The organism is Pseudalkalibacillus salsuginis (genome assembly GCF_021646685.1).
Classification (GTDB): Bacteria; Bacillota; Bacilli; order Bacillales; family Fictibacillaceae; genus Pseudalkalibacillus; species Pseudalkalibacillus salsuginis.
The window spans coordinates 1-84727 of sequence record NZ_JAKJHW010000011.1; the positions used below are offsets into that span (position 1 = coordinate 1).

85 protein-coding genes, 12 tRNA genes, 1 rRNA gene, 3 pseudogenes and 1 other annotated feature are annotated in these 84727 nt (G+C 41.2%); of the genes and pseudogenes, 77 read left to right on the forward strand and 24 right to left on the reverse strand.

Annotated elements, in window-relative coordinates; all coding sequences use genetic code 11:
* Positions 1-48 precede the first annotated feature (48 nt).
* From L1611_RS18615 to L1611_RS20740, 3 genes are all read left to right on the forward strand, one after another.
* The gene (locus L1611_RS18615; protein ID WP_236315218.1) at positions 49-534 is read left to right on the forward strand and encodes an ABC transporter ATP-binding protein; all 486 of its coding nucleotides are present in this window, start codon (positions 49-51) and stop codon (positions 532-534) included.
* 22 nt (positions 535-556) lie between these two features.
* Complete coding sequence (locus L1611_RS18620) at positions 557-1156, forward strand: TetR/AcrR family transcriptional regulator (protein ID WP_236315219.1); 600 nt, start codon at positions 557-559, stop codon at positions 1154-1156.
* 384 nt (positions 1157-1540) lie between these two features.
* Positions 1541-1831: a transposase gene (locus L1611_RS20740; RefSeq protein ID WP_407681749.1), complete on the forward strand. Its 291-nt coding sequence runs from the start codon at positions 1541-1543 to the stop codon at positions 1829-1831.
* Here the strand turns inward: L1611_RS20740 and L1611_RS18630 are convergent.
* From L1611_RS18630 to L1611_RS20990, 3 genes are all read right to left on the reverse strand, one after another.
* Positions 1821-2399 carry a dihydrofolate reductase family protein gene (locus tag L1611_RS18630; RefSeq protein ID WP_236315220.1) on the reverse strand — a complete coding sequence of 193 codons (579 nt, stop codon included), beginning with the start codon at positions 2397-2399 and terminating at the stop codon, positions 1821-1823. The genes L1611_RS20740 and L1611_RS18630 overlap by 11 nt on opposite strands.
* Before the next feature lie 155 nt (positions 2400-2554).
* Entirely contained in the window at positions 2555-3058 is a 504-nt protein-coding gene (locus L1611_RS18635) for an SRPBCC family protein (protein WP_236315221.1), read from the reverse strand.
* Positions 3048-3449 (reverse strand): ArsR/SmtB family transcription factor, encoded by a 402-nt coding sequence (locus L1611_RS20990; protein WP_407681750.1) that lies wholly within the window; start codon positions 3447-3449, stop codon positions 3048-3050. The genes L1611_RS18635 and L1611_RS20990 overlap by 11 nt, the downstream gene beginning before the upstream one ends.
* 596 nt (positions 3450-4045) lie before the next feature.
* On the opposite strand from L1611_RS20990, the gene L1611_RS18640 reads away from it, so the two are divergent.
* From L1611_RS18640 to L1611_RS20995, 4 genes and pseudogenes are all read left to right on the forward strand, one after another.
* The gene (locus L1611_RS18640; RefSeq protein ID WP_236315222.1) at positions 4046-4714 is read left to right on the forward strand and encodes an MBL fold metallo-hydrolase; all 669 of its coding nucleotides are present in this window, start codon (positions 4046-4048) and stop codon (positions 4712-4714) included.
* A 400-nt stretch (positions 4715-5114) separates the two neighbouring features.
* A pseudogene (locus L1611_RS20745) lies at positions 5115-5234 on the forward strand (sigma factor-like helix-turn-helix DNA-binding protein); the annotation flags it as partial.
* Positions 5235-5243: 9 nt separating this feature from the next.
* Positions 5244-5636 carry a sigma-70 family RNA polymerase sigma factor family protein gene (locus L1611_RS18650; RefSeq protein ID WP_236315223.1) on the forward strand — a complete coding sequence of 131 codons (393 nt, stop codon included), beginning with the start codon at positions 5244-5246 and terminating at the stop codon, positions 5634-5636.
* A gap of 201 nt (positions 5637-5837) precedes the next feature.
* On the forward strand, positions 5838-6008 hold the full coding sequence (locus tag L1611_RS20995) for a class I SAM-dependent methyltransferase (protein ID WP_407681752.1): 171 nt from the start codon (positions 5838-5840) through the stop codon (positions 6006-6008).
* A 116-nt stretch (positions 6009-6124) separates the two neighbouring features.
* Here L1611_RS20995 and L1611_RS18655 read toward each other — a convergent pair whose 3' ends face one another.
* Positions 6125-6676, reverse strand: a complete 552-nt coding sequence (locus L1611_RS18655; RefSeq protein ID WP_236315224.1) for a DJ-1/PfpI family protein — start codon at positions 6674-6676, stop codon at positions 6125-6127.
* A 510-nt stretch (positions 6677-7186) separates the two neighbouring features.
* Here L1611_RS18655 and L1611_RS18660 point away from each other — a divergent pair.
* The 14 genes from L1611_RS18660 to L1611_RS18720 all read left to right on the forward strand — a co-directional run bounded on the left by L1611_RS18660 (position 7187) and on the right by L1611_RS18720 (position 19487).
* Positions 7187-7612 carry a DMT family transporter gene (locus L1611_RS18660; protein ID WP_236315225.1) on the forward strand — a complete coding sequence of 142 codons (426 nt, stop codon included), beginning with the start codon at positions 7187-7189 and terminating at the stop codon, positions 7610-7612.
* 29 nt (positions 7613-7641) lie between these two features.
* Positions 7642-8340 carry a Crp/Fnr family transcriptional regulator gene (locus tag L1611_RS18665; protein WP_236315226.1) on the forward strand — a complete coding sequence of 233 codons (699 nt, stop codon included), beginning with the start codon at positions 7642-7644 and terminating at the stop codon, positions 8338-8340.
* 31 nt (positions 8341-8371) lie between these two features.
* Positions 8372-8836 (forward strand): DMT family transporter, encoded by a 465-nt coding sequence (locus tag L1611_RS18670; RefSeq protein ID WP_236315227.1) that lies wholly within the window; start codon positions 8372-8374, stop codon positions 8834-8836.
* A gap of 688 nt (positions 8837-9524) precedes the next feature.
* Positions 9525-10916 carry a glycosyltransferase family 2 protein gene (locus L1611_RS18675; protein WP_236315228.1) on the forward strand — a complete coding sequence of 464 codons (1392 nt, stop codon included), beginning with the start codon at positions 9525-9527 and terminating at the stop codon, positions 10914-10916.
* A 25-nt stretch (positions 10917-10941) separates the two neighbouring features.
* Positions 10942-11871, forward strand: a complete 930-nt coding sequence (locus L1611_RS18680; protein WP_236315229.1) for an LCP family glycopolymer transferase — start codon at positions 10942-10944, stop codon at positions 11869-11871.
* 169 nt (positions 11872-12040) lie between these two features.
* Positions 12041-12949, forward strand: a complete 909-nt coding sequence (locus L1611_RS18685) for an NERD domain-containing protein (protein WP_236315230.1) — start codon at positions 12041-12043, stop codon at positions 12947-12949.
* A 118-nt stretch (positions 12950-13067) separates the two neighbouring features.
* Complete coding sequence (locus L1611_RS18690) at positions 13068-13355, forward strand: hypothetical protein (protein WP_236315231.1); 288 nt, start codon at positions 13068-13070, stop codon at positions 13353-13355.
* Between the two features lie 403 nt (positions 13356-13758).
* A complete protein-coding gene (locus L1611_RS18695; protein WP_236315232.1) occupies positions 13759-14661 on the forward strand; it encodes a nuclease-related domain-containing protein in 903 nt (300 codons plus the stop codon).
* 510 nt (positions 14662-15171) lie between these two features.
* On the forward strand, positions 15172-15396 hold the full coding sequence (locus L1611_RS18700) for a hypothetical protein (protein WP_236315233.1): 225 nt from the start codon (positions 15172-15174) through the stop codon (positions 15394-15396).
* An 83-nt stretch (positions 15397-15479) separates the two neighbouring features.
* The gene (locus tag L1611_RS18705; RefSeq protein ID WP_236315234.1) at positions 15480-16268 is read left to right on the forward strand and encodes a VOC family protein; all 789 of its coding nucleotides are present in this window, start codon (positions 15480-15482) and stop codon (positions 16266-16268) included.
* 94 nt (positions 16269-16362) lie between these two features.
* Positions 16363-17127, forward strand: coding sequence for an ornithine cyclodeaminase family protein (locus tag L1611_RS18710; protein ID WP_236315235.1), 765 nt, complete (start codon positions 16363-16365; stop codon positions 17125-17127).
* Positions 17128-17162: 35 nt separating this feature from the next.
* Positions 17163-17297: a hypothetical protein gene (locus tag L1611_RS20750; protein WP_265738517.1), complete on the forward strand. Its 135-nt coding sequence runs from the start codon at positions 17163-17165 to the stop codon at positions 17295-17297.
* On the forward strand, positions 17294-18808 hold the full coding sequence (locus L1611_RS18715) for a sodium/proline symporter (protein WP_236315236.1): 1515 nt from the start codon (positions 17294-17296) through the stop codon (positions 18806-18808). Before L1611_RS20750 ends, L1611_RS18715 begins: the two co-directional genes overlap by 4 nt.
* 190 nt (positions 18809-18998) lie before the next feature.
* Positions 18999-19487 (forward strand): GyrI-like domain-containing protein, encoded by a 489-nt coding sequence (locus L1611_RS18720; RefSeq protein ID WP_236315237.1) that lies wholly within the window; start codon positions 18999-19001, stop codon positions 19485-19487.
* A gap of 126 nt (positions 19488-19613) precedes the next feature.
* Here L1611_RS18720 and L1611_RS18725 read toward each other — a convergent pair whose 3' ends face one another.
* The 3 genes from L1611_RS18725 to L1611_RS18735 form a co-directional block, all read right to left on the reverse strand.
* Positions 19614-20801, reverse strand: a complete 1188-nt coding sequence (locus L1611_RS18725; RefSeq protein WP_407681753.1) for a cell wall-binding repeat-containing protein — start codon at positions 20799-20801, stop codon at positions 19614-19616.
* A 137-nt stretch (positions 20802-20938) separates the two neighbouring features.
* Entirely contained in the window at positions 20939-22039 is a 1101-nt protein-coding gene (locus L1611_RS18730; protein WP_236315239.1) for a sensor histidine kinase, read from the reverse strand.
* Complete coding sequence (locus tag L1611_RS18735) at positions 22036-22722, reverse strand: response regulator transcription factor (protein ID WP_265738518.1); 687 nt, start codon at positions 22720-22722, stop codon at positions 22036-22038. Before L1611_RS18735 ends, L1611_RS18730 begins: the two co-directional genes overlap by 4 nt.
* Positions 22723-22865: 143 nt before the next feature.
* Here L1611_RS18735 and L1611_RS18740 point away from each other — a divergent pair, with 143 nt between their 5' ends.
* Genes L1611_RS18740 through L1611_RS18750 form a run of 3 tightly spaced genes read left to right on the forward strand, consistent with a single transcriptional unit; the run spans position 22866 to position 24175 of the window.
* Complete coding sequence (locus L1611_RS18740; protein ID WP_236315240.1) at positions 22866-23273, forward strand: SRPBCC family protein; 408 nt, start codon at positions 22866-22868, stop codon at positions 23271-23273.
* Between the two features lie 5 nt (positions 23274-23278).
* The gene (locus L1611_RS18745; protein ID WP_236315241.1) at positions 23279-23608 is read left to right on the forward strand and encodes an ArsR/SmtB family transcription factor; all 330 of its coding nucleotides are present in this window, start codon (positions 23279-23281) and stop codon (positions 23606-23608) included.
* A 24-nt stretch (positions 23609-23632) separates the two neighbouring features.
* Positions 23633-24175 carry a GNAT family N-acetyltransferase gene (locus tag L1611_RS18750; RefSeq protein ID WP_236315242.1) on the forward strand — a complete coding sequence of 181 codons (543 nt, stop codon included), beginning with the start codon at positions 23633-23635 and terminating at the stop codon, positions 24173-24175.
* Between the two features lie 389 nt (positions 24176-24564).
* Here L1611_RS18750 and L1611_RS18755 read toward each other — a convergent pair whose 3' ends face one another.
* Positions 24565-25542, reverse strand: coding sequence for an ABC transporter substrate-binding protein (locus L1611_RS18755; protein WP_236315243.1), 978 nt, complete (start codon positions 25540-25542; stop codon positions 24565-24567).
* Between the two features lie 168 nt (positions 25543-25710).
* On the opposite strand from L1611_RS18755, the gene L1611_RS18760 reads away from it, so the two are divergent.
* Positions 25711-26721 carry a FecCD family ABC transporter permease gene (locus L1611_RS18760; protein ID WP_236315244.1) on the forward strand — a complete coding sequence of 337 codons (1011 nt, stop codon included), beginning with the start codon at positions 25711-25713 and terminating at the stop codon, positions 26719-26721.
* A complete protein-coding gene (locus L1611_RS18765; protein WP_236315245.1) occupies positions 26718-27767 on the forward strand; it encodes a FecCD family ABC transporter permease in 1050 nt (349 codons plus the stop codon). Before L1611_RS18760 ends, L1611_RS18765 begins: the two co-directional genes overlap by 4 nt.
* Positions 27768-27983: 216 nt before the next feature.
* On the opposite strand, the gene L1611_RS18770 is transcribed toward L1611_RS18765, so the two are convergent.
* On the reverse strand, positions 27984-28739 hold the full coding sequence (locus L1611_RS18770) for a SurA N-terminal domain-containing protein (protein WP_236315246.1): 756 nt from the start codon (positions 28737-28739) through the stop codon (positions 27984-27986).
* A 476-nt stretch (positions 28740-29215) separates the two neighbouring features.
* Here L1611_RS18770 and L1611_RS18775 point away from each other — a divergent pair, with 476 nt between their 5' ends.
* Positions 29216-30451 carry an argininosuccinate synthase gene (locus L1611_RS18775; RefSeq protein ID WP_236315247.1) on the forward strand — a complete coding sequence of 412 codons (1236 nt, stop codon included), beginning with the start codon at positions 29216-29218 and terminating at the stop codon, positions 30449-30451.
* Positions 30444-31832, forward strand: coding sequence for an argininosuccinate lyase (argH, locus tag L1611_RS18780; protein WP_236315248.1), 1389 nt, complete (start codon positions 30444-30446; stop codon positions 31830-31832). Before L1611_RS18775 ends, argH begins: the two co-directional genes overlap by 8 nt.
* An 89-nt stretch (positions 31833-31921) precedes the next feature.
* Here the strand turns inward: argH and L1611_RS18785 are convergent, their stop codons facing one another.
* Positions 31922-33472, reverse strand: coding sequence for a hypothetical protein (locus L1611_RS18785; RefSeq protein ID WP_236315249.1), 1551 nt, complete (start codon positions 33470-33472; stop codon positions 31922-31924).
* A gap of 209 nt (positions 33473-33681) precedes the next feature.
* Here L1611_RS18785 and L1611_RS18790 point away from each other — a divergent pair, with 209 nt between their 5' ends.
* The gene (locus L1611_RS18790; protein ID WP_236315250.1) at positions 33682-34278 is read left to right on the forward strand and encodes a Type 1 glutamine amidotransferase-like domain-containing protein; all 597 of its coding nucleotides are present in this window, start codon (positions 33682-33684) and stop codon (positions 34276-34278) included.
* Between the two features lie 514 nt (positions 34279-34792).
* Here the strand turns inward: L1611_RS18790 and L1611_RS18795 are convergent.
* The gene (locus L1611_RS18795; protein WP_236315251.1) at positions 34793-35431 is read right to left on the reverse strand and encodes a TetR/AcrR family transcriptional regulator; all 639 of its coding nucleotides are present in this window, start codon (positions 35429-35431) and stop codon (positions 34793-34795) included.
* A 165-nt stretch (positions 35432-35596) separates the two neighbouring features.
* Here L1611_RS18795 and L1611_RS18800 point away from each other — a divergent pair, with 165 nt between their 5' ends.
* From L1611_RS18800 to L1611_RS18815, 4 genes and pseudogenes are all read left to right on the forward strand, one after another.
* The gene (locus L1611_RS18800; protein WP_236315252.1) at positions 35597-36409 is read left to right on the forward strand and encodes an SDR family oxidoreductase; all 813 of its coding nucleotides are present in this window, start codon (positions 35597-35599) and stop codon (positions 36407-36409) included.
* 247 nt (positions 36410-36656) lie between these two features.
* Positions 36657-37230, forward strand: a pseudogene (locus tag L1611_RS18805) (histidine phosphatase family protein).
* 287 nt (positions 37231-37517) lie between these two features.
* Positions 37518-37892: an ArsR/SmtB family transcription factor gene (locus tag L1611_RS18810; protein ID WP_236315253.1), complete on the forward strand. Its 375-nt coding sequence runs from the start codon at positions 37518-37520 to the stop codon at positions 37890-37892.
* The gene (locus tag L1611_RS18815) at positions 37879-40005 is read left to right on the forward strand and encodes a heavy metal translocating P-type ATPase (protein ID WP_407681751.1); all 2127 of its coding nucleotides are present in this window, start codon (positions 37879-37881) and stop codon (positions 40003-40005) included. The genes L1611_RS18810 and L1611_RS18815 overlap by 14 nt, the downstream gene beginning before the upstream one ends.
* 406 nt (positions 40006-40411) lie before the next feature.
* Here L1611_RS18815 and L1611_RS21000 read toward each other — a convergent pair whose 3' ends face one another.
* Positions 40412-40495, reverse strand: a complete 84-nt coding sequence (locus L1611_RS21000; RefSeq protein ID WP_225066452.1) for a putative holin-like toxin — start codon at positions 40493-40495, stop codon at positions 40412-40414.
* Positions 40496-40756: 261 nt separating this feature from the next.
* On the opposite strand from L1611_RS21000, the gene nadE reads away from it, so the two are divergent.
* Positions 40757-41590 carry an ammonia-dependent NAD(+) synthetase gene (nadE, locus tag L1611_RS18820; protein ID WP_225066408.1) on the forward strand — a complete coding sequence of 278 codons (834 nt, stop codon included), beginning with the start codon at positions 40757-40759 and terminating at the stop codon, positions 41588-41590.
* A 425-nt stretch (positions 41591-42015) separates the two neighbouring features.
* Here nadE and L1611_RS18825 read toward each other — a convergent pair whose 3' ends face one another.
* Entirely contained in the window at positions 42016-42519 is a 504-nt protein-coding gene (locus tag L1611_RS18825; protein WP_236315254.1) for a hypothetical protein, read from the reverse strand.
* Positions 42520-42618: 99 nt separating this feature from the next.
* On the opposite strand from L1611_RS18825, the gene L1611_RS18830 reads away from it, so the two are divergent.
* The 3 genes from L1611_RS18830 to cphA all read left to right on the forward strand — a co-directional run bounded on the left by L1611_RS18830 (position 42619) and on the right by cphA (position 47628).
* The gene (locus L1611_RS18830; RefSeq protein ID WP_236315255.1) at positions 42619-44016 is read left to right on the forward strand and encodes a hypothetical protein; all 1398 of its coding nucleotides are present in this window, start codon (positions 42619-42621) and stop codon (positions 44014-44016) included.
* A 154-nt stretch (positions 44017-44170) separates the two neighbouring features.
* Positions 44171-44995, forward strand: a complete 825-nt coding sequence (locus L1611_RS18835; RefSeq protein ID WP_236315256.1) for a cyanophycinase — start codon at positions 44171-44173, stop codon at positions 44993-44995.
* A complete protein-coding gene (cphA, locus tag L1611_RS18840) occupies positions 44992-47628 on the forward strand; it encodes a cyanophycin synthetase (RefSeq protein ID WP_236315257.1) in 2637 nt (878 codons plus the stop codon). The genes L1611_RS18835 and cphA overlap by 4 nt, the downstream gene beginning before the upstream one ends.
* 562 nt (positions 47629-48190) lie before the next feature.
* Here the strand turns inward: cphA and L1611_RS18845 are convergent.
* Together L1611_RS18845 and L1611_RS18850 are read right to left on the reverse strand one after the other, a co-directional pair.
* Positions 48191-48529, reverse strand: a complete 339-nt coding sequence (locus tag L1611_RS18845; RefSeq protein WP_236315258.1) for a DUF3905 domain-containing protein — start codon at positions 48527-48529, stop codon at positions 48191-48193.
* Between the two features lie 650 nt (positions 48530-49179).
* Positions 49180-50508: a methyl-accepting chemotaxis protein gene (locus L1611_RS18850; protein ID WP_236315259.1), complete on the reverse strand. Its 1329-nt coding sequence runs from the start codon at positions 50506-50508 to the stop codon at positions 49180-49182.
* A gap of 161 nt (positions 50509-50669) precedes the next feature.
* Between L1611_RS18850 and L1611_RS18855 the strand changes: the two are divergent.
* From L1611_RS18855 to L1611_RS18865, 3 genes and pseudogenes are all read left to right on the forward strand, one after another.
* Positions 50670-51221, forward strand: a pseudogene (locus L1611_RS18855) (RNA polymerase sigma factor SigX); the annotation flags it as partial.
* Complete coding sequence (locus L1611_RS18860; protein ID WP_236315261.1) at positions 51208-52446, forward strand: hypothetical protein; 1239 nt, start codon at positions 51208-51210, stop codon at positions 52444-52446. The pseudogene L1611_RS18855 and the gene L1611_RS18860, both read left to right, overlap by 14 nt.
* Before the next feature lie 55 nt (positions 52447-52501).
* On the forward strand, positions 52502-52783 hold the full coding sequence (locus tag L1611_RS18865) for a hypothetical protein (protein WP_236315262.1): 282 nt from the start codon (positions 52502-52504) through the stop codon (positions 52781-52783).
* Positions 52784-52805: 22 nt separating this feature from the next.
* Here L1611_RS18865 and motB read toward each other — a convergent pair whose 3' ends face one another.
* A complete protein-coding gene (gene motB / locus L1611_RS18870; protein ID WP_236315263.1) occupies positions 52806-53561 on the reverse strand; it encodes a flagellar motor protein MotB in 756 nt (251 codons plus the stop codon).
* Entirely contained in the window at positions 53554-54354 is an 801-nt protein-coding gene (gene motA, locus L1611_RS18875; protein ID WP_236315264.1) for a flagellar motor stator protein MotA, read from the reverse strand. The genes motB and motA overlap by 8 nt, the downstream gene beginning before the upstream one ends.
* A gap of 309 nt (positions 54355-54663) precedes the next feature.
* Between motA and L1611_RS18880 the strand changes: the two genes are divergently transcribed.
* Complete coding sequence (locus tag L1611_RS18880) at positions 54664-55962, forward strand: Glu/Leu/Phe/Val family dehydrogenase (RefSeq protein ID WP_407681754.1); 1299 nt, start codon at positions 54664-54666, stop codon at positions 55960-55962.
* A gap of 254 nt (positions 55963-56216) precedes the next feature.
* Here the strand turns inward: L1611_RS18880 and L1611_RS18885 are convergent, their stop codons facing one another.
* Positions 56217-58073, reverse strand: coding sequence for an LTA synthase family protein (locus L1611_RS18885; protein WP_236315266.1), 1857 nt, complete (start codon positions 58071-58073; stop codon positions 56217-56219).
* A gap of 227 nt (positions 58074-58300) precedes the next feature.
* Positions 58301-58511, forward strand: a binding site (T-box leader).
* Positions 58512-58684: 173 nt separating this feature from the next.
* Here L1611_RS18885 and argS point away from each other — a divergent pair.
* Both argS and L1611_RS18895 read left to right on the forward strand, forming a co-directional pair.
* Positions 58685-60373: an arginine--tRNA ligase gene (gene argS / locus L1611_RS18890; RefSeq protein WP_236315267.1), complete on the forward strand. Its 1689-nt coding sequence runs from the start codon at positions 58685-58687 to the stop codon at positions 60371-60373.
* A gap of 18 nt (positions 60374-60391) precedes the next feature.
* Positions 60392-60796, forward strand: coding sequence for a VOC family protein (locus L1611_RS18895; protein ID WP_236315268.1), 405 nt, complete (start codon positions 60392-60394; stop codon positions 60794-60796).
* 71 nt (positions 60797-60867) lie between these two features.
* On the opposite strand, the gene L1611_RS18900 is transcribed toward L1611_RS18895, so the two are convergent.
* On the reverse strand, positions 60868-61728 hold the full coding sequence (locus L1611_RS18900) for a hypothetical protein (protein ID WP_236315269.1): 861 nt from the start codon (positions 61726-61728) through the stop codon (positions 60868-60870).
* Positions 61712-62302, reverse strand: coding sequence for a sigma-70 family RNA polymerase sigma factor (locus L1611_RS18905; protein ID WP_236315270.1), 591 nt, complete (start codon positions 62300-62302; stop codon positions 61712-61714). The genes L1611_RS18900 and L1611_RS18905 overlap by 17 nt, the downstream gene beginning before the upstream one ends.
* Before the next feature lie 174 nt (positions 62303-62476).
* Between L1611_RS18905 and L1611_RS18910 the strand changes: the two genes are divergently transcribed.
* A complete protein-coding gene (locus L1611_RS18910) occupies positions 62477-62989 on the forward strand; it encodes a DNA-3-methyladenine glycosylase I (RefSeq protein ID WP_236315271.1) in 513 nt (170 codons plus the stop codon).
* A 23-nt stretch (positions 62990-63012) separates the two neighbouring features.
* Here L1611_RS18910 and L1611_RS18915 read toward each other — a convergent pair whose 3' ends face one another.
* On the reverse strand, positions 63013-63267 hold the full coding sequence (locus tag L1611_RS18915; RefSeq protein ID WP_236315272.1) for a hypothetical protein: 255 nt from the start codon (positions 63265-63267) through the stop codon (positions 63013-63015).
* 22 nt (positions 63268-63289) lie between these two features.
* Positions 63290-64546: a transcriptional regulator gene (locus L1611_RS18920; protein WP_236315273.1), complete on the reverse strand. Its 1257-nt coding sequence runs from the start codon at positions 64544-64546 to the stop codon at positions 63290-63292.
* A gap of 240 nt (positions 64547-64786) precedes the next feature.
* Here L1611_RS18920 and L1611_RS18925 point away from each other — a divergent pair, with 240 nt between their 5' ends.
* The 5 genes from L1611_RS18925 (at position 64787) to L1611_RS18945 (ending at position 69524) form a co-directional block, all read left to right on the forward strand.
* Positions 64787-65590: a hypothetical protein gene (locus tag L1611_RS18925; protein WP_236315274.1), complete on the forward strand. Its 804-nt coding sequence runs from the start codon at positions 64787-64789 to the stop codon at positions 65588-65590.
* Positions 65591-65710: 120 nt separating this feature from the next.
* Positions 65711-66115, forward strand: a complete 405-nt coding sequence (locus L1611_RS18930) for an NUDIX hydrolase (RefSeq protein ID WP_236315275.1) — start codon at positions 65711-65713, stop codon at positions 66113-66115.
* A 152-nt stretch (positions 66116-66267) separates the two neighbouring features.
* Positions 66268-67494: a D-alanyl-D-alanine carboxypeptidase family protein gene (locus L1611_RS18935; RefSeq protein WP_236315276.1), complete on the forward strand. Its 1227-nt coding sequence runs from the start codon at positions 66268-66270 to the stop codon at positions 67492-67494.
* 127 nt (positions 67495-67621) lie between these two features.
* Positions 67622-68101: a PH domain-containing protein gene (locus tag L1611_RS18940; RefSeq protein WP_236315277.1), complete on the forward strand. Its 480-nt coding sequence runs from the start codon at positions 67622-67624 to the stop codon at positions 68099-68101.
* Positions 68094-69524, forward strand: a complete 1431-nt coding sequence (locus L1611_RS18945; protein ID WP_236315278.1) for a PH domain-containing protein — start codon at positions 68094-68096, stop codon at positions 69522-69524. The genes L1611_RS18940 and L1611_RS18945 overlap by 8 nt, the downstream gene beginning before the upstream one ends.
* A gap of 344 nt (positions 69525-69868) precedes the next feature.
* Here L1611_RS18945 and L1611_RS18950 read toward each other — a convergent pair whose 3' ends face one another.
* Positions 69869-70459 (reverse strand): rhomboid family intramembrane serine protease, encoded by a 591-nt coding sequence (locus L1611_RS18950; RefSeq protein ID WP_236315279.1) that lies wholly within the window; start codon positions 70457-70459, stop codon positions 69869-69871.
* A 157-nt stretch (positions 70460-70616) separates the two neighbouring features.
* On the opposite strand from L1611_RS18950, the gene acpS reads away from it, so the two are divergent.
* From acpS to L1611_RS19020, 14 genes are all read left to right on the forward strand, one after another.
* Positions 70617-70979, forward strand: a complete 363-nt coding sequence (acpS, locus tag L1611_RS18955) for a holo-ACP synthase (RefSeq protein WP_236315280.1) — start codon at positions 70617-70619, stop codon at positions 70977-70979.
* A gap of 283 nt (positions 70980-71262) precedes the next feature.
* Entirely contained in the window at positions 71263-72276 is a 1014-nt protein-coding gene (locus L1611_RS18960; RefSeq protein WP_236315281.1) for a LolA family protein, read from the forward strand.
* A 294-nt stretch (positions 72277-72570) separates the two neighbouring features.
* Positions 72571-73728, forward strand: coding sequence for an alanine racemase (gene alr / locus L1611_RS18965; protein WP_236315282.1), 1158 nt, complete (start codon positions 72571-72573; stop codon positions 73726-73728).
* A 131-nt stretch (positions 73729-73859) separates the two neighbouring features.
* Complete coding sequence (locus L1611_RS18970) at positions 73860-74138, forward strand: CopG family ribbon-helix-helix protein (protein WP_225066439.1); 279 nt, start codon at positions 73860-73862, stop codon at positions 74136-74138.
* A 4-nt stretch (positions 74139-74142) separates the two neighbouring features.
* Complete coding sequence (locus tag L1611_RS18975; protein ID WP_221569017.1) at positions 74143-74493, forward strand: type II toxin-antitoxin system PemK/MazF family toxin; 351 nt, start codon at positions 74143-74145, stop codon at positions 74491-74493.
* 591 nt (positions 74494-75084) lie between these two features.
* A complete protein-coding gene (locus L1611_RS18980; protein WP_236315283.1) occupies positions 75085-75909 on the forward strand; it encodes an STAS domain-containing protein in 825 nt (274 codons plus the stop codon).
* Positions 75910-75921: 12 nt separating this feature from the next.
* Complete coding sequence (locus L1611_RS18985; protein WP_236315284.1) at positions 75922-76278, forward strand: STAS domain-containing protein; 357 nt, start codon at positions 75922-75924, stop codon at positions 76276-76278.
* A gap of 2 nt (positions 76279-76280) precedes the next feature.
* Positions 76281-76682 carry an anti-sigma regulatory factor gene (locus tag L1611_RS18990; RefSeq protein ID WP_236315285.1) on the forward strand — a complete coding sequence of 134 codons (402 nt, stop codon included), beginning with the start codon at positions 76281-76283 and terminating at the stop codon, positions 76680-76682.
* Positions 76683-76693: 11 nt separating this feature from the next.
* On the forward strand, positions 76694-77707 hold the full coding sequence (locus L1611_RS18995; RefSeq protein ID WP_322972583.1) for a PP2C family protein-serine/threonine phosphatase: 1014 nt from the start codon (positions 76694-76696) through the stop codon (positions 77705-77707).
* Positions 77708-77770: 63 nt separating this feature from the next.
* On the forward strand, positions 77771-78106 hold the full coding sequence (locus L1611_RS19000) for an STAS domain-containing protein (RefSeq protein WP_236315286.1): 336 nt from the start codon (positions 77771-77773) through the stop codon (positions 78104-78106).
* The gene (gene rsbW, locus L1611_RS19005; RefSeq protein WP_236315287.1) at positions 78103-78576 is read left to right on the forward strand and encodes an anti-sigma B factor RsbW; all 474 of its coding nucleotides are present in this window, start codon (positions 78103-78105) and stop codon (positions 78574-78576) included. Before L1611_RS19000 ends, rsbW begins: the two co-directional genes overlap by 4 nt.
* A complete protein-coding gene (sigB, locus tag L1611_RS19010) occupies positions 78542-79339 on the forward strand; it encodes an RNA polymerase sigma factor SigB (RefSeq protein ID WP_236315288.1) in 798 nt (265 codons plus the stop codon). The genes rsbW and sigB overlap by 35 nt, the downstream gene beginning before the upstream one ends.
* The gene (locus L1611_RS19015; RefSeq protein ID WP_236315289.1) at positions 79332-79934 is read left to right on the forward strand and encodes a SpoIIE family protein phosphatase; all 603 of its coding nucleotides are present in this window, start codon (positions 79332-79334) and stop codon (positions 79932-79934) included. The genes sigB and L1611_RS19015 overlap by 8 nt, the downstream gene beginning before the upstream one ends.
* Positions 79935-80102: 168 nt before the next feature.
* Positions 80103-82253 (forward strand): Tex family protein, encoded by a 2151-nt coding sequence (locus L1611_RS19020; RefSeq protein WP_322972584.1) that lies wholly within the window; start codon positions 80103-80105, stop codon positions 82251-82253.
* Positions 82254-82277: 24 nt separating this feature from the next.
* On the opposite strand, the gene cmpA is transcribed toward L1611_RS19020, so the two are convergent.
* Positions 82278-82391, reverse strand: a complete 114-nt coding sequence (gene cmpA / locus L1611_RS19025) for a cortex morphogenetic protein CmpA (protein WP_221569009.1) — start codon at positions 82389-82391, stop codon at positions 82278-82280.
* 140 nt (positions 82392-82531) lie between these two features.
* Here cmpA and L1611_RS19030 point away from each other — a divergent pair, with 140 nt between their 5' ends.
* From L1611_RS19030 to L1611_RS19095, 14 genes are all read left to right on the forward strand, one after another.
* Complete coding sequence (locus L1611_RS19030; protein ID WP_236315291.1) at positions 82532-82990, forward strand: SprT family protein; 459 nt, start codon at positions 82532-82534, stop codon at positions 82988-82990.
* Between the two features lie 232 nt (positions 82991-83222).
* Positions 83223-83297 (forward strand) — tRNA-Asn (locus L1611_RS19035).
* A gap of 3 nt (positions 83298-83300) precedes the next feature.
* Positions 83301-83391 (forward strand) — tRNA-Ser (locus tag L1611_RS19040).
* Positions 83392-83418: 27 nt separating this feature from the next.
* Positions 83419-83493: transfer RNA gene (locus L1611_RS19045), tRNA-Glu, on the forward strand.
* Positions 83494-83555: 62 nt separating this feature from the next.
* A tRNA-Asp gene (locus L1611_RS19050) sits at positions 83556-83631 on the forward strand.
* 31 nt (positions 83632-83662) lie between these two features.
* Positions 83663-83737: transfer RNA gene (locus tag L1611_RS19055), tRNA-Gln, on the forward strand.
* Positions 83738-83741: 4 nt separating this feature from the next.
* Positions 83742-83817: transfer RNA gene (locus tag L1611_RS19060), tRNA-Lys, on the forward strand.
* A 7-nt stretch (positions 83818-83824) separates the two neighbouring features.
* Positions 83825-83910 (forward strand) — tRNA-Leu (locus tag L1611_RS19065).
* 65 nt (positions 83911-83975) lie between these two features.
* Positions 83976-84061, forward strand: a tRNA-Leu gene (locus tag L1611_RS19070).
* A gap of 28 nt (positions 84062-84089) precedes the next feature.
* A tRNA-Arg gene (locus L1611_RS19075) sits at positions 84090-84166 on the forward strand.
* A 5-nt stretch (positions 84167-84171) separates the two neighbouring features.
* Positions 84172-84248 (forward strand) — tRNA-Pro (locus L1611_RS19080).
* An 8-nt stretch (positions 84249-84256) separates the two neighbouring features.
* Positions 84257-84330: transfer RNA gene (locus L1611_RS19085), tRNA-Gly, on the forward strand.
* Between the two features lie 9 nt (positions 84331-84339).
* Positions 84340-84416, forward strand: a tRNA-Ile gene (locus tag L1611_RS19090).
* Positions 84417-84625: 209 nt separating this feature from the next.
* A 16S ribosomal RNA gene (locus tag L1611_RS19095) occupies positions 84626-84727 on the forward strand; the annotation flags it as partial.

Here is an 84727-nt window from a genome sequence, read left to right on the forward strand (position 1 = left end):
TACGACCGTTTATTAAATTAAACTGCCACAGTCCCGTTGAATTCAGGGTTGCGGCAGCATAGGTGTTTTTTTCGTGTTCCATTCTACTGGGTCAGTTCATTAAGACGTATAGGCTTCATTTTTCAAACGTTTAATCTGATCTCTTCCTTATCTGCAATAGAAAATGTGGCACTACCGATGAAGCTTGCAGGAATCAGTCGAAAAGAAGCGAATGAGAAAGCAAAGCAACTTCTGGGAAAAGTCAATTTATTGGACCGATTGGAACACATGCCTTCTAAGCTATCGGGCGGACAACGGCAAAGAGTTTCCATTGCAAGAGCATTAGCTAATTATCCGGATCTCATTTTGGCAGATGAGCCGACTGGAAATCTTGACAGTGAAAACGGTAAACTCATTTTAGATCTGCTTGAAAAACTACATGCTGACGGACACACAATTTTAATGGTCACTCATGATCCCGAACTTTCCGAAAGGGCAAGTCGTGTTGTCTTTATCCGTGATGGTCAACTAAATGATTACCAACCAATAGAATAATAATAGTTGAAAGGGTTTTATTATGTCTCCAAGAAACGAAGAACAAAATAAACAATTAAGAGATGAACGTAGAGAACAGATTTTGCAGTCTGCTCTTAAGGTTTTTGCCAAACGTGGGTTCGCTGCTACTAAAATAAGTGATATTAAATCAGCAGCTGGTTTAAGCCATGGTTTGGTTTATCATTATTTTAGTTCGAAAGATGAAATCTTTTCGACGCTCGTTGAAAGGGCATTAGAAGGATCAAAAATGGTTGTAGATTATGCCTCACAACAAAAATTATCACCGTTAGGAAAAATAAAATGGATGACCGAAAAGATTTTAAAGGAAATGTCAGAAGACGGTGCTTACTACAACCTTATAACTATCCAAGCTTTTACTTCTGATGCAGTACCTGAACAAATTAAATCAATAATTAATGACAAATCACCCAATGCATTAGAAGGAATTTTACCGATTATTAAAGCTGGTCAAAAATCAGCAGAAATTGTACATAAAGATCCAGTTAAATTAGCTGCTTTATACTTTGCGGTAATTCAAGGGATTGCGATGCAACAGCTTCAAGGTAATAAAATAATTCCAACACCTGATGTGGAACTTATTTTGAGAATCTTTAAAACATAATAAATCGATTGATAATGATGTTGGGTGGATAAAGATGAGAGAGGTTTGTCGCCATAATCAACATTGATCTACAACCACTTTACAGTTTTGCCGCCATCAAAGGTATTGGGAAGCGATATTGAGTGCAATCTGGAATACAATACCAGGAAGGCCATTCGGACATACCTTAACATCCACTGCTTTACTACCCGTATGCGAGGCAATTCGAAGCTGCTGCACTACGCTGCTGCTAAATAGGTCACGGTATGCTGGTAGAACCTTGCTGTGGTAGCCAAGTTTTAGGCAACAAATAATAACTTTGTTCCGTCTCTCTATAAATATTTTAATACTTTCGAAAAAGAGAAGACAAGCAAGCGGAATAAGGAAATCGGCCGTGTTGAGAACATGGAATATGATGAGGAACTCGATGAATTCATCTGTGCAAACCATAAAAGGTTGGCCTTTCAAGCTGAACGTAAGCGAACCTCAGAAAATGGATATGTTTCAGTCCAACGAACATATCGTTGTGTAGAATGTATCGGCTGCCCTTTCCAAGAAAAGTGTGCAAAGAGACGGGTTACGTCTCTTATACACCAAAATCCACTGAAAACCCTTCAAAATAAAAGAAGGCTGACCCTAACATCAATTTTCATCGATGTTTTGGGTCAGCCCCGTACTTTAGTTTTTATTTTATAATCTCGTAATCCAGCCTCATTGCACCACTATTTTCATAAAGTTGAGTATTTAAGAGTTTTAAATCGGTCCTGGCTGTAATGTTATCAAGGTATCGCTCGCCGCTGCCAAGGATAACAGGATGGATAACTATGCTTATCTCATCCGCCAACCCCGCATTGATCAGACTCTGCACAAGGCGGGCACTCGACGTAACCAAGATGTCGCCTTGGATTAGATTTTTGAGCTTAGCAACATTCTGACTCAAGTCACCGGCAAGCAGGGAGATGGTGCTGCTATAATTCCCCCAGTGCACTTCCTGAATATTTATATTGCGAGTAGCTACATATTTGGGAGTATTGTTCATGGCATCAGCAAAATCTCCCTCCTGAAACGGCCAAACTTGTGATAAGCCTTCATAGGTGACCCGGCCTATCAAGATGGCTTCGGCCTGCTGGACCATAGTCAGGATGTCCTTCATTGAATCCGTAACGCCAGGCATAGCCCAGCTTGTCATATTGTTCTCGTCTCCACGCGGTCCTGTGAAAACACCATCCAATGTACTGTGTACCGATACAATAATTTTTCCCATCTATCTATCCTCTTTTCATATTGAAATTTTAGATTTCATGTGATAAGGTTTCTTCAGTAATAGAGCTCTTGGATTTTAAGTCGCGCTACATTCCCCAATGACGTTGCGACATGTCTTCCGAGAGTTCTTTTTGTCGATATTAAGACTCTTTTGAACTAATACATCGGCTCAATTGCTTCAGTAAGCTTGTCGAGCGATTGGTTCATCCCTATGATGGCATACTTCAGCATCTCACTATGCTGCATCCAGCCATACTCCGTGATTCTCAGCTCCGTTTGCGTGCCTCTTTCAAAAAATTCAATAACAAATTCGATATTCACCGGAAAATCCGAGGGTAAACCCGCTTGTTCCGGGTCGAGGTAGTTACCGTCTTGATCGGACATGTACTGGTTAAATTCAATTCTTTCCATCGGTTTAATCTTTTTATAAATACCAGCAGTATACGATTCTTGGCCGCCGTGACTGTCCGGTGCACGCATGCAAAACAGGAACTTCCCGCCTTCGCGAAAATCGATTTCGCAGAGCGGTGAAGTGTAGTGAGTGGGTCCCCACCATTTCATTACAAGTGATGGATTCGTCCACGCCTTCCATACCAATTCAACAGGGAAATCGAAAATACGGGTAATAACAACCTCTTGCATGTTAGGATTAGGGACCATCATTAGTCTCCTTTCGCTCTTGATTTTGATTTTTTTCCATGTTTTCCATCTCAGTCCTCAAGACCGTATCCAAGGCATCTAGGCGTCTGCTCCACCTTTGCCTTACTTGTTTGGCCCATTCCTCAAACTGTACCATTATATCGGTGTTCAGCCGATAGATACGCTTCTGTCCTTGTTTCTCCACACTGATTAAATTGGCCTCTAGAAGTATTTTCAAATGTTGAGAGATTGCTTGAGGACTAACGGAAAATTGCTTGTGAATCTCGGATGCGGTGCATTTGTCATGATCGGCAAGTATTTCCAATATTTTGCGACGTGTAGGATCAGCTAGCGCTGAAAATATATCAAATATGTTCTCCTCCCTTCTATCTATTTTTGATGATTGTCTCATGTTGTTGTATTAATCTATAGATAACACTAAACCAATTACTTTATAAAGTCAATCCTTAAATAAATATTGTTCGAAACATGGTAGGAGATGCGTAATATTACGTGTGCAACAGATATTGCGGAATCAAAAAGAACCACTAATAAAGACACCGGTAACTAATCCCAGGTGTCTTTTGTGGTATAAAACACTTCATACCTATTCTAGAGTGACCCAATAAAATGAGACAGGAAAAAACACCACACGTCATTGGGGAATGTAGCGCGACTTAAAACTCACTATCATCCTCTGGTCCTTTCCCGTAAGTGTATTGCTTTCCTACTGGTTGAGATAAACGATGATGTTCGCCGTTTCGATACCACCTCATCCATGTCTTAATTTTGGCCGCCGTGACTGTCCGGTGCACGCATGAGATCTGTAAAAGTCTTTCTTATCGAGTTGGACACCGCATCGTAAAGGGCCCGAAATATATAATGACAGTCAGTTTTGTTAAAGAAGGTATTAATAGAAAATTGAGCGAATTTATACATAAAAATTGTAAATTATCGGGGGGGGATATAAAAAAATGAAAACATATTTGGAAGAAGGTAGCGAAAGATGTGTATGCTTTTTTAGTGTGGGATGAATCTTGGAACTCATTTAATAACTGCTATTTGTTGCTCGATAACAACAATATTAATCTTATTGATTCAGGGAAGGAAGAACATTCTCACTTCCTGTTTTCCGCATTAAAGAAGAAAGGGATTTCCAATAGTGATATAACTCATTTTATAGCCACACACGGTCATAAAGACCATATTGGAGGAATTCAATTTTCAGGAGAAATAGAAGGCTATATACATAATCAAGATTTAGAATTAATTCCAGAAAATCTTAGAAACAAATTAAAGATGAGTCTTCCAGATAAAAGTTCAACTGTAAGTAATTTAGAATGCGTTCTCCTTGGACACCATACTAAAGGTTCTGTTTTACTATATCAACGTGGGAGCAAAGTGTTATTTTGCGGAGACCATATCTGTTTTTTCGGAGAACAATTGAGCGGTAATGTTGTAGATATAGGTGGATTGGAGAGGGAAAAATATAAGCAGTTTGTTTCTGATTGGTCTCAAAACGAGGAAATGAGAAAACAACACAATTTTAGTTTATTTATCGAAGGGTTAAAAAAAATTAACCAATACGATGTTGAATATTTATGTACGGGGCACGGCGTAGTTTTAAAAGGTAAAATAAATGAATTTATTTCTGATTTGCTTGAATTTGAACAGTAAAACAATAAGCCTTCTTCAATTAACGTGTGCTTTAGTTAAAAGGAATAATCAAACTTTATTATAAAAAATTGATATTTAATCAAAAAAACAGTAATTTTGAACAAACTTTTTTCAAAATTACTGTTTTTTATTTGCTGTTGTTTTAAGGGTTAAAGGAAGATCCTAATCAATCTTTATTTTAAATCTACAGGATTTGTTCACTTGCATTAATGTTGGTAACCGGAAAATGAGATAAATCCCCAAAAACGTGCTCTGGAGTCATAAATGACATCCAGGCACGTTTATTATTTTGTTGATCATAATAAACCTATATACAATACGTCTAGGTTAGGCGGGGATTTAAAGGTGTATATTGAATTCGAATCTTATTCCAGAAAGGGCCAGATTGTAGAGGATTAAACTGACGCCGACAGAGCGGGCGGTTTTCGTCCTCCGTAAGGCGCTGGGCTTCGATTATCCCGAAATAGCTGAACTGCTCGGCAAGCGAGAGGCGAATTGCCGCAAGCTGATGAGCAGGGCAAGAAGCAAGATGGGAATATCAGAAGAGGAGAAAGTCGCGGCTGAAGAGGTCGAACAGGAATGGGTTAGCCGGTTCCTCACATCCCTCAAGCAAGGTAACGTCGATCATCTGCAGTCTCTGCTGACCGAAGACGTCATGATCGTCTCCGACGGAGGTGGAAAAGTAAATGCGATCAAACGTCCGGTACAAATGCGCGATAACGTGGCCCGATTGCTGCTAAAGGGCATAGAGCACTATTATCAGGGAAGTTTTCACTTGGAGGTTGCCCCTCTGAACGGTGAGACCGGTATAGCACTCCGTACGGGGGACGAAACCGTGGCCGCTATATTTATACAACTCCGACGTGGAAAGTTTGCCAGAATATACATCGTAAGTAACCCGGATAAGCTTACCTGGGTTTAGGTTGTCGACTGCAGATTTTCCCTAATGAAAAGGAACCCGTAAACTAAGATAAAAGCTTTTCAAGTCTCCTTTTAAGGTTAGAATGACGAAAAATGAGATCATCGTCAGTGATCCCAGCTATCCGATTGAATGTACAATGGATTATGACCCCTGCAAAAAGTGGAGAATGGAAAGCTACAATAACTTAGTAGTTGGAACATAATACTCACTGATTATTCGGAGGGTATGGTTGAGACAGTTCAAAAGAATTTAGAGGGGATACCTAACATCCAATACAGTCAATTCAACATTGAGGATATTCCTTATGAAGATAATAGTTTTGATATTATTATAGCTAATGTTGTTATCACGTTTAAAGGCCTCAATTGTTGAGTAAATAAACCCAATTTCTCATGGGAAACACTGAGAGATTGGGTTTTTAAATACTTTAATATCCATAGGGTCTGAAACCCTAATTTTGTCTTCAAGATATCTTTGGGGAACTTATTTTATTTTAGTAAATTAATAAATTCACGCATGAACCCAGGTAGATCTGGCCACGCATGTCCAGAAACAAGGTTTTGATGTGTGTGTAATGTTTCATTAATATATGTAGCACCACATGCAGTCACATCAGGCTTACAAGCAATATATGCTGTATACTCCCGGCCTTTCATCAAATCCGGTACAATAGTAAGTACTTGTGCAGCATGACAGATAGCACCTACTGGCTTATTTTCCTCAAAGAAGTGGCGGACAATTTTCGGTAATGATTCCTCCAAGCGAATATATTCCGGTGCTCTTCCTCCAGGAATAATCAACCCGTCATATTGCGAGGGATTAACATTATCAAAAGCTACTTGAGAATCAATGCCATATGCAGGTTTTTCTACATATGTTTCCATTCCTTCTATAAAGTCGTGACTAACTGTTTGTAGTTTTTTTACAGAAGGTGAAGCAATCGTTACGTCAAACCCTTCTTCAAGACACCGATAATATGGATAAAAAATTTCAAGCGCCTCTACAGCATCCCCAGTAACAATCAGTACTTTTTTACTCATGAACATAACCTCCATATAAAATAATTTTAGTAGATAAAAAGTGTTTTTCTTTCCATATTGTTTTTTCATCTACTCAATTCAACATTTCTATACGATTTCCTTTAAAGGAACGCACCCATATGTTTGGAATTAAATAGTAAAAACATCGTTTATTCCTCATTAGGATAGGAAACCATTTATTTACAAAGTAACAACTGTCTTACATTTATCTAAAAGGTACACAATGGTTGAATTAATGAGAACATTGTTTTAAGGTAACGGTTTTTATTAAAATTTTATTTACATTGATATCAACAAACGGCAGCTTCGTTAACCAGGGTGCTTGCGGTTTCTTTACACTTAAAGAAAGTATAAAATACTTTCTTCAGTATAAGTGCAACTATGACTCAGCCTACGCCTAAGGCTTGGCTTTGCCAAGTTTTCTTTATAATTTAGGACATATGTCCTTCCCAGGTGAATTGGATATGTCTTTTAATAAGAGAGAAGTCTAAATCATTGGAGATAGTAGGCATGAAAGGAAGTTTATTTGCATTTCTAGGTGGAGCTTTTATTACATTACAGGGTGTGGCAAATTCACGGATTAGTCAAGATATAGGCACTTGGAAGACTGCAACGATTACCCAGTTGATCGGATTTTTGGCGGCTTTTCTCATCCTTTTGTTGATCAGGAACGGAAATTGGCGACAATTTAAGCAAGTGAAACCTTTATATTTAACGGGAGGGACCTTTGGATCTATTGTTGTTTTTACTAATATTGTGGCCATTCAACATATCGGAGTCACCTTGACCATTGCAGCGTTATTGATTGCCCAACTTAGTCTAACTTTTATAATTGATAGTAAGGGCTGGTTTGGAGGAGGGGAACAGAAGATGGAGCTGCCCCAGTTCATCGGTATAGGTATGATGGTAGTAGGTGTTTTAATAATGAAATTCTAATTTGCGAAACCACGGAATGGGGTTAGAAAATGAAAGAGATCCGGGATCCAGATCAGTTCGTTCAATATATTCAGAAGCATCAATTAGAATCGATCTTTAATGACAAATTGATATCGTATATGACATTATATCGTTTTGATCAGGGAGAACTAATTTGTTCTCAAGGCGATTCATCAGAGTATTTGTATATTCTTGTAAAAGGAAAAGTGAAAATATATACAACAACAGCAGAAGGTAGAGCGCTTATTCTTTCATTTAAACCACCATTGGAATTGATCGGTGATGTTGAATATGTTCAAGGGATTGACATTATTAATACAGTTGAAGCCGTATCGCCTGTCCATATGATCCTCATTCATTATCAATGGATAAAAAAGTTCGGGCATAATGACCCTGTATTTCTAAATTTTTTACTGGAAATCATCACACGAAAGTTTTGTGTGAAATCCAATTCTCTAAGCTTTAATCTTCTATATCCGGTGGAGGTGCGATTGGCAAGTTACTTACTATCTGTCTCTTTTGATGAATCAGACAATCAGTTCAAAGGTCAATTAAGTACCCTTAGTTTGAAAGATACAGCGAACTTAATCGGTACTAGCTATAGACACTTGAATCGAGTCATTCAAAAGTTCAGTAAAGAAGGACTGGTTGAAAGGAAAAAAGGATTCCTCCATGTGAAGAATAGGGAAGGGCTGAAGGAGATAGCAGATCATAATATATATGAATGAACGGAAATAAACAAGGAAAGGGAAATCTGGAATGGTTTTAGGACTATTAATGGCAATTACAGCGGGGTCGTTAGTCAGTTTGCAAAATATTTTCAATAGTAAAGTTAATGTTTACGTTGGTTCATGGACTACGACAACTCTTGTTCTAGGTTTAGGAGCCTTAGCATCATTTATGATCGGTTTTATTTTTGAAGGCAAAAGTATGTTCAATTTGAGTAATATGGAGATATGGTACTGGTTCAGTGGGTTGATCGGTATCGGCGTGGTCACATGTCTGGTACAGGGCATCAAACGGCTTGGATCGACTTATGCGATTTCGATTGCAATGACCTCACAGCTTGGATTTGCTCTATTATTGGATTCGTTCGGTTGGTTAGGCTTGGAAAAGGTACCTTTCACTCCAAAACAATTGATCGGTGTTCTGGTTATTGTTGGCGGTATTATCGTCTTTAAATTCGATAAGCGTGAAGAACATCATTCGTCTAAGGCGAGTTAATTGGAAAAGGAAGAGAACCTTGCCGATCGAGATATAGTAAAGTCGCACCTTGATTCATCCCCTAAAAGCTGTATTTCTTTTCCTTCTTCAAATGTCCCTCGTTTTTATCCTTTCATAATTCAATGTCAGGTCGTATATGGTATCATAAAAATGATTCTAGCAGCATTTTCTTGAGTAATGATCAAGTTTAAACAATAAATAGGACGTATTTCGAAGGCAGTCATGATGGGGGAGTGGAATGGATTTAACCTTAGTTTTGTCATTCTTATTGCGGTTAAAATTATATCATAAAAGGCTCACTTCTAGGCATTATTGGTTTGCACATTGCGTTTAGCGAAAAATAAGACAACCTTTTGATAGAAAAGACTTTCCATGTACTAAATTAGCGTACTCCTATGACATTGGGTACGCCATTTGTTTTTATATTTCAATAGCTACGATCTATCCTTCAGAAAATGCTTTTCGATATATGAGGAGGAATTCGTTTTATGTAAATTCCTTTCCTGATTTTCCTTTATTATCTTAATATTGATTACCTATTTCCCATGGATAAAAACTTGTAAGAAAAAAGGTCACATACTTTTGTAGGTTTTTCGACAATTACCCACCAAAACTGACATCCTTAATGGAATAATTATTGAACAGAATAATTTTGAGTTGTGTTTTGTTCCTTAAGGAGTGTCTATCTTTGGAAATACTAATTGCCGTTTTTTTCTTATTGAGTGTTACTTTTCCGATTTTGCATTTATATCATTGTCTACCCTGGTTCCGTGAATCTAATGAAAGGATCAGACGTGATCCTAAGCTGAAAAAATGGATGATCGATCATGGTTATGAAGAGGAAAAAGGAATAAGCATATTAATTCCCTGTTACAATGAAACAGGTATTTTAGAAACGTCTCTCGAGAGTATGAAAGAATTATCTTATTCTCATTTCGAAGTCATCTATATAAATGATGGTTCAACGGACGATACGATGAAATCTATGAAAGAATTACTCCAGTTGAAAACAAGCTCAAAGTCCCCATGCGGTAAACTGTCCCACGAGAAAGTAAAAGGGGTCTATCAATCTGGCCTTTACCCGAACATCTATGTCATTGATAAGATGAATGGTGGGAAAGCAGACGCACTAAATGCAGGAATCGAATATGCGAGTAATGATGTTGTCATCACATTAGATGCAGATACTATTTTGGCGGATAATGCATTATCTGCAGTGAACGATGTTTTGAAAGATGAGGATGTTGTCGCGGCAGGTGGGATGGTACATGTTTTGCAAACAAAAACCAATCAACCTTTGAATCGCTTGTCTTTACATTACGCAAATATGTTACTACGCGTCCAGGTGTTGGATTTCTTAAAAGCCTTTTATATTTCAAAGTTGTCTCTTGTTCGTTTTAATGCCTTAGCAGTCATATCAGGAGCCTTTGGGATATTCCGAAAACAGGTTTTATTGGATGTAGGAGGCTATCGAAAAACAATAGGAGAAGACATCGACATCACTCTCCGGATCCATAAATATATGGCTAAGCATAAGAATTTGAGAATCAGTTTCATAGCAGACGCTGTCGGTTACACAGAATTACCAGAGACTTGGAAAGATCTAATCAAGCAACGTTTACGTTGGCAAAAGGCTTATATCGATTGTGTCATTCATTTCCGTACTTTCTTTGGAAAAACGTTATTTACTAAAGCAGTGTCCTTTTTTTATATTTTCGAAACGTTCCTGGTTGGCACCCTGGCGTCCTTTGTAATGACAGGGATTGTAATTATGAATATGTTGGATGCCCCTCAAAACTCTTACTTGAACTACGTGTTCTTTTATTTGTTTTGGCTTTTTTTCTTCGGTTTAATATACGATCTGGTAGCCGTCGGAATAGGAAAGCATTACGGCTTTTCGTTTGAATGGAAAGATATTTTCCGTTTAATATCCGCACTCTTCTTTGACATTTTTGTTTATCGTTTTGTAACGATGTATTTTGTGATGTATGGAAGCATTTCTTATTTCTTTAATAGGAAATGGAACAAGGTTAAGCGGACCGGGCGGGATTATCACGCCGATTCAAAGCATGCAGCATAGGTATTTATAGTGGGTGGTAGGATTGTTGTTTAAGAAATTTGTACTTTTTATTGCTACGTTTATTACGGTATTGATTTTGGGGGCAGGTAGTTTCACATGGCAATTTGTAACCTCTACCTCATCTAGTATACATGAAGAGATCGATATCGAAAGGAAACCGGAATTTGAAGAACACCATGATCAGATCAACCTTAAGAAAAGTGATCCGATTTCCATCCTGTTAATGGGGATTGATAAAAGCGCTGGTGAAGAACGTGGCCGATCAGATACGTTGATTCTAATGACCATCAATCCTCATACCAAATCAACGCATATGGTAAGTATTCCCCGAGATACTTACACCAGGATAAAAGGTGCTGAAGATAAGATCAACTCTGCTTATCATGTCGGGGGGACAGCGATGACCATTTCTTCTGTTGAGAATCTCTTAGATGTCCCGGTTGATTATTATGTAAAAGTCAACATGAAGAGTTTTGTACAAATCGTCGATGCAGTTGGTGGCATCGAAGTGAACAATGATTTAGATTTTAATACGTATAAAGCCACTTTCACTGATAAAAAGATGCGATTTCCAAAAGGTCGACTTAATTTAAAAGGTGAAGAAGCATTGATATTTGCACGGATGAGGAAGCAAGATCCAAGAGGGGACTTTGGCCGACAAATCCGCCAACGCCAAGTGATTGAAGCAGTCATCGAAAAAGGGGCGAATATTTCTTCTGTAACGAAATTCGGCGAAATCGTCAAGGTTGTCGAACATAATGTCAAAACAAACTTGACTTTCAATGATATGTGGAAGGTCCAATCAAATTATAAGGCTGCTCGTGAAAACATACAGCAGCATAAAATTGAAGGATCGGATAAAAAAATAAAAGGGACTTATTATTATGTGCCTGATAAGAAAAAGCTCCATACGATTTCTAATGAACTGAAAAAACATTTGGGACTGGATAGATAACCTTAAGAGGGGTGGTAAGGAGGGATATTTTTTCCCTCTTTTCTTCATTTAAGTAGGGCCCAAAATTTGTTTCCATGTAAAAACAAACCAATTTTCATTGTACGAACCTATCAATAAAGTGGACCTCGAAAAACGTATAAAAAGAAAATAAATAAGGAAAGGGTTTTTTATGGATACACTTATATTTCTTGGAATCATTTTAGTATTAATGTGTATTATCTTTGGTCTATTGGTATTTATCAAGAAAAAACATGTAGAGTATGATGAACTGATTGATTCGTTTCAAACAGAAGCGGTAGCAAGTCTTTCTAAGGTTGAAAATGATCTTCTGCAAGAGAAAGAAAAAGTGGCAGATAAGATCAGGAAAAGTTATGAAAAGAAAATGAATCAATATAAAAGATATATCCAAACGGTAGAAAAATTTTCTAGAACGACAAGTGAAGTCAGTACTCATAAAATGTTGACCGAGATCAAGGAAGAGCTGGTTTCGGATTATGCGATCAAACCTTCCCAAATGAAAATCTTGTCTAATGTATTCATTTCGAACAAGACAACTAACGGAGAAATAATACCTATAAAAATCGATCACATCGTATTGATGAGGACTGGCATTTACATCATTGATACCAATGAGTGTGACGGGGATGTGTTATATGGGATTACAAAAGGAAAAGCAAAAGAATTATCACTTATTCTCGATCATCTTTTCCCAATTGAAGAAAAGGACACTGAAAAAACAGTCGTAATGAAGAATGAAAAAGACAATTTAAATGGATTGAATATCATCCCTGTTGATGATCCGACGACACAAGTCATGACGGGAGTTTCTGTAATTAAACAATTGCTTGAAGATCATCTTGGGCATTTTTCTGTAACCCCTATCCTTTATTTTGATCATCATGAAAATAATGTAATTAATTATTCGCAATCCAAAACCCCTTATGTGATTGATGATCAAGAAACCCTCTATACGTTCTTTTTGAGGCAATTGGAAGATGGTAGTACCAATCATTCTGAGTTTGAATTAGAAAAGCTAAAAAACCTAATAGAAAGTGTACTAATCGAATTGGAACAGTAAAACACATGAAGCAAGCACACTCAACCAATAAGGAATATTTCTGACAGCACACATACATTTCATTAATTTGTATACCCTATAAAAACGAATCCAGGAACTTAAAGGACATGGTGATGGTATGTTCTTACTTTTGGTTATTTATTATTGGTTGATGGGTATTCTACTTGTTGCAGCTCCTTATTATCTACCGGGCTTGCTGCACAGGTGGAAAGGGAAATTCCAGCTTCGAGCACGAACTTTAGATGAAGATTGTAATATCGAAAGCATAAAAAAGAAAATCGTGGCGAATTCGGTATTTTCAGTCCCCGATTACTGCATTAAAATTTACTTTCCGATCTACGGTGCATTGAAAATCGTGTTAGGATTTGTCATTTTGTCTGTCCTCATCCATTTTGGAAAAGTATGAAGTCTCGACCTTTTTCTGTTGAGGCTTTTTTATATGAAGATATAACATTCTGGTGCGGCACTATCCCACCTACTTGGATCACTTCAGTCCTTATGTGGCGGTCGACACATTGATTTAGATCGAAGGGTTTATCCACGCAGAACCGAACTTTGTTTGGTTTTGAGCCTCCTCGTCGGACTTCCAGTGACCCTCGTGGCTGACCAGGGCGTTTACGCTTTTCTAAGATAATTAAAATAATACGAACTTATTTACATAGGTTTTTTCGAAGTTTATACATAAGACGTTTTTGGGTAGATATTAGATTTTTATAAATTGCTATAAGTAAATTCGCGTCACTCCTGCGGGAAAAGCGAACTAGGATAACAGACCCATAAGTAAATGGAACGATGGGAGTGTTTTTTTTATGGAAATGATTTTCTTTATTGCTGTCAATCTCGTATTGCTTTGTGTGGTAATCGGGTTATTATTTTTTATAAAGAAAAAACATAAAGATTATGATCGAATGATTGAACAGTATCAGATGAAGGCAACAGCCAGTATTTCTGAAGTGAAAAACAATCTGCAGCAACAGAAAGAAGAAGAGGTTGAAAAGGTCAAGGATGTTTATGAGACGAAAATCGATGAATTTAAGGACTATATCCATTGCATTGAAAAGCTTTCTAGAAATGAGAGTGAAATCAATACACATAACCTATTGACTGAAATAAAGGAAAAATTAGTGTCACAAGGAATGCTCAACCCTTTGCAAATGTTGATCATACCTAATGTTTTTGTACCTTTCAAAACAGAGGAAGGGCAAATCCGATCTGCAAAAATCGACCATTTGGTTGTCATGAGTACAGGAATCTATATCATCGGCACAAAAGACTGGCATGGGAATGTCCTGTTTGGGCTATCAAAAGAGAAAGCCAACGAATTTCCATTCATCCATGATAATTTTTATGCTCCTTATGAACAAGAGACTGAAAAAACGATCGTCTATATGCATGTTGACGGAAATCCAAATGAATTGAAGGTCAGGGCGATTGCTGATCCCTCAAGAAGGGTCTTGACTGGTTCCAGGTCAATGGAGGAATTACTTGAAGTCCATGTCGGTGAAGCACACATAACACCGATTCTGTATGTCAACCATGGCAATAGCAAGCTGATCAATTATTCCCAAAAGGAGATCCCACCTGTCTTTGACAAACTGGATACCCTCTACGATTTCTTTGTAAAAGAATTAGAGAATAAGTATGATCTTTATTCTATAGCTGAAATAGAGGACATCAAGAATTTCATCGAAAACACCCATATCATTAATTGAATCAATTATTTTTATCATAAAACCCTGTTAAATTGTGACTGTTTCTTTAAGCGAAACTCACAATACTGTCCACAGGGATAACCAAGGCAAAACCCTGCAGCAGGAACGAGCGAGCCGATTTGCGATTCACCCGCGGAAAGCAAATGATTTCGCAAATTTCAACGATCAGGAATAGCAAATCCTTATGAAAAGTTCGAAAGGATGTTTGAAAAATATTGAAAAAGGGTATAGGACAATTACCATAATAGTTAAGGAGGGGTAATATGCAAGTTTTAAAACCGTTGGACAAAAAAACCAACAAAACTACTTATCCATCCCATCCAAAAAATCCTAGCAAAATACTTAGGAAACCAAATCACGCGCGAAAAAAGCCTGAGTATAAGCAAACCTTTTTGAATCCACGATAAGAAGCAACGTCTAAATGCCCAACTCTATTTTCAGGACTATCGTCTGGACCAAGACAAACCTGCATCGCATAAAATGAAGCAACAGGTGACAGGGGGGCGATATATGGGCGGGCATTATCGACAAATGCTGGTTCAACAGCCAAAATCAGTCCAAGAGGCCCAGCAAAACTTTTTTCAGCATGCAGCTTTAGCTGAACATTATGAACGCCAAAGGATGGCTTATGCGAGTAATCCAGCCTTGTACTACAAATACGCCGAGTTACAATATTTTCATAAATCAAGAGTCCTGTATTTTAAAAGCTTCTTTTCAGCTACCTCCCTGATGTAATTTAAAAATTAAGGGAGGTTTTTTTAGATTGAAATCGAACAAAGTCATATATTCGAAAATTGTGTCTAAAGGCGGTGACCTATTTGATATTGGGATTTGACCATCTTATCCATTTTGCTTATCGGCCTGATCAGGCAATGGACAAGTTCAGGACACTAGGGTTCAATGCCTATACAGGAGGAAGACATCCGAATTGGGGGACGCATAATTGTCTGAGTTTTTTTCCGGGATTACGGTATATCGAATGGATCGGTATTGAAGATGATCAAGCGGCAAAGGGATCGGACAATGTTTTGATCCAACAAATCGTAAAGGACTCCACTTACAGAGAGGGCTTTTCCAATATCGCACTCCGAACAAATGATAATTTTTCATTAGCCGTGTGGTTGGAGGAACGAGGATATGAAATCATCGGGCCGGTTGATGGCCAGCGGAGAAAAGAAGATGGCTCCCTTTTACAATGGTCGATGCTTTTTATTAAGGAAAATGAGAACATGCCATTGCGTTATCCATTTTTCATACAATGGGGCGAAACCGATGAACAACGTGAAAGGGAAATGGCTGGTATGATGGAACATTCTGTCGGAACACCATCAATATCGTTTATCGGTTTTAATGTTGAAGATGAAAAAGAAGCCTTTCATCAATATGCATCTTTATTCTCTACATACCCGGACGCAGTACATCGGAGAGATGCATCGGGATCTTTCATCGAACTTTCTATTTTTGGAGATTTCACCATTCGATTTTATAAAAAAAGAGAATCCAGTTATGGCGATGCATCCGAAAGGCCGGTTGTATGCGGGATAAAAGGCTGTAAGAATGCCAGGATAGAGAAAGTTAATGGAGGGACATATTTTTTGATGGAATAGGGCGAATGGTTTAAAGGATATGAAAAGAAGGCTTACATGAAGTACTTTGATGAAAAAGAGATTCACAAACTCGTGTCAATGGAATCCTTGATCCATGAGCTGGACCGGTACTTTCAAGGAAAACCTGAAGTTATGTTACGGGATAAACAAAGATACGATCCACGGTACGATGATCCTCCATGACCGCGAGACTCTTGAACTGTTAGCGTTTATGGATGGAAAAGCTGTTACAGCTCTTCGAACTGGTGCGGTAGGCGGGCTAAGCATGAAATATTTAGCAAAGGAATCCGCAGATCGGGTCGGAATAGTCGGAACAGGAGTACAGGGCTGGAGCCACTTGGAAGCATCCATTGCTGTCCGGGATATCAAAAAGGTATTTTTACATAATCGAAGTCTTGAAAAATTGCAGACTTTTAAAGAAAGGATCCATGATGAATACCCTGGTATCTCCGTAGAGGGTGTAGATGTTGATACTTTAGTAGAGTCTTCGGACATCATTGTGACGACGACAACTTCGACAAGCCCGGTACTCCCTGATTTGGAGACTGAAGCATGGGAGGGGAAGCATATTGTAGCGGTAGGCTCTTATAAACCAGCCATGCTAGAGCTTCCTGAAAAGCTTTTACAATCCACCAAACCAATTTTTGTCGATACAACGACTGCCTTGACGGAATCTGGAGACATGATTAAGGCAAAGGAACTGCAAGGGGATGAAGCTCGTTTTTACACTCTTGAAGATATGATCCAGGGAAAGCAGGGACAAGTACCTTATACATTATTCAAATCAGTAGGCATGGCATTATTCGATTTGGTTACGGCAAAGTTCATTTATGAGAAAAGTGTCTGCAATCAACAATAAATGACATATTAAGTCTAGGATATGGGGTGACAAAAATGAATTTTGAAATCTTCATGGGTTTGATTGGTGTGCCTGGAGGAATTATTCTCATAGCTGTTGTTTGTTATGTGGTCTTAGGGAAGAGAGATCGGGAAGTTGAAGTTGAACGTAAGGAGGGGATTTCAAAATGAATGCCCATCCAATGACTGTATCAATAATCATTATTTATCTCTTATTATTATTAGCCATCGGGGTCATGAGTTCAAAAAAAAGCTCCGGCGGGTTGACTGATTTCTTCTTGGCAGGGCGTGGTTTAGGGAAGTGGACGGTAGCCTTGAGTGCTGTCAGCTCAGGACGGAGCGGCTGGCTGGTCTTAGGTGTGACAGGCACAGCCTATGCTAGTGGGTTGTTAGCCGTTTGGGCGTTAGCCGGGTTCATTACCGTAGAGGTTTTCATGTTCTTTTTCGTTGCCCGCCGATTTCGAAAATATAGTGAAAGTACAGATAGCATTACGATCCCGGATATCCTTGAAAAACGTTATCAGGATAGAACAAACCTTCTTCGGATTACAAGTGCACTGATCATTACATTCTTCATGATTGCTTATGTAGGGAGTCAGGTGGTTGCTGGCGGAACGGCATTTTCTTCAAGCCTCGGCCTATCCACAACTGGCGGGATGTGGTTTACAGCTGCTATTTTATTAGCTTACACAGTACTTGGAGGGTTCCATGCAGTAAGTAAGACAGACGTCCTGCAAGCAGGTTTCATGTTTTTATCCCTTGTCGTCTTGCCTATTATCGCGATTATCGGGTTGGGTGGTTTTGGGCCTATATTGGATGTGTTACATACCCAAGGCCCAGCTTATTACGGTATATTCGGTTTTGGATTTGGTGTGGCGATGAATGTGATCGGAATAGGATTTGGGAGTCCTGGAAACCCACATATCCTGGTCCGTTACATGTCTTTGAGGAACATCAAGGAAATGAGGCAAGCTGCCCTTATCGGGTCGGTCTGGAATGTCATCATGGGTTGGGGGGCGATTATGGTCGGACTTGCAGGGCGTGCTTACTTCCCAGACATTTCATCTCTGCCTGGAGAAAATCAAGAAGCGATTTTTACTACGTTAGGAAATGAATTGCTCAATCCTTTCTTTATGGGTATTCTGCTCGTCGCGATCTTAGCAGCGATCATGTCCAGTGCAGATAGCCAGCTTTTAGTCGGGTCCAGCTCACTAGTCCGTGACATATACGACCGGTTGATTGGAAAGGGCAAAGGACTGGATGGCAAAAAACTCGTGTTATATAGCCGGATAGCAATCGGCGTCCTCATGCTCTTATCGGTTTGGCTTGCTTTTTCCGCACAGGAATTCGTCTTCTGGATGGTCTTGTTTGCCTGGGGTGGATTAGGAGCCTGTTTCGGTCCAGCGCTTCTTCTATCATTTTATTGGAAAGGGACGTCAAAGCAAGGCGTGTTCTGGGGAATGCTCGTCGGTTTGGTGACGGTGATCCTCGTCAAAAATCAGCCGGCATGGACATTAAACTATCTGCCCGATATCAAAGCCTTGTTTTCCAAGATTCTTTTCGGCATCACCTATGAAGCGGTACCAGGCTTCCTCATGGCACTGGTGGTCACCGTCGTTGTAAGCTTGTTCACGAAAAAACCTTCAAATGCCAAAGAAACCATTGAAGATCTCGCCTCCTGATGACGTGCCAGGCACCTTTTATGATCCCTTGCTGCTCAAGGACTTCAAAATGGTGCCTGGCACCGATACAAGGGAGTGATGTTCACGAGAATCAAATAGTTATGTATAGGTACGTCCAATTAGAAGGAAATGGAAAGGGCCGAATCGAAATAGTAAATGAAAGAATCTATTCCTTACAGGAGTTGATAATATGCGTGGACGTACGGAAACAAGGGGTATTGCCCCGGATATTGTGAAAAAGTCCGGATTTAAATTGGTGGGTATGTCTTGCTCCACGACAATGGCTGATCGGCATGAGAAAATCCCCGAGTTGGTTGAGGAATTCTATCAGCATCATATCCATCGAATTAAAAATCGGATCAATGAACCTGTATCCTACGGTATGTTTGTCGATCCCCCTAATTGGGACCCTGACACGGAGGAATTCACATGGATAGCGGGAGTAGAGGTGAGTGACTTCGACAACATTCCCGAGGAAATGATTTCGAAAGCCATCCCTGCAAGAAAATATGCTGTACTTCGATATGATCCAGCAACCGATGCTTTTGATCCGTACCAGTATCTACACGAATGGATGAAGAATGAAGGCTATGAACAAACCGATGATTTTGGATTTGAGCTTTTCCTGCCTTATAAAGGGTTAGATTCTGAATTTGTCCTTCATTTGCCTGTAAGATGAAGGGGCTGTCCCATTAGTGTCTGACTCTCACTGTTCCTAGCAACATTTTGAGAAAAAAGTGTGTTTTTGAAACAACATGTTGTGTGGTGGTGTCTGACACTATTGTTTTGGGCCAGCCCCCCGGTTCTAGTGGCCTTCGTGTCCTTCGCCGCCAGCTTGGACAATTTCCAGCTTCTCATCTATGATTCCTTGAATCCTATAAGAAACAGCATCTTGACTACCTAACAAAAAAGCATGGTTATATGGCCCGTTTGTAGGATCATCTTCGAAAGTTGGTTTGATATCCGTGAAGAAATCATAATGTACCTGATTCAATTCGCCTTCGTCCAACCATACCATTGGCGCGTGTTTTCCTAAATGGGCGAAAGGAGCCCCCGCTATAGCTAAATCAGGACTGGATGTTGAAGCGAAGGAAACGCCATGGCCAGGATCTGTCAAACCCCACCCGAATTTTGTAGCTTTATCTTTGAACTGAGCAAAAGCGATTGAATTTTCTACCGGGTTTTCCCCGCTGATTCTTGTCACCTTTCCATACTCGGACAAAACCTTTTCGGTGTCTTTGGAAATGATCGATTCAGGGCCTAACAAGTAGATGTTCGCTTTGCCGTTTCTTTCTTCTAAGGCTTGTTTTGTTGCTTCTGGAACCCCCTTATCGGATACATAAAGCAGGGGTTCAGGCATGTGCGAAATCCAATTGACTGCAGGAGTCGTATACAGTCGTCCTTTTTCTTCATGAGAGCCGATAATGACACTATCTGGGTATTCTCCATTCATTTTGGCATAGGCTTGGTCGATTTCTTTTGCAAAGCCTGCAGGATCATTTTCTTGGAACCGTTTCACCTCATATCCATCAAGTGAGTCTATGACAGCATCTTCTACATCCCCCATAACCATGATTTCTACTCCATCCATATTTCCTTTTGGGTTTAAACGTTCGATCTCATTCTTTGTTATTGCTGGTATTTGGTTGTTATCGATGAAAAGGACGGGCCCATTATTTGGATGATGGATAAGATTGGCGCTCGCCAAGGAAATGGCCCAGTCCTTAATCGGAGCTAAGATGACTGTGCCTGGTTGATTATCTTTATGGGTCGATGGCCATACGGTCTGAGAGGTCATGACTGCCATTTCATATGGATCGGTTGTATTCAGTCTTGTAACATTTTTTGTATTCTCCACCAACAGATTATCTTCAGCTTGATCATTGAATGCTGAAGGTGCTGTAACCTTTTTCCCTGAATCATCTTCTTCGCTTTTATCAGAGTCATGATTATCGTGTTGGCCGCTATGTTGATTGTTTTCTTTATCATCCATTCCCTCGTGATTGTCCGGAGCATTGCTGCAGGCTGCTATTACGAGAATGATGATGCCAATCAACAGTGGTTTCAAATAAGATGCTTTCATTTCAGACCTCCTAATCAATTACGTTTGAAAATAATTTTACTAAATGATTATGAAGAACTTGTGAAGGAATCTTGATCTGAAATGGGCAGTTGTACATATACAGTCGTACCATCCTTTAATTTACTATCGATTCCAACTTGACCGCCATGAGCCTCAACTAAGCGTTTCACAATTGCCAACCCGATCCCGCTGCCGCCAGATTGACGATTTCTTGAGGGGTCCTCCCGATAAAACCGTTCAAAAGCTCTCTCGATCGATTCGTCGTTCATGCCAGAGCCGTTATCCCTAACAGCGATAAGTATGGATCGGCCTTTTTCTTCGGTTGTGACAGTGACCTTGCCGCCAGGTGGTGTGTATTTTAAACCATTCATCAATAAATTGATAAGGACTTGTATCATTCTCTGCTGGTCCATATACACACATACATCCTTGATCCTTTCCTTAGACAAAGTGATGTCTTTCCGGATAAAAGCACTATACACTGCATCCATGCTTTGATTGATGACATTTTCGATGGGTACACGCTCTAAATGCAATTCAAATTCAGGGGCTTCCATGCTGTTCAACTGCTCTAAATCACTGACAAGATGTATCAGCCTATTTATTTCTTCCGTACATGAACCTAAACGTTCTCTCGTAGGATCCCATATCCCATCCTCAAATGCCTCCATATGGCTTTTTAAAGTGGCTAACGGTGTGCGGAGTTCGTGGGCGATATCAGCCGTCATATTCTTACGCAACCTATCTTGTTTTTCAAGTTGTTGAGCAAGATGATTGAATGAATCGGCAAGCTCGCTTATTTCATCTTTGTTTTTCATATGAATACGGGTTTCCCAATGGCCATTTGCCATCCGTTCTGCAGCATGCCTCATTTGTACCAATGGGTTAGATAGCTTTTTCGCCACAAAATAGCTTACGATGAAAACCAGGAAGAGCGAACCAATGAAAGTCCAAACGATGGAAGAGAGCATAGCTTTCTCCAAATGAAAATTGATCGTATGCAAGTGATGAGAGCCTGAAGTCTCTTTTTGAGCCATTTCAAAATGGTAATGAATTTCGAACATAATAATTAAACTGGCAATCACGAGTATGGAAGAGGTGGCGATAAAAAAACTGATCGCCAACCTGCGTTGCAATCCTTTAATCACTGGTTTCCTCCTGTGAATTTATACCCGACTCCGTAAACGGTAGTAATATAAGTTGGTTTTTTTGGGTTCTCTTCGATTTTGTAACGTAAGTTTTTGATATGCTGATCGATGGTTCTCGTATCCCCTTCGAAATCAAATCCCAAAACCTTTTCTATCAGGTCATCCCGTGTGAAAGTCCGTCCAGGGTGTTTGGCGAGGACGACGAGCAGCTTGAATTCATTCGGTGTCAATGAGAGGGCTTCACCTTTGACCCTTACAGTCTGTTTTGTCTGATCAATAGTTAGATCACCGTAGGAAATCTGATCTGCCAGAAGGTGATCATGATAGGTACGCCTGAGGATGGTTTTAACACGCATAACCAACTCTCTTGGACTGAAAGGTTTGATCATGTAATCATCGGCACCCAGTGAGAGGCCGTGGATCATGTCGTCCTCTTTTACTTTCGCTGTCAACATCAGAATCGGTATGGATTGTTCCCGTCGAATCATCTGGCAGACTTCTTCACCAGAGCGATCAGGTAACATTAAATCGAGTACGAGGAAGTCTACAGAGGTGCGTTGGATGGTCTCCAAAGCCTCATTACCAGATTGGGCTTCTATAGTCTCGTATCCTTCTTTTTGGAAATAAGAAGCGATGACGTCTCTTATTTTCTTTTCATCATCTACGATCAGGATTCGTTTCATAATGACTCTCCTTGAGTTGGTTCTTTTTCTTTAACTCTATTTTAAAGTTCGCAGACAAGCAATTTACCAGCTTGACATGTAACCAAAAGGTTTCGTATAATTAAACGTGACACCAAAAGGTTTCGTATTTAGGAGGTTATAATATGGCAGTAGAGTCGATTAAACATTCATCTTTATTCAATGCACCGATTCAAAAGGTATGGAAAGCAGTGGCATCTTCAGAGGGGATTTCTGCATGGTTTATGCCGAATGATTTCGAACCTGAAATGGGGCATGAATTTTCGTTACATACCCCTTATGGCATTTCACCATGTAGGGTAACGGAATTGGAACCGCCTAACCGACTTAGTTTTACATGGGGCGAGGATTGGCATGTTACATTTGAGCTGAAGGAGCTTGAAGGAAAAACAGAGTTCACTTTGATCCACGCCGGCTGGGATGAAAAGAAGGTTACGGAAACGGGCGAATCGTATGCTGTTATACGTGAACGGATGGATCACGGTTGGAGAGAGGCTGTCCTCCCAAGACTCAAGGAATATGTTGAGGTGTAAGGAAGATGTCGACTGCTCCAAATCATGATGTTTTCCAGGCAGTAGCGGACCCGACAAGAAGGAGATTACTGAAGCTTCTTGCGCAAAATGATCGAGCTCTACATGAATTGACCGATCATTTTGATATGAGTCGTACAGCGATCTCAAAGCATTTACAAATTCTTTCAGAAGCTAACCTTGTCAGCGGAAGGAAGTCTGGAAGGAACAAAATCTATCATTTGCATCCGGAACCATTGAAAGAAGTCAAAGATTGGCTCGCTTACTATGAAAAGTTCTGGGAAAACAAAATCAATATGCTTAAGCATTATGTGGAGAAAGACGATTCAGATCATTGAACGAATGAATAGGGGGATAAAGCCATGTTAATTAAAGGGGAGAGGATCCATCTTAGACCAATACACATAGAAGAAGTCGATGCACTTCTTGATTTGAACGTCAGGAATAAGGATTTTTTCAAGCGCTATTCTATGATACGAGAAGAGAAATATTATACGGTGGAAGGGCAGATTGAGAGACTCCGACAGTTTGAAGATAACAGGAAAAAGGATCTTGGATACCATTTCGGAATCTACCTTAATCAGGCTGAAACGTTAATCGGAACCATTGATCTGTTCCAAGTATTGCGCAGCTCTCTTCAGAGTGCCTTTATCGGCTATTTCCTCGATCAGCAGCATAATGGGAAAGGGTATATGACAGAAGCCGCAAAATTAGTGGTCAAATATGCATTCGGGGATTTGCATTTGCATCGGATTGAGGCAGGAGTCATGCCTCACAACATTGGTTCGATACGTGTTTTGGAAAAAGCAGGATTCCATAAAGAGGGCATCGCGAAGAAAAATGTAAAAATTAACGGGAAGTGGGAGGATCACCAAGTACTTGCCATCATCAACCCAAATGATTAAGGAACAAGTGCAACCCATGAAGGGCTGCACTTGTTTATCTGCTCATTTGGAGGACTGTTATTGGAAGTGGTGCAAATATGCTGCTTTTGATGAAAACATTTTTGAGAGTCGTGCAATTAATTTTAATTCTGGTGCAATCTTTTCTGAAAACCGCGCAATTAATCAAGTGGCTATACTTTGCAGGTTGTTATGCCACATTGATACGCCATTCAAATCGAAAAATGCTTCAACACGCTCCAAAATGACAGTCAAGCTCTAAGGTTTAAACTTTATTGGACTTTAGATGATTCAACTCCTACATTAGTGCTATTTGTATATGTGTGAAAATCGATAAGCAGGGGGATTAGCATAAAAAAACGTGCAACCGCTGATGGGCTGCACGTTCGTTTTTATTCTTCAATTTCAAAGTATTTTTCAATGTCATCCAATGTTAGGTTGGCAGCTTTTACTCCGCCTGCAGTATTCCAGATTGCGTCGCTTACACGGTGTGCATTTCCTTCTTTTACAACGTCAAGGTTCTTCCAAAGTGGATCGCTTGTCCATTCTTCTTCTGTTTTTGTTGCTTCATCATCACCAGTTTCATAGGTGAAATAGAAGAGGATGTCACCTTCCATATCAGGAATACGTTCCTTCGTCACTTCATCAGCGAAGTCTGGCTTATCTTGAGATTCAGGACGCTTAAAGCCGATTTGTTCTAAAATGACCCCAGAGAAGGAATCTTTATAGTAGATCCGTGAGTTGCCAGCTAAGAAACGGACCACGGATACTTCCATGTTCACCTTGTCTCCCAGTTTTTCCCTAATATCCTCAATACGCTGGTCGAATTCAGCTAATACCTTCTTACCTTCTTCTTCTTTATTCAATGCCTTAGCATATAATTCGAAGTTGATTTTCCAATCTCCGCGTAACTCACCAGAGAACACAGTTGGAGCAATATCACTTAATTGATCATAGAACTTTTCTTGACGCATCTTGTTCCCGATAATCAGATCAGGTTTCAATGCTGCGATTGCTTCAAGGTTGATATCACTTTCTGTTCCGACGACTTCAACGCCTTCCATATCATCAGCAATATGGTCATACCAAGGGTCACCTAACCATGATTGAACGGCTCCGACTGGTTTTACTCCCATTGAAAGAAGTGCTTCGGTTCCTTCATTCGTAAGGATGACAACTCTTTCAGGTTTTTCAGGGACTTCTGTTTCTCCCATTGCATGTTTAACCTTAAAAGTAGATTCGGATTTTTCCCCGTTATCTCCCTCTTTCTTATCCTCAGACCCTTCCTCGGATCCACCACTGCATGCTGCCAATGCAACAACGAATGCTAACATGATTGCAAATAAGCTAAAGCCTTTCCATTTTTGCATATGTATATCCTCCTAAACAGTTTATTGATAATGAATCTCATTCACAACTAGTAGTTTATAACTGTTCAAACCGGTTGTCAACAGGAAAATGATAATGATTATCATTGACAGTTGATAAATACAAGAATAGACTTAAATAGGAATGTTTATTAGGAAAGGTTTATACATATGAGGGAACTTTTGCGTACTAATTTGAAAAAGTGGATCGGATTTATTACGGGTATACTCCTCGTAGTCTTTTTCATCGGGTGCAGTATAGTATACGGTTATACGAGTGTGAATTGGGGGATGGTTGTCGCTTCCTTCACACAATTCGATGGGTCAAACGCACATATTATCATACAGGAGAGCCGCGTGCCGCGGGCACTCATCGGTGCTGCAGTAGGTGCCAGCCTTGCGATCGCAGGGGCTTTGATGCAAGGAATCACAAGGAATCCGTTAGCATCCCCGAGCATATTTGGTATCAATGCAGGGGCTGGGTTTTTCATTGTCCTTGCAGTGACGCTCTTCTCTATTTCTTCCATTCATCAATTTGCCTGGATTGCCTTCTTTGGCGCTATGGTTACTTCATTGATCGTCTATTTTCTTGGTTCTTTAGGAAGGGACGGCCTTACACCGGTCAAGTTGACGCTAGCGGGAGCTGCAATGGCAGCGATGTTCGCTTCATTGACCCAGGGTATGCTGGCACTTGATGAAAAAGCGTTAGAAGAGGTCCTATTTTGGCTGACAGGGTCCATTGAAGGACGGAAGCTTGGCATACTTACTGCAATGCTGCCGTACCTCATCGCCGGATGGCTAGGATCTTTGATGATTACTGGCCAGATGAACACCCTTTCCATGGGGGACGATGTCGCAGCAGGGCTAGGACAAAATACAGCCCTTGTTAAAATCAGTGCAGCAGTCGTAATCGTCTTACTTGCTGGTTCTGCAGTTGCGATTGCAGGACCGATCGGTTTCATCGGGATTGTCATTCCACATATCGCCAGGGGGCTTGTCGGCATCGATTACAGATGGATCATCCCGTACAGCGGGTTGTTAGGGGCGATCTTATTGTTACTTGCTGATATCGGTGCAAGATACATCATCATGCCGAAGGAAGTGCCTGTCGGTGTGATGACAGCACTTATCGGGACGCCATTCTTCATCTATATAGCTAGAAGGGGGTTGAATAAGCTATGAATAAATACCAACCCTTACGATTGAAATGGTTCTCCTATTTAGTAGATAAAAAGGCTGTCCTTTGCATCATGCTGTTAGCTATTCTTACTTTAGCCCTATTAATTTTCAGTGTCAGCATGGGTCAAATGAAAATCCATCCCGTTGACGTAGTAAGGACCCTACTCGGGATGGGTGAGTCGATGAATGAACTTGTCATCAAATCCTTTCGACTGCCGCGTATCCTCTTAGCCCTGGTTGCTGGGATGGCTTTAGCTGTCTCTGGTGCCATCCTGCAGGGGATCATCCGCAATCCACTGGCTTCGCCGGATATCATCGGAATCACCGGCGGCGCATCATTGGCAGCAGTCACATTTCTGACAATCTTCAGCGGCCGCGGGACTGAGGTGACTGTAAGTATCCAATGGATGCCATTTGCTGCGTTCATCGGTGCTTCAGTACTTGGTTTGTTAGTATACATTTTATCGTGGAAAAATGGTGTGAATCCGGTAAGGCTCGTTTTGATTGGGATCGGCCTTGCAGCAGCTATGCAGGCACTTACGAATATGATGATCTTATTCGGTCCACTGTACCTGGCGACACAAGCCCAAATCTGGATAACAGGCAGTGTCAATGGTGCGAACTGGAATCAGGTCAAGACGCTTACACCATGGGTGCTCCTCTTCCTGTTATTCGTCTGGATGTATGCGCGCAGGCTGAATATACAGGAGCTTGGGGAAGATCTTGCGCGAGGCTTCGGAAGTGTCGTTCAAAAGGATCGACTTGTCCTCTTACTCTTCAGTACAGCACTTGCTGGAGGAGCCGTAGCATTTGTAGGGGGTGTCGGGTTCGTAGGTTTGATGGCACCGCACATTGCTCGTAAGCTTGTAGGATCTTCTTTCGGTGCGTTGATTCCAGCTTCAGCATTAGTTGGCGCGTTACTTGTAATGGGGGCGGATCTCATCGCCAGAACAGCATTTGCACCATTAGAAGTGCCAGCCGGAGTTTTCACGGCTGCATTAGGGGCTCCATACTTCATTTATTTACTCTACCGTTCGAGAAACCTATGATATGATTCTGCAGATTCAAAATGATCCCCAGCTTGCTCCCGAGGCATGCGGGGATATGTTATGTATAAAAAATCTAAAGCTGCTATTTGTAAAAAATAAAACCTATCATGGATTTTAAGCCAATAAGGTCTCTGGTACCCGTTAATGGTTTCGAAACAAAAAAAGCTGTCCCTGACATGTATATGACATGGGGACAGCTCTTCTTTTTCGCTGTTATCAGATTTTTACGCTGATTTCAGCGTCTTTCTTCAATTCCTTCACTTTTTGAGCTACTTTTTCTTGCTGCTGTTGTTGCTGAACCTGTTGCTTAAGCTGATCTTTCACCTCTTCATACTTCGGAGCTTGATCACCTTGAGCCTGTTTCATCTGATCATAATACTTCTTCATCTCTTCCTCTGATACTTCATCTGTTGGTATTTCTTTTTCGACATAAGTCTCATACTGGATTTGATCCGCGATCTGTTCTTTCAATTGGTCTTCAGTCAGCTTGTTCGTCTTCAATGCTTCTTCAAACTTCTTTTCATCATCGAATTGACCCTTGATTTCATCGATCTGCTTGTTCACATCTTCTTCGGAAGCTTTATAGCCTTTGGATTCGGCCTCTTGAATGATTACTTCAAAGTCTACAAGGCCGGTGACAACTTGTTTTTTCAGTTGTTCTGCAACTTCTTTTGAAGTAGGGTCTTGCCCCATTTGCTGATACTGCATTTGCATCTGACCTAATGCCCGGTTGTAGTCGATTCCCTTGATTTCTTTATCATTGACTTGTGCAACGACCTTATCTTCATCAACCTGCTGTTTTTCCATCTTTTTCTGCATTTCTTCCATTTGTTCAGTTTTTTCTTTATCTTTGTTATTTTGTTGTTGTTTATCCTTATTTTTTTCGTCACCTTTACTCTCTTCATTGCCACCACATGCTGCCAGGGCCAGGACAAACACGGCAACTAAAGCTGTGTACATGATTTTTCGCAAGGAAATTTCCCCTTTCAGGCTAATTGATATTCCTCATTTTGAAAGCTGAGGTAACTTTTACACCCCTCATTTTACAATCTTCGAACAAGGGGGAGCTTTTTGGTCCCATATGGTAGATTTTACAAAAAGAAAAATCTTATACCAAATGAAAGTACATTTGGTCACCTATGTTAGTACAAGTTCCGTAAAAAGTAAAACCATATGAGGTTGTTTTTCATTAAAGGATGCCGGGAATGCCCGCCATTTACATGATGGATTGATTCTCGACATTTCTTTGAATAAGGGATACGGAGGGAGTAAATCTAGACGATATTGTAGTATTCGATTATGTTTCTAGATCGTCTTCAAAATTTCTTCAAAATTTCTTTCTGAATATGTGTTGACATTCCTATCGAAATAAAGTAATTTAGTATCAATTGATCGTGAATAAACATACATTAAAATAAATAAAAATACACAACAGGGAGTGGAACGCAATGAGCAAAGGGAAAGTAGTATTAGCGTATTCAGGTGGGTTGGATACATCTGTATCAATCAAATGGATTCAAGAAAAATACGGTTATGACGTAATTGCACTCGGATTGGATGTAGGGGAAGGGAAAGACTTAGAAACAATCAAGAACAAAGCACTGAGCGTTGGTGCAATCAAATCGATCGTAGTTGATGCGAAGGAGTTGCTTGCAAAGGAATATCTGTTGCCGGCATTGAAATCTAACTGCCTGTATGAAGGGAAGTATCCATTATCTTCGGCTTTATCCCGTCCTCTTATTTCGAAATTATTGGTGGAAGTTGCTGAACAGGAAGGTGCGATAGCAGTTGCCCACGGTTGTACAGGGAAAGGAAATGATCAGGTTCGATTTGAAGTTTCCATTCAAGCTTTGAACCCAGATTTACAGGTCATTGCGCCTGTACGAGAATGGGGAATGACAAGGGACGAAGAAATTCAATATGCAGCAGAGAAAGGGATCCCGATTCCGGTCAACCTCGACAATCCTTTTTCAATTGATGCAAATATCTGGGGACGTGCTTGTGAAGCTGGAGTATTGGAAGATCCATGGGCAGAAGCACCAGAGAATGCGTTTGATTGGACCAATCCGATCGAAATGACCCCAGATGAACCGGAATACCTTGAAATCGATTTTGAAGAGGGTGTACCAGTTGCTCTGAATGGCCAAAAAACACCTATTGTCGAGTTGATTGAAACATTGAACGAAATAGGTGGAAAACATGGATATGGAAGAATCGATCATATTGAAAATCGTCTTGTCGGAATCAAATCGCGTGAAGTATACGAAAATCCCGCAGCGTTATTATTGATCCAGGCGCATAAAGAGTTGGAATTCTTGACACTCCCTCGTGAGGTCACCCAATTCAAGCCACAGATTGAACAACAGATGGCGAAGCTTGTGTATGAGGGATTATGGTATTCACCTTTACGTTCCGCATTGGATGCCTTCATCAATGAAACGCAAAAATTTGTGAGTGGAAAAATTAAAATCAAGCTTCATAAAGGAAACGCGACAGTTGTGGGACGCAAGTCAGACCACAGTTTATATAATGAACAGCTTGCGACTTACTCTAAAGGCGATCTCTTTGATCATAATGCAGCTGTCGGCTTCATCAAATTATGGGGGCTGTCAACAAAAGTGCATGCAGAAGTGAATACCAAACCGAACCTTAAGGTGTACAGCAAGGAGAAATCCTATGTCTAAGCTTTGGGGGGGACGCTTTACGAAAGATACGAATGAGCTTGTTGAAGAATTCACAGCCTCCATTGAATTCGACCAACTGCTTGCATTAGAAGATATCCAGGGCAGTCTCGCCCATGTCCAGATGCTTTCTGAGTGCGACATCATTACACAGGAGGAAGCAGATAAGATCAAGGGCGGACTCCAAACCCTGAAGAAGAAAATCGAGAATGATGAGCTTGAATATGCAGTGGAACATGAGGATATCCATATGAATATCGAAAAGCACTTGATTGATGAGATCGGCAGCGTCGGTGGAAAGCTGCATACTGGACGAAGCCGGAATGATCAGGTTGCTACCGATATGCATTTATACTTGAAGAAGAAGACGACAGAACTGATCCAATCAGTCGAGCTGGTCCAACAATCGATATTGGAACAATCCAAAGCTAATGTGGATACGATTTTACCGGGGTATACGCATTTACAGCGTGCCCAGCCGATTTCCTTTGCTCATCATCTGATGGCTTATTTCTGGATGTTTGAAAGAGATAAGGAACGACTGATCGACAGCTTGAAAAGGGTGAACGTCCTTCCACTTGGAGCGGGAGCTTTGGCTGGTACGACATTCTCCATCAATCGGGAAAGGGTCGCTGAAATTTTAGAGTTCGATGCCATTTATCCAAACAGTATGGATGCGGTAAGCGATCGTGACTTCATATTAGAGTTCCTATCGATCGCATCAATCCTCATGACACATATTTCCCGTTTATCTGAAGAAATGGTGATCTGGTCCAGCCAGGAATTCAGGTTCATTGAATTGGATGATTCGTTCTGTACCGGTTCAAGCATCATGCCGCAAAAGAAAAATCCAGACGTTCCTGAGCTCCTGCGGGCAAAAACAGGCCGGACCTATGGAAATCTCATGGGATTGTTGACCGTCCTGAAAGGCTTACCATTAGCGTATAACAAAGATATGCAGGAAGATAAGGAAGGGATGTTCGATACAGTCAAGACATTGGACGGTTCCTTGAAACTGTTAGCACCGATGATCGAAACGATGACGGTGAACAAAGGAGCTATGCAAAAAGCTGTGAAGGAAGACTATTCCAATGCAACTGATCTGGCAGACTACCTTGTTACAAAAGGGTTGCCATTCCGAGAAGCGCACGCCATCATCGGGCAGATCGTCCTCCATGCAATCCAAGAGCAAAAATATCTCTTAGATCTCAAGCTGGACGTTTATAATCAATTCAGTCCTTTATTCGAGGAAGATATTTATGATGTTCTTGCACCAGAAAATGTTGTGGCAGCCAGAAGCAGTACTGGTGGAACGGCTCAAGCCGAAGTCCGGAAACAGATTGAGCTTGCTGAATCAAAGCTTAAAAGCGTTGAAAAGGTATAAATGGAGGGTTGGTCCATATGTGTAGGCCAACCCTTTTCCTATTCCTTCTAGAATCAAAAGAATCACAACAAAAGCACTTAAATCCCCTATTAAATCGTGTAAGGTGAAATCAAAAAGATGATCATCAACGTGTGAAACAAAGCAAAACAGCCAAATTCTTGATAGAAGTTCCAATTCGTTTTCCTTACCAGATGCGTAAAGAACCAGCTTATTAGGACAAGGACGATCGGAACGATGATTGAGTACATTTGGAACGATAGGTAAATCGGTGAGTAAGCTTCAAACACCGGGGTGAAGAATCGTTGCAGCAAGAAATATTGGAATAGGGTGAATAGACCGATTGCACCGTACCGGACCCAGCTCCGGCTATGTTCAATCGCATCTTCATTCCAGAAGGATACAAAGAATATGAAAATGGTAGCCGGTACAAGCCAAATGATGGCAACTAACAAAAGAATCAATCCGTAAGGCACTTTCGCCATGCCCGTGTAAAACCCATTAATCCAATCTGAAGCTTGGAGAGTTTCGGCTTTTTCGACTAAGGATGGATTATCGGAAACAGCCATGATTTTAGAATCCTTTCCTCTAGTATCCAGCCAGAATAGTTCACCCTCATCTACATAGACATGGTTTTTTGATACAGAGGTTGAAGTACTGATGTGGCTTGCGATCCATTTACCATCCTTAGGAATAGCTTTATAAACGTTCCAGCTTTCATTCTTCGGTTTGATCATGCCTCTTATGGATAAAAATAATTCCGGCCCTCTTTCCGTCATGATCAGGTCCAAATTTCCGATTACTCTTTGTCTACTCTTCGTAAACGTATCATAGATTTTGATCTCTTCAAATGCTGGTTGTTCATGTGGAGTGGTGAACAGGTAATAATGCCCTCTGACAATGATCGTTCCTCCGTGGGATTGGGCGGTTTGATAGATGAGATGAAGCCCATCCTCGTTTTCTGCGATATCAATGTTTTTAACATTTTCCCCACTAATGGAATCAATGTTGAATGCCTGTATTTTTTTAGCCTTACCTTTATCCGTTTTATAAACAGAAACTTCGGTTGTATACTGTTCCTTTTTACTTATGACAGCAAAAAGCCCTTTTTGTTCACTAGTAGACAGTTTAGTGATAGGATCGCTTGTTTGTAAGAGCTGACGCGAAGAGTTAGTGGCTGGGTCAATTGTGTAAACTCTGTCCTCTTTCCAATAGTAGAGATTTTCAGTCGATGCTTCAAACCCGTCTATATCTGTATCAACTGTCTGCTCTTTTTTTCCATCAAAATAGACCAGCTCTTTATCTTCAAGGTAGTAGGCTTCGTCATGATTTGCCCAGATGGAAGCATTTAAATTAAGCTGGACCGGAAGTGATTGTTTATTTGTCACTTCAAGGTTTTCATTGACTTTAAGATTTGTCAGCTTGCCATTTTCATTGAAGTGGATATCATACCCATTCCCAACTTTTTTTGCAGTCAACACTTTTCCTATAGCTCCATCCGTAACTTCAGTATTACGGCTTAAGCCATCAGGTGCCAGATCCCTTACCTTTATCGCGTGGTGAAACGTCAGCAGCCCGATCAAAACTATGAGAAGAAAGACCGGTAAATAAATGGCACGTTTTCTTTTTATATGCTGAAACACCACAATCCCCCCTTTAGATGTTCCAAAATATGTATAAGCTTGTTCATCGTATCATACGGGTTATAAGAGTAATAGTTTCATTTTTACCGAAATTTCACCTGAACTGAAGGGGATCCGATGATGGAGGAAGAAAGTTAGAGAATGGAAGGAAGAGGGGGAGATTAGTTGTATGGGCAGTCTAGTCATGTTAAGCAATATTGATAAGCACCTTGAGTCGAGAATTAGAGAATAGGATCCGTCATCTTGTTTTAGAAAAGGGGCCCGTGCTTGGGTATATCCCATCCCAATACGATCCAACGAAATTTTACTTTCATCGAGCGAAACAGCATCTGGATCGGTTCGGTTTTCAAGAGTACCGCTACTTTGACATTGATGGGGATTACAAACCTGGACAATTAGAAACATTGTCGCAGTGTGATGCGATCTATTTATCTGGTGGAAATACATATTATTTTTTGAAGAATCTCCGAAAGAGGGAACTGCTTTCCTTCTTGAAGGACTTTGTGGAGAAAGGCGGTTTGCTGATCGGTGTAAGTGCTGGCGCAATGGTGATGTCTCCGACCATTGCCGTTGCCCGATTTTTAGATGCAAACGAGGTGGGGTTATCCGACTTAAACGCATTGGAACTTGCGCCGTTACATTTTCTGCCGCATTTTAGCGAAAGGGTCTCTGATGTAATAGCTGTAAAGAGCTTCGCAGACCAATCCTTCATTCCCCTTTATGTATGTGATGATCAGGCGGGGATCATCATCGAAAACGATAAAATGAGTTGTTATGGAAATGTTAAAAGGGCTGGCCAAATCTGAGGCAAGTCTTTTCTTTGTTTCGATTAAAGTGTCTAGCTCCAACCCCCACCCACTTGGATCACTTCAGACCTCCTGTAACGTTCGACACATTGATTTAGGTCGAAGCTTTTACCCACGCAGAACCGAACTTTGTTTGGTTCGAGCCTCCTCGTCGGACTTCCAGTGACCTTCGTGGCTGATCAGGGCGTTTGCGCTTTTCTTGATACTCGAGATTATCTGTTTAATATGTTGATTTAAAATAAATTCTGATAATTTATAATAAAGTTTATTAAAATTTTTTTGTTCCGCAAACGGGCCATATTCTGGAATAACGTAACTGTAAGATACCTGTAATTCTACATTAGACATTAGCGGAGAAAAAATCCTTTTTCGTAAACCCTTAGAGGCCATTAACACCTTTAATTCCTGGTGTTAATGGCCTCTAATCTTTATTATCGGAGATTAAAAATTCATTGGTCTCACAAATTTTTACTTAGTTACATAAAAGGGTTTTCATCCTTCAACAGATGCTTGTTTATGTGATTGTAGACAGGGTTTGAACAATTTCTTTTTCAATAACAGAATCATCAACTGTATCGAGATATTCCGATTTAAACAGCTGATACTTTTTCAATTGGTAAAAGTCCATAAGTGCTTGTTTTAATGTAAGATCATACTTTATGGAAAATGAAGGTACCATAATACGACGAAGGACAGCATCATCCTGAACCATAAACAACACAGCATTTATCTGGTTAAATATCTCCTGATCCATACCGGCCTTAAAGAAAGCTTCTAGGTTTTTGTTACGATTTTGTTGGGCCAGTTCAAGGTTCTCAAACAAATACGGATAGGATTCTTTGAGATCGTTTAAAAATAAATCAGATACATAGATGACACATTTCAACGATTGTTCAAACGTTTTCTGGAAACGTTCGATAAATGAGATATTTTCATCTTGAACAATAGTATCGGCTTCAGAAAGGTAGTCAATATAATGCGCTACCACTACCTGTATAATCTCGTCTTTCGTAGAAAAATTCTTATAAAGTGTTGCCTTACTAATATCCATATACCTTGCAATATCATCTATTTTTAGTTGACTAAACTTGGTTTTTCTTATAATCGGTTTTATCTTTTCGATGTATTTTTCAATACTTGCTGCCTTTTTCACAAAAAGGACCCTCCTTTCTCTACATACACCATTATACCGAATTAGAATACAAAATAAACAATATCGACAAATTAAACACACTATACAAAAAAGGTCAATTTGGTTTACTTTGTTTATATTGTATTATATACTTCTTGTAATGAATCAAAAAGGGAGGCAATAAAGATGAAGACGATTTTAATTACAGGAGCTTCTTCGGGTATCGGAAGAGCAACAGCCAACTATTTTTCAGAGCGAGGATGGAATGTGGTGGCCACCATGCGGTCTCCAGAGAAGGAAACGGAATTGAATCGATTGGATCGTGTTTTGGTGACAAAGCTAGATGTCGAGCAAAAAGTAACGATTCAAGATGCCATTACAAAAGGAATTGAACATTTCGGTAAAATTGATGTCCTGCTAAATAATGCGGGTTATGCTGCATTTGGCGTTTTTGAAGCTGCTACAGATGTCCAGGTGAAAAAGCAATTTGACGTGAATGTGTTTGGTGTCATGAATACAATTAAAGCCATTCTGCCCCATTTCAGAACGAACAAGGCAGGAATGATTATTAATATATCGTCTATTGGTGGACGTGTTGCCTTTCCGCTTATATCCCTTTACCATGCGAGCAAGTGGGCAATTGAAGGATTTTCGGAATCACTTTACTACGAACTAGCACCTCAAAATATTAAGGTAAAAGTGTTAGAGCCTGGAAACGTTGCCACGGACTTTACAGGTCGATCCTTGGAATTGATAATGGATGAATCCTTGGAAGTGTATAGAACCTATCATGAAAAGGTACTTCAAAAGCAAATGGAAAGTTTTCAGACCAACGTCTCTACACCGGAACTCGTGGCTAAGGCGATTTATGAGGCTGCTATAGATCAAACAGAGCGTTTTCGATATCTTGTCGGAGAAGATGCAAAGTTTCTAGAGAACATGAGAAAGGAATCATCGGATGAGGAGTTTATGACGTTTATTACAAGTAACTTTCGATGAGACGTGGATGGGAACGGAGGCTCCTTTACCCCTATAATACGAACCAGCAAATGCAAGTTGTGGAGTTATTCAAGAATAGGGCGCGATTGCTGCATAGGTGATCGCTTTTTTCTTGCTTTAAATTAACGAACTTTAATAAGGAAGGAAAATTATTGGCTTTACCAGTATTCTTACAGTAAATGATTTTAAGGTAGGGGGATGTCTAGTGGTAAGACACGGAGAAACAGTGTGGAACACAGAAAAAAGAATGCAAGGATGGTTAGATTCTCAACTTACTGAAAATGGAGAAAAAAATGCCGTATCTTTAGGAAACAGACTTAAAGAAATAGAATTAACTGCGATATATTCAAGTCCCAGTGATAGAACTAAAAGAACCACTCAGTTGATACGGGGAGTTAGAGATATACCTGTATATTACGATGAAAACCTTAAGGAGATTAATATGGGGGACTGGGAAGGTAAAACACTCTCATTAATTAAAGAAATGTATCCATTAGAGTTTGAATCTTTCTGGAATACACCACACCTTTATACTCCTCTTGGAGGGGAAACTTTTGAAGAAACACGAGAGAGCAGTTAAGTTTCTAAATTTTATTAAAAATCAGTATAAATCAGGTAATGTTTTAGTCGTTACGCACTCTGTAGTAATCAAATGTTTATTTTCCATTTTTAAAAACACAACAATTGAAAACCTGTGGGATCCCCCTTATATACACGATACAAGTTTAACTAGTGTAGAACTTAATGAAAATGAATATAAAATCTTATTAGAAGGGGATTTATCTTATAGGGAAACCAATAAAGTTAATGTACAGAATTAATGACTATTCTTATTAAAGAAAAGGGCGCGATTGTTGAACAACACAGACAGAAAATGATCAAACTTTTTTATAAAAGCTAAATAGTCAATATCAAAAGCGGAATCCATTTTGATCAATCTTTTTTCAAAATGGATTCTTTTTGTTTGCAGTAGAATTTCGGGTTACATGGGATTTTTGATCAAACTTTATTTCACACCTACATAATATTCCGTCATTGACCTATATAAGACGGAACGATATACTAATATTCAAAAGAACGTTTGAATGAAAAACTGAGAGGTGAAAAAATGACGAAGGTCGATGTTTGTAAAGTAACCTGTGTCCATGAAGGAAAAGTGGAACGGATAAAGGCTGACATAGAAGGAAAAGATACAATGTCAGCGGCGAAGATATTCAAAGCATTAGCGGATGATACGAGAATCAAAATCGCCTATGCCTTATCGATTGAAGATGAACTATGTGTATGTGATGTATCAAATATTGTGGATTGTACAGTTGCAACCGCTTCTCATCACCTGCGATTGCTTCGGAATATGGGGCTTGCGAAATACCGGAAAGTTGGAAAGCTCGTTTATTACTCTCTGGATGATGACCATGTTAGAGAGATCATCCAGACAGCATTCTCCCACTTGGAGGAGGGTAAACATCTTGGAACAAGCTAGAGTGGTTGAACCAGAACAACATGTTTACAGGATTTCTGGTTTCACCTGAGTAAGCTGTGCGAATAAGTTCGAAACGAACGTAAAACGCCTGGATGGTGTTTTGGATGCAAAAGTGAATTTTACAGCCTCGAAACTTACAGTTATAGGAACAGCAGAAATCCATCAAATTGAAAAAGCAGGTGCCTTTGAAAACTTGAAGGTCCGCCCAGACCACTTGGAAGAAGAGAGTAGACCGCCAATTTGGAAACGCCATTGGAATGTTTTCATTTCTGCTCTTTTATTATTGACCGGTTGGGTGATTCGTTTAATGAATGGAAACGAATCGATTCTTTCCAACGGTTTTTATGCAGGTGCGATTCTTCTTGGGGGATATGGATTATTCCGATCCGGTTTAAAGAACTTGATACGGCTTGAATTCGATATGAGGACACTTATGACAATCGCCATCATTGGTGCTGCTTTGATCGGTGAATGGGGTGAAGGGGCTATGGTCGTCATCTTATTCGCGGTCAGTGAGATCCTCGAAATCTATTCAATGGATAAAGCACGGCAGTCGATACGTGGGTTGATGGAAATCGCCCCGAAAGAAGCAACTGTCAGGCGGAATGGTATTGAAATGACTATCCCAGTCGATGAGGTTCAAGTAGGGGACACGATGATGATTTTACCCGGTCAAAAGCTTGCGATGGACGGTATTATCCTGAAAGGTTCTTCTTACGTCAACCAATCCGCAATAACTGGGGAATCTGTCCCTGTCCATTTATCTGTGGGAGATGAAGCTTTCGCAGGTACTTTGAATGAAGATGGATATTTGGAAGTGGAAGTGACGAAACGGGTAGAGGACACGACATTAGCCAAGATCATCCATCTTGTGGAGAAAGCACAAGAAGAGCGTGCCCCTTCCCAATCGTTTGTCGATCGATTCGCAAAATACTATACCCCTGCCATCATTTCAGTTGCGGCCGGGGTAGCGATTATTCCACCGCTGTCAGGGGGTAGCTGGAGTGAGTGGGTCTACCAGGGGCTTGCTGTTCTTGTTGTCGGTTGCCCATGTGCACTGGTGATTTCTACTCCGGTTTCTATTGTAACAGCGGTAGGAAATGCTGCGCGAAACGGCGTTTTAGTAAAAGGTGGCGTTTACTTGGAAGAAGCGGGTAAATTGAAATCGATCGCTTTTGATAAAACAGGGACGTTAACGAAGGGCATACCCGAAGTGACAGACATTATCAGTTTGTCTGGATACAGAGATCCTGAGATCATACGAATTGCCGCTGCTTTAGAAAGCCATTCGCAACATCCCTTAGCCTCAGCCATTTTAAAGAAAGCTGAACAAAATGGTGGAGGCAAAATTGATGAAGAGGTTGAGAACTTCCGATCAATTACCGGCAAGGGGATAAAAGGGGAAATCAATAAGACTGTTTTCTATGCAGGAAGCCTTGTGTTATTTACCGATGAATTGCAATTGACCCTTCAAGAGGAAACAATCGAAGTTATAAGTCGGCTCAGGAATGAAGGGAAAACAGTACTGGCAATCGGTACTGAGGAATCTGTGATCGCGATCATTGCCGCAGCAGACACGATTCGGGATGAAAGTGGTGACGTCGTGAAAGCTCTACATGATCTGAATATCAAAAATACGATCATGTTGACAGGTGACCATCAGCTGACAGCAAAAAGTATCGCGGAGAAAATGGGAATCTCAACGGTGAAATCCGAGTTGTTACCAGAAGAAAAACTAAACTATATCAAAGCATATGAACAACGGTACGGGAAGGTAGCAATGGTCGGTGATGGTATAAACGACGCTCCAGCACTTGCAGCCTCCACAGTCGGGATCGCAATGGGAGGTGCCGGGACCGATACAGCTATAGAAACAGCGGATATCGTCATGATGGGTGACGACCTGCGAAAGCTTCCTTATACAATCAAGTTAAGCCGAAAAACACTTGCCATCATTAAACAAAATATCGCATTTTCCCTCGGTCTTAAGCTATTGGCATTGTTGCTTGTCGTACCAGGTTGGTTGACCCTTTGGATTGCCATTTTTGCTGATATGGGTGCAACCCTTCTTGTGACTCTGAATGGGCTTAGACTGATGAAGGTAAAAGAATAGCAATCAGTGATTACTGGATAATTGCCAAGATGAGGGAATAACCGAAATGTGGAGGATATGGGAAAAAGATTGATAGCATGTATGGGGAAATCCATCGTCTAAATCCTGAATAAAAGCATAGAATGTACCTGTGAGATTCAAAAAGCATATTACAAATAAATTACGCTTTTCACAATTCTGTTTTATTGCAAGAAATGCAGGGTAGAGAATAAGACAATTTTCGGAAACTGTTGATTTATGCGATGACATCCTTAGATAGTGGTGTTATAATAAGAAAAGATTTTCAGATTAGAAAAATAAAAACGCAGGTGCGCCAACACCTGCGTATCATACGATAAGCTTTTCCCTCAAAGGGATCGGCTGACTAGAGTAGACCGTGGCCTAAAGTGTGCAGCTCAAGGACGGTCTATTTTTTATTCGGGAATGACAATACGCTGATAATCAACGTGGCAAACGAGATGGTAACCATCAACGTTTGAAATACTGTCATTTGTACACCACCCCTTTCGAGTGTAGTGCCGACCGTCCTTGAGGTACCGAAACTTATCGTATTTATACAATTTTATCACTTTTGGTAAAATTTCTCATGATACATATGGACCAGTTATAGGACGGCCAAACCTCCTACTAATATGGGAGAATAAAAATGGGACAAGGGTTATGTATGTGAAAAGTTACAGTTATCGTTAGTTTGGGAATAATAGGGTATGGTACCCTTTAGACAGCAATAATCATAATGGAGGGGAAAAGTGTGAGTTTACAAAATGAAATCATTAAGAGGTTACATGTCAAACCGAGCATTTTACCTGGAGAAGAGATTGATCAACGTGTTGATTTGCTGAAGCAATATGCGAAAGAGTCCGGTATGAAAGGGTATGTTCTGGGGATCAGTGGCGGCCAGGATTCTTCCCTTGCTGGGAGGCTCGCTCAGATGGCTGTTGAACAATTACGTGAAGAAACAGGAGAAGAATATACGTTCATTGCAATGCGACTGCCGTATGGTGTCCAGAAGGATGAAGAGGATGCCCAAAAGGCGCTTCAATTCATCAATCCTGATAAGACCGTGACCTTTAATATAAAAGAGGCGGTTGATGCTTCTTATCGTGCATTCAGGGAAGGCACTGGGGAAGAGTTAAGCGACTTTTTAAAAGGGAATACGAAGGCTCGTGAGCGTATGAAGGTCCAATATGATCTTGCAGCTCATCATAATCTGCTTGTTATCGGAACTGACCATGCTGCAGAAGCTGTGACTGGCTTTTTTACGAAACATGGGGACGGAGCATGTGACATAGCACCCCTCTTTGGACTTGACAAAAGACAAGGAAAACGACTCTTGGAAGAACTAGGCGCTCCAGAAACATTATTTACGAAAGTTCCAACAGCTGACCTTGAAGATGATCGACCAGGCCTCCCTGATGAAGAAGCACTTGGATTAACCTATGATCAAATTGATGATTACCTGGAGGGTAAAGAGATTGATTCTGAAGCAAGGAATACGCTCGAAAACCATTACCTGAAAACACGGCATAAGCGTGAAGGGGAAGTTACCCTTTATGATGACTGGTGGAAAAACAATTCGAAATAAAACCTTTTTATACAACGCTAAAAGAGCTGCCTGGAAACGAAAGGCAGCTTTTTTAAAAAGGTAAGGAAGTATAAAAAATTTGTTTGCGGTGAAGTGATGTCTAGCTCCAACGCCCAACCACTTGGATCATTTCAGTTCTCCTGCGGCGGTCGACACATTGATTTAGTTCGAAGTGTTTACCCACGCAGAACTGAACTTTGTTTGGTTCGAGCCTCCTCGTCAGACTTCCAGTGACCTTCATGGCTGATCAGGGCGTTTGCGCTTTTCTTGTCTAGCTCCAACGCCCAACCACTTGGATCACTTCAGTCCTCCTGCGGCGGCGACAGCCTCCTCGTCGGACTTCCAGTGACCTTCGTGGTTAACCAGGGCGTTTGCGCTTTTCTTACTGACTCTACAATATTTATGAAGTATATCATTGCTCAGCATTAGAAAAGTATATGGATCAGGATGAAGATGAAAGAAATATAGGCCGAATAACGATGGAATCTTCTCCGTTTTCCAGAAGACTTTTTTTTCCGTAAATACCCTGTCACCAATAAGGGGATCAAAGCACAGACAGCCAAGAAACCTGAGGTACCTTGCAGGGTTCGTCCCCATCCTCCATTAAGCATATGAACGATATGAAAAAGAATAGAAATGACACCTAAAATAGCCATCGCAACATGGAAACGTATGAAAATCCGTGTAAAGGTGACTATTTTTTTGCGTATCGGTGTTTTCCCTAAGTTGCTGATCAATCGCAAAAAGATATACAGCAGGAATGAAAGGAGAAAATAAGTCAATGCCGTGTATGCCCATAGAAGCGCTTTTGTATGGTTGTCCGGAATCATAAATATATAAACGAACCATGGTGAAGACAACAGACAAACAACCACCATGCTCTGCCAGACATTGATCTGGTAGAAGAACTTGAACAATTGTATTTTCATTAAGCTCATCCCCTCCCATTCTTGATTGCATCCTACACTTCCTCACTGACGATTGCATATTCTGCATTATAGACGAATATCACAATTGGGGGAAGAAGTATGGGGATTGAGCTGACTATGCTCCATGGTGTATATCTGTTATTCATATTCATCATAATCGGCATCATGATCATGCGAAGGGATACCACACTTATTTGTGTGATTGGCATTTTCCTTTTAGGATTGATTGCTTCGAGTTCGTTGAATATAGCAGTGAGCGGAATTTTCAACAGTTTCATTTTTGCTATCCGTGAACTTTTAGGGACTATTCTGATCATCTCGATTATCGTTGCGATGAGCAGGATTTTGATAAGACTTGGCATAAATGAAGTGATGATATCACCTTTTACAAAAATGATCCGGACACCTGCACTGGCTTATTGGACGATCGGAATCTTAATGATGGTCATATCCTGGTTCTTCTGGCCATCTCCGGCAGTCGCTTTATTGGGAGCTGTGCTTTTACCTGTGGCTTTAAGAGTCGGACTTCCAGCTTTGGGGGTGGCAATGGCGATGAACCTCTTTGGTCACGGGATTGCATTGTCTGGAGATTATATCATACAAGGTGCACCTAAGCTGACTGCTGATGCGGCAGGAATACCTGTAGGGGAGGTCATGGCGGCGAGCGTTCCGCTTGTGATCATTATGGGGGCAGTTACGACTGTGGTGGCATTTTGGATGCTGAAAAGGGATATGAGAAAGGGGAAATTAAGTGTTTCAGAGGAGGAATTGGTTCTCCATCAAGAGGATGAAAAGCATGAGGTTTTATCTTATCAAACGAAGAAATTACTTTCCGTTTTGATCCCTATTCTGCTTTTGATTGATGTCGTGGTCATGTTCACCCTCGGTTTACAGGGTGGGGATGCGACGGCACTTATAGGTGGTACGGTCATTTTCATCCTGATCCTGATTGCCATGTTGGGTTACCGGAATCAAGGGATGGAGAAAATTACGTCTTATATGATTGAAGGTTTTCAATTCGGTTTTAAAGTGTTTGGACCAGTGATCCCTATCGCTGCCTTTTTTTATATGGGAGACGCCGGCTTCACCTCCGTTTTCGGAGAATTGTTGCCTGAAGGATCACAAGGAATTGTGAATGATCTCGGGTATGCATTAGCCCAGAGTGTCCCTGTCCACGATTCAATTGCAGCCATTACATTGACGATTGTAGGTTCGATAACAGGGCTGGATGGATCGGGATTCTCAGGCATCTCATTAGTAGGTTCGATTGCGAGCCTGTTTGCTGTAGCTATAGGCAAAGGTATCGCTACTTTAACTGCTCTCGGTCAAATATCAGCCATTTGGGTTGGTGGAGGTACGCTTGTTCCATGGGCCCTGATTCCAGCCGCGGCCATTTGCAATGTCAGTCCTTTTGAACTGGCCAGGAGGAATTTGTTCCCGGTGATCATCGGCCTGTTTGTAACGACAATCGCCGCAATGTTGATCCTATCCATTTAGAATAAATAGTTTCCTCGAACCTGTGTGTATAAGAATAAGATAGTTTGAATAAAATAGTAAAAATCACTCATTTTGAAAAGTGGGTGATTTTTCGGTTTTGCGCGCCCAAAAACTGGGTATAAGATATCACTTTATGTTAAAGGTGAGATGAAGCGTGATCAAGAGGAGCGGGGATTTATTCATAATCGGCGGGAATGAAGATAAGGAAGGTGATCTGGAGGTCTTATCTATTTTCGTGGAGGATGCGATTTCAAATGGCGGACATATTGGCATTCTAACGACCCCTACAGGATATCCAGAGGAAATCGGTGGTGAATACCGAGACATTTTCTTGAAGCTTGGAGCCTCTAAGGTTGATCTATTACATATTGATACCCGTGAAAAAGCTGATGATGGCTCGTTTACAAATCAAGTCAATGGTCTATCAGCATTATTCATGACTGGCGGAGACCAGAATAGGCTTTCGAGCATCATAGGAGGAACAGCTTTTTTTAAAGAAATGCAAAAAGCTTGGCAAAATGGAATGATCATTGCAGGGACAAGTGCGGGTGCTGCTATCATGAGCAGGCATATGATCGTTTCAGGAAAAACGAAACTGAAACATGACAAGATCAACGTAGAAATAGGAGTAGGCTTCGGATTTCTTGAAGACGTCGTCATCGACCAACACTTTTCACAAAGAGCCCGCTTTGGTCGTCTGCTATACGCAATTGCGCAAAACCCCCAGGTTATCGGAGTCGGAATTGATGAAAACACAGCCATCTGGGTGAAGGATGGCGGCCAGTATTTTGAAGTTATTGGTGAACATTCAGTAACCGTAATAGATGGTTGCAAACTATCGTTTGTCGATATTGCAGATGAAGCTGAGAGTGATGAAGTGACGATCACAGGTGTACAACTGCACTCGATTGCAAAAGGCTATCAATTTGACTTGGAGAACCGTAAGTTAATCAAGAAAGAGAAGGGATCTGCCCAATGAAAATCAATAAAGTTAAGTTTCTTTCTGGGCCAAACTATTATAGTTATAAACCGACCATTTGGCTTGAGTTAGATATTGAAGAACTTGAAGATATGCCGTCCAATACAATTCCTGGTTTTACAGACAGGTTGTTAGAAGTCATGCCTACATTGAAAACGCATTCTTGTTCACTGGGGTATGAAGGCGGCTTTGTTGAGCGGTTACGCGAAGGAACGTGGATGGGACATATCCTCGAACATGTGGCGATCGAACTTCAATCGCTTGCCGGTATTAGTGTGAAAAGAGGAAAGACGATTACAAGTGAGCACGTTGGCATCTATTATGTCACCTATCGTTACGAGGAAAAAGAGTCTGGATTATATGCCTTTAAAGCAGCGATGGAAATCGTCAATCATCTTCTCGAAGGACAAACTGTCTCGAGTGCTCCTTATGTGAAAAAAATTGAAAAGCTTTACTATGAAAATAAATTGGGCCCAAGTACAGAAGCGATTTTCAAAGCAGCGTATGAACGTAAAATTCCAGTCGAGCAAATCGGGGATGAAAGTATCCTGCGGCTGGGCACTGGTAGAAAGCAAAAACGTATGGAAGCAACAATGTCCAGCCAAGCATCCTTTTTAGCAGTGGAATATGCTTGTGATAAGGTGATGACAAAATCGATCTTACAGGATGTTTGCCTTCCGGTTCCAGAAGGCTGTGTCATATCATCTGAATCTGAACTGCTCGAGGAGGCAGAGCGTCTCAGTTATCCCCTTGTCATAAAGCCTGTGGATGGCCATCAAGGGCAAGGTGTCTGGACGAATTTACGTTCTCAAAAAGAGCTGGTTGCTGCCTATAAACAACATAAGAATGAAGAAAAAGCCATTCTAGAGCGTTATTATACAGGTGACGATTATCGGTTTACTGTTGTGGACGGCCAGCTTGCTGCAGTCAGTTTACGCCTTCCGCCTTTTGTCGTCGGCAACGGTCACGACTCGATAAAGGTGTTGATTGAAAGAGAGAACGAAAATCCGTTACGTGGTGAAGGCCATGAAAAACCGATGACGAAAATACCGATCAATGATTCTGTTGAAAATTATCTCCGCCAAACGAATTTGAATCTTGAAACCGTACTTGATGAAGGGCAGACTGTTCAACTGCTGGGGAATGCCAATCTATCGACGGGTGGATTAGCGATTGATGTAACTGATAAAATACACCGTTCTTACAAAGAGATTGCAGAAAGGTCAGCCCGAGCAATCGGATTGGATATTGCAGGGATCGATATGATCATTCAAGATATTACGGCTGCTTACAGACCAGGATGTGCTGCAGTCCTCGAAGTGAACGCGGCTCCGGGGATCCGGATGCATCATTATCCTAGTGCAGGTACGCCAAGGGATGTCGGCGGTGCTATTGTCGATTACCTTTTTAAAAATCGGGAGGAAGCGGCTATTCCAACAGTTGCTGTAACAGGAACAAACGGAAAGACAACGACAGTGAGGCTAATCTCACACTTTCTGCAACAAAAAGGAAAGACGGTAGGAATGGCGCATTCAGATGGAGTTTATATTGGCAATCGTTGTATCGATAAGGGTGATTGCAGCGGTCCTGTCAGTGCCAGGAAAGTCCTCCACCATCCTGAAGTGGATGCCGCTGTTCTTGAAACGGCTAGAGGAGGAATGCTTCGAGAAGGGACAGCCTTTCGTTTTTGCGATGTGGGAATCGTAACGAACGTTTCAGAGGACCATTTAGGCCTGGATGGGATCGAGACTCTCGATGAACTTTGTAAATTGAAACGGTTGATTCCAGAGGTTGTCCATCCAGATGGATATTGTATTTTGAATGCTGACGATGCGGCTGTGGCCGAAATGAAGGAATATACGGACGGGTCGGTCGTATTCACTTCATTGGATGAAAAGAATGCTTATTTGCAAAACCACCGCTCAGCTAATCAGGAATGCTGGTATGTGCAAGGCGATTGGATTGTCCACGAGAAGGAGGGCAAGTCCGAACGGTTTATGAAGTATGCTGAAATCCCGATCACGTTCAACGGATATGCGAAACATAATATAAGCAACTTGCTTCAAGCCTTAGCTTCTGCGCATTTACTTGGTGTTTCATACAAAATGTTACGCAAGAAGGTTCTCACTTTCTTTCCAGACTTCCTGCAAAGTCCTGGGCGCTTCAATAAAGTCGATCAAGATGGCAGGACGATCGTCGTTGACTATGCCCATAACACAGCAGGACTCAAAGCGATTTATAATACACTCAAGGCAATCCCGTGCGAGCGGCTGATCACTGCTGTTTCATCCCCTGGGGATCGTTTGAATGAAGACATCCGCAATATGGCAGAAATCATCGGCAAGGAAACCGATATTGTCGTCATAAAGGAAGATGGGGACTTACGTGGAAGGAAACCGAAAGAAGTTGCTGCCATCATGGATCAAGTGCTGGCCAAGCAGCTCCCATCTAGCTGCCGGATCATCGAGCTTAAGGAACAGCAAGCGTTCCATAAAGCCTGGGAGACCTCACGCCCCGGTGACTTGCTATTGTTCCTTTATGATTCTTTCAGCTCGGTAGAAAACTTCTTCAAAGAGTATAAACAGAGACGCTCCGAGCTTATGAACCGATACCGCAAAACCTCTTCATTGTAATGTGTAATAAACGTCAGGCACCCCTATACAAAGATTTGCATTCAATTTTAAATGTAAGCTTGAAGTGTAGGGTAAGCCTGACTTTTTCTCTTGCATCGGTCAACAAATTGAAAGATGACTATGTGGCTCAATGCCGTTTAATGGATTTTGATGATTATGTGTCGGATTCGCAGACACAGGGGAACTTATTTAAACAAAGGCTGTTTTCTAAAAGTTTGCTGTTAATTGAATGCTGGCAAGAGCAAGAGGATAAAAAAAGTGACCTACGTCACTTGGCGGATCGCTTCCGATTTTCTTTCGCTGAGTATTTTCCCAATTCTAAAACAACAATCTATACGAACCTGGACAAAAAAGCCATGGTCTAGAAAAATACATTGGCATTCTACTGTGCAAGACCCCAAATAAAGCAGTATGTGTCCACTAGTTTTGGTTGAATACACATGGCACCAACAGCGGAATATTTATCCTCTGTCAACAATAGAACGGGCCTCCAGTTGCAACAAAGGAAACCCACGGAGAATTTCTCCATGGGCATTTTTTTGGTCAACCTCTTTATTGTTGCTCAGTCCCTGGCATAGCTTACATCTTTGGTAGGATGCATAAAAGGACTGCCCTTCGGTATACGGTTCTCCTCAGCAAGCTCTCGGTTTTCAGTTGAATTCCAACCAATATCATTATAAGGATGGACCCATTCATCTCCAGACATGATTGCTGGATCGGTTTCATCGCTCCAGTTCTCAAGTGGAGAATTTTCGGATTCATAATGACTATCCCCAATTGTCACCCCATATTGATTGACAAATGGCTGGCGTTTCTCTTCATCAACATTTTCAAACACGGGAGCATTGGCCTGATGAGGAAGCGTACCTTCAATTGATGGATTTTCTTTTTTACGATCCATTTAATGACACCTCCTAAAGAGGATACCCTTATTGTAAACAACCTCTGTTTTTTTATGTTGATACCTTCAACGGATTATACCGGATTCTGTAATATTAGTTTGGAATATCACTTTTATATCAGGTCGGGATATTGCTACGGCTTGAACTGTAAAATTATATAACCAGAAAGCAGTTTTTCTTTTATTTCTGGAGGATATTATCGATTGGAATGCTTCCTTCCAAATCCTCCAAATTCTTTTGTTTTTCATGCTGGATATATGGAAGGATATCCCGATGTAAAGTATCCATATCAATTAGTGTCTTGATGTAGGATATATAGGTGGTCCCGGTTTCTTTTTTTATCTTATAGCGCACAAAATCTTTTGAGCTGGATGCCATGTCAATGAGATCAGAAAGGGTTTTAGGTTCTTTTCAGTTTGTTGAGAAGAGTTCATCCATTTTTGAAACAATTTCTTCATCACAAAATTCCTTTCCCGACCATCTTGGTTTTCCTTATCAGTTACCAATTATTAGTACGAGTATGCGATAATGGAAGAAACCCTTTTGTCTGGATAAAATGTAATAATTGGGGTTTTATAGCAAAATAAACGACTCGAAATATAAAAAGAAGGTCCGCAATTGGACCTTCAGAGTGCGTTTTCGGACCTTTCTATTTCAACTTGAATGATTGAATGGACTTCAACAGGGCTTGGGCTGTCCTCGTTAACGAGTCCGCTTGGTTGTTGACTTCCACCATCGTTTCCAGTTGTTGATCGGTGGTCACAGATACCTGCTGGGTACGTTCTGCAGATTCTCTTGCGATTCGTGCCGTTTCAGATGTTGATGAATGCACTTGCTCGGAGCTCGCTGAAATTTCTTCGACAGAAGCAGAGACATCTTGAATTTGGCCGGCAACCTCTTCAATGAGTGTGGCGATTTTTTCAAATGATTGTTCAGCATCACCAATCACATGGGTGCCATTCGCTACTTCTTTCTTGCCGTTGTTCATTACTGAGACCGTCTGTTGTGTGTGGGTTTGAATTCGTTTGACGAGTTCTGATATTTGGGAAGCGGATCGTTCTGATTGTTCTGCAAGCTTTTGAACTTCTTTCGCTACGACAGCGAATCCTTTTCCATGTTCACCGGCACGGGCAGCCTCAATGGCCGCATTCAATGCGAGGAGGTTCGTCTGATTAGCGATCTCCGTGATGACATTGACAATCTGGTTGATTTCCTTCGATTGAGAGCTGAGCTGCTGGATTTCGTCTGCTACGTTGTCTGTGACAGAGTCGATCGCATCCATCTGTTCCCGTACTTTTATAATGAATGTCTTACCAGAATCAACTTCTTCTGTAGCTTTATTTGACATTTCTGCGACAACAGAAGCTGATTCAGCGATACGATGGATTCCAGTCGTCATTTCATCCATGATCTGAGCCGTTTGTTCTGCACCGCTTAATTGTGTATCGGTACCAGTTGCCACTTCTCTTAGCATCGTATTGATTTCCTTTGAAGATGCGGTCGTCAATTGGACTTGGTCGATAAATTGTTTTGACGTATCGACAACTTGATCGCTGTTTGTCCTGACATCTTCTATAAGTGCCCTTAAATTATCGGTCATTCGATTAAAAGCAGCTGCAAGCTGTCCAAATTCATCCTTGGTATGAATCTCAAGCTTTGTCCTTAAATCACCATTCGCTACCTTTTTCATCGTTCGTACGGCTTCATATAAAGGATTCAAGATGAGCAGGCGCACGGCTAGCATGATAAGGAAGGAAGTAACGGCAAGGCTTACGATCGTATTGAGAACAAAAGCGACAATTACAGGAAGATCATCGATCAACCCAGAGATCAGACCATTCAGGAATGTCGAGATAGGTATGCTGATGAGCAAACTGATAAGCAATACAAGAAAGAGTTTAACGCCGACACTTTTCAACGAACGTTGAAATTTGAAGGATGAAACGGTGTTGGTTAGGACAGAGCTTTTTGTGGACATTTTATGTTCCTCCATTTCAAATAAATAAGCCAGTTCATTCTACATATAATATCGACACTTTTCGGAAAACTTTGACACCATCTTTCAGCTAATGAATACTTTATTCGTCTTTGAAACTTTTCCGGGTGAAAATCGACTATTAATAATAAGAGGGGGAGAAAGCCGTGATGGAGCATATATTTAACCGGTTATATGTGGACTATCACCAATCGCTGTTTCAATTTCTCGTATATATGTTAAGAGATCGAGATACAGCAGAAGAACTCGTTCAAGACGTTTATATCAAGGTGATAAACTCCTATGACAAGTTCAAAGGGGATAGCAGCGAAAAAACATGGTTGTTTTCAATCGCGCGAAATGTAGCGATCGACTATATGAGAAAGCAGAAAAGACAGAGAAAAACAGTAGTAGGCTCATTCGATATAGAAGAGAGAGAGAATCAACTGATCCATCCTGACAAATTACCGGATGAGATTCTTGAACAGAATGAATCCTTCAAACAAATGTATGATGCATTATCTCAATGTAAGGAAGATCACCGACAATTGATCTTATTACGATACATTCATGGTTTTAGTATAAAAGAATCGGCAGCCATCATGGGTTGGTCCGAAGGAAAGGTGAAAACCGTGCAACACAGGACACTGAAAACGTTGAAAACCATTCTTGATGACAGCAGGAAGGAGGAAGAATTGTCAAATGGGACAGTCTAAATGGAACGAAGAAAAAATCATTCAAATACTCCGTGATTTTCCTGCTATTGAGGACCGGCAAAAAAAAGAAGAGTTGTTTGCGAAGATTGAAAAGCGAATTGATTCAAAAAAAACGAAACGGAAGCCTTTCCGCATCATGCCGATGCTTGCTGCAGCCTGTGTCCTGATCATAGCTGCCATCATTTCACCGGTTGTCCTCCAAGAAACAGTGCTCAAGAAACCGGGAAGCGAAACGGGACAAAAATCATCAGGTTCCCCATCAGAGCCAGGAAATGAGCCTACGGAAATACAAAAAATCCCCGAAGAACCTATACCACCAGCTTCTGGATCAGAAGGGACATCGCTCAAAGCAGAACCATCTGCAGAAAGTGAGATTGAACCAAAAGCTTATGAAAGCCATAATGTCACCTATCATTCAGGGGTGGTGGAAGTACCACAAGACAAGCAGGTGGTCACTGTCTATTATACGGATTCCCGGGCAGAAGGCGTAGTGCCAGTCAGTTATTTGGCGGATAAGGAATTGCCAAAAATCGAGGCGCTACAACAGGCGTTCCAAATGATCAACCCGGATAAATTAGGTGTTCTGGAAACGGTATTCCATGAGGGTGATAAGGTCAAAGTTTCAGATGATCTGGAAAAGAAAACGCTGATCGTAGATATCAAACCGGGAGTGATCCAGGGGGGGACGGGTGAGCGTATGTTTATGGATACTGTGAACTACACCGCCTTTAACCTCGGATATGAGAAAATCGTTTTTAAAACGAGCGGGGAGCCAGGTTATGACTTCCCTCATATCGGACCACAGGATATGGTGGAGATTGAATCACCAAAAGGCGTCAGCACTTTATTGACAGATAACGGTACACTTCTTCTTGTAGAAGGTACCAGAGCGGACGAGTCAATAGATGGATCATCATTGGAGGAAAACATCAGGACAATAAAAATCGATACAAGCAGGTTGGGGCATGAAGAGGCCATCCAACCTAGCGTCTTCATTAAAGAGGTAAATAAAAATGAAAAGACTGTATCAGTTGAGCTTGTTGAAGGATCAAGGCTTGAAAACAACATGATGTACATCGCAATGATTGAAGCCATGTTGTTGACATCAGGCCAGTTTGGCTTCGAATATGTGCAAATTCTCGGTTCGGATACAAAAGAAGTTGGGCCCTATAACCTGGCGGAACCGATTCCTGTTCTGAAAGCACCGAATGTGATTTCAAAATAAAAGACAGCTGTCATCGGGCAGCTGTTTTTGTATAAGGATAAGAAAGTATAAAATTTTGGTTGCGGTGAAGAAATGCCTTGCTCCACCGTACGACCACTTGGATCAGTTCAGTCCTCCTGAGACGGTCGACACATTGGCTGAGATCGAAGGGTTTACCCACGCAGAACCGAACTTTGTTTGGTTCGAGCCTCCTCGTCGGACTTCCAGTGACCTTCGTGGCATGTCAGGGCGTTATCACTTTTCTTTAAGAGTAGATAAACCGTGGGATTGGGCAATGATACGGGATATGAGCGATGTTCCCATCCAGGTAGATCCAACGCAAAAAGAAAGAGGCTGAATATATGGCTCAGCCTCTTTTACTAGTCAAACGGTAAGATTTTCACCTCAACTCTTCGGTTCTTTGCTCGTCCTTCACTGGTGTCATTTGAGGCTACAGGTTGGAATTCTCCATACCCAGTTTGACTTAATTTGGTCGGATCAAGTTTTTCATTTCGAAGCAATAATTGCATGAAATTGATGGACCGGTGCGCACTTAACTCCCAATTTGAGCTGAATTGGTTATTTTTGATAGGAACATTATCTGTATGCCCAGCTATGACGATCTGCCTTGGTGGATCTGTAACGAGCAGCTGCGAGATCTCTCTTGCCAGGCCGATAGCATCTTCTTTAATGTATGCACTTCCTGAATCGAATAATGCATTATCCAGTATCGTTATGATCAATCCACTCTCTGTAAGGGTCGTTTTCAAGCTTTTATTCAAGCCATTATCATTGATATATCCATCAATTTTCTTTTTAATTTCCTGAAGCTGCAGCTGATCAAGAGCACCGTTTTCTTCTTCACGGTCATCTGTCGGAATGATCGCATTTTCGCTTGTTGGAATCGATGTCTGTTCAACAATACTTACAGGACTCGTATAATCCAGGGGACCTGTTCCTCCGTTCAGTGCAGACTTAAAGGAATTCGCCATATTTTCAAATTTTGCTGCATCGACGGTGCTTACCGCAAAAAGGACAATGAACAAGGCCAGCAGCAAAGTCAGCATATCTGCATAGGGAATGAGCCATGTTTCATCAATGTGCTCTTCTTTTTTCTTTTGGCGGGTTTTAAGCATTAAGTCCTTCTCCTTCCCGTACAACAGGAGCTTCTTGATTACGTTGCTTCGCAGGGACATAGATCTTCAACTTTTCTTCTATGACACGGGGAGAAGCACCATCCTGAATTGATAGAATCCCCTCAACCATGACCTGCTTTACCATTACTTCTTGCTTGGACTTACGTTTCAGCTTGTTCGCAAATGGATGCCATAACACGTATCCGGTGAAAATACCGAATAAAGTTGCAATGAATGCTGCAGCAATGGCATGACCTAGTGCTTCGATATCCTGAAGATTCCCTAATGCGGCAATTAATCCGACAACAGCACCCAATACTCCTAGGGTAGGAGCGTAGGTACCAGCCTGTGTAAAGATAGCAGCTGAACTTTCATGGCGTTCTTCCATTGCCGCAAGATCTTCAACCATGACATCACGGATGAATTCGGGTGTCTGTCCGTCAATCACCATCTTCATTCCATTCTTTAAAAATGGATCATCAATGTCATCAGCATGTGCTTCCAGTGCAAGCAGTCCTTCTTTTCTTGCAATAGTCGCCCACTCTGCAAAAATCGGCACTAATTCTTCTACTGTCGTCATTTTTTTATCTGTAAACAAAATCTTCAAGAGCTCAGGGAATTTTTTGATTTCGTTCAAAGGAAAGGCAATCAATATGGAAGCTGCTGTTCCCGCAAAAATAATCAAGAGTGCAGCAGGGTTGAACAGCGCAACAGGGTTCACCCCTTTTAAAACCATACCCACGCCGATTGCAACGACTCCAAGAATGATTCCGATCACTGAAGCTTTATCCATAAGAAGCTCATCCTCACTTTAAATTTCTACTCTAATTCGCCCGATTGTCTATGTGTAAAAACGTATATTGTTATGTCTAATATCGTCAGCTTTCCTCTATTTGTTTATAGGAATTTGGAATCAATGGAAGGATAAACGGAAAAATCGACCTTATACATGTATGAGTAGAAGATGGACATTAGGGGACACACTAACAGACAAATAGTTAAAAAGGTCTCCATCACCTTGATAGATGGCCTGATCAAAGGAGGTCCCAAAATGGAAGATAAACATGTTTTAAAAGAGCTGACAGATACGGTTAAACCTGAGATGCCGGCAAAAGAGGTAAGGGACGGTAAGGAGATTACGAATCCTTACCTTATTGTCCAGCAATTAATCGAGCGGGCATGTCAAACGCTGGAACTGCAAGAGGGTGTATTTGATATTTTGAAAAAGCCGAAACGGATCATGAAGGTTTCAATCCCAGTCCGTCGTGATAATGGTGATGTTGTCAATTATACGGGTATGCGTGCGCAACATACTGATATCCTCGGGCCGACGAAGGGAGGGGTCCGCTTTCATCCGAACGTGAATGAAGACGAGGTCATAGCATTATCGATGTGGATGTCTTTGAAAGCGGCGATTGTCGGTATTCCGTTCGGGGGTGGAAAAGGCGGTATCATAGTCAATCCGGAAGAGATGTCTGAACGCGAAATCGAAGAGTTGAGCAGAGGGTTTATCCGTGAGCTTGAACCGATCATGGGCCCAGAAAGGGACATTCCTGCTCCCGATGTTAACACTAGCCCACAAATCATGGGATGGATGCTGGACGAGTTTGATCGACTCAGAGGTCGCAATGTTCCCGGGTTCATCACAGGGAAACCATTGATCATCGGTGGTTCAGAAGGTCGGATTGAGGCGACAGGCCGGGGTGTGGTCATGACCATACAGGAAGCCGCGAAACGTCTTGACCTTGAGCTCACTGGAATGAAGGCGGTCATTCAGGGGTTTGGAAATGTCGGTTCCATAACGGCAAAATATTTGCATGAAGCAGGAGTCAAGGTCATTGCTGTCACTGATGCCAAAGGCGGAGCGATGGATGAGAATGGTTTGGACATCCAGGCATTGATCAGCTACATGACAGAACATAAGTCTGTAAAAGGGTTTTCTGACAGTAAGGATCTATCAAATGAGGAATTGTTCAGGCTAGACTGTGACATCCTTGTGCCTGCCGCATTAGAAAACCAGATTACGGGTGAAAACGCAGGGGATATAAAAGCGAAAATCGTTGCCGAAGCGGCGAACGGTCCGACAACGCCAGAAGGCACACGGATTTTAGAAGAAAAAGGCGTGTTCATCATCCCGGACATCTTATGTAATTCAGGTGGTGTAACGGTCTCTTATTTTGAATGGGTACAGAATGCGATGCACTATGCATGGAAAGAAGACGAGGTTCTTGAAAAACTTGAAGACAAGATGACGACGGCTTTTAAAGTAGTATACGATATGAAAGAGGCTAAGCAGGTAAGGATGAGGGAAGCAGCATACTTGTTAGGTGTTGGACGTTTAGCTCAGGCTATGAAAGCAAGGGGTTGGATCAAGAATTGGGAAATGCCGATCGACTGTTGAACCATTCCTGACCCTAGTGCACCATGTGTAACCCGGAGGTAGCCCCTGGCTGGATGAATGATGATTTTGAAAAAATAAATGGATCTTAAAAACAGAATTCAAAATGTGATTCAAACAGAAGTTTTTTTCTTTGATCCAACCGGTTCAGACAAAATTGCTTGTCCCGGATTTGACAAATGCCGGGAGGATTTAGACTATAGTCCGCTTACTTTATTCGACTTATTTTGTAGTCCTATCTATGATCACGAAGGAGGTCACTCATCGCTTTTATCTTTGCCAGCATATTCAGCGAACCTTAACAAGTCTCCGTAGATGAGGCCATCAGATAAATCCAGTTCCTTAAGCTTCTCCGTTGCTTTTGAACAAGCCTGGTTATTCACTTCTTTTCCGGTTTTGCGTTCATAACAGGTATCGGAAGTATAGACATACTTATCAGTTACGACACTCCGATCTCGGAAAATGGTAAAGTCTTTATGATCAGGGGAAAAGAGATCTGTACCGAATTGGACCCCTTCATCCTCAATTCCAAGCAGATTCAAGATAGTCGGTTTTAAATCGATCTGGCCTGAAACATTTGAAATCGTTTTCCCCTCATGACCAGGAATGTGGATGATCAGGGGGACACGTTGCAATTGTACACTTTCATAAGGGGTGATCTCTTTACCTAAGATCTGGGCCATCGCGTTGTTATGCTGTTCGGATATACCATAATGATCTCCATAAATGATAATGACCGAGTCCTTGTATAAGCCTTCATTTTTCAATTGTTGAATGAAGTTTTTGATCGCCTCATCTGTATATCGGACGGTGACTGGATAACGGTCAACAATCGGATCACCAGTGTCAAAAGCAGGGACCAACTGATCCTCTTCACTGAATTTGAATGGATGATGGTTGGTCAAGGTGATAAATTTAGCATAAAAAGGTTGTGGAACTTCCTTTAAATATTTCATCGATTGATTGAAGAAAGGCTCATCCTTCAACCCGTAATTGATTTTATTCGTTTCATTTATTTCATAATATTCTTCAGCAAAAAACTTATCATAGCCTAATGACTGGTACATGTTATTCCTGTTCCAGAAGCTTTTGTTGTTTCCGTGAAAAACGGTACTATAATACCCCTTCTCTTTGATGATTTCAGGTATGGCATAATATTCATTCAAGGCGTGCGTTTGGAACACAGCACCTCTAGGCAATGGGTACAAAGCGTTATCGATGGTGAACTCGGAATCTGACGTTTTTCCCTGCCCAGTTTGGTGATAAAAGTTGTCAAAGTAATAACTCTCGTTAATGAAATCATTGAGGAATGGTGTAATCTCCTTACCGTTGATTTCTCTTCCGATCACAAACTGCTGGGTCGATTCCATTGAAATCAAAATGATGTTTTTCCCTTCAGCGATCCCGTAAAAATCCTCATTCGGTTCAGCAGACTTTTTCTTTGTATAATGATTGATCTCAACGATGTCGACATTGTCAGCCAAAACCTTTTGAGCTGAAGTCTTGGACTGCAGGACTAGATCGTATAGATGATAATTGTATGTACCCAAATTCTTTACGAGCAGTTCCCTGTCAAAAGTACGTGTCAACAGTTCCGGTCGTTCAGACTCAGCAAGGCCTAGATTGACAGCCAGGAAAATAAGGGCTGTAAGTAAAATCTTATACAGCCTTTTCTTCGAATAGACCGCTGGTTTAAGCTGTCCCCGTTGTGCTAGGAAATACAGGAAAATGAGGTCAGCAAAAAAGACGACGTCATACCAATACGTTTGGGCGATGACACTATTTCCGATATCACCGACGTTATTTGTCTGGAATAAGACAGGAACCGTAATGAAATCATTGAAAAACCGATAATACAGCGTGTCAGCATAAAGGATGATGGTGAAACTGACAGAAATGATCCAGATCATCCGGTTTCGAAGCCGGACTGGAAAAAGAAAAATAAGTGCTAATGAAAACAAGACGGAACTAAGAGGATTGATGAAGAGGATCAATTCCTGCATCCAATTGCTCGTCTCTAAATTAAAGCAAACTTTATATACAAAATAGGTTTTGAGCCATAACAGAATAGCTGTTATGACAAGGCTATCGTAACTTTTGACTCGCTCTTTCATACACGCAACCTCCTAGTTGACACAAGCGCACACTGTAAATATGACCTATTTTATAGACGAGCGGACGTAGATAAAGTTCCGTGTTTATCCGCGGAATTTATATGATAGACCTCTATAATAACAAATTTTGTTAATTCGTTGAACTATAAAGATTTCTTGCAAAGACTCTTCCTCAATTACTATTGCCAATTCCAGATAACATGACTATAATAAGAAAAAATTAACAATGAACTTTGGTGAAGAGGAAAGTAAATATCAGGTGATCATAAAGCGAGCTGGAGTCGGTGGAAGTCCAGTATAGCCTGTTTTTGAAACGCACCTCGGAAAAGCTTTTTTGAAATGGAGTAGGAAAAGCCGTTACCCAGCGTTAAAGGGTCAAGTTGGTTCTAGATTATATGAACAAGCAGAGTGGTACCGCGGGATATTCTCGTCTCTCATTTATTGAGAGGCGTTTTTTTAATACGTTAAGAAAGTGTAACTTTTCAGCGATGTAGCTACGATGTAGCAGAAAAGTTTACGAACGAAGTTAGTGCAGTTAAGGCTCAGCCTTCGCCAAGTTTTGGCTTGATCAAGTGTACTACCAACATTAATTTATAAAGGAGTGACAGGTCATGACGATTCAAAAATACACAGCACAACATTTAGAGCAGATGATCGATGTACCGGTGGATAAGATTGCTGAAGCGCTTGAAGTTCCTCCTGATCGATCATTAGGAGACCTTGCCTTTCCGTGCTTTATTCTAGCAAAAAAATGGAAGACATCACCGGTTCAAATTGCCCAAACACTAGCTGGAAGATTGAAGGATTCAAAAAGCTTCGAACGAGTAGAGGCTGTTGGCCCGTATCTGAACCTATTTTTACCGAAACAAGAGCTTACAGAAGAAGTCATCACGGAGATTCTGCGAAAAGGGGAGTCATATGGAGATAAAACCGTGAATAAAGGCACGATTACCATTGACCTCTCATCGCCGAACATTGCCAAGCCGTTCTCCATGGGCCATTTGCGTTCTACAGTAATCGGAAATGCGATTGCAAACATTGCCTCCAAGAAAGGGTATCAGCCTATCCGTATCAACCATTTGGGAGATTGGGGAACACAATTCGGGAAACTCATGGTTGCCTACAACAAATGGGGTGACGAAGCTGCTGTCAAGAAAAGTCCTATCAAGGAATTGAATACTCTCTATGTTAAATACCACGAAGAAGTGAAAGGTGATCCTGACCTTGATGATGAAGGAAGACAATGGTTCAAGAAACTTGAAGATGGTGATGAAGAAGCTAGAAAGCTATGGACATGGTTCAGAGAAGAATCATTGAAAGAATTTCAAAAGATATATGATCTGCTCGACGTCCAATTCGATTCTATGCATGGGGAAGCTTTTTATAACGATAAAATGAAAACTGTAGTAGAAGAGCTTTGTGAGAGAAATCTTATGAAGGAATCAGAAGGCGCAATGGTAGTGGATCTTTCAGAATTCGACCTTCCCCCAGCTTTGATTCAAAAGAAGGACGGCGCCTCCCTTTATGCGACAAGAGACCTTGCTGCCGCCCAATATCGGAAGGCAACTTACCAATTCGCGAAATCCCTTTATGTTGTAGGGCATGAACAATCCTTACACTTCGAACAGGTGAAAAAGGTCCTATCAAAAATGGGGTATACTTGGGCAGATGACATGGAACATATTCCGTTTGGCATGATCCTTCAAGATGGCAAGAAGATGTCTACTCGTAAAGGGAAGACGGTACTGCTTGAAGAAGTCCTTAATCAAACGATCCAGCAGGCAAAAAAAAGCATCGAAAGCAAAAATCCCACTTTGGAAAACAAAGAAAAGATCGCTGAGATGGTCGGTGTTGGAGCAGTCATATTTAATGATTTGAAACAATCGAGATTGAATAGCGTCGAGTTCAATATCGAAAGCATGCTTCGATTTGAAGGGGAAACCGGTCCTTATGTCCAGTACACCTATGCCCGAGCTTGTACCTTATTAGCGAAGGGAGACTGGGACGTTGAGAACTCAGCTTCCAACGATGTCGATGAACCGTATTTGTGGGAGATCATTCTGACGCTGGAAAAATTCCCTGGTACAGTAGAAAGAGCTCTCCAAGAGTATGAACCGTCGATCCTATCACGTTTTTTGATCGAGCTCTCACGTTACTTCAACCAGTATTATGGAAAGGTCCGAATCTTGGCCGGGACGGAAGAGGAGCAAATGGCACGACTCAATATCGTAAAAGCTGTGACGATAGTGCTGGAGGAAGGACTGCGTCTACTCGGCATAAAAGCACCAGAGAAAATGTAAGAAAGGGGCTTATTTTCAATGAAAAGGAAGAAAGGACTCATCCACCATATTGAAATTTATGTCTCGGATCTGAATAAGACAATCGACTTTTGGGGGTGGCTGTTGCCAGAGCTCGGGTATTTCGAATATCAGAAATGGGATAAGGGACGGAGCTGGAAGCTTAGAGATTCATATATCGTTTTCGTACAAGCAGAAAAAAAGTATCTGGATGTACCGTTCCATCGCTGCCGGGTAGGTTTGAACCATCTTGCCTTCCATGCGGATTCAATGGATCAAGTGGATCATTTCACGGCCGAATTGAAGAAAAGAGGTGTAACCATTCTTTACACGGACCGCCATCCTTACGCGGGTGGATCTAAACATTATGCAGTGTATTTTGAAGATCCCGACCGGATTAAGGTGGAAATCGTTGCGCCGTTTTGAGAGAAAGGAAGGAAAAACCTAGACGGGCTATTTTCCCTCTCAGGTTTTTCCGCTTTTTTCAAAACTGACTATTATTGACTTGGAGTCCAGGATACAGTCCAAACGCCTTTCGACTCATCAAAAACGAGCCTGAAGTGTTTAGTGTTCTCTTGCGTCTCCCCCCATGTGATATACGCTTCTTTCCTATTCTGGGGAGTCTCCTGGATAACTTGATTGAATGCCTCAATTTCCTGAATCTGTTGAAGTTTCATTACAGTATTTTCACGTAAAGCAGGATCTTGGGCAATGTTATCGAGGTAGTCCCGTTTAGATGGCATGGATCCCGCAGGGTCATGGAAATACATCACAAATTTTGTTTCATGATCTTCTTGTTGTTCGGCATGGTAATAGATCTGCATCACTTCAAAGGGTTCTAAACCTATGAGTGCTTGTTGGTCCTCATCCGTTTTCAATTGTTTATATACCGATTCAAGACGCTCATCTATGGGAAGCAATGGGCCTGAGATCGTCTGTTGGTCAGCATCGCCTTTTTCAGCTATTGAAAAATCATCTTTTTGTGATCGGTCTTCCGTATTGTTCTGCCCTTCTTCACCTAAAGCAGGCATTGTTTTATCAGGTCCTGCGCTTCCGCTGTCACTGCTAAGGTCTTCTGAAGATTTCAGGGTAGTATTCTCATTTCCGCCTGATTCACTTGAACTTGGGCTTTCTGTTGAGAAATGATCAATGGCTACTCGTACAACACCTATGAACAGAAACAGGCAAACGGCGGTACTGAGTATCGGCTTCCAATGAGAAAACACGAATACAAACCGCTTTGACCGTTTTTTGGCTATGGCGTTCCTGATGTTCTGCTTTTGTTTTTCTGTAAAGCGTTCTTCTGTTGACATCAACCGGTTCAAGCTTTTATTTAAATTTTTAAGTTGATTGTCCATCACCGATACTCCTTTCTGATGAAATAAGTTCCTTAAGAAGCTGGCGGCCTCGATGCAGGCGTGTCTTTATAGTAGATTCATTCGTAAGAAGCATCAGGCTGATTTCTTGTATGGACAGCTCCTCGAAATAATAGAGCAGCAGTACTTCCCGATATTTGAGAGGTAAGGTGAGTACTTGCTTGGCTAGTGCTTCACTTTCATCTTTTGCGATCAGGTCAGCTTCAGGTGTATGTGTTTCTCCCTTCATCCAACGGGATATTTTATCAGTGAATTGAAGGTTACGGAATGACCATGTCCTCTGGTAGTCATGGCAACGATTGATTGTAATCCGGTATATCCAGGTTTTGACGGAGGACTCTCCACGGAACGTATCTAATTTTGTATAACAAGCCACAAAGGTCTCTTGGACGATATCCTCCGCCTTTCCCCAATCCTTTACATAGGTATAGGCAAGGCGAGTCAATTTTTCTCCGAACTGATCCATCATGATCTCGATGATTTCGTCTTTCGGATAACGGCCGATCACGTTATCAATCTGTATCTTGGACCGATTTTTCGGCTGATATTCTTCCAACCTGCTGACCTCCCTAAACTGTCTTTTAACCTTTTGACGTAAATGATGATTGAGACGTTTCATTTTCAAGAAAATGACTTACAATTATAGACGTATAACGATCAAGTGAGTAAAGTAATATGTAAGATATATGTTTGATGGTCAAAGAAATAAACCAGAGATGAGGTTATTACTGTGAAAACCAATACCACTATCAGATGCGCCTGGTGCGAAGAAGACCCTTTGTTGATCAGTTATCATGACAAAGAATGGGGGAAGTGTCTAACGGGTGATGACCACTTATTCGAAGCATTGACGTTGGAAATTTTCCAGGCAGGGTTAAGCTGGAAAACCATATTACATAAACGTGAAAATTTTAGAAAAGCCTTTGACCACTTCTCGATCGGTAAAGTGAAGGCTTACGGGGAAGAGAAAATTAAAAAGCTCTTGGAGGATAAGGGGATTGTACGCCACCGCAGAAAGATTGATGCCACAATCCATAATGCGAATGTGGCGGAAGACCTGATTGAAAGATACGGAAGCTTGAAAAACTATTTTGACTCATTACCAAAGGATAAGCATGAGAAACAAAAAGCAATCCAAGCAACATTCAAGCACGTTGGTCTGACAACGGCTGAAAGTTTCCTGATGGCAGCAGGATTCATAGAACCAGAACACAGTGAAGAATGCTTTTTAGGAAAGAAATAAAAGAAGGATAATGAAACCCTTCTTTAACACTTTACGTTCATTTCCATCGGAGGTAATTCATCGATAGCAATAGTCGATTTATTCATGGGTGGCAATTCATCAATAGCAATAATCGATCTATTCATAGGTGGTAGCTCATCAATGGCTATAGATGATTTTATCATTGGAGGTAGTTCATCAATTGCAACTTTGTTATGATTTAAAACACCATGGATACTTACTAGTATTAGCGCAACTAAAACAAGTGCTGATATACCTAAGAAAGTATGCTTTTTCATGATTATATACACCCCTTTATAATTAAAAGAAATTTTTTCTTGAATCATTTGCTAATTTATAATACTCACTAGATTTCTTATACTGGGATTTTTTAAAATAGTATTCGGCAAGTAGTTCGGACGCATCGCTTAAATATTCCCAGAGATTCTTCTTGTTAAAATATGGAATAGCTTCCTTTCTTAAAAGATTTTCATATGATTCATCCAACTCATTGATAACTCTTTTATATAAGATACTGTAGTGTAAATAATATTCGTAATTATAATTTTCATCTAATTTTTCTTTAACTTTATTTAACCATTCCAAAGAGGATTTCTTATCCTTTATACGGAAGTACTCTCTTGCAATTAAATAGTAAGTAATAAAACTGTCTTGTGTTGGTAATTTTGATTTAAGATTAATACTTTTATGGTACAACTCGATAGCTTTCTTAGTTTCGCCCATACTAGAATGTACGTACCCTAGGTTATGGTAAATGATAGCTATAGTTTGCAATTCATTAAAGGTCTCAGCGAATTTTAAAGCTTTATTGAAATGAAATCTTGCCTGTGAATAATTGTTTATTCTTCGGTTACTAATGCCTAATAATATATGGCAATCCGCACTTCTATTAAAGTTGTATTCTTTATCGAAGATCTCTAAGGCTTTATAACAATAATTAATAACAGATGTATTATGGAAAAAGTGGCTATGCGCAAGTGCAAGGTTATAAAAGAAAACTCCTCTTTCAACAGGGTTTAGAGGGATTTGTTGTATAAATTTCTCTGCATTTTCGAAATAAGATAAAGAGGATTGAAATTCCTTTTTGTTATAAAAATAAATTCCTATTATATGGTTATAATGAAACTCTAAATCACTTTCAAATTTATTATCATGATGGTTTTTTATTTCTTTAATCAATTTATCAGCTTTATCAAATTTTTTATTACTAACTAAACTCTTTACAAGGAAAACTTTATATTTTAACTGTATTACTGGATCTTCTATAAAAGGTATGTAGGTTTCTATTTTTTTTTGTGTTTCTGAAGATTCCTTCCATTTTCTGGATGTCATCAGATAGTTCCACTCATTAAGTAATCCGAGTATATTTACATCTAGTTGTTCTTCAGCAGCGGAGATTCCAAGCTTTTCACATAGGAGTTCTATAACGTCTTCGCTAGATTTGGCATCTCCATTTTCGATTTTACTAAGGTAAGAGATGGAGCAAATTCCCCTGGCTAATTCTTCTTGAGTGAGGCCTTTTGTTTTTCTGTAATATCTTATTCGTTGACCTATCAAATTATTCCCCCCTCCCGAACTTGGGAAAATCGACCCGAAAACCCCTTGAATATCGTCTATCAAAACTACCATTTTTCCCAATACAGGACCATATGTTCCTTTGATAAAATAAATATAACACAAATTAAGCTCATTAGTTAGTCTTTCAAACTAGTTTTTCTGTATTTTGGAAAAATTATTACAAAAATTGTAGTAAGATTGTTCTTGTTTTAATTATGACATGAATGGGAGGATAGCATAATGGGAAAAATGGACAATTTCTTTCACAAGACCTACGAATCGAAAGACCCTTTTTATGCTTCTAATGAGCTTGAATCCGGATATAAATCAAGAAAGTCGAAAAGAAAAACAGTGAAAAATACCCAAGTAACTTCAACAGATCTACTTATTGATGATCATCAAAATAAGTGGTATTATAATCGGATTGACAAAAAGGGAAATATCACACTTGTGGCGCTTAATTCGAATAATGATGTCATCATCCAGAAGAAACTCTATGGGACTCCGAATATCTATGAATTTCCTGATCATGTAGTGGTTGCTTGTGAAGGGGACGGCGAGACAGGCTCGGTTTGTCAATTTTCCAAATCCACCCTAGAGTTAGTGGAAGATTGGGAGATTGATGGCTTCATATGGGATGTCAATATGTTCAACAATTCTGTATGTGTTTCTGCTTATGTGGTCGATCTCGATATGGCACGGTTATATATCCTTAATGGCCGGTCGATTGATTTTGTCGAGCTTGGCACTCACTTTGCACCAGCAGATTTGTTAGTATTACAAAAGGATTTGTTCATTTCGGCATATCCATTGACCGAAAAGAGTCCAAAGAAAATACTGAGGCTCAATAAAGACTTTGATCTTGAAAAAGAATACGATGTCTCCATCTGTCCTAGGTTCCTCTTTAAAAACGGCGAAGAGATCTTGATCCAAGAGTTGGATGTAAAAACCGGACGCTCTGATCGATATTGTTCCTTGGATCTGTGTACAGGTAGGGAGATCATCTCGAAACGGAATAAGCCGAGACAACAGGTAAGCTTCTAATAATATAACTATTCCATTAGGTTGGCCTTCAAAGGTCAGCCTTTTTTCATTAAATGTTCAAATGGTCTGAAAGGGATCGGGCCAAATATGAGAAAGAAGTGGGTGAGAGGAGGGATAATTATGTGGAAAGGCTCAGCTGCTGTATGTATAAAAGATCAAAAGGTGTTATTGGTTCAACAAGGCAAGCCTGATGAAAGGAAGCTTTGGACCATCCCTTCTGGTGAAAAGGCAGGGAATGAAACCTATGAAGCTTGTTGTTTAAGGGAGTTAGAGGAAGAAACTGGATATAAGGGAGTGATTCAACGCTTTTTGTTCAGAAAGGAAGGACAAAGTTTCGGAATAGATGTAACAGTCCACTACTTCCTTGTCGATATTACAGGAGGAGAAAGGATTATCCAGGATCCGGACGGATTGATATATGATATCAAATGGATGTCATTAAAGGAGTTACATGGGATTGACTTATCCTTCCCGGAAGATCTGGCTTTTCTTTCCGAATACATAAGAAGACCTGGTTTACAATGAAGCATATGGAAAATTCAGAAAATGGGAATTTTTGTTTTGCGAATTTCCCAAAATTAAAAGAAAATGGTAATTGGAATGAAATCCTTTCAAAATGTCTTTCTTTTACGAATGCTATTGTTAGACCAAAAATCTTTTAATAGGGGCACTGTAAAATGAAAAGGGTAAGCATATTATGTGTGTCTCTTCTTTTAAGTTTTGTTTGGGTACTCCCGCAAAATGCAAATGCAGAAATCGACGAACCAACAGACCTTTTAAGTGAGACCTCCATTTTAATCGATGCAACAACCGGTGATGTTTTGGCAGAAGAACATCCAGATAAAAGAATGTATCCTGCAAGTATTACGAAAATCGTCACAGCCATTCTGGCTATTGAATCCGGAAAAATGGATGAAGAAGTGACCATCAGTGAGAATGCCGCCTCTACTCCAGGAACTCAGGTATATCTAGTTGAAGGAGAGAAAATGACTCTCAGACAGCTTGTCCAGGGCTTGATGATTAATTCTGGTAATGACGCAGCCGTTGCAATTGCTGAACACTTATCCGGAAGCACAGAAGCTTTTTCAGAGGATATGAATACATTTGTTGAAGAGGAATTAGGATTAAGCAACACTCATTTTGTCAATCCGAATGGCCTGCATGATGAGAACCATTATTCAACAGCTTCCGATATGGCTAAAATCACACAATATGCACTGCAGCTGGATGAATTCAAAGGTATAGTCAGCACAAAAGAAATGGAATGGAAAGGCGCTGAATGGGAAACCACACTTTATAACCACCATAAGCTGCTCTGGCGTTATGAAGGCGCAATCGGTGTAAAGAATGGTTATACGAGTAAATCCAAGCACACCTTAGTTACTGCCGCAAGCCGTAATGGGACCTCTTTAATCGTTGTGACGATGAAAAATGATTCATCGGAACAAGCCTATCAGGATACAGTAGAACTATTGGATTATGGATTCGAACATTTTCAAACTGAAAAGATCAAAAAAGGTACGATTATTTCAAGCCCCGATGGTGAAGAAATCAAGTTAAATGAAGATAAAATGTTTACCCATAAGATTGGTGAAGGATTTGAAACACTCATCAATGATAAAGGGAACCTCGTCATCAAAAATGAAGCAGATGAAGAAATCGCCACTTTCCCGCTTGTTCCTAAGACGGAAAAGAACAGTGAAGTAAAGGCGGCTATTGGAAAAGTGGGTGCAGAGGAATCCCAAAACCCTTCCTTCTTACCCGTTTTATTAAAAGGAAGCTTATGGATTCTCTTATTGCTTTTTGTCTGGAACTTCATTAGGAAAATAAAAAGGCGTAAGAAGAAAAGATTGCGAAAAAAAAGAATGATGGCAGAAATCAACCGGAGAAGGGGATCGATTTAGACTTTATAGTCTTATTGATCCCTTTGTCTTTTCCCTTTTAATTGGCTTATATAGGAAATACCGATCAGTTGGGTTATAATCAGCGTAAGCGTTATTCAGAATACAGTTCAGGGGGCTGCTAATCATCATGCGTTTGGAACCATCTAACCAAATTGCGCCGAAAGCATTGACAGTATGGCGTATTTACGGCGCTTTCAATAGTCTGTTTTTCATCTTATTATCGATCGGAAGCATTGTTTTAGTGATAATGACTCCAGTTCCGATGTGGGTATCGATCGTTACCATTGTTGTTACAGCTTTACTTACATATTTATTTGTCCTGGTGCTCCCAGCCATTCGACACCGTGTTTGGCGATATGAAGTACGGGAATTCGAAATTGAGTTGAAGTTCGGTCTTTTGATCATTCGCAGAGTGTTGATCCCGATGGTGAGGGTGCAGCATGTCGATACGAAGCAAGGTCCGATCCTCCGGCACTATGATTTATCAACTGTAACGATTTCGACTGCTGCGACCACACATGAAATTCCAGCTCTGGACCGTGAGACAGCGGATCAAGTACGTGACTATATTTCACAAATGGCTAGGGTGACTGAAGAAGATGTATGATCCGACAAGACTCCATCCATTAGCAGCAGGGTTGTCCTTTTTAAAGATGCTTAAAGAATGGATCATCCCACTTGTATTATTTTTACTGTTCGGTCCAGGGAGTCCTGAAGGTATGGCATGGGTTTCGTTTGCCCCATTCATCTTCGTCCTCCTATTAGGCGGATACGGGATCCTCCATTGGTATCGGTTCACCTATCATATTGAAGGTGATGAATTGAAAATAGAGTATGGTGTGTTTGTAAGGAAGAAACGGTACATACCAAAAAACAGGATCCAATCAATCGACTATACTCAAGGTATCTTCCACAGGGCTTTTGACGTCGTGAAGATCAATATTGAAACAGCTGGCGGCCCAGGGGGAGCGGAGGCTTCTTTATCGGCTGTCCGTAAAACAGATGCGGATCAATTAGCGCTCGCTTTACGTGAGGAAAAAAAAGCATCTGTTGATGAAATAGAATTGGAGACGCAGAAAGAAGAAGCTTCTTATACGTATAAATTATCTTTAAAGGACCTGCTTCTGGCAGCTTCTACTTCAGGAGGAATCGGAGTCGCATTACCCCTTACCGGTACACTCAGCTCTCAATTCGATACGTTTTTACCGGATGACTTCTATGTTGAAGCCTTCAATTGGCTTAGTGGTTTCAGTTGGATAGTCATTGCTGTGATGGCCTTCTTATCTGTATTCATTGCATGGTTTGTCTCGTTTATCGGCGTGATTTTAAAATACGCCAACTTCCAAATCAACAAGTTCGAGGATCGTATTGTGATCAGCAGAGGCTTGCTGGAAAAACGGGAACTGACACTTCCGCTTCAACGAATACAAGGATTACGGGTAGTGGAAAGCATTTTTCGCCAGCCATTCGGCTTTTCAACCGTACATGTAGAGAGTGCTGGTGGGGCTGGACCGGAAATGGGTGTTTCAGCAATGCTCTTTCCGTTCATCAAACGTTCTCAAATCAATGATGAGTTAGCGGAAATCCTAGAAAGTTATCATATCCCTGAGGAGAAGATGGTTCCTTTACCGAAACGAGCTATGAGACGTTATATTTTAAGAAATGCTGCTCCTGTCCTATTCTTGATTCCTTTATTTTGGTTCGTCCCTACATCATTGTGGTTCTTGTTATTCATTCCTTTACCAATCCTTGTTATGTGGGGAATCCTGGATTTCAAAGACAGCAAATGGTTGATTGATGGCCAGTCCTTCTATATTCAAACACGTACACTTTCACGTTGCTTACTTATTACAAAAAAAAGAAGAATGCAGGATTTTGAGATCAAACAATCCATTTTCCAAAAACGTCACGATCTGATGACGATGAAGACGGCGATTTTATCAGGTGGTGTAGGGAAGGTTTTTCAATTGAAGGATATCGAATTCGGAAGATGGAGAGAGGTTTGTGGCTGGTTTTCTCGAAAGTATTGAAGAGAGTAGATTATTATGAAAGACAACTGTATGAAAAAAAGAAGTGATCAAAACACATTAATCCTAAAATCAAAACAGGAGTTGAAGAAGATACTCCTGTTTTTGCATTTAAAAAAGTGTGCATTTATTAATTGTAAGATATGAAAACATGAAATTCTGGGCGCTTTTCCTGGCGTCCAGCTTCATCGCCCAGCCACTTGGATCACTTCAGTCCTACTGTGGCGGTCGACACATTGATTTAGGTCGAAGGGTTTGCCCACGCAGAACCGAACTTTGTTTGGTTCGAGCCTCCTCGTCGGACTTCCAGTGACCTTCGTGGCTGCCCAGGGCGATTGCGCTTTTCTTTAACCATACCGTTTTCGTTTTCCCATCAGGATGATCGGACCTAAGGCTGCTCCTCCAATTAAACCGAAAAGGTGGCCCAGTATATTGATGTTAGGGGTTACGAATGTCATGACCAAGCTTAAAACAAGGATTGTCATAACGATTTGTTTATTTTGTTGATCGATCAGCTCTTTGCGTGCATAAATAATGTATACATATAAACCGAATAGGCCGAATATCGCACCAGAGGCACCGATGTGACTATAACTAGGTCCTTGGAGAATGAAAGTTGCGATATTTGCAATTACCCCGGATCCGATGTAGCCTATGATGAATTTGAATTTCCCTAAGATCCGTTCCAGTCCTGGACCGAATAGGAATAATGAAAATGTGTTGAACAGGACATGGGGAAAAGATTCGTGGATGAAAATCGGCGTTACGAGCCTCCAATATTCACCTAATCCGATATAAAAATTGATGCCAGCTGTAAGGTGCAACAATGCGGGGAATAAATTGACACCGATAAATAAAACGATATGAAGAGCCATGATTATGGTGATAATAGGATACAACCTTCTGAACGATCGAAAATTTTCTGTCCGGATAAACATGGGGAAGCCCTCCCTTTACAAATAGGGTTCTGTTTGTGTTACTGAATGAAAGATTCAAAATAAATGTTATGGAATCATCACCTATTCAGTTTATCATATTAGTTGAATGGAGTCTGATTGTATGATTCCAAATTGCAGATAAGAGGTGTCAAACAATATGATCATTGGGATCGGCATAGATATTATTGAAATAGAACGGATCAAACATACATATGAACGTCAGCCAAAATTTGCTGAGCGTATTTTGACAGAGACAGAGCTCCGCCATTTCCATATATTTAAACGTCGAAAAGGCTTGGAGTTTTTAGCCGGCAGATTTGCTGCTAAAGAAGCGTATGCGAAAGCGGCAGGGACAGGTATCGGAAAGCGCCTTAGCTGGAAGGACATTCAAATCCTCCCGAATGAAGCCGGAAAACCAATAATAGAAGTCCGGGATCCTGAGTGGAGTGCCCATGTCTCCATTTCCCATAGCAAAGAATTTGTAGTTGCGCAAGTAATCCTTGAAAGCTCGTCAAGCTAGTCTGCATATTGCCAGAAGTTGTCTCATATATTTGTAGTGCGGTTAGGAGGGAACGCTGAAACATATGGGCAGATGGTCAAGCGAGCAGCCGCCAAAGGTTTTTAACAAGGGGGTGTAGATCCAAGGAAAACTGCTTGCATTCACCATACTGGGAACCTTATACCTCAATTCGCACTACTATAACGTTCAGGGAATCTGTGTATCCCCATGGCGGTGCATCAAAGGCCTATCTGTATAAACATATGTGAGGTCCCTCTTTTGTCATCTATATGAGGCAAAGGAGATGAAAAATTTGAAAAGAATACTCTCGCTTCTTGTGATTGCACTCATGATCACGGTGCTTGCTGCTTGTGGGTCGAAAAGCCAGAAGGATGTACTGTCGGATTTAGAAAGTACGATGGATAAAATGTCCGGTTATAAATCTGAGGCTACAATGACTCTCCAGACTGGAGAAAATCCACTGACCTATGAGATTGAAATTTGGCATAAAAAGCCGAGTTTCTACCGGGTCAGCTTGAAAAACGCCGAGAAGGATCAAAGCCAAATGATTCTGAGAAACAGTGATGGTGTGTTCGTGTTGACACCAGCACTCAACAAGAGCTTCCGCTTCCAGAGTGATTGGCCGGAAAACAGCAGCCAGGTGTACTTGATGGAATCTTTGATCAGCGATATCCTGATGGATGATGATCGTAATTTCAAGACTGGAGACAAAGGCTATGTCTTCAATACCAAAACAAATTATCAAAACAAGAACCTTTACCAGCAAGAGATCACCCTTGATAAGTCCAACTTGCTCCCGAGCAAAGTGAAAGTAATGGACAAAGATATGAAGGTCTTAGTAGATGTAAAGTTCAAGAATACGAAGTTGAATACGAAATTCGACGACGGAGCGTTCGATATGGAGCGCAACATGGAAAGTGCCCAGCTGGAAGTTCCGACAATGGCATCAGGGGAGAAAGACAAGAAACTCACCCCGGTGTTTCCGGAATTCGTTCCTGAGGGTACGACATTGTTAAACCAGGTCGCGAACAGCACAGGTGATGAAGCCATTCTCACATACGCGGGAGATCAATCATTCACCATCATCCAAAAGCAAGCGACTGTTGCACCTGCAGCCAAGATGCTGACGATGAACGAAGGTGAGCTTGTCGATTTAGGTTTTGCAGTTGGTGTATTGAATGGTACAACACTTAGCTGGTCAGTCGATGGAGTAGATTATTACCTTGCCTCGAACGATCTGACAGTAGAAGATATGGCAGCAATCGCATCATCAATGGTGACGACGCAAGGAAAATGATGGATTGACAGGCTGGAAGAATAGAACTGATATTCTTTTAAGCCTGTTTTTTTGTGAATAGTGGCTTTCGAATATCGGTGCCAGGCACCGAAACAGACCCCAACTGCCCCAAGGGTTTTCAAATTGTACCAGGCACCGAAAGAGAGTCCTACTGGGGCAAGGCATCTGAGTCGGTGCCTGGTACACAAAGATTAAACACTGCTAAACACAACAGGTAACCTCCAAAAATAAATTTACCGTTTCGAAATGGTTATGTACAATAGAAGGAAATAGATTGGGCTAGGAGTCGTTTTCATGCAATTCTACAGACCTACTTGGGCAGAAATCAATTTGGATCACATTATAGATAACTACCTTCATATACAAAACCATTTAAAGGGCGGGACGAAAGTAATGGCGATTGTGAAGGCTAATGGATATGGACATGGTGCCGTACAAGTCACAACAAGCCTGATCGAAAATGGTGTGGATCACTTAGGTGTAGCTCTGTTGGATGAAGCGATTGCCCTCAGAAGAGCCGGAATCCAGACACCGATCCATGTTCTAGGGTGGACTGATCCTGAATATGCTTCAATAGCTGCACAATACAACATTTCATTAACCGTTTTTCAATCCGAATGGCTGCAAAATCTAGATGGAATGGAAGATGAATTAAAGCTTCATATCAAGTTTGATACTGGCATGGGCCGTTTAGGTATAAATGATGAGAATGAGGCAAGGATAATAATCAATCAAATTAAACAAAATCAGAGTTTGAAGTTAGAAGGCGTTTTCTCACATTTTGCAACAGCTGATGAACTAGACTCCGAGCTTGTGGATCGTCAAATGAATCGCTTTTCGGACTACCTCTCTCTTTTAGAGGGCGAAGGTGTATCTCCAGGGCTCATCCATTTCGGAAACAGTGCCGGGGCTATTCGCTTTCCGGAGTATAAACAACATTATGTCCGGGTTGGAATTTCGCTTTATGGCCTTTCTCCATCAGAGGAGATTAAAAGTATCCTGCCATTTCCTCTTAAACAAGCTTTTTCATTACACAGCAGGTTGACCCATGTGAAAAGAATCAAACCTGGAGATACCTTAAGTTACGGGGCGACTTATCGTGCTGAAAAGGAAGAGTGGGTTGGAACAGTACCTATCGGGTATGCAGATGGATGGTTCCGAAGATATGCTGAAAAAGGCTCAGTCCTCGTCAATGGTCAATTGGCAAAAATCGTCGGCCGCATCTGTATGGATCAGCTTATGGTGAAATTGCCATATAAGATTGCTGTAGGAACTGAAGTCATACTATTGGGGCATCAAGGGTCTGAGGCGATTACCATCGATGATGTTGCAAACCAAAACGGAACGATCAACTATGAAATACCCTGCGCGATCTCCTCTCGAGTGCCGAGAATTTACAAAAAAAATAACAAAATCATTGAAACAATGAATCAAACTTTAAATAATTCGTAAATTATTAAAGGAAATCGGCTGATATTGGCGAAAAGGATATACTGAGATTGCTTTGCAAAATTACGTCTAGGATGGTACTATTAATAGGGGATTTCAGAGAGAGCGTAGCAGTTAGCTGGAGGTGGATTTTTGTGTCAGATCTGAACACAAAGCGAATTGTCATAAGCTTACCGGAGCAACTGATAAAAGAGGTGGACGGAGCGATTATGAACGAAAACTTGAACAGAAGCGAGTTTATTCATCAGGCAACCAAAATGTATCTGCGAGAACGGGAGAGCAGCCATATCCGTGAGTCAATGCGTCAAGGGTATAAGGAAATGGCCAAAATCAATTTGAACATTGCATCAGAAGCCTTTCTTGCTGAGGAGGAAGCTGATCTAACTTTGGACCGCTTAGTAAGCGGGGTGTAATGATTTGATAGTGAAGCGTGGCGACGTTTACTTTGCAGATCTTTCTCCAGTAGTAGGGTCGGAGCAAGGAGGTATCCGGCCGGTATTGATCATACAAAATGATATCGGTAACCGGTTTAGTCCGACAGTAATCGTCGCGGCCATTACAGCCCAGATTCAAAAGGCTAAACTACCTACTCACGTAGAAATCAGCGCTAAAAAATATAAGTTCGAACGAGACTCTGTCATCTTACTAGAACAGATCCGGACAATCGACAAACAAAGATTAACAGACAAAATAACACATCTAGACGATGAAATGATGAAAAAAGTTGATGATGCTCTTCAAATCAGCCTGGGGCTCATCGATTTTTAACCGTCATGACAGAGTAAGCTGCTGATTTTCCAGCGGCTTTTTTACATTTAAAGAACGTTTTGTCTTTATTCAATATCAGTGTAACTACGGCTCAGTCTGCGCTAAAATCTTGGCAAATCCCGAGTTTTCTTTAAAAGATAAGAAAGTATAAATTCGATGAAGTGATGTCTAGCTCACCGCCCAACCCCTTGGATCACTTCAGTCCTCCTGCGGCGGCGACACATTGATTTAAGTCGAAGTGTTTACCCACGCAAAACCGAACTTTGTTTGGTTCGAGCCTCACGATACCGTTCGATTCGCGTAGGACTTCCAGTGACCTGCGTGGTTAACCAGGACATTTTCGCTTTTCTTATAGATAAAAGGGTTGTGTGATCAGCTCTTGCCTTTTGAGTAGCATGACGTTAAAAGGGTTTGGTTTTCCCGGATTCCAAGCCTTCTGACAAAAAATACAATCGAAGACGAAGAGTTTAATGTAAGAAGGACATTTACGCAGCTATGCATAAACGAGGCCATAAAGTCAAAAGAATTGAAAGATTTACACAATAATGAAATAATGTTTTTATGGATTATTTTTGATCGGAGGGTACTGGAATGTATTCGACAATAAATGAAGTTATCATTCATAATCGTTCATCTATTGAAGAAGAATGGAAGTCGCAGATGATGCAATTTAAAGAAGATGAGCGTGAATTAGCTAGTGTTACGAATGAAGTATACAAAAATTCAAATACAGAGTTCATAGATAATTTATTAAACCATGTCATAGATGGTCAAGATGAGATAAGTTCAGACCTTCAAGATTTCTTTGAAAGAACAGTCCAGATCGGATGGCCTTTGAGTTATGTAACAAAGGGCCTTCAACTTTTTCGTCGAATCGGATTGAAAACCATTGTTAATAAAAAAGAAAACATTGATGGCATCATGGATACGTTCGAGGTTTTCGATCGGTCGATAGACACCCTCTACGAAAAAATCGTAACGTATTCCACACAGAATTGGAAAGATACCATATCCGTACAGAAGAAAGCCTTACTTGAATTATCAGCACCGCTGATCCCTGTTTTTGAGAGTATCAGTGTCATGCCTCTGATCGGAACCATTGACACAGAACGGGCAAGGTTGATTATGGAGAATCTGTTGGATGGTGTCATAAAAAATCGCTCTCAAGTGGTATTGATTGATATAACAGGTGTTCCTGTAGTCGATACGATGGTCGCCCATCATATCATCCAAGCAGCAGAAGCTGTAAGATTGATCGGATCTAAATGCATCCTTGTCGGAATCCGTCCGGAAATTGCCCAAACTATCGTTAACCTTGGAATCGATTTAAGTGAATTCCCTACAAGAAGTACTCTACTCAAAGGAATCGAAGCAGCACTGGAATTAACGAATAAAAAAATAGAAGCCTTATCGTAGGGGGGACTACGGATGAGAGTACCAATTCTTAAACTTCATGAATATTTATTGATTTCAATTCAAGTCGAACTTGATGATAAGACTGCTTTGCAATTCCAGGAAGATTTATTAAGTAAGATCCATGACACAGGCGCTAAAGGGATCGTCATAGACCTTACTTCAGTGGACATGGTCGATTCCTTTATTGCGAAGGTACTTGGCGATGTCGTCAAAATGTCTAATTTGATGGGTGCCAGAGTGGTTTTGACTGGGATACAACCACCTGTAGCCATAACATTGATTGACCTTGGCATCAATATGAGGGATGTGCCAACTGCTTTAGATTTAGAACAGGGGCTAGATAAATTACAACAGGACTTGGAGGGATGACTATGGCCATCCAATCCTGTGTAGATGTGCGTAATGAATGGGATATTGTAAGTGCACGCCAACTGGGACGGGATTTAGCGAAAGATCTTGGTTTTTCAAGTGTGGATCAAGCTAGGATCACTACGGCGATATCCGAATTAGCAAGAAACATATATCTATATGCAGGGAATGGAAGAATCTGCATCGAGCCGATTGAAGAAGGAAACCGTAGAGGCCTCCGAATCATCGCCAATGATACCGGTCCTGGAATTCAGGATATACGTAAAGTAATGGAAGATGGATATACAACGTCCGGTGGTCTGGGAGCTGGTCTGCCGGGAGTGAAAAGACTTATGGATGAGTTTGCAATTCATTCCACAGTAGATGTAGGTACAGAAATTCATATAACGAAATGGCTCCGCTAGGAGGATCGCAGATGTTGGGGGAAAAAGGTTTATTAGTAGAAAGATATGAGCAATTTTTATCTGCTTATTTAAGCGGCAGAACAGAACAAGCCTTATATAAAGCGCAACAATTCAGCCGGAAAATGATCGAACAAAACATCTCCCCTGAAGAAGTGATCAATATTCACTATACGGTACTGGAATCACTGAACGGAGACATTCCTGAACAAGTGAAAGACTCATTTGATTTCTTGATTGAAGTCATGATGGGATACGGCATGGCATATCGGGAACATCAAATTCTCCGTGATAAACAATTGGCCCTTGAATCTGAGATTGAGGTGGCTGCTAGCATGCAGCAGACTCTTCTTCAAGGGGAAGTGCCAACAGTCGATGCATTGGAAATCGGCGTGATCAGTAAAGCGGCCAAGAAAATGAGCGGGGATTACTATCATTTCGTCCAAAACAGCCCTGATTCGATTAGTGTGGCTGTAGCGGATGTTATCGGAAAGGGCGTACCCGCTGCCCTTTGTATGTCCATGATCAAATATGCGATGGACAGTTTGCCTGAACAACAGAACCATCCAAGTATCGTTCTTGAAAACTTAAACCGTGTGGTGGAACAGAACGTTGATCCGACCATGTTCATTACGATGTTTTATGGTCATTACAACACAGACCTTCATCGCTTTTTTTATGCTGGTGCAGGTCATGAGCCAGGATTTTATTACAATGCCTTGACTGACGGTTTCGAAGAATTCACTGCCAAAGGCCTTGTGTTAGGTGTCTCTCGGAACACGAAATACAAACAATACGAAAAGAAGATTGAAGTCGGGGACATGATCATCATGCTTTCAGACGGTGTCACAGAGTGCCGGACAAGCAGTGGCTTCATTTCAAGAGATGAAGTGGTTTACTTGATACGTTCCCACATGCATTTATCGCCACAAGAAATCGTAGATAATGTCTATGCTGAACTGGAACAATTACAGGAATTTGAATTGCGTGATGATTTTACCTTGATAATTTTAAAAAGAACGGTTTAGTTTCAGTTAGGTTGTGGTATGGATAGAGTAATGCATTCCTATATACCAAGGGGGAAGTCAATGATGAATTTACAGATCCAAAAGAAAGACACAGATGATCATATAGACGAGTTGGTTCTAATCGGTGAGGTTGATGCCTATACAGCACCTAAACTGAAAGAAACATTGCTGGAAGCTGCACAAAAGCAAGGACAAAAAATCATTGTCAATCTCAGTGGTGTTCAATATATGGATAGTACGGGTCTAGGTGTTTTCGTAGGCGCTCTAAAATCCTCACAGCAATCCGGAAGTACCTTGACTTTGACAGGTATGACCGAACGGGTTGAAAGGTTGTTCGAGATCACGGGTCTCACAGAAGTGATAAACATCGAGAACACCCAAGAGGAGGAGGCGCGATGAGTGACATTATCGAAATGGTGATACCAGCAAAGCCTGATTATGTTGGTGTGGCCAGGTTGACGGTTTCTGGGATAGCCAGCAGAATGGGGTATACTTTTGACGAAATCGAAGACATTAAAATCGCAGTCTCTGAAGCGATCACGAATGCAGTGAATCATGCATACGGAGCAGAGGATAAGGGTGAAATCCACCTGTCCTATGGAATGTATGACGATAAGATTGAGATCACTGTCACGGATAAAGGAAAGAGTTTTGATGTAGAAGCAACAAAACTTAGTACCGGTCCGGTCAATGGAAAGCCAGTCGATCAAATTAATGAAGGAGGGTTGGGTCTTTTCTTGATTGAGACGCTAATGGACAAAGTGGATATTAGCGATGAAGCAGGAGTGGTAGTCATGATGACGAAATACCTAAACAGAGATGAGGTGGATGAAAGTGTCGACCAATACAAGTCAGCCCCCTCACAATAAGGACTTCGTCTATGAGTTGTTGGAACAGCTTCGGGAAGACCCCGAAAACCAGGAAATCCAAACCATTCTTGTTGAACATTATCAAGATCTGGTCCATTCACTCGCACGTAAATTTTCGAAAGGGAAAAGCATCCACGATGACTTAGTGCAAGTCGGCATGATCGGTCTTCTGGCTGCTTTTCGACGTTATGACCCTGAGTTTGGAAGAGGCTTCGAATCATTCGCGGTTCCGACGATCATCGGAGAAATCAAACGCTTTATCCGTGATAAAACATGGAGTGTCCATGTACCACGTAGGATCAAGGAACTTAGCCCGAGGATAAAGAGGGCAGTTGAAGAACTTACAAATCAATTGCAACGTTCACCTAAAGTTGCAGAAATTGCAGATTATCTAGAAACTTCTGAAGAAGAAATCCTTGAAACGATGGAAATGGGTAAAAGTTATCAAGCCCTTTCAGTCGACAGCTCTATTGAAGCTGACCAGGAAGGAAGTACCGTTACTCTCTTGGATCTTGTAGGGAGTACGGAAAGCGGTTATGAACAAACAGATCAGCGCATGTTGCTGCAAAAAGCTTTTCATGTATTGTCAGAACGGGAACAACAGATTTTGCGATGCACTTACTTTGAAAATTTAAGTCAAAAAGAAACAGGTAAACGCTTGAATATTTCACAGATGCATGTTTCGAGACTACAACGCAGAGCACTTGAAAAGTTGAAGGATGCAATACGTGTCGATCCGTCGGAGGCACTTAACCATGATTGAAAACAATGTCCATTATCATGTTGACTGGAGTACCTTCCAACGTTCCAAAGTGGAAGGACAGTGTAACGGTGACAGTTATTTTGCCAAAGAAACAGATGATTATTTCATCTGCATAGTGGCCGACGGACTAGGTAGCGGGCAAGCGGCACATGATGCGTCCACTAAAACGGTAAAAGTCGTAGAAGAACATCACAACAAAAATGTAGATACACTGATGAGTCTGTGCAATAAGTCTCTCCAATACACAAGGGGGGCAGTATTGACGATTTTCAAAGTCCATTTCAAAAAGAACTTGCTTGAATATTGTGGTGTAGGCAACATTCGATTGATTATTGGCCAGCCATCTGGAAAAATCGTCCATGCAATTCCGAAATCGGGCTTCCTGTCAGGAAAACCTGCCAAATTTGATGTAAGAGAAATTGAATACCAAGCAGGTTTCATGTTTATTGCTTATTCTGACGGCATTGAACTTTCCTCGCCGGATAAACGGAATGTGATGAAATCACAGAATCCTAAAGCGGCAGCGAGTTATCTGCGGCAAAAATGCAGTATTATCGCTGATGATATGACCTTTGTTATAGGCAAAGTTACCTAAAGAGTTTTCTCATAGTAAGTGGGGGAGCTCTTTTTTTTGTGTCATTAGAAGTCATTCTTCGGGAAAGTGCAACCTTCAGGTGACTTCATAACCGTTGATTACATAGCAGGGGTTTCTTTGGTAGACTTGTACGTATATCAGTTTTATGAGGAGGAGCAAGTTTTGGAGATGAATAATGAACTCATTTCACAAGTAGCCAAGGAAACAAAATTATCCTTGAAATACGTTAAGAATATCATTGACCTTCTAGAAGAGGGAAATACTGTACCTTTTATTGCGAGGTACCGTAAAGAATTGACCGGCGCAGCTGATGAAGTGCAGATCCGAAGTGTTTCAGAGGAATGGGAATACAGACGGAACCTTGAAAAACGAAAAGAGGAAGTCCTTCGTTTAATTGAAGAACAAGACAAATTGACGGATGAATTGAGGACAGAAATACATAAGGCGACGAAACTTCAACAGGTTGAGGACCTTTACCGTCCTTATAAGCAAAAGAAACGCACACGTGCGACCACCGCGAAGGAAAAAGGGTTAGAACCACTGGCAGTTCTGATTCTTGAACAGAAAAAAGGTGTGGACATAGAGGCAGAAGCCCAAAGATTCATTTCAGAAGACAAGAAAGTTCTTAGTATTGAAGAAGCCATCCAGGGTGCTGAGGATATCATTGCTGAGAGGGTATCTGATGATTCAGAAAACCGATCCTGGATCCGTTCGATCACTTTTCAGGAGGGTATTGTCGAAACAAAACTGAAAGGAAAGGTAGAACCTGAAGAGAAAACGTACGAGATGTACTATGACTATCAGGAGCCTGTTAAAAAAATCGTTCCTCACCGCACATTAGCAGTCAATCGCGGAGAAAAGGAAGATGTCCTGAAGGTTTCCATTTCAGCTCCTACAGATAAAATCCTGAGAAAATTGAACAATAAGTATATAAAAGGGCAATCCTCCTCTACGGTTTATATCGAACGTGCAATCCTAGACGGATACAAGCGATTGGTTTCCCCCTCGATTGAACGCGATATTCGGAGTGAATTGACGGAGACTGCGGATGAACAAGCGATACGGATCTTTTCGGAGAACCTCAGACATCTTTTATTGCAACCACCGCTGAAAGGAAAGATAGCGCTCGGTGTGGATCCGGGTTATCGAACAGGTTGTAAGCTAGCAGTGGTCGATGAAACGGGCAAGACACTAGCGGTTGATGTGATATACCCGACTCCGCCGAAATCTGAAACGGAAAAATCAAAATCAATCCTGAAAGGTTTGATTGAACGTCATGACGTTGAAATTGTTGCTATAGGAAATGGAACAGGCTCCAGGGAGACTGAACAATTCGTTGCCGAACTCATCAAAGAGATGGACCGTCCTTTAGTTTATTTGATCGTTAGTGAAGCTGGAGCGAGTGTATATTCCGCATCGGATATTGCTCGCCAGGAGTTTCCTGATCTAAAGGTAGAAGAGCGGAGTGCAGTATCGATCGCACGTAGGCTTCAGGACCCATTATCTGAACTTGTAAAAATCGATCCGAAGTCAATTGGTGTCGGCCAGTACCAGCATGATGTCTCGCAGAAACGTTTAAATGAGTCCCTTACATTCGTTGTGGAGACTGTGGTCAACCAAGTGGGTGTCAATGTAAACACAGCTTCTCCATCCTTGTTACAGTACGTAGCAGGCCTCTCGAAAGCTGTTGCAAATAACATCGTGAAGAAAAGAGAGGAAGAAGGGAAGTTCACAAGCAGAACCCAATTAAAAAAGATTCCACGTCTCGGTACGAAGACGTACGAGCAATGTATCGGTTTCTTAAGGATCGTCGAAGGGAAGCATCCTCTCGATCAAACTCCGATACACCCTGAAACCTATGCAGATACACGCAAGTTGTTGAGTTTATTGGGGTTGACAGAACAAGAAATCGGAACAGATGAGATTCGGAAGAAACTCCAGTCGATTGAATTGAAAGAGTACGCCGAGAGACTGGATATCGGGGAACTGACCTTAAAGGATATCGTCGATGCACTGGTTAAACCATCAAGGGATCCACGGGATGAAGTGACGAAACCTTTATTGAAGACAGATGTTTTGAGGATGGAGGACCTGAAAGAAGGAATGGAACTGGAAGGAACTGTCCGGAATGTCGTCGACTTTGGCGCGTTTGTCGATATCGGGGTCAAACAGGACGGACTTGTCCATATCTCAAAGCTTAGCAAAAACTACGTCAAACATCCTATGGATGTCGTGCACGTAGGTCAAGTCGTAAAGGTTTGGGTAGAACAGGTAAATCTGGATAAGCAACGGATCGCTCTGACGATGGTTACCAATTAAGGAATAGACAAAAAGCACTGCTTACTAGGAGCAGTGTTTTTTTCTGTAGAAAAACCAGCATTGGTTTAATAATTTGATTTGATAGCGGTCTTTGTTAAAATAAGCATTCCTCAACTGCTTTTTAAACCAGTAAGGCACGATGAGCCCTCCTCACTTTCCTTAATGGTGGTTATTAGTCTATGTACAACTGCTTGCCATTGTTCGTGTCAGACTGTTTACTTTTCATTTCGCTGCACCTTTGGCACAATAGATGGTAGTAACGTAAAGGATTGAAGGAAATGGATATAAAAACACTACAACAATTAGTTGAAGATACATCACTTGAGTTTTTCGGCAGACCCTTTAGGCATAAAGCACGGTTCAATCATCGACTAAAAACGACAGGCGGAAGGTATCTGTTGAGAAGCCATGATCTTGAATTCAATCAAAAGCAGCTTGAAGAACATGGGATGGAAGCGTTTATCGGTATCATCAAACATGAGCTTTGCCATTATCATCTTCATCTGACGAAAAAAGGTTATAGGCATCGTGACCGTGATTTCAAGCAGTTGCTGAAGGAAGTCGGCGGCAGCCGATATTGTGAAGTGATTCCTGGTCAGAGAAGGCAAGAAAAGGTCAAATTCATCTATTTATGTAATAATTGCGGGCAACGATATCCTAGAAAACGGAGAGTGGATATTCGTAAATTTTCCTGTGGGAAATGCAGAGGGAAGTTGAAGCAAAAAAGTATTGACTAAAAAATACGTGTATGTTACCTTAATTAAGTCGCTACAGAGACAACTTCTACAAATACGACTAGGTCACTTAAAGAAATTCGGCAATGCCAAACCTTGGTAAAGGTTAGCCATAACCGCATTTTTACTGAAGAGTGCAACAAATAATTTATTTTTCTTCTAAAAAAGTTATTGACTTCATCGTTTGTGTGTAGTATGATATTTATTGTCGCCAAAAAACAGAAACACACATTATTCCACAGTAGCTCAGTGGTAGAGCTATCGGCTGTTAACCGATCGGTCGCAGGTTCGAGTCCTGCCTGTGGAGCCATGCGGAGAAGTACCCAAGTGGCTGAAGGGGCGCCCCTGCTAAGGGTGTAGGTCGTGTAAGCGGCGCGAGGGTTCAAATCCCTCCTTCTCCGCCATTCTATTCCAATTCAAACGTTGCAGCTGGCCCCTTGGTCAAGTGGTTAAGACACCGCCCTTTCACGGCGGTAACACGGGTTCGAATCCCGTAGGGGTCACCATTTACTTCATATAAAATCAGCTGGTGCACAATACGGTATGCACAGCAAATGAATTACCAAGTGGACCCGTGGTGTAGGGGTTAACATGCCTGCCTGTCACGCAGGAGATCGCCGGTTCAAATCCGGTCGGGTCCGCCATTTATAATTTGAAAATTTTATTGTTATGCGATGGGCTATAGCCAAGCGGTAAGGCAACGGACTTTGACTCCGTCATGCGTTGGTTCGAATCCAGCTAGCCCAGCCATAAGGAGCCATTAGCTCAGTTGGTAGAGCATCTGACTTTTAATCAGAGGGTCGAAGGTTCGAGTCCTTCATGGCTCACCACTTTTTTGCGGGTGTGGCGGAATTGGCAGACGCGCTAGACTTAGGATCTAGTGTCCTTGCGACGTGGGGGTTCAAGTCCCTCCACCCGCACCATATTTTAAAAATGGTGCAACGTCTTTTATGGAAGGTGCATCACTAGTTTTAAACAGCACAATTTAGCGGTCGTGGCGGAATGGCAGACGCGCTAGCTTGAGGGGCTAGTGGGTGTATACCCGTGGAGGTTCGAGTCCTCTCGACCGCACCATAAAAATCAACTTCAAACATGAATCAATGCGCCCGTAGCTCAATTGGATAGAGCGTCTGACTACGGATCAGAAGGTTAGGGGTTCGACTCCTCTCGGGCGCGCCATTTAACGGGAAGTGGCTCAGCTTGGTAGAGCACCTGGTTTGGGACCAGGGGGTCGCAGGTTCAAATCCTGTCTTCCCGACCATCACATTTGCGGGTGTAGTTTAGTGGTAAAACAAGAGCCTTCCAAGCTCTGGTCGTGAGTTCGATTCTCATCACCCGCTCCATTTAATTATGGGCCTATAGCTCAGCTGGTTAGAGCGCACGCCTGATAAGCGTGAGGTCGGTGGTTCGAGTCCACTTAGGCCCACCATTAACACCTCCTTCGAATAGAGTTTCTGTCAATTTTGGATCTCCAACATCGAAGTCGGCCCATTCATGGGCAATACAGCTCTTTGAAAACTGAACAAAAGCCAAGCGTGAAACGGGTCTTTTTTAAAAAGAACCCAAAATCAATTTCGATTTACATTTAATGAGCAATCAAACAATGCTCAAAAAATTCAGTGGCATTTGCCCAACAATTTTTTGGAGAGTTTGATCCTGGCTCAGGACGAACGCTGGCGGCGTGCCTAATACATGCAAGTCGAGCGGACCAACGAGGAGCTTGCTCCTCAGAGGTCAGCG

Bases quoted from the DNA above. Each gene is read 5' to 3' on its own strand.
- L1611_RS18620 (WP_236315219.1), top strand. From the start codon at position 557: ATGTCTCCAAGAAACGAAGAACAAAATAAACAATTAAGAGATGAACGT.
- L1611_RS20740 (WP_407681749.1), top strand. From the start codon at position 1,541: ATGGAATATGATGAGGAACTCGATGAATTCATCTGTGCAAACCATAAA.
- L1611_RS18630 (WP_236315220.1), bottom strand. From the start codon at position 2,399: ATGGGAAAAATTATTGTATCGGTACACAGTACATTGGATGGTGTTTTC.
- L1611_RS18635 (WP_236315221.1), bottom strand. From the start codon at position 3,058: ATGGTCCCTAATCCTAACATGCAAGAGGTTGTTATTACCCGTATTTTC.
- L1611_RS20990 (WP_407681750.1), bottom strand. From the start codon at position 3,449: ATGAGACAATCATCAAAAATAGATAGAAGGGAGGAGAACATATTTGAT.
- L1611_RS18650 (WP_236315223.1), top strand. From the start codon at position 5,244: ATGGGAATATCAGAAGAGGAGAAAGTCGCGGCTGAAGAGGTCGAACAG.
- L1611_RS18655 (WP_236315224.1), bottom strand. From the start codon at position 6,676: ATGAGTAAAAAAGTACTGATTGTTACTGGGGATGCTGTAGAGGCGCTT.
- L1611_RS18660 (WP_236315225.1), top strand. From the start codon at position 7,187: ATGAAAGGAAGTTTATTTGCATTTCTAGGTGGAGCTTTTATTACATTA.
- L1611_RS18665 (WP_236315226.1), top strand. From the start codon at position 7,642: ATGAAAGAGATCCGGGATCCAGATCAGTTCGTTCAATATATTCAGAAG.
- L1611_RS18670 (WP_236315227.1), top strand. From the start codon at position 8,372: ATGGTTTTAGGACTATTAATGGCAATTACAGCGGGGTCGTTAGTCAGT.
- L1611_RS18685 (WP_236315230.1), top strand. From the start codon at position 12,041: ATGGATACACTTATATTTCTTGGAATCATTTTAGTATTAATGTGTATT.
- L1611_RS18690 (WP_236315231.1), top strand. From the start codon at position 13,068: ATGTTCTTACTTTTGGTTATTTATTATTGGTTGATGGGTATTCTACTT.
- L1611_RS18695 (WP_236315232.1), top strand. From the start codon at position 13,759: ATGGAAATGATTTTCTTTATTGCTGTCAATCTCGTATTGCTTTGTGTG.
- L1611_RS18700 (WP_236315233.1), top strand. From the start codon at position 15,172: ATGGGCGGGCATTATCGACAAATGCTGGTTCAACAGCCAAAATCAGTC.
- L1611_RS18710 (WP_236315235.1), top strand. From the start codon at position 16,363: ATGAGCTGGACCGGTACTTTCAAGGAAAACCTGAAGTTATGTTACGGG.
- L1611_RS20750 (WP_265738517.1), top strand. From the start codon at position 17,163: ATGAATTTTGAAATCTTCATGGGTTTGATTGGTGTGCCTGGAGGAATT.
- L1611_RS18715 (WP_236315236.1), top strand. From the start codon at position 17,294: ATGAATGCCCATCCAATGACTGTATCAATAATCATTATTTATCTCTTA.
- L1611_RS18720 (WP_236315237.1), top strand. From the start codon at position 18,999: ATGCGTGGACGTACGGAAACAAGGGGTATTGCCCCGGATATTGTGAAA.
- L1611_RS18725 (WP_407681753.1), bottom strand. From the start codon at position 20,801: ATGGATGATAAAGAAAACAATCAACATAGCGGCCAACACGATAATCAT.
- L1611_RS18735 (WP_265738518.1), bottom strand. From the start codon at position 22,722: ATGAAACGAATCCTGATCGTAGATGATGAAAAGAAAATAAGAGACGTC.
- L1611_RS18740 (WP_236315240.1), top strand. From the start codon at position 22,866: ATGGCAGTAGAGTCGATTAAACATTCATCTTTATTCAATGCACCGATT.
- L1611_RS18745 (WP_236315241.1), top strand. From the start codon at position 23,279: ATGTCGACTGCTCCAAATCATGATGTTTTCCAGGCAGTAGCGGACCCG.
- L1611_RS18750 (WP_236315242.1), top strand. From the start codon at position 23,633: ATGTTAATTAAAGGGGAGAGGATCCATCTTAGACCAATACACATAGAA.
- L1611_RS18755 (WP_236315243.1), bottom strand. From the start codon at position 25,542: ATGCAAAAATGGAAAGGCTTTAGCTTATTTGCAATCATGTTAGCATTC.
- L1611_RS18760 (WP_236315244.1), top strand. From the start codon at position 25,711: ATGAGGGAACTTTTGCGTACTAATTTGAAAAAGTGGATCGGATTTATT.
- L1611_RS18765 (WP_236315245.1), top strand. From the start codon at position 26,718: ATGAATAAATACCAACCCTTACGATTGAAATGGTTCTCCTATTTAGTA.
- L1611_RS18775 (WP_236315247.1), top strand. From the start codon at position 29,216: ATGAGCAAAGGGAAAGTAGTATTAGCGTATTCAGGTGGGTTGGATACA.
- argH (WP_236315248.1), top strand. From the start codon at position 30,444: ATGTCTAAGCTTTGGGGGGGACGCTTTACGAAAGATACGAATGAGCTT.
- L1611_RS18800 (WP_236315252.1), top strand. From the start codon at position 35,597: ATGAAGACGATTTTAATTACAGGAGCTTCTTCGGGTATCGGAAGAGCA.
- L1611_RS18810 (WP_236315253.1), top strand. From the start codon at position 37,518: ATGACGAAGGTCGATGTTTGTAAAGTAACCTGTGTCCATGAAGGAAAA.
- L1611_RS21000 (WP_225066452.1), bottom strand. From the start codon at position 40,495: ATGACAGTATTTCAAACGTTGATGGTTACCATCTCGTTTGCCACGTTG.
- L1611_RS18825 (WP_236315254.1), bottom strand. From the start codon at position 42,519: ATGAAAATACAATTGTTCAAGTTCTTCTACCAGATCAATGTCTGGCAG.
- L1611_RS18830 (WP_236315255.1), top strand. From the start codon at position 42,619: ATGGGGATTGAGCTGACTATGCTCCATGGTGTATATCTGTTATTCATA.
- cphA (WP_236315257.1), top strand. From the start codon at position 44,992: ATGAAAATCAATAAAGTTAAGTTTCTTTCTGGGCCAAACTATTATAGT.
- L1611_RS18845 (WP_236315258.1), bottom strand. From the start codon at position 48,529: ATGGATCGTAAAAAAGAAAATCCATCAATTGAAGGTACGCTTCCTCAT.
- L1611_RS18850 (WP_236315259.1), bottom strand. From the start codon at position 50,508: ATGTCCACAAAAAGCTCTGTCCTAACCAACACCGTTTCATCCTTCAAA.
- L1611_RS18860 (WP_236315261.1), top strand. From the start codon at position 51,208: ATGGGACAGTCTAAATGGAACGAAGAAAAAATCATTCAAATACTCCGT.
- motB (WP_236315263.1), bottom strand. From the start codon at position 53,561: ATGCTTAAAACCCGCCAAAAGAAAAAAGAAGAGCACATTGATGAAACA.
- motA (WP_236315264.1), bottom strand. From the start codon at position 54,354: ATGGATAAAGCTTCAGTGATCGGAATCATTCTTGGAGTCGTTGCAATC.
- L1611_RS18880 (WP_407681754.1), top strand. From the start codon at position 54,664: ATGCCGGCAAAAGAGGTAAGGGACGGTAAGGAGATTACGAATCCTTAC.
- L1611_RS18885 (WP_236315266.1), bottom strand. From the start codon at position 58,073: ATGAAAGAGCGAGTCAAAAGTTACGATAGCCTTGTCATAACAGCTATT.
- argS (WP_236315267.1), top strand. From the start codon at position 58,685: ATGACGATTCAAAAATACACAGCACAACATTTAGAGCAGATGATCGAT.
- L1611_RS18895 (WP_236315268.1), top strand. From the start codon at position 60,392: ATGAAAAGGAAGAAAGGACTCATCCACCATATTGAAATTTATGTCTCG.
- L1611_RS18900 (WP_236315269.1), bottom strand. From the start codon at position 61,728: ATGGACAATCAACTTAAAAATTTAAATAAAAGCTTGAACCGGTTGATG.
- L1611_RS18915 (WP_236315272.1), bottom strand. From the start codon at position 63,267: ATGAAAAAGCATACTTTCTTAGGTATATCAGCACTTGTTTTAGTTGCG.
- L1611_RS18925 (WP_236315274.1), top strand. From the start codon at position 64,787: ATGGGAAAAATGGACAATTTCTTTCACAAGACCTACGAATCGAAAGAC.
- L1611_RS18930 (WP_236315275.1), top strand. From the start codon at position 65,711: ATGTGGAAAGGCTCAGCTGCTGTATGTATAAAAGATCAAAAGGTGTTA.
- L1611_RS18935 (WP_236315276.1), top strand. From the start codon at position 66,268: ATGAAAAGGGTAAGCATATTATGTGTGTCTCTTCTTTTAAGTTTTGTT.
- L1611_RS18940 (WP_236315277.1), top strand. From the start codon at position 67,622: ATGCGTTTGGAACCATCTAACCAAATTGCGCCGAAAGCATTGACAGTA.
- L1611_RS18945 (WP_236315278.1), top strand. From the start codon at position 68,094: ATGTATGATCCGACAAGACTCCATCCATTAGCAGCAGGGTTGTCCTTT.
- L1611_RS18950 (WP_236315279.1), bottom strand. From the start codon at position 70,459: ATGTTTATCCGGACAGAAAATTTTCGATCGTTCAGAAGGTTGTATCCT.
- acpS (WP_236315280.1), top strand. From the start codon at position 70,617: ATGATCATTGGGATCGGCATAGATATTATTGAAATAGAACGGATCAAA.
- L1611_RS18960 (WP_236315281.1), top strand. From the start codon at position 71,263: ATGAAAAATTTGAAAAGAATACTCTCGCTTCTTGTGATTGCACTCATG.
- alr (WP_236315282.1), top strand. From the start codon at position 72,571: ATGCAATTCTACAGACCTACTTGGGCAGAAATCAATTTGGATCACATT.
- L1611_RS18980 (WP_236315283.1), top strand. From the start codon at position 75,085: ATGTATTCGACAATAAATGAAGTTATCATTCATAATCGTTCATCTATT.
- L1611_RS18985 (WP_236315284.1), top strand. From the start codon at position 75,922: ATGAGAGTACCAATTCTTAAACTTCATGAATATTTATTGATTTCAATT.
- L1611_RS18990 (WP_236315285.1), top strand. From the start codon at position 76,281: ATGGCCATCCAATCCTGTGTAGATGTGCGTAATGAATGGGATATTGTA.
- L1611_RS18995 (WP_322972583.1), top strand. From the start codon at position 76,694: ATGTTGGGGGAAAAAGGTTTATTAGTAGAAAGATATGAGCAATTTTTA.
- L1611_RS19000 (WP_236315286.1), top strand. From the start codon at position 77,771: ATGAATTTACAGATCCAAAAGAAAGACACAGATGATCATATAGACGAG.
- rsbW (WP_236315287.1), top strand. From the start codon at position 78,103: ATGAGTGACATTATCGAAATGGTGATACCAGCAAAGCCTGATTATGTT.
- L1611_RS19015 (WP_236315289.1), top strand. From the start codon at position 79,332: ATGATTGAAAACAATGTCCATTATCATGTTGACTGGAGTACCTTCCAA.
- L1611_RS19020 (WP_322972584.1), top strand. From the start codon at position 80,103: ATGAATAATGAACTCATTTCACAAGTAGCCAAGGAAACAAAATTATCC.
- L1611_RS19030 (WP_236315291.1), top strand. From the start codon at position 82,532: ATGGATATAAAAACACTACAACAATTAGTTGAAGATACATCACTTGAG.